The following is a 115343-nucleotide window of genomic DNA, read 5'->3' as shown; positions in this document are numbered from 1 at the left end:
CTCTTCCGTGTCAAGGAAGCGCGCTACCGCTGCGCCAATCGCCCGTGGTGTTGCTGGTACTGCGTGGTGTCTCACCGAGGTGGAGACGGGATTTGAACCCGTGTACGCGGCTTTGCAGGCCGCTGCCTCGCCTCTCGGCCACTCCACCGTGGAAGGCAAGTGGATCTTTGCCTCCGAGCGGACGACCGGGCTCGAACCGGCGACCTCAACCTTGGCAAGGTTGCGCTCTACCAACTGAGCTACGTCCGCGGGAACACCAGCGGTGTAACTTCCCCGCTCGTGCTTGGTAGACATTAGCCGATCGATCCACGAGATACAAAACCGGCTCTGGTCGCCCCGTCAGCCCCGCCCCGCGGCCCGGTCGGGAGGCTTGGCCGAGGCGCCGTCGACAGCTCTGGACCCCTCGCCGACGCCCCGTTGGATCGCCGCCTTGATGGGTCCGTGGTCGCTGCTCTCGTACTGCTGGTCCCTCCCCCGGCGGGCATCGCCGGCCGGCACGTCGACGCCGTCCAACGTCGCGGGCGGGTCGGCGTCGGACGCCGTGGCACCTTCGCTCGCGTCGGTGTCGCTGCGGGCGATCAGGCCGCCGGCGCCCTCCCTGGCCCAGTTGACCAGCCGGACGTCCGCGCCGTCGTGCAGGTCGACCGGCCAGAGGGTGCGCACGGCCGCGTTGAGGCCCGCGCCGATGAGGATGGCCACGGCCAACGCGTACAACCAGATGAGCAGGACGATGGGAGTGCTCAGGGGGCCGTAGATGGACGAGCCGCCCATCGACGCCTCGACCGAGATCCGGACGACGTAGGAGGCGCCGATCCAGATCGCCATGGCGAGAAGGGCGCCCGGCACGTTGCGCCTCCACGGGCTCCGCCGCGGGGTCGACACGTGGTACATCGACGCGAGCAGCAGCACGCTGAAGACGATGAGCGTCGGCCAGTAGAGCGCCTTGGTCACGGTCGCGGCGCCGTCGGGGAGCCATGAGGCCAGCAGCCCCGGCCCGAGGAGCATGAGTGGCAGCACGAGGATCGCCGCGAGGATGCCGAGCGTGTAGAGCAGCAGGCTGAAGGCGCGCATGTGCACGATGCCGCGGGCGTCCTTCTGCCCGTACATGATCGACACGGTGTCGACGAAGACGTTGAGGGCTCGGGAGCCAGACCACAGCGACAGGATGAAACCGACGGAGATGATGTCGACGCGTCCGCCCTTGAGCACGTCGTTGATGGTCGGCAGGAGCAGCTCGTTGATGCTCGACTCGGACAGGAAGCGCGAGGCGTAGACCTCGATGGCCGACACGATGGAGCTGATCGTGTCGGAGCCGATCCATCCGCCGACGAAGCCGAGCCCGCCGAAGAGCCCGAGGACCAGCGGCGGCAGGCTGAGGAGCATGAAGAACGCCCCCTCCGCCGCGAGCCCGGTGACGCGGTAGCGCAGGCACACCCGGATCGTCTCGAGGGTGAGCCGCGCCAGCGGGATGCCCCACGGCACTCGCTCCAGCACTGCCCGCATTCTCGTCCGCACGCTCATCGCCTCCGAGGCTAACGGGGCCGCGACGGCACGCGGGACGCGTGACGGGCGCGACACTCGCCCGACGGGCCGGCCGGACCGGCCGCCGCCTAGTCTCGACGTGGTGAGCACACACGAGGTGACCAACCAGGTGCCGCCGTTCGTCGGCGGCGACTTCCTCGCCGACGACGTCGCGCTGCGGGAGTCGGTCGAGCGCTGGGCCGGCCCGGCGGCCGCGGCGGAGCTCGCCCCACTCGGCGCCCTCGCCGGCACCCCGGAGGCACAGGAGCACGCGCGCCTCGCCGACACCAACGTGCCGGTCCTGCGCACGCACGACTCCCGCGGCAACCGCGTCGACGAGGTGGAGTTCCACCCGTCGTGGCACTGGCTCATGACCCAGGCCGTCGGGGCCGGCCTCACGGCCGAGCCATGGACGACGCCCCCCGGTTCGGGCGCCCACGTGCGGCGTGCCGCCGGCTTCGTCCTGTGGTCGCGCGTCGAGGCCGGGCACGGCTGTCCCGTCTCGATGACGTATGCCGCCGGGTCGGCCCTGCGGCACGAGCCCACCCTGGGTGCCCGGTGGCTCCCGGCCCTCGCAAGCCGGACCTACGACCCCGGGATCCGACCCGTGTCGCTGAAGGCCGGCGCGATCTCGGGGATGGGCATGACCGAGAAGCAGGGCGGCTCGGACGTGCGCACCAACACGACCCGCGCGGTGCCGACGCCGGGAGGCCCGCTTCCCGGCGACACGTACCGGCTGACGGGCCACAAGTGGTTCTGCTCCGCACCGATGAGCGACGTCTTCCTCGTCCTGGCCCAGGCGCCCGGCGGACTCACCTGCTTCGTCGTGCCGCGCTCCCTCGACGACGGCGCACGCAACCCCTTCGCCCTCCAGCGGCTCAAGGACAAGCTCGGCAACCACTCGAACGCCTCCAGCGAGGTCGAGCTCGACGGGACCTGGGGCAGCCGACTCGGCGACGAGGGGCGCGGCGTGCGCACCATCATCGACATGGTCGGCGCCACCCGACTCGACTGCGTCCTCGGCTCGACGGCGACGATGCGCGACGCCGTGTCCCGGGCGCTGCACCACGCGCGGCACCGGTCCGCGTTCGGCGCCCGCCTCGTCGACCAGCCGCTCATGCGCAACGTCCTGGCCGACCTCGCGCTCGAGGCGGAGGCGGCGACCGTCCTCGGTCTCCGGCTGGCGCATGCGCTCGACTCCGGCGAGACCGAGCTCGCCCGTCTGGGCGTGGCGCTCGGCAAGTTCTGGGTGTGCAAGCGAACGGCCCCGATGGTGGCCGAGGCGCTCGAGTGCCTGGGAGGCAACGGCTACGTCGAGGAGAACGGCCTCGCGCGGCTCTACCGCGAGGCCCCGCTCAACTCGATCTGGGAGGGCTCGGGCAACGTCAACGCCCTGGACGTCGTGCGTGCCGTGACGCGTGAGCCGAGCACCCTCGAGGCTCTGACGAAGGAGCTGCACGAGGTCCGCGGCCGCAGCGCCGACCTCGATGCCCACGTGGACTCCGCTCTGGCACAGGCGCGCTCACTCGACCCGATGTCGACGGACGCGTCGTTCGGCGCGCGCGCCGTCGTGGAGCGGCTCGCACTCGCGCTCCAGGCGAGCCTGCTCGTCCAGCACTCCCCCGGCCCCGTCGCCGACGCCTTCGTCGCCAGCCGCATCGCCGGGCGTCGCGGCCACACCTTCGGCTCGCTCGACGTCGACCTGGCCGGTGCCGCGGCGGCCGTCATCGACCGGGCCGGCTGACGAAGGGCGCGATCACGCGGAACCCGTTGGGCGGCATACGCCCTCGGGGTCGTCGGAGGACGCCGACGGCGCGCCGTCAGCTCGCCGACAGGCGCTTCTTCTCCACCTCGACGTCGAAGTCGGCCTGTGGCCACTGGAGGTTCATGCCGCGCAGCGCCTCGAGGAGCAGCTGCTGGACCGCGAGGCGGGCGTACCACTTGCGGTCGGCAGGGACGACGTGCCACGGCGCCCCGACGGTCGAGGTCTTGTCGAGGACCGCCTGGTACGCCTCCATGTACTCGCCCCAGTGGCTGCGCTCGTCGACGTCACCCGGGTTGTACTTGTAGTACTTGTCCGGACGGTCGAGACGCTCCATGAGACGCGCCTTCTGCTCGTCCTTGGAGATGTGGGTCATGACCTTGATGACCGTCGTCCCGGCAGCGATCGCCTTGCGCTCGAAAGCGTTGATCTGGGCATATCGCCTGGACCAGACGGCCTCGGGCACGACGTCGTGGACCCGCACGATGAGGACGTCCTCGTAGTGCGACCGGTCGAAGACCCCGAGCTGACCGGCGCCGGGAAGGGCCTTCTCGATGCGCCAGAGGAAGTCGTGCGCGAGCTCCTCCTTCGTCGGCGCCTTGAAGCCGGTCGCCTTGACGCCCTGCGGGTTGACGGAGATGACGTGGCGCATGATGCCGCCCTTGCCCGAGGTGTCCATGCCCTGCACGACGAGCAGGAGGGACCGCTTCGAGCCCGTCGTGGACTCCGCGAAGAGCCGCTCCAGCAGGTCGGACAGCTCTGCCTCGCAGGCCTTGAGCGCCGCCTTGCCCTCGAGCTTCTTTCCGGTGAAGCCGGGAGTCCCCGACGTGTCGACGTCGGTGAGCACGAAGCCCTTGCCGACGCGCAGCGCGTTGGCGACGTCCTGGATCTCCTCGACGGCCGCCTCCTCGTGCGCGGCGATCACCTCGTCCTCGGCGGCCTGTGTCTCGAGCTCCTTCGCCTTCTTGCTCGAGACCTTGCCCGCCTGCTTGCCGGACTTCTTGCCGGACTTCTTGCCCTTGCCCTTCGCGCCCTTGCCCATGGCGCCATCCTGCCCGACCCACGAGCCACGCGACGGGATGTGACACCACCGATCCGCGCGGCGTCGTTGTCGTTCGCCGATACTGTCCCCATGCGCCTGCTCGTGCCCGGTCGCTCCGGCCTGCCCGCCCTGTCCGACCTCGACACCGCAGCGCTGTTCGAGGCGTATGCCGCTCCGCAGGAGCGCTGGGTGCGCTGCAACATGGTGACGAGCCTCGACGGGGCCGCCACCGGTGCCGATGGGCGTTCGGGCTCGATCAACAACGACGCCGACCACGTCGTCTTCCAGGTGATCCGGGCCCTGAGCCACGTGGTGGTGGTCGGTGCGGGCACGATCCGTGCCGAGGGCTATCCGCCTCTGTCCGTGTCGGATCCGCTCGTCGCCCTGCGCCACGAGCACGGCCTGCCCACCGCCCTGCCCCTCGTCGCCGTGAGCAACCGCGGGCACGTCCCGCCGACGTTGAGCGGCTGCCGGGACGGCCGTGCACTCATGGCCGTCCCGGCAGCCGCGACCGGGCTCGACGCCGCCCGTCGGGACCTGGGCGCGGAGAACGTCCTCGTCTGTGGCGACGACGAGGTCGACGTGACGGCTCTCGTCGACGCGCTGCACGACCGGGGATGGGACCACGTGCTCACCGAGGGCGGCCCCAGCCTCCTCGGCTCGTTCCTCGCGGCCGGCCGGCTCGACGAGCTCTGCTTCACCGTCGCCCCCCAGGTCGTCGCCGGCGAGCACCCCCGCCCGGTCGGCGCCACGGGAACGCCCGCAGACCTCGACCTCGAGGTGCTCGTCGAGCAGGACTCCACGCTCATGGGCCGCTGGTTCGTCCGGCGCTGACCGGTCAGCGGGACACGACGAACTCGCGGAGGACGCGCTCCCAGCGCTGCGGGTCGTAGTTCCACTCGCGACAGTGCCGCGCGGTGTCCCACCGCTCGAGGCGCACGAGGTCGGGCCGGCGTCCCGCGAGCGCCACGGCCGGGCCGATCGGCACGAAGTCGTCGCCGTCCGAGGCGATGACCAGCATCGGGTGCCGTAGCTCACCCGCGCGGGCGACCCAGTCGGTGCGGGCCACGTCGATCGGCTCGTGCACCCCGACCAGCCGCCGCGTGCGACGCGACCCCATGAGGTCGGTCGCGACCCGCACGAGTGGGCCCGGCACCCGGTGCAGCCGCCCATGGTGGCGCAGCACGACCCCCCAGTCGATGACCGGCGAGTCGAGAGCCACGCCGACGACGTAGTCGGACAACGGTGACCGGTCGAGCGCCTGCAGCACGATGGCGCCCCCCATCGACCACCCGAGGAGGAGGATGCGCCGCGCACCGTGCGACACGGCATACCCCATGGCTGCCTCGACGTCGCGCCACTCGGACAGGCCGAGGTTGTAGCGCCCGTCCGGTCCACGCGGGGCGTCTCGGTCGTTGCGGTAGGCGGCGACGAGGCTCGTCCACCCGGCCCGGCGCAGCACCGGCACCGCGCGGAGGGTCTCCTCCTTGCGGGCTCCGCGTCCGTGGACGAGCACCGCCCAGTCGGACCCGGTCGCACCGCCCTCGGGACGCACCACCCAGGCCGGCAGGGGTCCGACGTCCGAGAGGATGCTGGCGTCCTCGTCGGGCAGCCCCAGGCTCACCGAGGGGCGGTCCCAGTAGTAGTACTGGTTCCACCGGGCGGGTCCGTCCTCGAGGAGCCCGCGGTCGACGGCGACGAGCCGTCGTGTCACCGACGCGGCGTCCGCGTGCACGATATCGCCGACGCGTGCGTGACCGGCTCCCCCGTCGAGCCAGACGCCGTAGCGACCCGGGACGACGGTCTCGGGAGTGACGGAGAAGGTGACCGTGGCGGCGTCGTGGCGCAGGATCTCGACGTCGTCCGGCTGCAGCTCGTCGGGCGTGATGACCCGTCGAGCGAAGTAGGCGGCGGCCGCCACCGACCCGCCGGCCGCGCCGAGGACGGACCCCGTGCCGGCGGCCGCGGCCACGAGCACCGGACGCGAGACGAGACGGCGCACCTGCACGGGCCCATCGTCGCAAACGGGCACCTCACGTCGTGGGAGGGCATGCCGCCGGGCGGTCCCGGATCGCGCCGGGCGTATCAAACCGGACCTTCGGGACACCGTCCTTCGGGAGCCTCGGGGACCCACGGGCGGCAAGCCGCGCACCTCGATCGTTCCCCGGCCCGCCTGCGGGCCGGTCACGGCCCACCGTGGTGCCCGTTCGGGGTCACGGTCACCACCGGGTCGTCTCGGGGTGCGAGGACACCTGCTCCGCGCGCCGCATCACACCGTCTGGTTTCACGAAGGAGACATCCGTGTTCACCACCATGCGCCGCGGCGCACTCAGCATCGCAGCGGCCGGGGCGCTCGTCGCCACACCGGCCCTCGCCATGGGGGCGGGCGTCAGCCCGGCCACCTATGACGCGTCCGTCAACCCGGGCGACACCGTCCACGTCACCAAGACCGTCAGCACTCCGGAGATCCCGCCCAAGCCCGACATCGTCCTCGTCGTGGACGAGACGGGCAGCATGGGGCCGGCCATCGACAACGTCAAGGCCGAGATGGGCTCGATCGTCACCACGGTCCAGGGGTCCCAGCCGCAGGCCCAGTTCGCCATCGCCTCCTACAAGGACGAGGGCGACGGGGCCGACTTCTTCCAGGTCGAGACCGACCTGACCGGGAGCCAGGCCACGGCCCAGACGGCCATCGACAGCCTGTCCGCATCCGGGGGCGGTGACACCCCCGAGGGCCAGCTCAACGCCCTGTGGCAGGTCGGCACCGGAGGAAACGCCATCTCCTTCCGTCCGGACTCGTCACGCATCGTCGTGTGGTTCGGCGACGCGAGCGGTCACGACCCGAGCGGCGGGCACAGCGAGACCGACGCGACCGCATCCCTCACGGGTGCGGGCGCACAGGTCATCGCCATCAACGTCGCGTCCGGCGGGGCCGACGGCCTCAACGCCACCGGACAGGCGCAGCGCATCGCCGACGCCACCTCGGGCACGTTCTTCGCGAGCGTGACCCCTGGTGACGTCGCCAGCACGATCCTCGCGGGGCTGGGCAACCTGCCGGCCGAGGTCACGGCGAACGTCTCGTGCGACCCGGGCCTGTCGATCGCGTTCTCGCCGTCGCTGCCCCAGACCGTCACGAGCGGTAGCGACGTCGTCCTCGACGAGGCGATCACCGTCGCCGCAGGTGCACCCCAGGGCTCGACGCTGACGTGCACGACGACCTTCCTCGTCAACGGTGCCGAGGCCGGGCCGGAGTTCGTCCAGACCGTGAGCATCAAGGTCAACGACGTCACGCCGCCGACCGTGGCCTGCGGTCCCGGCGTCAACCCGGACGGCGTCACCCCGCCCGGCTACAAGAAGGCGGGCTTCTACCAGCTCGTCGCCGCCGACAACCTGCCGGGCACGACGGTGACGGTCTCCGACACCGCCACGGGAGCCAGCTTCGGCCCCTACGCACCCGGCACGTACATCAAGATGACGCAGGCGCTCGGTGCGACGCCGTCGTCCGTCCCCTTCGAGGGCATGGTCGACTGGCACGTCACCGTCCGGGGTGACCTGCTCGTGACGGCGACGGACGCCGCGGGCAACACCGCGACGGCCACGTGCACGGTGCCGCCGAACCAGAAGTGACGCCAGCGCGTCGATGAAGGTCCTGCCCGGCCCGGCCCACCCTGGGCCGAGCAGCACGAGGGCCCCGGTCACGACCGGGGCCCTCGTGGCACGCACCGTACGCAGGGTCGCCGTAAGACCTGCGTAAGCACGGACTCCGTCTTGAGCGGGCACAAACCCGGCCGACGTGGCGTTGGTCAGGACATGAGCCACCACAACACCTCCGACAAGCCGTATGCCGTCCAGCGCACCGACGAGGAGTGGCGCGCGGCCCTGACGCCGGCCGAGTACAAGGTCCTGCGCCAGGCCGGCACGGAGCCCGCCTTCCGCGGCGAGTACACCGACACCAAGACGCAGGGCGTCTACTCATGCCGGGCCTGCGGCAGCGAGCTCTTCCGCAGCGACACGAAGTTCGAGTCGCACTGCGGCTGGCCGTCGTTCTACTCACCACTCGCCGGCGACACGGTCGAGTACATCGAGGACCGCGCCTTCGGGATGAAGCGGGTCGAGGTCCGGTGCGCCGGCTGCGGCTCGCACCTCGGTCACGTCTTCGAGGGCGAGGGCTACGACACCCCGACCGACCAGCGCTACTGCATCAACTCGATCTCGCTGCGCCTGCAGCCCGACGAGGGACCGTCGGGGGCCTGACCGCCGGCCTTCCGGCCCTCCCACCTCCCGGTCTGCTGCGGTGGCCGGGAGACCTCGCCTAGATTCGACCCATGGTCGACGACGGCGACATCCGCATCGGCAGTGCCGAACGCGAGCGGGCCCTGGCCGCGCTCGCCGAGCACCACGCTGCGGGGCGCCTCGATGCCGACGAGTACGAGGACCGGCGGGGTCGCGCCACGGACGCCGTCGTGCGTCGGGACCTGACCGAGCTCTTCGTCGACCTGCCGGAGCCGCATCCGTCGCTCGAGCCGGCCCGTGGCACCGCAGCGTCACGGCGACCCGCATCCCGCGCGGTGTCCCAACCCGGCTGGCGCAGCAGGGTTGCGCGGATCCTGGTGAGCCTCGCCCCCTTCATCGCGCTCGCAGCGTTCTTCCGCACCGACTCGTGGCTGGTGTTCCTGCTCATCCCGATGATCGTCGTCCTCGCCAGGGCGATCGACGACTGAGCGCCGTCAGCGGAGGTTGGCGACGAGCTGGGCCGCCTCGACCTTCGGGCCGGTGAAGAACGGGATCTCTTCGCGCACGTGCATCCGCGCACGGGAGGCGCGCAGCTCGCGCATGAGGTCGACGATGCGGTGCAGCTCGTCCGCCTCGAAGGCGAGCAGCCACTCGTAGTCGCCGAGGGCGAACGACGCGATGGTGTTGGCCCGGACGTCCGGGAAGTCACGGGCCATCTGGCCGTGCTCGCGCAGCAGGTCGCGGCGCTCACCGTCCTCGAGGAGGTACCACTCGTAGGACCGGACGAACGGGTAGACGCAGACGTACTTCCGCGCGACCTCGTCGGCCATGAAGGCCGGGACGTGGCTCTTGTTGAACTCGGCCGGGCGGTGCAGGGCCGCGTTGCTCCAGACCGGCTCGAGGTGCGACCCGAGCTCGGTGCGCAGCAGTCGGTGGTAGGCCGACTGGAGCTGCTCGATCGTCTCGGCGTGCCACCAGACCATGAAGTCGGCGTCACCGCGCAGACCGGCGACGTCGTAGAGGCCGCGCACGATGACGCCCTCGGCCGCGATCTCCTCGAGGAAGGCCTCGAGGTCCGCGGTGACCGCCTCGCGGTCGTCACCGACCGGCGTGACGGTGCTGAACACCGACCACATGCAGTAGCGGATGGTGTCGTTGATCTCCCGCATCTCGGCCGGGGTCAGGCGCTCGCTCATGGGCCCATCATCCCAAGCGGCCCGGGCGCCGCCGTCAGCGGGTCAGCACGCTCCGCGCAGCGGCCCTCCCGGACGCGATGCACGCGGGGATGCCCACGCCGTCGTATGCCGCCCCGCACAGCGCGAGCCCTGGTGGCACCTCCCGGGTGGGCGCGAGGCGCGAACGGTGCCCGACGGCATACTGCGGCAGTCCCCCGCCCCAGCGCTGCACGTGCGCGGCGGCGGGGTCGGGCACCTCGGCCCCGAGCACCGTCCGGAGGTCGGTGAGGGCCACGTCGACGAGCTCGTCGTCGGACCTCTGGAGGGAGGCCTCCTCCCGGTGCCGGCCGACGGAGGCGCGCAGGAACGTCTGCTCGGGATGGGCGGCAGCGAGCCAGGGCCACTTGACCGAGCTGAAGGTCGACGCCTTGATCGTCAGCGGCTCGGTGGGCGGGACGAGGAAGCCGCTCCCGTCGAGCACGGTCGGCACCGCACCCTCGAGGGCGAACGTCACGATCGCCATGGACGCGTACTCGACGGTCGCGAGCGCCGCCGCGGCCGTCGGGGCGACCTCACGCAGCAGGCGGGAGGCCGGAGCCGCGGGGACGGCGACGACGACGGCGTCGAAGCGTTCCTCGACGACGTCGGTCGTGGGCCCCGTCGACACGATCCAGCCGTCGCCGTCGCGACGAAGGCCGCGCGCCACCGCGCCCCGGCGCACGTCGACACCGGCGGCCACCAGCTCGCGCTCGAGCAGCTCGGCCAGCGTCCCGAGACCGCCGACGAGCGAGGCGAAGACGGGTCGACCCGCCAGGGGTCCGTGCGCTGCGGACTCGGCCGCGGCGCGGGCCACGTCGAGCAGCGACCGACCCTCGTGCGCGGCGGCCGCGAGCGCCGGGACGGCCTGCTCGGCGGAGATCTCCCGGGCGTGGCCGGCGTAGACGCCGGCGAGGAGCGGCTCGACGAGGCGGTCGGTCACGGCACGACCGAGCCGGGCGTCCACGAGGTCGCCCACCGAGACGTCGCCGACGACCGGGCCCTCGACGGTCTCGTGCGCGAGGCGCTCCACCTCGTCGTCGGTGAGCAGCCCGCGCACCGACTCCGGGTCGGCGGGCACACCCATCACGGTGCCGCGGGGCATCGGCCACCGCCTCCCCCGCGAGACGATCGATGCGCCGGCGGGACCGGGGTGCGTGGTCAGGGGTGCGACGCCGAGCTCCTCGACGAGAGTGAGTGCCTCGGGGCGACGGGCCATCACCGACTCCGCACCGACGTCGATGCGCACCCCGCCGACCGTCTCGAGCCGCAGCTTCCCACCCAGTCGCTCGGAGCCCTCGAGGACCGTGACGGAGACGTCGGTTCCCGGGCGACTGAGCTCCCAGGCGGCCGCCAGTCCGCTGATGCCACCGCCGATGACCGCCACCGTCCTGCCCATGGCGACACTCTCCCATCCCGTCGCCGGCGGTTTGGCCCGGGCCCGGCCGACGAGGGAGTGTCGAGCGCATGGGTGCCCCCGCGCTTCTCGTCGCCCCGCCGCAGGCGGGCACCCCCCGCGGCGCAACGATCAGGTCCTGCCGTGTGTCTCTGGTGACAAGGGACGTCGCCACGCACACCGTGCGCACCACAGCACCACCACCCGGTACGCCACGGGAGGCGACCCGTCGAAAGGCTCGCCATGACCGCCACGCCACACCTGCCGCGTCTCGCCCAGCTCCCTCCCGGCCGGCGGCGTCTGCTGGCGGTGGTCGCCGTGGTCGTCGCGGTGCTCGCCCTCTCGGTCCCGTTGGGCATCAAGGCCCTCCACGGCGCGGCGTCCTCGGGCGCCTCCTCGTCAGGGGAGTCAGCCGGTGAGGCGAGCCGCGGCGCGGTGACCGGCAGCGGGGTGGTCGGCCCGGACGTCGCTCCTGCGCCCGACGCCACGGCGGGGGCCAAGTCCCCGGCCTCCGACACGGGCTCCCTCGGGTCCGGTGTGGCGGGCTCGGTCGCGGTCGTCGAGCCGAAGATCGCGCGCTCCGCGTGGCTCGGCATCAAGGTCACCGACCTCACGGGGTCAGCAGCGCGGGTCCGCGTGATCGCCACCGACGCCGGCGGTCAGGTGACGTCGGAGAACGTCGTCACCTCGGTCGACCCCACGGGCGGCCCGACGGGACCGGGCGGCGTCGACCCGCGGCTCGAGTCGGGCTCGTCCGTGCCGAGCGTCGGCGTGGACGAGGCGCGGATGGTGCTCAGCGTCCCGGCCAAGGCCCTCGACACCGTGCTGACCCAGCTGTCCAGGATCGGGACGGTGTCCTACCGCTCGTCGCAGTCCCAGGACGTCACCGACACCTACGTCGACACCAAGGCGCGCATCGAGCCGATGCAGGACGGGATCAACCGCGTGCGCGCCCTGCTCACCAAGACGACGGACCTCCAGCAGGTCATCTTGCTCGAGAGCGAGCTGACCCGGCGTCAGGCCGAGCTCGACTCGTTGACGCAGCGTCTGGCGCAGCTCGACGCGATGACCACGATGAGCGACGTGACCGTGACGCTGTGGACCGATGCGACGACGCCTGTGCAGACCGAGAGCGGTCTCGGCAGTGGGCTGCGCACCGCGTGGGAGAGCTTCCTCGGCTCCCTCACCGTCATCCTCACCGGGCTCGCGGCGCTCCTGCCGTGGCTCGTGCTGCTCGTGCCGCTCACGCTGCTCGGCCTGCGCCTGTGGCGTCGCCACACCGCGGGTATGCCGTCCGCGACCTCCCACGGGGCCGGTGCCGCCGGTGCCGCCCCAGCAGCGCAGCCCGCCGGGGCCCCCGCCGCCGCGTCCGCCGGACCGACCCCCGGACCGACCCCCGGGACGACCCCGGGGCCGACGTCGAGCGACTGAGGTCGGGCGCCGTGGGCGGCGCGGGCAGCCCGATGGCCGTCGGTGGCTCGGTCAGCGGCCGAGTCGCCGACGGACCATGTCCCCCACCTGGCGCACCTCGCGCACGTGCATGGCGTGCGCGATCCCGAGGTAGATGACGGTGAAGACGAGCCCGACGAGGCCGATCTCGAGTGCGCTGGCGAACATCCGTTTGAGGGCGGACGTCGTGCGGTCGACGGTGGCGCCGGTGATCGGGTCGAGGACGAGGGTGACGCCCCAGGCGACGACTCCCGCGACCGCTGCGGCGACCCCGACGCGTGACGCGGTGACGAGGCCTGCGGAGAGACCGAGCGGCCCCGTGCGTCGACGGAGCAGGAGGAGACCGACGGCCGAGCTGACGACGTTGCCCACCGTCTGCCCCATCGCCATGATCCCGATCGCCCAGACCGGGTTGATGAAGAACGTGACGGCGCCGGCGAGGGCGCTGATCCCGGTGAGCAGCACCTGCATGACGACCGTCGGCCTGCCGTCCTCGAGGGCGAAGAACGCCCGGTAGCAGAGCAGGTCGAGCCCGAACGGGACGAGCCCGAGGATCATGATGATGAGGACGCTGGCCGAGACCTCGATGGAGCGCGCGTCGATCCCGGGGTTGAGCAGGGCGACGATGGGGTTGGCCAGGACGATGACCGCGACCATGATCGGCACGTTGGCCACGAGCGGCAGCGTCAGACCGGTGCGGAAGTCCCGGCGCAGACTCTCCGTGTCGCCCGAGGCGGCCGCGGCCGAGAAGCGGGGGAAGAGCGCCGTGATGATCGAGACGGTGATGAAGGCGTGCGGCAGCATGAAGAGGGTGAAGGCGATGGCGTACGCCGCCGGGCCGCGCGCCGCGTCCTCGAGGCCCAGCTGCTTGGCGGAGGCCGTGGCGTTGTTGAGGACGCCCTGGCTGATGAAGAAGCCGACCTGTGAGACGGCGAGCCCGCCGAAGGCCCAGAGCGCCAGCCGGCTCACCCCGCCCAGCCCGACACCCCGCACACCCCACCGCGGCCGGTAGTGGAACCCGGTGCGTCGCAGGGCCGGCACGAGCGAGAGGGCCTGGACCACGACCGACAGCGTCGCGGAGCCCGCGAAGAGCCAGATCATCGGGCCGGTCCACTCGGACGGGTCGCGCGGGCGGTCGCGCCCGCTCGCACCCAGGGGTCCGGGCTTGGGGAAGACGACGAGGAAGAGGACGAGGCCGGTGACGGCGACGACGTTGGCGATGAACGGCGCCCACGCGAACGCCCCGAAGCGACCACGGGCGTTGAGGATCTGGCCGAGCAGGGCGAAGAGGCCGTAGAAGAAGATCTGCGGCAGGCAGATGAGCGAGAAGGCGAGCGCGAGGTCCTTGAACTCGGGTGAGGAGCTGCGCGCCAGGAGCCAGACGAAGCCCCCCGCACCCGCCATGACGAGGACCGTGAGGAGCGCCATCCCGGCGAGGGCCACCGTGATGACACGGTCGGTGAACTCCTGGCCGCCGTCCTCGAGCTTCATCGCCCGCGCCAGCGACGGGATGAGCACCGCGTTGAGGATGCCGCCCGCCGCGAGGACGTAGAGCACGTTGGGGAGCGTGTTGGCCAGGGAGAAGGCGTCACCCGCCAGCTGGGCACCGATGATCGCGGTGATGAGACCGTTGCGCACGACCCCGAGCACGCGCGATGCGACAGACCCACCGAGCATGGTGAGGCTGGAACGAGCGACTGACGGTGCCGCCGTCGTCATCGGCGGCTCGAGCACTCGTGGACGAGCGCGGTGACCCGGGTCAGCACGTCGGGGTCCACGTTGGGCAGCACGCCGTGACCGAGGTTGAAGATGTGGCCGGGCGCGTGCCGTCCCTCCTCGACGATCTCGCGGACCCGTCGTTCGAGAGCGTCCCACGGTGCGAAGAGCAGGGCCGGGTCGAGGTTGCCCTGGACGGCATACGTCGGCCCGAGCCGCTCCACGGCGTCGGTGAGCGAGACGCGGTAGTCGACGCCGACGACCTCGGCGCCCGCCTCACCCATGAGGGCGAGCAGCTCGCCGGTGCCGACCCCGAAGTGGATGCGGGGCACGTCGAGGTCCTCGACGGCCGCGAGCGCGACCGCGGAGTGCGGCATGGCGCGGGCGGCGTAGTCGGCCTTGGACAGCGCGCCGGCCCAGGAGTCGAAGAGCTGGACGGCGCTGGCCCCGGCCTGCGCCTGCACGCGAAGGAACTCCCCCGAGATCTGGGCGAGCCGGGCGCAGAGGGCGTCCCACAGTCCGGGGTCGCCCTGCATGAGCGCCTTGGTCTTCTCGTGGTTCTTCGAGGGGCCACCCTCGACGAGGTAGGAGGCGAGGGTGAACGGCGCACCGGCGAACCCGATGAGCGGGGTGTCGCCGAGCTCGCGGACGAGCTGGCCCACGGCCTCGGTGACGAAGGGGACGTGCTCCGGCGTCAGCGGGACGAGCTGGTCGAGGTCGGCCGCGGTGCGGATCGGGTGGGCCACGACGGGCCCGACCCCGGGGACGATGTCGAGGTCGACGCCGATGGCCTTGAGCGGCACGACGATGTCGCTGAAGAAGATGGCCGCGTCGACACCGTGGCGCCGCACGGGCTGCAGCGTGATCTCGGTGACGAGCTCGGGGCGCATGCACGACTCGAGCATCGGGATGCCCTCACGGACGGCGCGGTACTCCGGCAGCGAACGCCCGGCCTGGCGCATGAACCACACCGGCGTCCGGGTCACCGACTCGCGGCGCGCAGCGCGGACGAGGTCGCTCTGGCGGGTGTCTGGCGGGGCAGTGGTCGGCACCGGTCAATCCTGCCACGGCGGGCGCGTGCCCCCGCGCCACGCGCATCCGGCGCGCCCTGAGGACAGATCGCCCGACTCCGGCATACCCTCATCTGGTGCACACGCGAACGTTGCCGGGCAACCACGGCGCGGTCTTCGCCAGGACGCTCAGCGCCCTGCGGGACGTCCGTCTGCGCTCCGAGGTGCGGCTGACCGAGGTGCCCGCGCCCACGCGCATCGCGCCGTATGCCGCAGCCCTGACCGCCGACATCATCGACGTCGCCGACCCCGACGACGACCTCGCCACCGGTCGCTTCGTGCTGCTGCACGACCCGGCGGCCCCCGACACGTGGGACGGCCAGTGGCGCATCGTCACGTTCGCGCGGGCCGAGCTCGAGCCCGAGCTGGCCGGCGACCCGATGCTCGGGGCCGTCGGCTGGTCGTGGCTCACCGACTCCCTGGCCAACCGCAACCTCGGCTGGACGGCCGAGGCGGGCACGGTGACGCGTGTCGTGAGCGAGAGCTTCGCGGGACTCGCGGACCGCGAGGCCAGCGTCGAGATGGAGATCCGCGCCTCGTGGACACCGGTCGGCGGAGATGCCGTCGACCACCTGCGCGCCTGGGCCGACATGCTCTGCACCATCGCCGGCATCCCGCCCCTGCCCGACGGCGTCGTCCCCCTCCCGGGGCAGCGACGGTGACGGCAGAGCCGAACGAGCCCGCCGACGACCTCGACGCCGACCAGCCCGCCGACCTCGCACCAGACCTCGTCCCGCTGACCCACCCCCGTGACGGGGTGCCCGACGTCGTCGTCGACGAGCGCACCCTGATGCGCGCGGCCGAGGCCATCGGCTCCGGCACGGGTCCGGTCGGCATCGACGCCGAGCGGGCGTCCGGCTACCGCTACGGCCAGCGCGCCTACCTCGTCCAGATCAGGCGCGAGGGCTCCGGGTCCTGGCTCATCGACCCCATCGCCTGTCCCGACCTCTCCCCCGTCGGCGAGGCCATCGGCGACGCCGAGTGGATCCTGCACGCGGCCACCCAGGACCTCCCGTGCCTCGCCGAGGTCGGCCTCCACCCGCAGTCGCTCTTCGACACCGAGCTCGGCGGCCGGCTCGCCGGACTGCCTCGGGTCGGGCTGGGCGCCATGGTCGAGCACTACCTCGGCCTCCAGCTCGCCAAGGAGCACTCGGCGGTCGACTGGTCCGTGCGTCCGCTGCCCGAGCCGTGGCTGCGGTATGCCGCCCTCGACGTCGAGGTGCTCGTCGACCTCCGTGACGCGGTGGCCGCCGAGCTCGCCTCGCAGGGCAAGGCGGCGTGGGCCGCGGAGGAGTTCGAGCACCTGCTCGACTTCACCGGTCCCGAGCCACGCGTCGACCCGTGGCGGCGGACGTCGGGCATGCACAAGGTGCGTGGCCGCCGCGGCCTCGCCATCGTGCGCGAGCTGTGGCTCTGGCGCGATGCGGCGGCCCAGCAGCGCGACACCTCACCCGGACGGGTCCTGCCGGACGCCGCGATCAGCGAGATCGCCATCGCCAACCAGCGTGCGACGAAGCCGCCGCGCACCGTTGGCTCCGCCGAGCCCCGGCTCGCGCGCTCGGTGCGCCGCCACCAGGAGGCGATCCTCGAGGTCGTCGCGCGGGCGCTCGCGCTCCCCGAGGCCGACCTGCCCGTCCTGGCGCTCCCGCCGAGCGGGCCGCCGCCGCCCAAGGCGTGGGCCGACCGCGACCCCGTCGCCGCGGCCCGCCTCGCGCGTGCCCGGGAGCTGCTCGGCGCGATCTCCGAGGAGCTGGCCGTGCCGGTCGAGAACCTCCTGACCCCCGACCTGCTGCGCCGCTTCCTCTGGGAGGGGCCGGCCGCCCCGTCGACCTCCGACGTGGCCGAGGCCCTGTCAGGCATGGGCGCCCGGCGCTGGCAGACGACGATCACCGCGCCGCTCATCGCCCTCGCCTGCAGCGAGAACCCACCCGCCTGAGGGCCGCCCTCGTGGTCGAGGGTGTGGTGAGGATGGTCACCCGGAGGCCCGTTGGCCCGGAAGTTACCGAGAAGTAGTATCGAGGAGGTCGCGTCCGTCGCGGCCCGACGCCGGCGTCCGAGCCGGCCACCGACCCTGATCCGCAGCGATCACCCTCGATCCACTGGGAGGCACCGTGCCCCGCGCACTCAATGAGGTCGTCTTCGTCGACGGCGTCCGGACGCCGTTCGGCAAGGCCGGCGACAAGGGCATGTACGCCCAGACCCGCGCCGACGACCTCGTCGTCCGGTGCATCCGCGAGCTGCTGCACCGCAACCCGAACCTGCCCAAGGGCAGGGTCGAGGAGGTCGCCATCGCCGCGACCACCCAGATCGGCGACCAGGGCCTCACCCTCGGCCGCACCGCGGCGCTGCTCTCGGGCCTGCCGAACACGACCCCCGGCTACTCCGTCGACCGCATGTGTGCCGGGGCCATGACCGCCGTCACCAACACGGCGAGCTCGATCGCCTTCGGTGCCTACGACATCGCCATCGCCGGCGGCGTCGAGCACATGGGCCGCCATCCCATGGGCGAGGGCGTCGACCCCAACCCGCGCATCGTCGCCGAGAAGATCGTCGACCCCGACGCGCTCGTCATGGGCAAGACCGCCGAGAACCTCCACGACCGCTTCCCGCACCTGACCAAGCAGCGGTCCGACGCCTTCGCGGTCGGCAGCCAGGACAAGCTCGCCCAGGCGTACGCCGACGGCAAGATCCAGCGCGACCTCGTCACCGTCGCGACGCGGCACGCCGAGCTGGGCTGGGGCCTCGCGACCGCCGACGAGCCACTGCGCCCCGGCACGACGGTCGACGAGCTCGGCCTGCTCAAGACACCGTTCCGTGCGCACGGCAACGTCACCGCGGGCAACGCGGCCGGGCTCAACGACGGCGCGACCGCGTGCCTGCTCGCCTCCGAGCAGGCCGCGACCGATCTCGGGCTGCCGGTGCGGATGCGCCTCGTGTCGTTCTCGTTCGTCGGTGTCGAGCCGGAGGTCATGGGCGTCGGTCCGGTGCCGGCGACGGAGAAGGCCCTCGCCAAGGCGGGCCTCACCATCGACGACATCGGCCTCTTCGAGCTCAACGAGGCCTTCGCCGTCCAGGTGCTCGCCTTCCTCGACCACTTCGGCATCGCCGACGACGACCCGCGCGTCAACGAGTACGGCGGCGCCATCGCCACCGGGCACCCGCTCGCCAGCTCGGGCGTGCGCCTCATGACCCAGCTCTCGCGCCAGTTCGAGGAGCACCCCGAGGTGCGCTACGGCCTGACCGCCATGTGCATCGGCATCGGCATGGGCGGCGCCGTCATCTGGGAGAACCCGCACCACGAGGACTACGAGTCCTCCACGACGACGAGCACGGCCCACGAGGAGATCGCCCAGTGAGCGCCACCACGACCGAGAAGGCCACCCCCGCAGCCGACTTCGCGACCGAGGTCGTGACGCACACGCCCGTGCGCGACGTCGCCCTGCCCGACGGCGCCGGCACGCTGGCCCTCGTCACCCTCGACAACGGCTTCGACCACACGAAGCCCAACACCTTCGGGCCGCAGTCGATCGCCGGTCTCACCGCCACGGTCGCGCGCCTGCGGGAGCGCGCCGAGGCCGGCGAGATCGTCGCGGTCGCCGTCACGGGCAAGCCGTTCATCTTCGCCGTCGGCGCTGACCTCACCGGCGTGCCGTTCATCCGGTCGCGCGACCAGGCGCTCGAGATCGCCCGGGCCGGCCACGCGGCATACGCCGCCTTCTCCGACCTGCCGGTCCCGACGTTCGCCTTCGTCAACGGCGCCGCCATGGGCGGCGGCGTCGAGCTGGCGCTGTCGGCGACCTACCGCACCATGAGCGCCGGCGTCCCTGCCGTCGCCCTGCCCGAGGTCTTCCTCGGCCTCGTCCCCGGCTGGGGAGGCTGCTGGATGCTGCCCAACCTCGTCGGTGTCGAGAAGGCGATCACGGTCGTCATCGACAACCCGCTGAGCCAGAACCGCATGCTCAAGGGCGTGGACGCCTACCGCCTCGGGATGGCCGACGCGCTCTTCGAGCCGGCCGACTTCCTCGAGGAGTCCGTCGCCTGGGCCGCGCGCGTCCTCTCGGGCGAGGTCACCGTCGAGCGCCCAGAGGTCGACCGCGACGAGACGACGTGGAACGCCGCGATCGCCAAGGCCAAGGGGCTCGCCGACGTCAAGACGGGCCGTCAGGCGAAGAGCCCGTATGCCGCGCTCGACCTGCTCGCCGCCGCCCGCACCGCGACCCGCGAGGAGGGCTTCGCCGCCGAGGACGAGGTGCTCGCCGACCTGCTCATGAGCGACGAGCTGCGCGCCGGTCTCTACGCCTTCGACCTCGTGCAGAAGCGGGCCAAGCGTCCCGCCGGAGCCCCCGACAAGGCCCTCGCGCGTCCCGTCACGAAGGTCGGCATCGTCGGCGCCGGACTCATGGCCAGCCAGCTCGCGCTGCTCTTCATCCAGCGCCTCCAGGTGCCGGTCGTGCTGACCGACATCGACGACGAGCGCGTCGCCAAGGGCGTCGGCTACGTCCACGCCGAGCTCGACAAGCTCGCCGGCAAGGGCCGCCTGAGTCCCGACAAGCTGAACCGGTACAAGGCTCTCGTGAGCGGGTCGACGAGCAAGGAGGGCTTCGCCGACGCCGACTTCGTCATCGAGGCGGTCTTCGAGGAGATGTCGGTCAAGCAGCAGGTCTTCGCCGAGGTCGAGGCCGTCGTCTCCCCCGAGTGCGTGCTGGCGACGAACACCTCGAGCCTGTCGATCGCCGAGATGGCCTCAGGGCTCGAGCACCCGGAGCGCGTCGTCGGCTTCCACTTCTTCAACCCGGTCGCCGTCATGCCGTTGCTCGAGATCATCCCCGGCGAGCGCACCGACGACCCCACGCTCGCCACGGCGTTCGCCGTCGGCAAGGCGCTGAGGAAGACCTGCATCCGTGCGGCCGACCGGCCCTCGTTCATCGTCAACCGCCTCCTCGGCCGCTTCATGGGCGAGGCCGCGAAGATCCTCGACGAGGGCACGCCGATCGAGGTCGTCGACCGGGCCTTCGCGGGCCTCGCGCCGATGCCGCCCTTCGTCCTCATCGGGCTCGTCGGCCCGGCCATCGCGCTGCACAACGGCGAGACCCTCGTGCAGGCGTTCCCCGACCGGTTCTACGCCTCGCCGACGCTCCAGCGGATCGTCGCGGCCGGCAAGCGCGGCTTCTACGACCTGAGCTCGGGTCGTCCGGTGCTCGATCCCGAGGTGGCCGAGCTCATCGAGAAGCCGACCGAGCCGGTCGTGCTCGACCTCGCGCAGGTGCGCCAGCGCGTCCTCACGGTCCTGGCCGACGAGGCCCGCCGGATGCTCGACGAGGGCGTCGCGCAGGCTCCCATGGACATCGACCTGGCGATGATCACCGGCGCGGGCTTCCAGTTCTGGAACGGCGGCATCACGCCGCTCCTCGACCGCACCGGCGTCGCCGAGGCCGTGACCGGCTCGCGCTTCCTGCCAGAGGGCGTCGCCAACGCGCGCGGCTGACCCAGCCACACGGCATACGCCATCGCTGTTCGGAGGCCACGGACCCCGGGGACGTCTCGGTCCGTGGCCTCCGGCCGTGCGGCGGATTTGCCGTAACTCATATATGAGTTAGCCTCGACGTCGTGCCTCAGACCTATCTGACCCGGATCGGCGGACTCATCCGCGACGCGCGACGCCACAAGGGGATGACCCAGTCGGACCTCGCGGACCTCCTCGGTACCTCGCAGGGCGCCGTCACCCGCATCGAGCAGGGCAAGCAGAACCTCAGCCTCGACATGCTGGCCAAGATCGGCGACGCCCTCGACTCCGAGTTCGTCTCGCTCGGCCACTCCGGCCCGCAGCACCTGCGCATCGTCGGTGGCCAGAAGCTCACCGGCTCGATCGACGTCAAGACCTCCAAGAACGCCGCCGTCGCGCTCCTGTGCGCGGCCCTGCTCAACCGCGGCCGCACCACCCTGCGCAGCCTGGCCCGCATCGAGGAGGTCAACCGCATCCTCGAGGTGCTCGCCTCCATCGGCGTCAAGACGCGCTGGCTGCCCGACAGCAACGACCTGGAGATCATCCCGCCGGCCGAGCTCAACCTCGACGACATCGACGTCGCGGCCGCCCGCCGCACCCGCACCGTCATCATGTTCCTCGGGCCGCTGCTCCACGAGCACGACGCCTTCCAGCTGCCGTACGCCGGCGGCTGCGACCTCGGCACTCGCACCGTCGAGCCCCACCTGGCCGCGCTGCGCGCGTTCGGGCTCGAGGTCACCGCGACGCACGGCTTCTACGAGGCGCGCTCCGACCGCACCGTCAGCCCCGATCGGGCCATCGTGCTCACCGAGCGCGGCGACACCGTCACCGAGAACGTCCTCATGGCGGCCGCGCGCCACCCCGGCACCACGGTCATCCGCAACGCGAGCCCCAACTACATGGTCCAGGACCTGTGCTTCTTCCTCGAGAAGCTCGGCGTGCGCATCGACGGCATCGGCACGACGACCCTGACGGTCCACGGCGTCGCCGAGATCGACGTCGACGTGGAGTACTCCCCCAGCGAGGACCCCATCGAGGCGATGAGCCTCATCGCCGCCGCCGTCGTCACCGACAGCTCGATCACGATCCGTCGGGTGCCGATCGAGTTCATCGAGATCGAGCTCGCGACCCTCGACGGCATGGGGATGAAGTACGACCTGACGCCGGAGTACACCTCGGCCAACGGCAAGACGCGTCTCGTCGACCTCACGACGATCCCCGGGCCGCTCCACGCGCCGACCGACAAGATCCACCCGATGCCGTTCCCGGGCCTCAACATCGACAACCTGCCGTTCTTCGCGCTCATCGGGGCCGTCGCCGAGGGCAGCACGATGATCCACGACTGGGTCTACGAGAACCGGGCCATCTACCTCACCGAGCTGACGAAGGTCGGCGCCAAGGTGCAGCTGCTCGACCCCCACCGCGTCATCGTCGAGGGCCCGACCCGCTGGCGCGCGGCCGAGGTCGTGTGCCCGCCGGCGCTGCGTCCCGGCGTCGTCGTGCTGCTCGCGATGCTCGCCGCGCCGGGCACGTCGGTGCTGCGCAACGTCTACGTCATCAACCGCGGCTACGAGGACCTCGCCGAGCGCCTCAACGCCCTCGGCGCGACGATCGAGGTCTTCCGCGACATCTGATCCCGATCGTCCGGAGGCGCTGCTGGCGTCTCGTCCAGGGCGGCCGCCGTCTCCACCAGGCCACGTAACGTCTCGACGAACCGGGCCGCCGGCGCGCCGTCGACCACGGCATGGTCGAAGCTCAGCGTGAGCGGCAGCATCGGTCTGGCCACCACGACGCCGTCGACGACCACGGGCCGCTCGACGACGGCACCGACCGTGGCGATGACCGTGAGCGGCGCCAGCGGGATCGCCCATCCCCACCCGTGGGTGAACATCCCGATCGACGTCACTCCGACCGCCGGGCCGAAGGTCGCCGACACGGACGGCCGCCTGGCGGCCAGCCGGATCGCCGTGCGCCGGAGTGGACCGGGTAGGCGCAGCACCTGCGCGACGAGGCCCCGCTGTGGATGCCGCGGGGCCGGGCCCACCTTCGCTTCATGCAGCTGCCGGGTGATCTCGACGCAGCCCAAGCGGTCGGCTCCCTGCACGACCACGACGTCGAGCACGGGACGCCCCCGCCCCGGCCGCTCGACCGTGGCGCCGATGTCGACGCGGTCGAAGGTGACGACGCTGCTGCCCGACATCCGGGCGTTGACCTCCGGATGCAGCGCCACAGCCCGCGCCACGCTGGCGATGACGAAGGCGGTCCAGGTCAGGGGTTCCCGCGCTCTGTGGATCCGCGCACGGGCTTCGCTCACGTCGAGCTCGACGAGCGCGTGCACCTGGAACCGTCGGCTCGCTCCCGCCAACCGGTCGAGCACCGGCCGGCGGTCACGAGGGACCCGCTGGACCACGTAGCCCGGGTCTCGGCCTCGGCCCGCGGTCACCGGAGGTCCTTCCAGAAGGCACGCTCCCACGCCCGGGGGTCGTGCACGACCGACGAGGTGGTGTCGAGGTGCATCGTGGCGCGTCCGACGCGCTCGTAGGCGGGCCAGCCCGGGTCACCGGTCGTCGCGAACGAGATCCACGCGGAGTGCATCGTCCGCGCCAGCTCCTGCGGCGGGTCGGGCCCGAGCAGCGGCCCGAAGAGCGGGGCGTCCGGCCGGGCCGTGTCGAAGACGAAGGGGACCTCGAGAGCATGGACCGCTCCGAGTCCGAGCGACGGCCACGCGAACTCGTACATGAACGTCCGTGCGGGCGCCGCCCAGTGGGCCTCGGCGAGGCGGAGGGCCGGGATGCGCATCCACCAGTCCGTCTGCACCGCGGCCAGCAGGTCACCGGGACTCGCACCGGGACAGCGCTCCCGGTACGCCGGCAGGGCGCTCTGAGCCGCGAGGCCGTAGGCCGCGAGGCACTGGTGCCCATAGGTTCCGACCGGGCCGGCGAGGACCTCCTCGGTGATCCCGGACATCGCTCCACTGACGATCAGCCACAGCCTCCAGTCGTCGGTGTTCGTCCCGATGAGGACGTCGACGCCGTCGGCCGACCCTGCGGCGATGCACTCGACCGGCGGAGCGGGCAGGACCGTGCCGTCCACGGTGGGCTGCCACGGCATGGTGCTCGTCACGACGTCGAGGCCCCAGCGCCCGGGGTCCGGGTGCGCAAGGAGGTCCTGCTTCAGCGCGGCCTGCGCGGCGAGCAGCCGCGGGACACCGGCGCCGGCGATCGCGGCGCGGGTCGGGGCCACGCCGAGCCGGGTGGCCAGGTCGCGGGCGATCGCGAGCGCGTCGGGCGGTGCGATCACGTGGTGCCCCGCACCGCTCTGCAGGATCGCTCGCCGGAAGAGGCCCGTGGCCCGGGGCATGGCCAACAGGCAGCCGATGCTCATCGCCCCGGCCGACTCCCCGAACACGGTGACGTTGCCCGGGTCGCCACCGAAGCCGGCGATGTTGTCGCGGACCCACTCGAGAGCCGCCACCTGGTCGAGGAGGCCGAGGTCGGCGATCCCGTCGTCGAGGTAGAGGAAGCCCTCGGCTCCCGGACGCCAGTTGATGACGACGCACACGACGCCGTCCCGGGCGAAGGAGGTCCCGTCGTACACCGCGGTCGAGCTCAGCTCGAACATCCCGCCCTGGATCCACACCATCACCGGCAGGCCGGCAGCGCCGAGATCCGGCGTCCAGATGTTGAGGTTGAGGCAGTCCGTCGAGGGGTCCCCCCGCTCCACCGCCCCGAACGCGTCGCCGACGTCGTCCCAGTCCTCCGCGGCACCGGCACCGGGGCCGCCGGTGCGCGGGGGTGCGACCTGCGGGGGCTCCGCCCCGGGGCGGGTCGCGTCGCGCACGCCCTCCCACGGTGGATGGGGCCTCGGCGGCTGGAGCCGGTCGGCACCGACGGGCGGGGCGGCATACGGAACCCCGAGGAACTTGTGGACGCCCTCGGTGACGGCGCCCCGGACCGACCCCCCGTTCGTCCTGGCCACGGTCTGCACCTCTCCAGCATCCGGGCCGCGGCGTCGGCGCCGCCAGAGGCAAAGGTCCCGGCACCGTCCCGGCGTGGTCCGGGACGTGATGTCGGTCCACATGGGATCGGGGGTTTTGTGTTCGTCCGCCACACAGGTGGCCCGGACCCCCGTACCTAGTCTTCCCGCATGGCCGACGCCCCCGACGACGCACGCGACGACGCCCCGGACCGCTTCCGACGCGGCTCCCTGGCGGTCAACGACCCCATCGACCTGACCGGGCGCACGGCCCTCGTCACCGGCGCCGCGAGCGGCATCGGCGCGAGCGTGGCCGTCGCCCTCGCGGCCGCCGGAGCCAAGGTGCACGCCGTCGACCGCGACGAGGAGGGCCTCGCCTCGCTCGCCGAGGGCTCGGGCATCGCCACGATCGCGGCGGACCTCGCCGACCTCGAGGCGCTGACCGACCTGCCGACCGAGGTCGACATCCTCGTCAACAACGCCGGCATCCAGCACGTGAGCCCGATCGAGGACTTCCCGCTCGACCGCTTCGACTTCATCCTCGACCTCATGCTCGTCTCGCCGTTCCGGCTGATCCGACAGAGCCTGCCCCACATGTACGACCGTGGCTGGGGTCGCGTCGTCAACATCTCCAGCGTCCACGGCCTGCGCGCCAGCGCCTTCAAGTCGGCCTACGTCACCGCCAAGCACGGGCTCGAGGGACTCTCGAAGGTCGTCGCGCTCGAGGGAGCCCCGCACGGCGTCACGTCGACGTGCATCAACCCCGCGTACGTGCGGACGCCCTTGGTGGAGAAGCAGATCGCCGACCAGGCCCGCACCCACGGCATCCCCGAGTCCGAGGTCGTCGAGAAGGTCATGCTGGCGCCCGTCGCGGTCAAGCGCCTCGTGGAGCCTGACGAGGTCGCGGCGCTGACGCTCTTCCTGTGTGGTCCGGCCTCCGGCTCGATCACCGGCACGTCCTTCTCGATGGACGGCGGCTGGACCGCGCACTGAGCGCGCCTCGACGCCGACGACCCCGCCCGCGACCCCGCGTCGCCGCCCCGACCGCCCGCCCATCGAGTCCCGACCCCGCCTAGGATCTGCCCGTGGCCACCCGCAGCGAGACGCAGCCCGCCGACCAGGCGGGTGCTGAGCAGGCCGACCAGGTCGTCGGCCTGCTCGAGCTGCTGGCCGCCGACGCACCGGTCGCCGAGATCGCCGCCGCCGACGCCCCGAGCGAGGCGCGGGACCTCGCGCTGCGGATCGCGAGCGCCCGAGAGGTCCACCAGCACCGCGAGGCCGGCCTGGCCGCCCTGCTCGACACGGCCCGCGAGCTCGCGACCGAGAGCGACCCGGGCTCGGTGCTCGACGCGATCGTGCGCCGGGCACGCCGCCTCGTCGGCACCGACCTCGCCTACCTGACGCTCTACGACCCCGACGCCGGCGACACCTTCATGCGAGCCACCGACGGTTCCGTCTCGGCGGTGTTCCAGTCGGTGCGGCTCGCGCTGGGCGCCGGCCTCGGCGGCCTCGTCGCCTCGACGCACAAGCCCTACTGGACGGCCGACTACTGGGCCGACGAGCGCTTCCGCCACACCAACGCGATCGACGGCGCCGTCGGCGAGGAGGGCATCATCGCGATCTGCGGGACGCCGCTCATCGTCGAGAAGCACTTCGTCGGCGTGCTCTTCGCCGCCAACCGGTCCTCGCGCCCGTTCACCCGCGAGGAGGTCGGCCTCCTCGGCAACCTCGCCACCCTGGCCGCGGTCACCCTGGTGCAGACCCGCGCCCTCGCCGACGCCGAGAACGCCCTGGCCGCCCTGTCGGACGCCCACGAGACGGTCCGGCAGTACGCCGAGGGCGTGGAGAAGGCGGCCGCCGCGCACGACCGCTTCGCCTCCCTCGTGCTCGGTGGCGGCGGCGTCGACGACATCACCCACGCCCTCGCCGAGCTGCTGGGCGGCTGGGCCGTGCTCGTCGACGAGCACGGCCACCGGCACAGTGCGTCCGGTCCTGCCCCGGCGCACGACGACACCGGGAGCGACCCCTTCGCCGCCCTCGACGCCATCCCCGACCTCGGTGCCGGTCGCCTCGTCGAGCGCGACGGCGTCTATGCCGTGGCCGTCACCGCTGCGCGCGAACGGCTCGGCGCGATCTATGTCGGCGGCCTGACCCTCAGCGACTCCGACCAGCGCACCGTCGAGCGCGCCGGGGTCGTCACGGCCCTCGTCCTGCTCTTCGAGCGGCAGGCCGCAGACGCCCGGCAGTCCGCGCGCAACCGCCTCGTCAGCGACCTCGTGAGCGCACGGGGCTCCCGGGAGGAACGCCTGACGCTCGCCCGCGCCGTCGGCTTCGACCCGCAGAAGCCCTTCTGCCTGCTCGTGCTCCGGGGCGACGAACCGACCGGCCACCGGGCCCTTCTCATCTCCGCGAGCGCAGCCACCGGCGAGGCCTCGCTCGTCGGCTCCCACGACGGCGACGTCATCGCGCTCGTGCCCGGGACCGACGCCGACGGCCTGGCCCGCGCCGTCGCCGCACGCATCGGCAAGCGCACGTGCGTCACCGTGGCCGGCGTCGGTCCGGTCAGCGACGTCGACGACGTGAGCGAGGCGCACGAGGAGGGGCACCGCACCGTCGGCGCGCTCATCGCGCTCGGCCACCGGGGCAAGGGCGCTGCGGCGACCCAGCTCGGCTTCGCCGGTCTCATCGTCGGATCCGCTCCCGACGTCGACGAGTACGTCCGCAAGCTCCTGGGCCCCGTCCTCGACTACGACGAGCGGCGCGGCACAGACCTCGTGGGCACCCTGGCGGCGTACTACGCGGCCGGTGGCAGCCCCCGGCACGCCGCCGGCACGCTGCACGTCCACGTCAACACGGTCTCGCAGCGCCTCGAGCGCATCGCAGCGCTGCTCGGGGAGACCTGGCAGCATCCCGACCACTCGCTCGAGCTGCAGATCGCGCTGCGCCTGCGCGCCCTCCAGGCCCCGGCCTGACCCCTGGCCCGCCCGTCACCGCGAGACCGTGATCTCGGGGAAGGTCCACGACCCGTCGAGCACCTCGGAACGTGGCCGGTAGAGGCGCACGAGGTAGTTCCAGCCGTCCTTGATGCCGAGGCAGTTGGTCCGGCCGTCACCACACCCACCGAAGTGGACCGTCACCGAGCCGTCGGGATCACGCTCGGCGGTGAGGTCGTTGACGCTCACCGCGCTCCCGTCGTCGTCGAAGTAGCCGTCCGCGTTGTAGAGCGAGATCGACCAGAAGCCGTCGACCGGCACCTCCCGCACCGTGAGCTGGTACTCCCCCGGCGGCAGGCCCGGATCGACGTTGACGTACGTCGCCTCACCCGATGGCAGCCCACCCCACCCGGCAGCCGTCCCGACGAGGTGACGGACGGGATCGACGTCCTGGCGCGCCCCGAACGCGCCGTCGAAGCCGGCATACCCCTTGCCGAGCTCGAGCAGGGCAGACCGCGTGCGGTCCAGCGACGCAGCATCCCAGGCCGGGGCCGTGAACGGGCGGGCCGAGGCAGCCGTGAGGGCGATCCGGTCCTGCAGTGCGTTGACCGCCGCGACGTCGTCGGGATCAGTGGGGTCGACGAAGGTCCGGATCGCGACGAGGACGTAGTCGGTGTCGTAGCGCTCCGTCGTCACCTCGTGCCGACCCGGCTCGTGGAGCACGGCGTTGACGTAGTGGTCGCGGTTCACGACCATCGCCGAGAGGTAGCGCCCTCCGGTGTCGGGCAGTGTGAGCACCGCGCCCTCGCTGAGGTCGACGACGGCGGCGCTGTAGAGCGTGTCGCGGTTCATCCGGATCACCGGCTGGTGCGTCAGGGGCGTCGGCGTACGCGAGTGGTTGAGGCGGTTGACGCCGCCGGCGTCCGCGGCGAGCGCGGTGAACATCCGGTCCGTCTCCGCGCGCGCGAAGGTGTCTGCGTTGACGTTCATCCCGTTCATGCGAGCAGGATCGGACGCCGTCGTCCCCGCCGACATCACCCGCAGACGGTGATCCGCTCGTCGTCAGCCGGCGAGCAGCCGGTCCACGGCGTCGGCGACGGCCGTGACCCCACGGTCGCCGAGGATGACGTCGTAGTGGTTGGCGTCGACACGTGTGGTCCGCACACCGTCCGGGACGTGCAGCGCCGCCAGCCGGGACTCGTCGTAGAGCCCCTGAGGCTCGTCGAGCAGGCCGCGCTCGGCCCACACGAGCTCGGTCCGGACGCCGTGCTCGACCGCGGTCCGCAGGCCGGCATGGGTCTCCGGGTCTGCCATGACGTCGGCCCCGTCGGCCCGCACGGCGTCCAGGACGCACGTGCTGTGCCACTGCCCGTCCGCGGGGTCGTGCACGAGGTCGTGCTCGATGTAGGCCCGTGCGGCATCGCCGCCGGGTCCGTCGAGCACCGGACCGAGGGCGGGGTGCCCGGACCAGAAGGCGAGGTATGCCGCGGGGTCGGCGAAGCGCATCGACAGCCGGTCCATGGCCGGACCGATCACCGACTGGAGGGCGGCGTCGACGTCGAGGTCGTCGGGCACGGGGAAGGCGAGACCTCCGTCGACGAGCGCGGCCGCGGGGAACCGGTCGGGGTGGCGGGCCGCGGCCAGGGCCGCGATGAAGGCACCCATGGAGTGTCCGACGAGGACCGGGGCCGAGCCGAACACGGTCGCGATGGAGGTCAGGTCGTCGACGTGGGCGCCCAGACCGTACGGACCGGGAGCCGACCGGCTGTCACCGCGCCCGCGCAGGTCGGGGGCGAGGAACCGGACGCCACCGGGACCGTGGCGGCGGCCGATCTCGTCGGCCACCCGTCGCCACGAGAGGCCGTTGGCCGTGATGCCGTGGACGGCGAGCACCACGGGCGCGTCGGCTGCCGGAGTCCCGAGGCTGAGGTCGTGGATGGCGAGGCTCCCCTCGGGCAGCTCGATGACGAAGGCGGACGGCGTGGTGCTCATCGTGACCCTGACCTCCTGATCAGTCTCCCACCGAGCCCGGTCAGGCCCGATGGTGCGAAGTAGACCACGACGACGAAGAAGACGCCGAGGATGAAGAGCGGCTGTGACAGCACCTGGCGCACGACGACGGGCAGGTCCTGCAGGACGGCGGCGTTGCTCACCTCGACGAGCCGCGCGTCCGCGTAGGTGTAGAGCACCCCTCCGATGACGGCGCCCCAGCGGCTTCCCGCTCCACCGAGGACGACCATGACGAGCAGCGAGAGCGTGAACTCCGACGTGGTCAGGTGGGGGTTGGAACCACCGAGCACGAGGGCGTGGACGACGCCACCGAGGGCGCCGAGGAACGACCCGACGACGATGGCGAGGAGCTTGACCCGGTACGTCCCGAAGCCGAGGACCGCGGCGCGCTGCTCGTTCTCGCGTACCGCCGCCATCGCGTGGCCGGCTCGTGACCGCACGAGCAGCGTGACGACGGCCCAGGCGACGACGACGAAGGCCAGGGCGAGCCAGAAGCGGTACGGCGCGTTGGCGACGCCGACGAGCACGTCGGGCACGGCCGCGCGGTCGAGGGGGCGCCCCTCCTCGCCCCCGGTCACGCCTCCCGGGTTGCGCATGACGATGATCGACGCGGCCTGGGCGAAGGCGAGGGTGACCATCGCGAAGGCGATGCCGCCGACGCGCAGGGCGATGCCGCCCACGACGACGGCGAGCAGCGTGGACAGGCCCAGCGCGACGGGCACCGCGAGCGCAAGGGGCAGTGCCCAGGTGGAGAGCGAGATCGTCAGCAGGTAGCTGCCGGCAGCGACGAACAGGGCGTGCCCGAAGCTGAGCAGGCCCGTGCGACCGAAGAGGACGTCGTAGCTCAGCGCGATCCCGCCGATGACGAGGCACGTCGCGAGCAGCTGCATCGAGCCGGGACCGTTGACCCGTCCCGGCAGGACGCCCGGCAGCTCGATGGGGACGTAGGGCAGGTAGGCGAGCACCGCCAGGCCGACGACGGCGGGCAGCGCCCGGACGACACGTCGCGCGGCGTGGCTCCCCTCCCCCGACGCCGTGGGCGTCGTCGAGGCCGTGGCCTCACCCTCTCCGTCCGGGGTCACCGAGGGCGTATGCGTGTCCGTGAGGTGGTCGGTGGGCGACGTCATGCCGTCGCTCCCTTCAGGGAGGTCGGTCGGAGCAGGAGGACCAGTGCGAGGAGCAGCACGACCGACAGGTCGCCGACCCCGCTCGCGGCGTAGTAGTTGGCGAGCTGCTGGACGAGCCCGACGACCACGGCTGCGACGGCGGTCCCCGTCAGGGAGCCCATGCCGCCGATGACGACGACGATGAAGGCGAAGATGAGCAGCGAGCCGCCCTGCGCGGGTGACACGGCACCGGCGTACTGCGAGTAGAGCACCCCCGCGAGGCCGGCCGCGGCTCCACCGAGCGCGAAGACGATGGTGAACGTGCGGTGGACGTTGATGCCCAGCGCCTCGACCATCGTCCGGTTCTCGACGCCGGCCCGGATCACGAGGCCGAGGCGAGTCAGGTGGAGCAGGGCGAGCAGCCCGCCGAAGAGGGCGAGCGCGACGAGGAGGTAGACGAACCGGTCGTTCGGCAGGCGTGCGCCGAGGACCTCGGTCGTGCCGCTCATCCAGACCGGCTTGTCGACGGGGCGTGGGTCGGCGCCCCAGATGCCTTGGGCCGCAGCAACGCCCGCGAGCGAGAGGCCCACGGTGACAAGGACCTGCTGGATGTGGTGGCGGTAGAGCGGCCGGATGAGGACGACCTCGACGACGAGGCCGACGACGGCCCCGAGCGCGATGGCAGCGACGACCCCGACCCCGAGTCGGCCCGCCACCGGCCACGCGGCAGGCAGGGCCCCCATCGTCAGCCAGGCGGCATACGCCCCCGCGGTCATGAAGACGCCGTGGGCGAAGTTGAGCACTCCCATGAGGCCGTAGATGAGGCTGAGGCCGCTCGCGGCGATGAAGTAGAGGGCGCCCAGCCCGAGACCCGTGACGAGGAGCAGGACGAGGTCGCTCACGCTGCTCCCTCCCGTCGCATCGAGACCCCGAGGAGCTCACGCGTCAGGTCGGCGTCGGCCACGAGGTCGGCCGCGGCCCCGCGGTGCACGACGGTGCCGGCGTCGAGGACGACGACGCGGTCCGCGATGCGACGCACGAGCTGGAGGTTCTGCTCGACGAGGAGGACCGGGGTCGTGCGTGCCACCTCGGCGAGCACGTCGGCGACCTCGGTGACGAGCTTGGGGGCCAGGCCCTTCGTGGGCTCGTCGACGAGCAGGAGGGCGTTCTCGCGCAGCAGGACCCGGGCGAGCGCGACCATCTGCTGCTGGCCGCCCGAGAGCGTGCCGGCCCGCTGTGCCCGGCGCGGGACGAGGTCGGGGAAGAGCCGCGCCACCACGTCGGCGTCGACACCGCGGACGGGGTCGACGAGCCGGAGGTTCTCGTCGACGGTCAGGCCGCCGAAGACCTCCCGGTCCTCCGGCACGTAGCCGATCCCGCCACGCACGATCCGCGCCGTCGTCAGGCCCTGGATCTCTCTGCCCTGCAGCAGGATGCGTCCCGTGCGTGGTGCCAGACCGATGATCGACCTGAGGGTCGTCGTCTTGCCGACGCCGTTGCGGCCCAGCAGCGCCGTCACGCCGGTCGCCGGCACGTCGAAGGACACACCCTGGAGGATGTGCGACCCGCCGTAGCGGACATGGACGTCGTCGAGGCTGAGGACGGGCAGCACGGCGCCGTCGCCTCCGACCGACGGGTTCTGATCGCTCACAGTGCTTCTCCCAGGTAGGCCTGCTGGACCCGCTCGTCGCCCGTCACCTCGGTCGGCGCACCGACCGCGAGCAGCTGCCCGTGGTGTAGGACGGCCACGCGGTCGGCCAGGCCGAGGACGACGTGCATGTGGTGCTCGACCATCGCCACGGCCACCCCCGAGTCACGGACCTCGCCGATGATCTCGGTCAGCCCGTCCACGTCCTCGGCCGAGACGCCGGCCATCGGCTCGTCGAGGAGCAGCACCGCAGGGTCGGATGCGAGGGCCATCGCGAGCTCGAGCTTGCGACGGTCGCCGTGCGAGAGGTCACCCGCGAGCGTGTCCGCGCGACCCGGCATACGCACCCGGGCGAGGAGCGACTCGATGACGCCCGACGACGCCGACCCTGCGGCCCGGAAGGGCGAGAAGGAGGCGCCGCCGACCGCCTGGACGGCGAGCCGGACGTTCTCCCCCGCCGACAGGCCGTCGAAGAGGGCGGACGTCTGGAAGGAGCGCGCCAGTCCCATCCGGGCGCGCCTGGTGGCGCTGGCTCCCGTGACGTCCTTCTCCTGCAAGGTGATCCGACCGGTCGACGGCCTGGTCACCCCACTGAGGATGTTGACGAACGATGACTTGCCCGCCCCGTTGGGGCCGATGATGCCGAGCAGCTCACCAGCCCCCACGGTCAGGGAGACGTCGTCGAGGATCTGGGCGCCGCCGACCTTCCAGCCGACCGCCTCTGCGCTGATCACGTCGGAAGGTGTCCGATCACTTGAAGGGTGTGACGGGCGGCGCGACGGTTGCTGCGTCGAGCGTGTCGACGAGCTGCGGCACGACGTTGCTGCCGTCCTTCTTCAGGTTCGCCGTGAACATCGGCTGCAGGAGGGCGTGGTCCTCGGCCCGGATCTCGAGGGAGCCCTTGGGTCCGTCGAACGTCCACCCCTCCAGGGCGGTGACCATCTTGTCGACGTCACCGCCGCCCGCCTCGAGCGCGTGGACGATCATCTGGCCCGCGACGAAGCCGTCGTTGGTGAAGAGGTCAACAGTGGCGCCCTGCTTCTTCAGCCCGGCATCGAGGGCCTGGTAGGCGGCGTTGTCCGCCGCGCCATCGAAGAAGTGGGAGAGGAAGTCGATCTTCGTCGCGACCTCGCCGAAGAGGGCGTGCGTCGCCTTGATGTCGAGGCCGGTGACGACCTTCGTCGAGTCGAAGACGCCCTGCTGGCCGAGGGTCGTCCACATCGCCGTGGCGTTGGCGCCGGCCCAGGCGACGAAGAGGAGGTCGGGGGCAGCCCCCTTGACCTTGGTCGCGAACGGCGTCAGGTCGGTCGCCGCCGAGGGCACCTCCACGGCGCTGACCGTCGCGCCCTTGGCACCGAGGATCGCCGTCACGGCAGCGACGTTGGCCTTGCCGAAGGCACTGTCCTGCGCCAGCACCGTGACCTTCTTGCCCTTGACGTCACCGAGCATGGTGCCCGCGGTCGCGACGTCCTGGTAGGTCTGCCGGCCCGAGCGGAACGTGTAGCGGTTCGCTCCGGTCACGGCGTCGGCGGCGGCCGGGCCGGAGATGAAGAGCACCTTGTTGTCCTTGGCGAGCGGGGCGACCTGCAGGGCCACGCCGCTGGAGGTCGAGCCGGCGATGATCGTGTTGCCCTGCCCGATGAGGTCGGTCGCCGAGGCGACGGCCTTGGCCGGGTCACCCGCGTCGTCCTGCTCGGTGATCTGGATCGTGTGGCCGGCGACCGCGCCGGTCCCCTTGGTGGCGTAGTCGATGCCCGCCGTGAGGCCCTGACGGTACTGCTCGCCGTAGCTCGCGAGCGGTCCGGACTTCGAGTAGACGAGACCCACCTTGTACGGCTCGCCGGCGCCGCCCGAGGCGGCTCCCGTGCCGTTGTCGGCGGGCGCTGCGCCCGGCTGGCCGGGAGAGCCGCAGGCTGCGACCGACAGCGTGATCATGGCGCTCGCGAGCGCGAGACTCCACCGCTTGGACACCGATGTCCTCCACCTCTGGCGGGCGCTCGCGCCTTTGCTGCAACGAGATCCGTTGACGCCCAACCGTTTCGGCGAAAGTAGTTCAGCCTCGAACGGCCCACGGTGGTCTCGGAGACCACAAAGCAGGGGTCGCCATGTGTCTCACAGCCACCTGTGGGTCGGAGGCCGGGCGCCCTTGCCGGCCCAGCGGCACACCCGCGTGTCGTCCGGAGAGGACGTGCGGGGCTTTGACTTCGAGTACTTGAAGTTCCTAGCGTGGTGGAGGTGAGCGCAGAGACCACCCGGCACGAGTACACCATCAAGGAGGCCGCGGCGTTGACCGGCCTGCCGGCCAGCACGCTGCGCTACTACGAGTCCATCGGTGTCATCGCCCCGGTCGGCCGCGGGGTGAGCAGCGGCCACCGGGTCTACGACGAGGAGGACCTCGACCAGATCATGTGGGTCGCCTGCCTCGCCGCCACCGGGATGTCCGTGAGCGACATGCGCACGTACGTCGCCAACGGGCACCTCGGCCCGTCCGCCGCCGGCGAACAGGTCGAGCTGCTCACCCAGCAGCAGCGTCGCCTGGCGTCGGAGGCCCGGCAGCTGGTGCTCCGGCAGCGGTACGTCGCCCTGAAGATCGACTACTGGCACGCCGTGGCCGCCGGCGACGACGGACGGGCGGAGCTCCTGTCCGGCGAGGCCCGCCACCTGGCTGACGAGATCAAGCGGGCGGGCAGGTCGTAGGCGCGACACGCCACGGTGTCGCGGCGGCCCACCCCACGAGCTCCCCCGACACCCGCAACGAGGTCCGAGCGGCGCTCCGGCGCTCCGGACCGTGACGAGAAGGAAGTGCACCCCACATGAAGTTCACCCAGAGCGGCGGTCAGACCACCGAGGGTCCCGCGGACTGGTTCACCGGCACCGTCTACGTCGACGGCATCCGCAACCCCGACGAGCAGTCGGCCGTCGGTTGCGCCCACGTCCGTTTCACCCCCGGCGCCCGGACCGCGTGGCACCACCACCCCAAGGGACAGACCCTGTACGTCACCGACGGAGTGGGATACGTCGCCCGCCGGGGCGGCGAGGTTCAGCAGATCCGCCCGGGGGACGTCGTCTACATCGAGCCCGGCGAGGAGCACTGGCACGGTGCGACCTCCGCACGCTTCATGGCGCACGTCGCGATCCAGGAAGCCGACGAGCAGGGCCGGGTCGTGACCTGGCTGGACCACGTCACGGACGACGAGTACGGCGCCTGAGCACCCCTGCGCCTCCCCCACCCACACCCCACCCAGCCAGACCCCCCACCCAGCGACACCCCCACACACGAAGGAACCTTTCGCATGCGCGTCAACGCCTATGCCGCACCGGCCGCCGGCCAGCCCCTGGCCCCCACCGTCATCGAGCGCCGTGCCGTCGGACCCGACGACGTCCTCATCCAGATCGAGTTCGCCGGCATCTGCCACTCGGACATCCACACCGTCAACGGCGACTGGGGCCCCCAGCCCTTCCCGGTGGTTCCCGGTCACGAGATCGTCGGCGTCGTCACCGAGGTGGGGTCCGACGTGACCCGCCACCGGGTCGGCGACCGAGTGGGTGTCGGCTGCATGGTCAGCTCCTGCGGCGAGTGTGCGAACTGCCGTCGCGGCGACGAGCAGTACTGCGAGAACGGAATGGTCGGCACGTATGCCGCGACCGACCGGGACGGGACCACGACCCAGGGCGGCTACTCCACCCACGTGGTCGTCGACGCGAGCTACGTGCTGAGCGTGCCTGAGGGCATCGACCCCGCTGCGGCAGCCCCCCTGCTCTGCGCGGGCATCACCACCTACGCCCCGCTGCGACGGTGGGGCGCCGGTCCCGGCAGGAAGGTCGCGATCGTCGGACTCGGCGGCCTCGGGCACATGGCCGTCAAGATCGCCCACGCCCTCGGCGCCGAGGTCACCGTGCTCTCGCAGTCGCTGAAGAAGCAGGAGGACGGCCTGCGCCTCGGCGCCGACGAGTACCACGCCACCTCCGACCCGTCGACGTTCGAGCAGCTGGCCGGCCGGTTCGACCTCATCATCAACACGGTCAGCGCCAGGATCGACCTCGATGCCTACCTCGGGCTGCTCGCCGTGGACGGCACGCTCGTCAACGTCGGCGCACCGGCCGAGCCCCTGAGCGTCAACGTGTTCTCCCTGATCGGGGCGCGCCGCTCCTTCGCGGGCTCCATGATCGGCGGCATCGCCCTGACCCAGGAGATGCTCGACTTCTGTGCCGAGCACGGCATCGGCGCCGAGGTGGAGGTCATCGCGGCCGACCAGGTCAACGAGGCGTACGAGCGGGTCCTGGCGTCGGACGTGCGCTACCGCTTCGTCATCGACACCGCCACGCTCTGACCTCCGCCGCGCCCACGGCTCGGGTCGGGCACCCGCGCGGGCGGCGGCAGACCTCCGCTGCCGCCGCCCGCGCGTCCGGTCCGGGGGCTACTCCGAGCCGAGGGCCGGCAAGCGCTCCGGCAGGCCGAGACGCGGGAACTGGTCGGCGTGGAACGTCACGATCTCGGTGATCGCCGAACCGGTGACGCGCAGGACGTCGATCGTCAGCGGGAGGTACGCGCCCGCTCCCTCCTGCCACAGGTAGAAGGCGACGGCGGGCTGCCGGTTCACGGACGTGAGGACGGTGCGCAGGTTCCCGAGGTCCTCGAAGCCGCTCTCGACCCAGTCGGCCACCACCGCGTCGCGGCCGACGACCAGGCCCGGCGTGGGCGGCATCGAGCAGCGCACGTCGTCACGCACGAGCGCGGCGAGCCGGTCGATGTCCTTGGCGACACTCGCGTCGGTGAAGCGCCGCACCAGCTCTCGGGTCCCGGCGTCCTCCTCGGCGCCGGTCCAGTCCTGCCGCTCGGTGGGCAGGTGCTCCCGCATGCCGGCCCGGGCGCGCTGCAGCGCGCTGTTCACCGAGTTGACGGAGTCCCCGAGCAGCTCCCCGACGTCCTTCGCCGGCCAGCCGAGCACGTCCCGCAGGATGAGCACCGCCCGTGGGCGCGGCGCGAGGTGCTGCACCGCGACGAGGTACGCGAGCTCGATCGTCTCGCGCGCCACGGCGACGGTCTCCGGCTCGTCCGCGACGTCGGCCGGCAGCTCGTCGAGCAGCCGGTCGGGGTAGGGCTGCAGCCACGGCACCTCGCCGCCGGTCGCCGGCTCCGGGCGGCGCGTGGCCAGCAGGTCCAGGCAGGCATTGGTGGCGATCCGGTACAGCCAGGCCCGGAACGTCGAGCGCCCTTCGAAGGTCTCCCGCCGCCGCCAGGCCCGCAGGAACGTCTCCTGCACGGTGTCCTCGGCGTCCTCGAACGACCCGAGCATCCGGTAGCAGTGCACGTGCAGCTCCCGGCGGTGTCGCGCCACCAGCCTCGCGAACTCCGGCTCGTCGACCTCGTCCAGCCGGCTCCCGCCCGCACCGCTCACGCCCAGCTCCTCCACCCGCAGGTCCGCGCTCATCACGTCATCCTCCCTCTCGTCGTGTCCCGTCGTAGGTGTGACGGGTGGAGGCGCGAGAACTCATCACCGGGCGCAGGCCCGATGCACCTCGGGAGAGGGTGGGACGGTCGGTCAGAGGCGGGGTTCGAGGTCAGCGACGACCTGGTCACCGGTCAGTCCGAGCTCCTCGAGGATCTGGCCGCGCGACGCGTGGTCGAGGAATCGCTTCGGGATGCCGTAGGTGTGCACGGGCACGTCGACCTCGGCCTGACGCAGTGCGAGGGTGACGGCCGCGCCGACGCCCCCGCTGACGAGGTTGTCCTCGACCACGGCCACGGCGCCTGCTCGCCGCGCGAGGGCGACGACGTCGTCGCTCACGGGCAGCACCCACCGTGGGTCGACGACGCGGACCGTGCGACCGTGCGCCGCGATCTTCTCGCCCGCCTCGATGGCGAGCCCGGCGAACGCGCCGACCCCGACGACGAGCAGGTCGACGTCGTCGCCGGCGTTCTCGAAGAGCACGTCGACGTCACCGATCGAGCGCACCGCGGTCAGGGGGTCGGCGACGTCGCCCTTGGGGAAGCGGATGACCGTCGGGCCGTCGGAGACGTCGACCGCCTCGCGCAGCTGCTTGCGCACCTGTTCGCCGTCGCGGGGTGCGGCCAGGCGCAGGCCGGGCACGATCGAGGTCAGGGTCATGTCCCACATGCCGTTGTGGGAGGCGCCGTCACTGCCGGTGACACCGGCCCGGTCGAGGATGACGGTGATGCCGGCCCCGTGGAGGGCGCAGTCCATGAGAAGCTGGTCGAAGGCCCGGTTGAGGAACGTCGCGTAGACGGCGACGACCGGGTGCATGCCGGCGTACGCGAGCCCGGACGCCATCGTGACGGCGTGCTGTTCGGCGATGCCGACGTCGAAGACCCGGTCGGGGTAGGCGGCCGCGAAGCCGTCGAGGCCGACCGGGATGAGCATGGCGGCCGTGAGGGCGACGACGTCGGGGCGGTCGCGCCCGATCGCCACCATCTCCTCGTTGAACTCGTCGGTCCAGATGCGCCCCGAGACCTCGAACGGCAGCCCGGTCTCGGGGTTGAACTTGCCGACGCCGTGGAACTGGTCGGCCTCGTCGTCGATGGCCGGCTGGTAGCCGCGGCCCTTCTGCGTGATGACGTGGACGATGACGGGACCACCGAAGTCCTTGGCCTTGCTCAGCGCCCGCTCGAGCGCCTGCTCGTCGTGGCCGTCGACGGGGCCGAGGTACTTCAGGCCGAGGTCCTCGAACATGCCCTGCGGCGCGACGATGTCCTTGATGCCCTTCTTGACCCCGTGGAGGGTCTCGAACATCGCGCCGCCGACGACCGGGGTCTTGGCCAGCGAGCGCTTGCCCCACTCGAGGAAGCGCTCGTAGCCGCGCGTCGTGCGGAGCGTCGCGAGGTGGTCGGCCAGGCCGCCGATGGTCGGGGCGTAGGAGCGCTCGTTGTCGTTGACGACGATGACGAGCGGGAGGGTCTTGTCGACGGCGATGTTGTTGATCGCCTCCCAGGCCATGCCGCCCGTGAGGGCACCGTCACCGATGACGGCCACGGTGTGGCGGTCGGGCTCGCCGCTCAGGCGCCGGCCCTTGGCGATGCCGTCGGCCCACGAGAGGGCGGTCGAGGCGTGCGAGTTCTCGACGACGTCGTGCTCGGACTCGGCGCGGCTCGGGTAGCCGGACAGACCACCCTGCTTCTTCAGCTTGCTGAAGTCGTGGCGCCCGGTCAGCAGCTTGTGCACGTAGGACTGGTGGCCCGTGTCGAAGACGAGCGTGTCGTGCGGGGAGTCGAAGACGCGGTGCAGCGCGATCGTCAGCTCGACGACCCCGAGGTTCGGGCCGAGGTGTCCGCCGGTCTTGGAGACCTCGGTGACGAGGAAGGTGCGGATCTCCTCCGCCAGGGCCGGCAGCTGGGTCGCGGGCAGCGCCTTGAGCGCCGCCGGGCTCGTGATCGTCTCCAGCAGGGCCACGCTGCGTCGTCCTCTCGGTGGTCGTCCACCCACTCGGGTGGGTCGATCGAGTCTACGGGTCAACGCGTGGCGGCTCCCAACGGTGCGTGCAGACCGCCGTCGGCCCCGTCACACAACCTCCACACGACCGCCTGGACGCCGTCACAGGCGCGGCGCGAAGACCTTGCCCTGCAGCGCCTCGTGGAGCAGCCGCGCCGACCGCGAGGCGGCGAGCAGCCGGATCCCCTCGGCCTCGATCTGCCCGAGGATCTCGGTCAGGGCCTCCGCCGGCACGTGCGGCCCGATGGCCACGCGCGCCTCCCGCCACGCGTCGCGCATCGCGACGACCTGTCCGTCGAGGTGCCGACCGGCCAGCCAGGCGAGCGCGATCGGGTGACGCCGCCACCCGTCGTACGCCCGGTAGTCCGGGGGGCACTGGTCGAGCAGCCACAGCACGGCGCGCTCCTCCCAGCCGGGCGTGTGGGCCGGCGGGACTCCCGGCGGCCACCCGGGCGGGGTGTGCCCCCGGGAGCCGGAGGAGGTCGGAGTCGGCATGCTCCCAGTCTGCCTCGCCTAGGCTCGGACCATGACGACGGTCAGCTGGGTCACCGCCTTCCTCGACCTGCCGCCCGACGTCCATGCGGCCGGAACCCACTTCTGGTCGGCGGTGACGGGGTATGCCGTGTCGACGCCTCGTGGGGACCATGCGGAGTTCACGACGCTGCTGCCGCCGGTCGGTGACCCCTACCTCAAGATCCAGCGCACCGCCGCCGGTGACGGCGAGTCCACCGCCCCGGGGGTGCACCTCGACCTGCACGTCACGTCCGCGGCCGAGTCGGCGGCCCGGGCCGAGGTCCTGGGCGCCGAGGTCGTCCACCGGTCGGAGCACGGCTACGTCGTGCTCCGCTCGCCCGGCGGCTTCGTCTTCTGCTTCGTCCACGAGCCCCTCGCCCAGCGGCCGTGGCCGACCCGCTGGCCGCAGGCGCACGAGAGTGTCGTCGACCAGGTGTGCCTCGACATCCCCCACGACGGCTACGACGACGAGTGCACGTTCTGGACCGAGCTGACCGGGTGGCCGGTGCGCGGCTCGGTGAGACGGCCGGAGTTCCGCCACCTCGTGCGCCCGGACGGCATCCCGATCCGGCTCCTGCTCCAGCGGCTCGGTGAGCCGGCGACGGGGCAGGTCAGGGGGCACCTCGACCTGGCCTGCGACGACCGACCCACCGAGACCGCCCGGCACCGGGGTCTGGGCGCGGTGTTCGTCGCCGACCACGGTGCAGGGTGGACGACCCTGCGGGACCCGACGGGCGCCCTCTACTGCATCACCGACCGCGACCCCAGGTCGGGACTCGGCCGCTGACGCGTCACGCCCGGGCCCAGGTCACCAGTTGGGCTCGTGTGCCAGGGCCGGCGGCAGGGCCCGGCCCGCGGGCCGGATGACGTAGACGATCCCGCCGCTGTGCGGCACCCAGACGTTCTCGAACTCCTCCCGGTCGTAGACGACGCGCACCTGGTCGTTGCTCGCGACGAGGTGCGAGGCGGGGTCGTTGCACACGACGTCGCCGGACTCGGTGAAGCCCACGACGACCATGAGGTGGCCGTTCGTGCCGTAGCCGGCGCCCGTGAGCTCGCCCTTCTTGAACGAGACGGACACGACGAGCGGGATGCCGGCGGCGATGAACTCCTCGGCCTCGGTGAGGGTGCGCAACCGGGTGACGAAGCCGTGGAGGTCTCCGCGGGTCGCGGCGTACGCCGTGTTGAACGGCCAGTTGCCGGCGCCGTCGTAGGCGTAGTCGAAGACGTTGCGCGCCGTGAAGTCGACCTGGGCGTCGACGGGAGGGTCGACCCAGGCGGTCTCGGCGGATGACGGACCGGCGCCCCAGTAGGCGACGACCATCGACGTCGAGGTCGGTGAGCACCACGCCTCGCCGCCGTTGTCCCACTGCGGGTAGTGCCCGACGTGGACCTCCTGCGAGTACGTGGGCACGTCGAGGGTCGTGCCGCAGGCGGGCCCGTTGGGGCTGCGCGGCACCTTCTTCGCGTCGGGCAGGGCCGAGGCCATCGCCCCGACGACGGACACGGACGGGGTGTCGGCGCTGCCCTGCGGACGCAGGAGCCGGACCTCGAGCTGCCAGTCGGTCAGGCTGAAGCCTTTTCGGGTGGCGAGCGTGTCGGTGTAGACGGTGGCCACCGTGTCGCCCTGGCCGGCGAGGGAGGTGCGGTGGATGCCACCTCCGTCGGCGGGGTCCTCGGCCGCCCATCGCCCGAGCACGTAGTCCTTCGTCGTCGTGCCGGCACTGGTGCCTCGGACGCGCACCTCCACCCACGACCCTCCCGGCGTCGCGGCCTTCCACGAGGCGACGAGCTCGGTCAGTCCGAAGCCCGGGGGGACGACGGGAGAGGTCCACGTCGCGTACTCGTACGTGACCGGCGTGCCGGCCGTGGCGTGCGGGTCGGTGTAGTCGATCGTGTGGTCGAACGGTCCGAAGGCGAGGTCGGCGCCGGACCACGAGGCGTAGTGGACGTGGCGCTCGGCGGCACCCTTCTTCGGCGTGGCCGCGCGGGCACGCGGTGCGGCGGTGACGCCGACGAGGGCGGCACCTGCGGCGGCGGTGGCGAGCACCGAGCGGCGGCTGGGCTGGAACGGGGCGGCAGAGACGGTGGAGCGGCTGGGCATGGCACACCTTCCGGAGGGGGATCGCGCGGCCAGTCAACACCCGGTCCTCGCCGCATGGGGGTTCTGCGTCGGAAATTCTCGCGATGAGGACAGTCCGGGGAGGAAAATGACGCGTCAGCGCCAGTTCGCCTCGGCCGGCGACGTCGGCAGCGCCACGTCGGCGGGGTGCATGACATAGGTCAGGCCGCCGTTCGTGCCGAGCCAGACCCGCTCGAGCTGGTCGCGGCGGTAGACCGTGCGCACCTCGTCGTTGCTCGCGATCCGGTGCGAGTTCGGGTCGTTCGAGACCACGTCACCCTCGGCCGTGAAGCCGACGATGGTCAGCAGGTGGCCCTCGGTCGCGTAGCCGGCACCGTCGAGCTCGTCCTCGCGGAAGCTCACCGACACGACGAGCGGGATACCGGACGCGACGAACGCCTCGGCCTCGTTCAGGTCGCGCAGCCGCGTGACGAAGGCCCGCAGGCCGCGCGCGCCGGCGTACGCCGTGTTGAACGCCCAGTTGCCCGCTCCGCCGTACGAGCGGTCGTAGACGCGGCGCACACCGTGCACCACCTCGGGGTCCGTGTCGTGGCCGACCCATGCCACGTCGTCGCGGCCGGGAGCGCGCTCCCAGTGCTCGAGGAGCATCGTCGTCGACGTCGGTGAGCACCACGACCGCCCGCCGTTGTCCCATTCGGGGAAGGTGTCGACGTGCAGGCGCTGCGAGTGCGGCGGGACCCCCACCTCGTGGCCTCGGCCCGGGCCCGGCTCGCTGGTCGGCTCGTCAGGGGTGATCTCGAAGCGCGAGGCCGCCCCGGCCACGAGGGACACCGTGGGCCAGGCGATCTCGTCACCGGGACGGGCGAGAGCAGTCACGCGCAGCTGCCACCGCTCGACGCCCCGGCCGGCCGCCGAGAGCCACGTGTCCGTCGAGACGCGCCCGGCGTCGAAGGCCTGGCCGCGCAGCGTCGTCCGGGTGATCGGCGACTCCCCCGCCGGGTCGTCCTCGGCCCATCGGGCGAAGGTGAACCACGGGGTCCACCCGGACTCGTCGCCGACCCGGCCCTCGACGTGCAGCCACGTCCCGGCAGGCGTGCGGGCGTTCCATGACGGGATGAGCTCGGTTGCAGCGAAAGGCGACTCGACGACCGGCGACTCCCAGACACGGGCGCGGTAGGTCACGGGTTCGGACCCCTCGACGTGCACGTCGGCGTAGGCGACATCGGGCGACGCCGACCAGGCGAAGCCGGTCTCCCAGACGGTCAGGACCGCGTGTCGCTCGCTCACGCGACGAGCATGCCACCCGCCCGCGCATGCCACCCCGCCGGGTCCCTGGCACGCCCCGCGCCCACGCCGACGGGCCCGCATGCCGTGGCGTACGGCATACGGGCCCGTCGGGCCGTGCTGCGATGCGGGTCAGCTGGTGACCAGCGACCGCAGGACGTACTGGAGGATGCCGCCGTTGCGGTAGTAGTCGGCCTCACCGGGGGTGTCGATGCGCACGACGGCGTCGAACTCGACCGTCTCGCCCGACTCCTTGGTGGCGACGACCTTGACGGTCTTCGGCGTCGAGCCCTCGTTGAGGGCCGTGATGCCGGTGATCGAGAAGGTCTCGGTGCCCTCGAGGCCGAGCGAGTCGGCGTTCTGGCCGGCTGGGTACTGCAGCGGGATGACGCCCATGCCGATGAGGTTGGAGCGGTGGATGCGCTCGTAGCTCTCGGCGATGACGGCCTTGACGCCGAGCAGGCTCGTGCCCTTGGCAGCCCAGTCGCGCGACGAGCCGGAGCCGTACTCCTTGCCCGAGAGGATCACGAGCGGCGTGCCCGCCTCGGCGTAGCGCTGCGCGGCGTCGTAGATCGTCGACTGCTCTCCGCCGTTGGTGAAGTCGCGCGTGAAGCCGCCCTCGACGCCGTCGAGGAGGAGGTTCTTCAGGCGGATGTTGGCGAACGTGCCGCGGATCATGACCTCGTGGTTGCCGCGGCGCGAGCCGTAGGAGTTGAAGTCCTTGCGCTCGATGCCGTGGTCGGCGAGGTACCTGCCCGCGGGGCTGTCGTTCTTGATGGCACCGGCCGGGCTGATGTGGTCGGTCGTGACCGAGTCACCGAGCTTGGCGAGCACGCGAGCGCCGTCGATGTCGGCGACCGGGGTCGTGTCCATCGACATGCCGTCGAAGTACGGCGGCTTGCGGACGTAGGTCGACTCGCCGTCCCACGCGAAGGTGTCGCCCTCGGGCGTCGGCAGCGACTTCCAGCGCTCGTCGCCGGCGAACACGTCGGCGTAGTCCTCGGTGAACATCTCCTGGCTGATCGAGGCCGCGATGGTGCGCTCGACGTCGGCCGGCGCCGGCCAGATGTCCTCGAGGAAGACATCCTTGCCGTCGGTGTCCTGACCGAGGGGCTGCGACGCGAAGTCGAAGTCCATCGTCCCTGCGAGGGCGTAGGCGATGACGAGCGGCGGGCTCGCGAGGTAGTTCATCTTCACGTCGGGGTTGATGCGGCCCTCGAAGTTGCGGTTGCCCGAGAGGACCGACGTGACGGCGAGGTCGTTGTCGTTGATCGCCTTGGAGATCTCGTCGTTGAGCGGGCCCGAGTTGCCGATGCACGTCGTGCAGCCGTAGCCGACGAGGTGGAAGCCCAGCTTCTCGAGGTAGGGCCACATGCCGGCCTTGTCGTAGTAGCCCGTGACGACCTTCGAGCCGGGAGCCATCGACGTCTTGACCCACGGGGCGACCGAGAGGCCCTTTTCGACGGCGCTCTTGGCGAGCATCGCGGCCGCCATCATGACCGACGGGTTGGACGTGTTGGTGCAGCTCGTGATCGAGGCGATCGAGACGATGCCGTGGTCGATCTCGAACTCGCGGCCCTCGGCGTCGGTGACCGACACCTTCTTCGACGGGCGGCCGCTGACGCCACCGGAGTCGGCCGGGCGGTCGCCGCCGTTCGTGCCCTCGACGGTGCCCTGCGGCGTCGGGTCGCTGGCCGGGAAGGACGAGGCGGCACCCGCGTCACCCTCCTCGTGCGCGACGTACGTCGGGAGCACCTTGCGGAAGGCGTCCTTGGCATCGGTGAGCGCGATGCGGTCCTGGGGACGCTTGGGGCCGGCGATCGACGGGACGACCGTCGACAGGTCGAGCTCGAGGTACTCGCTGTAGCGGGCCTCGGGCTGGTCCGGACCGGCCTTGAGCCACATCCCCTGCTCCTTGGCGTACGCCTCGACGAGGGCGACGCTCTCGTCCGAGCGACCCGTGAGGCGCAGGTAGTCGAGGGTGACCTCGTCGATCGGGAAGATCGCGCAGGTCGAGCCGAACTCGGGGCTCATGTTGCCGATGGTCGCGCGGTTGGCGAGCGGCACCTGCGAGACGCCCTCGCCGTAGAACTCGACGAACTTGCCGACGACGCCGTGCTTGCGGAGCATCTCGGTGATCGTGAGGACGACGTCGGTGGCGGTGGCGGCGACGGGGATCGAACCGCTCAGCTTGAAGCCGACGACGCGCGGGATGAGCATCGAGACGGGCTGGCCGAGCATGGCCGCCTCGGCCTCGATGCCGCCGACGCCCCAGCCGAGCACGCCGAGGCCGTTGACCATCGTGGTGTGGGAGTCGGTGCCGACGCAGGTGTCGGGGTAGGCCACGCGCTCGCCGTCGATCTCGCGGACCATGACGGTGCGGGCCAGGTGCTCGATGTTGACCTGGTGGACGATGCCGGTGCCCGGCGGGACGACCTTGAAGTCGTCGAAGGCCGTCTGGCCCCAGCGCAGGAACTGGTAGCGCTCGCGGTTGCGCTGGTACTCGATCTCGACGTTGCGCTCGAAGGCGTCGGCACGGCCGAAGACGTCGATGATGACGGAGTGGTCGATGACGAGCTCGGCCGGCGCGAGGGGGTTGATCTTGGCCGGGTCGCCGCCGAGGTCGGCGACGGCCTCACGCATGGTGGCGAGGTCGACGACACAGGGCACGCCGGTGAAGTCCTGCATGATCACGCGGGCGGGCGTGAACTGGATCTCGGTGTCGGGCTCGGCATTCTCGTCCCACGAACCCACGGCGTTGATGTGGTCGGCGGTGATGTTCGCGCCGTCCTCGGTGCGCAGGAGGTTCTCGAGGAGGACCTTGAGGCTGTACGGCAGGGTCTCCTGCCCCTTCACGCCTGCGAGCCGGTAGATCTCGTAGGACTGACCATCGACCTCGAGGGTCCCCTTGGCCTTGAAGCTGTCAACACTGCCCACGACGGGCTCCTTCCAGCAACTCTGATGTCACGGTGCTCGATTTATCTTGACGTCAAGATATATCTAACCACACGCGTTCGACCTTGTCAGTCCACCCCTACCCGCCCATCCTTCCCTCCGCTCGCGCTGTTGTCGCCCCCTGTCCGGTGGCCCTTCCGGGAGGGCCGACGGGCTGACCACAGCAGGCCCTCGACCGGGACGCCCGCCTCGAGACGCAGGTGCACGGGGGTGGTCACGACCTCCTCCAGACCGGCCGCGCACGAGGCGGCCCGAAGGTGCTCCTCGGCGTGCGCGTAGCGTCCCGACGGCATCAGCCGCCACTCCCCCGTCGGGTCGGTGAGCCGCTCGACCGTCGCGACCACGGCGCCGCCCGGCCGCAGCGCGTGCGCAGCCGCGGCCGTCACGGCGCGGAGGTCGCCGAGGTAGCAGAACGTGTCGGCGCAGACGACGAGGTCGTATGCCGTGGGCTGGGCCCTGAGGAACGCGCCGAGCTCCGCCCGGTGCAGCACGTCGTAGCAGCCGCGAACCTGCGCGTGCCGGAGCATGTTGGTCGACAGGTCGCACCCGACGAGGGTCTGCGCCCAGGGCCGCACGAGCACCCCGACGAGGCCGGTGCCGCAGCCGAGGTCGGCCACGTCGAGGTCGCCGGCCGGCTCACCGACGAGCGCGGCGACCCGGTCGACGACGAGGTCCGGTGCGCGGTAGCGCAGGCCTGCGAGGTGCGGGTCGAACGCGTCGGCCGTGGCGTCGAAGAGCGTCTCGACGTATTCGTCGGGTGCACGGTCGGGGACAGGCAGGCCGCCGAGGGCCGCGAGACGGTGCCGGGCGCCCGGGTGGTCGGGGTCGAGTCGCACCCACCGACGCACGAGGTCGAGCGCGTCGCCCTCCCGGCCACGACCCGACAGGGACAGCACGGCCGCGGTCACGGCCGCCCGTCCCAGCGCACCCTGCGGCTCGAGCTCGAGGGCCCTGAGCCCGGCCCGGCCGGCACCGACCGGGTCGTCGGCCATCCGCAGCGCCGTGGCGAGGTTGGCCCACGTCGGGGCGTCGTCCGGATGGACGGCGAGGCTGGCCGCGTACGCCTCCGCGGCGGCCGCCGGGTCCCCGGCCTCCAGGCGCATGTTGCCGAGGTCGTTGTGCAGGCTCGCGACCACCACTGGATCCGTGGTCGCCGCGAGAGCGGCGGAGATCAGCCGCTCGGCGGCCTCGACGTCCCCACGCAGGTGCGCAGCGGCGGCTCGAGGGTGCAGCACGCGTACGTCGTCGTGTCCTTCCGGCGCTTCGGCCAGGGCCGACTCGGCCCCTGCACCGTCACCTGCGCGCAGCCGCTCCAGCGCGCTCTCGATCACGACGTCGAGCGCGTCCCGGCGCCCGTCCACGTGCCCGGAGCCGGTGGTCAGCCCATCTTGTTCGATCGGATGTCCCACGTGACGCTGGAGGTCCGGCCCGACGCACCACCACCGGGCCCGGGCTCGGCGTAGTCGAAGCGGATCCACGCGGGCTGGAGGGCCACCTCCTCGTCGACGTCGTCCTCGTCACCCGACACGAGCACCTCGGTCACGACGAGGTCCTTCATCGTCACCGTGAGGAAGTCCTTGCGCGCACCGGAGTGGGCGACGTTGAGCGTCGCGTCCTTGAGGTGCTTGCCGGTCGCGGCGAACGACGCGAGGTGCGGCGACGCGAGATCGTAGTGGTGGACGATCCGGAACTCGTGGGCTCGTGGGCGGCCGGACGAACCGCCGCTGCCCGAGCCGTTCGTCGGGGTCGTCACGCCCCAGTTCCACGAGAGCACGTCGACCGCGCCCTTGTGGTCCTTGCTCTGGCTGCTGCCCTCGATGCCGTCGAACTTCATGAACGCATCCATGTCGCCTCCACCCGATGCCGAGCACGTGCGTCGACGCTAGCACCGCGGGAGCCGGGCCAGAAGGCCTTCACCGGTGCCCGTCGCCGGCGTCCGCGCTGGTCAGGGCCTCGCGGAAGTGTGGGTCGAGGGCGGCCTTCTCGCCGGCCTCGGTGTCGAACCACACGTAGGTGATGACGCACGTGGCCGTGAGCAGCGGGTGCTCGCCCCGGCGCCAGATCTCGTGGCGGAGGGTGAACGACGAGGTGCCGATCCGGTCGACGACGACGCGGATGTCCGCGTGGTCGAGCGGCTTGAGGCTGGCGGTCCAGTCGATCTCGGCGTGACGCACCAGCGCGAGCCGGTGCTCGTCGGTGAAGCGGTAGGGCCCGTAGCCGAGGTGGTCGAGGAACGCCATCTTCGCGTCCTCGCACCACATCAGGTAGTGGGAGTTGAAGACGACGCCCGCAAAGTCGATCTCGGAGAACTTCACGGCCACGGGGTAGCTGAACGACATGCCCCCATGGTCTCGTGGCAGCGACACCTCTCGACCCCGGCCCTCCCCGGGCGTGGCCCCACGCCGTCACACGGTCACGCGAGCAGGTCCTCGGGAGGCAACGGTGGCTGCGTCGCCGGCCCGTCCGTGGTCACCCAGCCTCACGCTGAGGCTGGCTCATGCAGCGTCGAGCCTCAGGTCCGCCGGGCGGGTCACGTAGGAGCGTCCGGTCGGCGAGGTCCATGTGCATGTGCCGTCGGCATCCATGGTCAGCGTCCAGCCGGCGTGGTGCTTGAAGCCGTGGTGGCTGCGGCACAGGCAGACGAGGTTGGACTCGGAGGTCGAGCCGCCGGGGAAGGGCACGACATGGTCGAGGTCGCACCGTCGTGCCGCGACGCCGCACCCCGGGAAACGACAGGTGCGGTCGCGGTCTCGAATCCGCTGGGAGAGAGCGGCATTGGGTCGATACCTGGCTGGGTCACGCGCGACCGTGACGCCGGTCAACGCGTCTGCTCGAGTCACGCGCAGCACGACATCAGGGTCGGACAGAACCTCTGCCAGCACCGCCGAGAGCATCCAGCCGAACCGTGGATGTCGGACGCCGACGTTCGGCGGTCGCCATCGTCTCTCGCGCTCGAAGAGCTCGGACCCGATCGCGTGCTCCGACGCGAGCCGGGGACCCGCGATGAGTCCCAGGTCGTCGGAACAGGCGTCGACCGATGCCGGCAGGTTGGGGCCATACGGCGGACCCTGCTGACGAGACGGGGCGCCGGGACGCAGGTCAGCCAGCGGCATGGAGGAGGGAGGGTCTGCGCAAGCGGTGTCTGGGACAGCATGGCCATGACCTTGGGGCGGAGCGCTGCGCTGATCGTCCATCGCGGGGTCGGTGAAGGTGGGCACGACCAGCTCGACGGTCGTGGACACCTGAGCGCTGCCCAGCAGCAGGTCGAGGAAGGCGTCCGCCCGGGCCTGGTCGATCGAACGGGCAGGATCAGCGCGCACGTACTCGTGAGCCAGCTCGTCGACGGCACCCCACGCCTGCATCGAGTCCCGCGCGGGCAGCGAGGCCTTCCACCACGTCGTACCCGGGTCGAGTCCCGGCTCCACCCGGACGAAGCGGTCACGCAGACCGTGCTCCGATCGACGATGAACGGCCGCCGGGTCGATCGCCATGGCGGCACGCTCGCACTCTCGTCGGAGCCGAGCGGGTGTCAACGACTCCACCCCGCCTCCCTCGACGACGACGGCGTCGAAGGCCGGGCGGCCATCGACCGCGACGAGTCCGGCCCGGTCCACCAGGACGCCGGTCTGCCGCGGGGTGAGCCGCCCGTCGAGCGCGGACGCCAGAGTGCGCGGGAGGTCCTCGACGAGGCAGAGGGCATCCGAGACCCGCGACTCGGCGCCACGGGGGGTCGAACGCAGGATGGGCGCGACGCTGGAGGCGACGATCTTCACCGACGACGGGCGGTACTCGGACCCGTCGGCCCAGTCCCCGTCGAGGTCTGCGAGATCGAGCTCCTCACGGCGCACGCAGGCGGCCAGGGCCAGGTCCTGGACGGCGCTGAGGACGTTCATCGCGCGTTGCGCGACGGCAAGGACCGCCTCGGCGCTCGCCGTGTCGAGGGTGCGCAGGCGCTCCGGCACCACGCGACACACGACGGCTGCCTGCGCGACCGGCGCCAGCGCATCGAAGACATCGGCAGGGATCTGGGTGAGGAACGCAAGCACGCCAGCGACCTCGCTGCTCTCGATGGCGCCCCCCAACTCCATGATCGAACACTGGTACGAGCCACCGACAGTCACTGTCGTGGCAGACGCGCACCGACGGCCACCCAGGCCCGGTTCCGGACGTCTGGCCCCGCAGGGCTCTTGCTAGGTTCGCCAGGTGGACATCACACGGATCGGACCCGCCGACTGGGAGAGGTTCCGTAGGGTGCGGCTGGCCTCGCTGTCCGAGTCTCCAGCGGCCTTCGGTTCGCGACATGCCGACTGGGTCGACGCCCCGCCCGAGCGCTGGCAGTCCCGCCTGACCCTGGTTCCCTTGACGCTCCTGGCGCACGAAGCGACGACAGATCTCGGTGTCGTCAGCGGACAACCTGTCGGCGAGGCGTGGGTCGAGCTCATCTCGATGTGGGTGGCCCCCGCTGCACGAGGCACGGGTGTCGCCGGCCGGCTCATCGACGCGGTCGCGGACTGGGCGGCGGCTCAGGGCAGGACGACCTACCTGATGGTCCGCAGCGACAACACGCCCGCGAGGAAGTCCTATGAACGGGCTGGATTCGTCGACATGGGCGTCCCGGACGACTGGCCCCCCGACGAGCCCCCCGAGCACCGCATGGAGCGGCGCCCCTGACACCGGCTCGCCCGTGAGCGTGTGGCGCCCACGGACCACGCCGATGACCCGTCGACGAGGAGGAGGAGCCCGCCCAGGGCGGGGACCGCCCGGCCGTCAGGCCTGAGGTCGCGTCGACTCGCCTCGTGGCTCCAGCACGGCGATGCACTCGACGTGGTGGGTCATCGGGAAGGCGTCCCAGGCCTCGAGCGAGACCAGGTCGTAGCCATGGGTGCCGGCCGCCTTGACGTCTCGGGCCAGGGCCGACGGGTCGCAGGCGACGTAGACGACGCGGCGCGGGCCCATCTGCGCGAGCAGCCCCATGACGTCCTTGCCGGCGCCGGTGCGGGGAGGGTCGAGCACCACGAGGTCGGCGGTGACGTCCTGTCCGACGAGCCAGCGCAGCTCCCGGTCGACGCGGTTGGCACGCCACTCGACGTTGTCGAGGTGCTCGGTGTTGGCCGACCCGTTCTCGACGGCTCGGCGGTCGCCCTCGACGCCGAGGACGACGCCGTCGGGCGCGACGAGCTCAGCGAGGCGCATCGTGAACAGTCCCGACCCGGCGTAGAGGTCGAGGACGCGGTCGCCTGGCTCGGCCCCGAGCAGCGTCGTCACGCGGGTCAGGAACGTCGAGGCCGCACCCGGGTGCACCTGCCAGAAGCCCCGCGCGGCGACGACGTACTCGCCCTCCCAGTCCCCGTCGCGAGCGAGCTCGCCGACGAGACCGCCGCCGCCCCCTCCCTCTGGCGCGGGCAGCGGGACGAGCACGGGCTCCTCGGGGTGCACGGCATCGACGACGTCGACCGACTCGAGGTCGGGCCACTGGGTGTCGAGCACCCCGGAGTCGATGACCCTGCGGGTGGCGATCAGGCAGTCGTCGACGGGCACGACGTCACGCGACCGGTGGCCGCGCAACCCGGCCCTCCCGGCTCCGTCGACAGCGAACTCGACGCGGGTGCGCCACCGCAGGCCCGCCTCGTCGCCGGGCACCGGTTGGACGTCGACGTCGACGTCGAGACCGGCAACGCGCGCGAACTGCTCGCGCACGACGGCCGACTTGAGCGCCCGCTGCGTGTCGAGCGACGCGTGCTGGAAGTCGCAGCCGCCGCAGCCTCCCGGGACGGCATAAGGGCACGGGGCCTCGACGCGTCCGGGCGCTGCTTCGAGCACGTCGACAGCATCGGCGCGGACGAAGCTGTCACCGACGCGCCCCTCGGTGACGCGCGCGACGACGCGCTCGCCGGGCAGCGTGTGGCGGACGAAGACGACCTGCCCCTCGTGCCGGGCCACGCAGTGACCGCCGTGGGCGACGGGGCCGACCTCGACGGTCCACTCCCGGCCCACGAGCGACTCTCCGCCGGCGGCGCGCTCGCGGTTCTGGCGACCGCTCACAGCGCCCCGCCGCGCACGGACCCGCTGATCGGCGGCTCGTCGATCCAGTCGCGCTCGGCGCCCTCGGACGACTGGAGCTGCCACGGGACGCTGACGACCATGACACCCGGGGTGAAGAGCAGCCGGGCCTTGAGCCGCAGGGCGCTCTGGTTGTGGAGCACCTGCTCCCACCACTTCCCGAGGACGTACTCCGGCAGGTAGACGGTGACGATGTCGCGCGGGTTGCCGCTGCGGATCGAGCGGACGTAGTCGAGGATCGGCTTGGTGATCTGGCGGTACGGCGAGGACAGCACCTTGAGCGGGACCGGGATCTCGCGCTTGTCCCACTCGTCGAGCAGCGCCTGGGTCTCGTCGGGGTCGACGTCGACGGTGACCGCCTCGAGGTAGGAGGGGCGGCTCGCCCGGGCGTACGCCAGCGCGCGCATCGTCGGCTTGTGCACCTTGGAGATGCAGACGATGGCGTGCACGTGGCTCGGCAGCATCGGGCGCTCGACGTCCCAGTCGATCGCCAGCTCGTCGCGGACTCGGTTGTAGTGCTTCTTGATCCCGAGCATGAGCGCGAAGAGGACGACCATCGCGAGGATCGCGTACTTCGCGCCCGCCTGGAACTTCGTGACGAGCACGACGATGAGCACCGTCGCCGACATGGCGGCACCGACGGCGTTGATGACGCGCGAGCGCTGCATCCGCGCCCGTTCCTTGGGGTTGCGCTCGAGCCTGAGGTGGCGCGTCCAGTGCCGCACCATCCCGACCTGTGAGGTGGTGAAGGAGACGAACACCCCGACGATGTAGAGCTGGATCAGCGCGGTGACCTCGGCCTTGAAGACGATCACGAGGACGATGGCGGCCCCGGCCAGGATGAGGATCCCGTTGCTGAAGGCGAGCCGGTCGCCGCGCGTGTGCATCTGCCGCGGCAGGTAGCCGTCGCGGGCAAGGATCGAGCCGAGCACCGGGAAGCCGTTGAACGCCGTGTTGGCAGCCAGGACGAGGATCAGGCCGGTGACGATCGAGACGAAGACGACGCCGATCGGGAAGTTCGAGAAGACGGACTCGGCGAGCTGGCCGATCGCCGTGTGCTGCACGTAGGAGTCGCCGACCGGCTGCCCGTCGCGCAGCAGCTGGGCGCCGGGGTCGTCCGCGATCTTGACGCCGGTCCACTGGCTGAGCGCGATGATCGACCCGAGCATGACGATCGACAGCGTCCCCATGAGCAGCAGGGTCGTCGCGGCGTTGGTGCTCTTCGGCTTCTTGAAGGCCGGCACGCCGTTGCTGATGGCCTCGACGCCGGTGAGGGCGGCGCAGCCGGACGAGAAGGCCCGGAGCAGGAGGAACGCCGCGGCGAGCCCGGTGAGGCCCTGGCCCTCCTCGGGCTTGAGCGTCAGGCCCGCGCTCTCGGCCGGGGTGAGGCTGCCGGTGAAGTGCTGGAAGAAGCCGTAGATGCCCATGCCGATGATGGCCAGCATGAAGGCGTAGACGGGCACGGCGAAGGCCTTGCCCGACTCCCGGACGCCGCGCAGGTTCATCGCCGTGAGGAAGGCGATGAGGGCCACGGCGACGATGACCTCGTGCCCGCGCACGAACCCGAGCACTGTGGCGGCGTTCTGCACGCCGGACGAGATCGACACCGCGACGGTGAGCACGTAGTCGACGAGGAGGGCGCTGGCGACGGTGAGTCCCGCCCGGGGTCCGAGGTTGACGGTCGCGACCTCGTAGTCGCCGCCGCCCGAGGGGTAGGCGTGGACGTTCTGCCGGTACGACGCCACGACGACGACCATGACGAGGACGACCGCGATCGTGACCTGCCAGCTGTGCGTCGCGACGAAGGTCCCACCGGCGAGGCCCAGCATGAGCAGGATCTCGTCGGGCGCGTAGGCCACCGAGGAGAGCGCGTCGCTCGCGAAGATCGGCAGCGCGAGCCGCTTGGGCAGGAGGGTCTCCCCGAGCTTGTCGCTGCGCATCGCGCGACCGAGGAGGAGGCGCTTGAACAGCGAACCGGTACCGGGCACGACGCAACTGTATGACGGATCGTTCCGCTGCACTGACCCACTCGGGACGTCGTGGACACGGCCCCGAGAGCGTATGCCGTCCCGACCGTTTCGCCCGCCCGGGCAGCCTGCGTGACCTGCGGGGTGGGCGATGGGCTCACGGTGTAGCGTCGCGTCCGTGCACTTCGTCATCATGGGTTGCGGCCGCGTCGGGTCGACTCTCGCCCGCACCCTGGGCCGCAACGGCCACGACGTCGCCATCATCGACGCGGACGCCTCCGCGTTCCGGCGGCTGGGCACCTCCTTCGAGGGCCAGACGGTCACGGGCATCGGTTTCGACCGTGACACCCTCATCGCCGCCGGCATCCGGGAGGCCTACGCGTTCGCGGCCGTCAGCAGCGGCGACAACTCCAACATCCTCGCCGCCCGCGTCGCGCGCGAGACGTTCGGGGTCGAGCACGTCGCGGCTCGCATCTACGACCCCCAGCGCGCCATGGTCTACCAGCGCCTCGGCATCCCGACCGTCGCCACCGTGCGCTGGACCTCCGACCAGATGATCCAGCGGTTGCTGCCCCAGGGCGCCGTGCCCGAGCTGACCGACCCGAGCGGCAAGATCGTCATCGCCGAGGTCCCCCTCGCCGAGGGCTGGATCGGGCGGCACTTCACCGACCTCGAGGAGCAGACCGGGGCCCGGGTCGCCTACGTCACCCGGCTCGGCGAGGGCACGCTCCCCCGGCCCGACATGGTCGTCCAGCAGGGCGACCTCGTGCACCTCACCGTCCCGCGCGACGACCTCGCTCGCGTCGAGCGGCTCTGCGACCAGGCCCCGGCCGCCCACTGACCGGCACAGGAGAAGAAACCCCATGCGCGTCGTCATCGCCGGAGCCGGAAGCGTCGGCCGCTCCATCGCCCGTGAGCTGCTCGGCAACGGCCACCAGGTGCTGCTCATCGACAAGGACGCCGACGACGTCCAGGCCTCCCGCGTGCCCGAGGCCTCGTGGCTGCTCGCCGACGCGTGCGAGCTCGCCGCGCTCGAGGAGGCTCGGCTCGAGGAGTCCGACGTGTGCGTCGCCGCCACCGGCGACGACAAGGCCAACCTCGTGCTCTCGCTCCTCGCCAAGACCGAGTTCGGCGTCCCGCGCACCGTCGCGCGCGTCAACAACCCCAAGAACGAGTGGATGTTCGACGAGTCGTGGGGCGTCGACGTCGCGGTGTCGACGCCCCGTCTCATGACGGCCCTCATCGAGGAGGCCGTGAGCATCGGCGACCTCGTGCGCATCTTCGAGTTCCAGCAGGGCCGGGCCTCGATGGTCGAGATCACCCTGCCCGACGGCAGCCCGTTCGCCGGGCGCCGCGTGGGCGACGTCGACTGGCCCACCGACACCGTGCTCGTCGCGATCATCCGCGAGGAGCGACCGCTCGCCCCCACGCCCGACGACGCGATCGAGGCCGGTGACGAGCTGCTCTTCATCACGACGACGGAGCAGGAGGACCGCCTCCAGGACCTCGTCGCGCCGGGCGAGCGGCACCACACGACCCTCGAGGACTGACCCCGAATCGCCGGCGGCGACCGTCAGGCGATCCTCGAGGGGTCGATCGGGGTGCGGCCGCGGAGCAGGATGGCCCCCATCGCCGTGATGGCGAGCAGGTAGGCGGGCCAGCCGAGGACGACCTTGGCCACGCCCAGCGCGGCGACCTGCTCGGCGAGGTAGAGCGGCACCATGATCGAGAGCCGCACCACGTTGAGCGCGATGAGCACCCAGGCCAGCCGGGCGGCGACCGTGACGATGCCCGAGTGACGCCGCCACCACGTAGGGTCCTCCGCGAAAGCCTCGGGCTCGGCCACCCCGACGACGAAGCCGAAGAGCGGCCACCGGGTCAGGTTCGTCACGAGCAGCAGCACGAGCAGCCCGGCGTTCTGGAGCATTCCAGGCAGGAAGGCGTCCTCGGCCCGACCCGACCGGAGCGCGAAGAAGGCGGAGATGCCCACGCCCGCAGCGGCATACGCGATGAAACGAGGGTCCTGGCGCTGGGCGAGCCGCACGAGGAGGAGGACGCCCACGAGGACGCCGGCCACGATCAGCGACGTGCGGAGGTTCTCGGTGCGGGCCCACACGAGCGCGAAGGCGAGGGTGGGCACGGCCGACTCGACGGCGCCGCGCCAGCCACCGAGAGCCTCGGACAGCTTGTCGCGCAGCAGCTCCTCGACGGTGTCGTAGCGGCGCAGGTCGGCCTCGGAGCGGACGATCGCGTCGCCCTCACCCGCGCCCTCACCCTCGCCGCTCGGCACGGTGGTCCTGCCCTCGGCGTCAGCCATGCGCCTGCCCCGCCCGGCCGATGATCTCGTAGGCCGGGTTGAACATCGTCTTGACCTTCCGGCGGGTGGTGATGCGGCCCGTGGCCTGGATCTTGCACCCGGGCACGATGCCGGCGATGCGCCGACGGCCGAGCCACACGAGGTGCAGCGACTCCGTGCCGTCCCAGACCTCCACGTCGAGCGCGGGCGTCTCCTCACGGGGGCGCAGGGTCACGGACCGCACCTCACCGCGCACGGTGACGGTGATGCGCTGGGGAGCGTCGCCGATGTGCACGACGCCCACGAGGTCCGAGGACTCACGGCGCAGCTCGGCGGCCTCGTGCTCGTGCGACGAGCGCGTCAGGCGCTCGGTGAGGCGACGCAGCGCGCCGGGCTGGCCCGTGGTCACGAGCGCGTCCCGGCGGGACGCGGTGCGGGGCACGGGCCGGTCATCAACGGACCTCGGTGATCTCGGGGCCGCGTTCGAACGGGTTGAGGTCGGGCCCGCCGGCCGCGTCGGCGTCACCGGGCTCGCCCGCCTGGGCGGCGCCGTCGGCGTCGGGCAGGCGCAGCGGCAGCAGCTCGCGTGGCGGCATGGCCTCCTCGCCACGGTCGATGACCGTCGTGCGGATGACGTCGTGCACCGCCTCGGCGGCAGCGGGCTCGATCGCGGCCCGGCCCGAGACCACGGCGCGGAGGAACCAGCGGGGCCCGTCGACGCCGACGAAACGGGCCGGCATGAAGACGGTCCGGCCGTCCGGGCCGGCCTGGGGCATCCGCGTCAGCAGCTCCTCGCCGAACTCGCCGGTGAGGACCTCGGCGGTGCCACCGGCATCGACGATGCTCGCGGCGATCTCGTTGCGGATGTCGATCCAGACGCCCTCGGTGCGCGGTGCGGCGAACGCCTGCAGCTGCACGGCCGACTCGCCGATGACGGCGGTCACTCCGGTGATCTGCTGCTCCTGCTCGTTGACCTCGAGGCGCAGCTCCATGCCCTGCTGCCCGCGCAGCCAGATGGCGCCGAGGTTGAGGTAGTCGGAGTCGTCCTCGACCTCGCTGCGATCGAGCGGGCGGGATGTGACCGCGGCGACGCCGTCACCGTCGGCCTCCCCGTCGAGCCCGGCACCCGGGCCGAATTCGTCCTGGTCGAGGTCGTCGGTCAGGTCCGCGTCCACGGCACCGCCGTCCGGGCGGTCCTTCGACTTGCCCCGGCTGAAGAGTCCCACGTCATTCCGTCCTTAGAGTCCTGCTGCCCGGCGGGCGTCGTGCCCGGCCGGAGAGGTGGTCGTCGCGGCGCTGACGCAGCGCCCGGCGAACCGTATCCGATGATCACGCCCCGGTGGGCGTCTCCCCCGCTGTCGGCGAGGCGGCGCCCGCGGGACCGAACCCACCGGTGGATCCGTGTCCAGTGTCCCCCCGACGGGTCTCGTCGAGCGAATCGACCTCGACGAACCGCGCCCGCTCGACGCGCTGGACGACGAGCTGGGCGATCCGGTCGCCCCGTCGGACCGTGAACGGCTCGCGCGGGTCGAGGTTGACGAGGTTGACGAGGATCTCCCCCCGGTAGCCCTCGTCGACGGTCCCGGGGGCGTTGACGATCGAGATGCCGTGGCGGGCCGCCAGCCCCGAGCGTGGGTGCACGAACCCCGCGTGACCTGCCGGCAGGGCCAGGGCGACGCCCGTCGGGACGAGCACCCGCTCCCCCGGGGCGATGGTCACGTCGACACGTGAACAGAGGTCGGCGCCGGCGTCACCGGGGTGCGCGTAGCCGGGCAGGGGCAGGTCGGGGTCGAGCCTCCGGACCGGGACAGCACAAGGGTCGGTCACGAGGACCGACCCTACTTGCTCCTGGCCGTGGTGCTGCCCGGGGTGGAATGCGCTCAGGCCGCGCACTCCGTGCAGATCATCATGCCGTTGCTCTCCTTGGCGAGCTGGCTGCGGTGGTGGACCAGGAAACAACGCCCACAGGTGAACTCGTCGGCCTGCTTGGGCAGGACGCGCACCGACAGCTCCTCGCCGGAGAGGTCGGCGCCGGGGAGCTCGAAGCCCTCGGCCTGCTCGGTCTCGTCGACGTCCACGCTGGACGACGTCTTGTCGACCCGACGGGACTTCAGCTCCTCGATGGAGTCTTCGCTCAGGTCGTCGTCAGTCTTGCGTGGCGCGTCGTAATCAGTTGCCATCTCGTTGTCTCACTTCTACTCGTGCTGCGCCTTGCGGTCTGTGACGCGGAGAACGCTCGTGGGCTCGTGCTTGTTCCCGAGAAACCCCGTGCGGTCAACGGCGTTGTTAACAGCGACGAAACATGTCCGCGTGCGCGTATGGTGCCCGATCCCCACCGCGTTGTCACGTCGCCCGAGCCAAGGCCTGAGACGGGACCCGCCGGCACCGCCCACACCTGCCCTTTTCGGACCAACAGTTCACCTGCGCTTTGCCATCCGTCGACCATCGCGGGTGCACATTGGGGTTCCTACGGCGCGGTAGGGTCTCCGGACTCGACCGATCGACAACCCCAGGCCCGGAGGTGGCACCCATGACCGAGTTCGTCGACCAGATCAGGCAACGTGTCAACGACGCGCTGGGCGACCTCGCCGACGCGCGACAGGCGGGGGACGACTACCGCGTGCAGGTGCACACCGGCGAGCTGGAGTCGTTTGCCCGTCTGGCCACGGAGAACGGCATCCGCGTCCCCGAGCTCGAGCCGTTCCAGGCGGCCTGAGCGCCGTCCCGGCGACACACCACACGACACGAGCGGGCGTATGCCGTCCGCTCCCCCAGGACGACAGAACGCCCCACCCGGCTCGGCCGGGTGGGGCGTTCGTCGTGTGCCCTCGCCCGAGAACGTGACGGTCAGTCGGCTGCGCCCTCCGGCGCGCCGAAGAGGGCGCGCACCTGCTCGACGAGAGCGGGCCCGGCAGCGACGGTGAGGGCTGCGCCGGGCGAGGAGTCGGGGCCGTCCCCGGCACCGACGACGACACCTCCGGCCTCCTCGACGACCAGCCACCCCGCTGCGAGGTCCCAGGCGTTGAGCCCCGCCTCGGCGTAGGCGTCGACGGAGCCGTCGGCGACGCGGACGAGGTCGAGGGCTGCGCTGCCGATGCGCCGGATGTCGCGGACGAGGGGCAGGACCCGCAGGAGCACCTCGGCCTGGCGGGCTCGTACCTCCGGGGCGTAGCCGAAGCCGGTCGCGAGCAGCGTGCGGGCGAGGCGGTCCTCCGACGAGACCGAGAGCCGGGTCGGGGCCACGCCCTCGGCCGGGTCCTCGGGGCTGGTCCAGGCACCGGTGCCCCGACCGGCGTGATGGACGAGACGCCGGCACGGGTCGGCGACGGCGCCCGCGACCGGCGTCCAACCGCCCTGCGACCGGGCGTCGCCGACGACGACGGCCACGGACACGGCATACGCCGGGATCTCGTAGAGGTAGTTGACCGTGCCGTCGATGGGGTCGACGACCCACGTCAGGCCTGAGGTGCCGGTGACGTCGGCACCCTCCTCCCCGAGGATGCCGTCGTCGGGGCGGGCCGCCTGGATGAGCCGGTGGAGCAGCTCCTCGGATCGTCGGTCCATGACGGTCACGACGTCGGTCTCGGTCGACTTCGTCGCGGCGACACCCATCCGGGGCGGGCGCTCGTCGCGGATGAAGCGCGAGGCCTGCACGGCGAGCTCGACGCAGAGCCGCTCGAGCTCCTCGACGGTGACTCCTTCGGGCAGGGCGGGCACGGGGCGTGTGGTGGTCATCGCGGTGCCCCTCAGTCGCTGCCGCACAGGGCCGGTCGGGCCTGGCGCAGGTTGGGGCAGCAGCCGGGCGCGCACACCGAGGGCATCCTGCCCTCGAACTGCGGCACCACCTCGCCGCGGGCCTCCGCCGCGCGCTCGAGCAGCGCGTCGACGAGATCGCGCACGAAGACCGCGTCCGTGCCGACCGTCGGGACGCGCAGGTGCGTGAGGCCGAGCTCGTCGGCCGTCTCCTGCGCCTCGGTGTCGAGGTCGTAGACGACCTCCATGTGGTCGCTGACGAAGCCGATCGGGGCCGTCACGACGGTGCGGACGCCCGCGGCCGCCAGCTCACGCATGCGGTCGTTGACGTCGGGCTCGAGCCACGGCTGGGTCGGGGGACCGGAGCGCGAGCAGAAGACGAGCTCACCCGTGAGGTCTCGCCCCAGGACCCGGTTCGCCTCGTCGGTGAGCTGCGACGCGAGCGCGAGGTGCTGACGCTGGTAGAGGTTGCCCTCCCCGTCCCCCGGCCCTGACGTGTCGTCCATGGCGTCGGGGATCGAGTGCGTCACGAAGAGCAGCGCGATCTCGGAGTCGGGGGCGCCGTCGAGAGCACGGAGCGAGCGGACGAGCTTGCCGGCGTTGGCCTCCGCGAAGCCGGGACGCGCGGCGTACTGCGCGACCTTGTCGATCTGCAGCTCGACGCCGTCGTCCGCCACCGTGGTCGCGGCGTCGGCGAGGTTCTCGCGGTACTGGCGACAGGAGGAGTAGCACGAGTAGGCGCTCGTCGTCAGCGCGACGACCCGGCGGTGTCCGGCGGCGTGGCTCTCGCGCAGCGCGTCGTCGATGAAGGGCTCGCTGTTGCGGTTGCCCCAGACGATCGGCGTGTCGATGCCGCGCGCGTCGAGCTCGGCGCGCAGGGCCGCGATGAGCGCGCGGTTCTGGTCGTTGATCGGGCTGCGACCGCCGAAGTGGTGGTAGTGCTCGCCGACGGCCTCGAGGCGCGCGTCCGGGATGCCCCGGCCGGCCGTGACCCGGCGCAGGAAGGGCATGACCTCCTCGGGACCCTCCGGACCGCCGAAGCCGAGCAGGATCACGGCGTCGTACGGAGCGAGCGGCGAGGGCTGGGTCGGGTCGGGCGTCGGTGGTGCGTCTGGTGTCATGTCTCCGCCATCGGTGGGTGAGCAGGGTTCGTGGGGCCGGTCGCCCGTGGTGCGCCGAGCGCGTCAGGTCGGGTTGGAGCGCAACGGGGTGGGGGCGTTGAGGTCGAGACGGACGGCGAGCATCCGCAGGGCGAAGACGAGACCCGCCGCGGTCCAGAGCACCCAGTCCTGGAGCGACCCGAGCTGGGCTGCGACGACGACGAGGACCGACCCGAGCATGGCCGGCACGGCGTACAGCTCGCGGCGCAGGACCTCGGGCACCTGGCCGGCCAGCAGGTCGCGCGCCACCCCACCCCCGACGGCCGTGATGACCCCGACGAGGACGGCCGCGATGGGCGACACCCCGGGCGTCGTCACGGCCTTGAGACTGCCCGACACGGCGAAGGCCGCGAGACCGGCCGCGTCGAGCACCCGGACGAAGCGGGTGATGCGCTCGACACCCGGGTGGAAGAGGAAGGTGACGAGTCCACCGAGCGTCGCGGCGGTCAGCAGGCGCCAGTCGCTGATGCCGACGGGCGGGATGTCGCCGATGAGCAGGTCGCGCACGATGCCGCCGCCGAGGGCCGCGGCGCAGGCGAGCACGAGCACCCCGAAGAGGTCGAAACGCTTCTTGACGGCGACGAGCCCACCGGAGAGCGCGAAGACGAACACGCCGACGAGGTCGAGGGCGAGCTGCGCGGACGCGAAAGTGGTAGGCATGCCAGAGCAAACGGTACCCGTGCGGCGTGGTCGCTTTGGTGGGCACCCGGGCCGGTGGCATGCTCGACAGCACGGCGCACCGGCCGGCACGAGAGACCGGAGCACCATCACGGCAGGACCACGCAGACTCGGTACCGGGAGACCCACCCATGCAGCACCTCAGGCTCGTCGGCGTCCACGAGGACGGATTGCACCTGCTGCTGGCCGACGACGAGGGCAACCGCTTCTCCGTCCCGCTCGACGAGTCGCTCCGGGCCGCGGCGCGGCGCGACCGACCGCGGCTGGGCCAGCTCCAGATCGAGATCTCCGGTGGGCTGCGGCCCAAGGACGTCCAGGCGATGGTCCGCGCCGGCATGACGGCCGAGGAGGTCGCCGAGCGCGCGGACTGGCCGGTCGAGAAGGTCCACCGCTACGAGGGCCCGATCCTCGCCGAGCGCGAGCACATCGCCGGCCTCGCCCGCCAGGTCCGGCTCCGGCCGCGTGGAGGCTCGCACGGCGCGGCCCCGACCCTCGACGAGCGCGTCACCGAGCGCCTGCGCACCCGCGAGATCGACTCCGTCAGGACCCGGTGGGACTCACGTCGCACCGACAAGGGCGCCTGGACCGTCCTGCTCCTCTTCACCGCCGGTGGTCGCGAGCGGGAGGCCGTCTGGCAGTTCGACCCACTCGCCCGCACCGTCACGGCCGTCGACGACGAGGCCCGATGGCTCAGCGAGGACGAGGACCAGCAGGCACCCGGCCCGATCCCGGCCCCGCACCTCAGCGCCTCCAACCGTCCGAGCCGCGTCTACGACGTCGAGGCCGAGGGGGGCGTGGGCGCGTCGACGATGCGGCGCCGCGAGGGCGAGACCGTCGACCTCATGGCCGCCATGCGCGAACGCAGCGCCCAGCGCGGTCGTCGTCGCCGTCCCAAGTCCACCGAGGTCCCGGGTCTGGACGAGGCGCCCGAGGAGGCCCTGCCCCTGCAGGAGCTCGCGGGCGACCCCCGCGAGGAGCTGCCGCCCCCGGCGCACACGCATCCCGAGGACGACCCTGAGGTGGTCAAGACCGGGTCGGTCGAGCAGCGCGTCGGGGTCGACGCCGCCCGGCGCAAGGCGCGGCGCACCGAGCCCACCCAGCCGGTGCGGCAGGCGCCCGAGCACCAGACGACCTCCGCCGCCCAGCCCGACGTGGCGGACGTGTCGGCGACGCCGGCCGAGCCCGCCCACGAGCCCGCCCACGAGCCCGCTGCGGACGAGCCGGCCGAGGGGGCCGTCGCTGGTGCTGCAGACGCGGCATCAGACGACCTCGAGGACGCCGCTACCGAGGTCCTCGCGGACCCGGACCCGGACCCGGTCCCCGTCGAGCGGCCGCTGCGTCCGGGAGCACGCCGACGCGAGGAGCCGCGGCCGCTGTCACGCGTCCCCGCGGTCCACGACACGCCCTCCCCCGGTCACGACTCTCCCGTCGAGGCCGACGGCCCCGAGGACGACACCGCCTACGACGTCGTCGAGCAGCGGGCCGCTGCGCCGGCCGCCAAGCCCGTCCCCCGCCCCGCGCCTCCGGCGCGCAAGTCGGGACGGCCCAGTGTGCCGAGCTGGGACGACATCATGTTCGGCCGCAAGAACGACTGAACGAAACCCCGTCCCTCTGACCCGACCACCATTCGGGGGCCGCGGCCACTGGATCGGTCCGCGACCGGGCCCAAGGCCCACCATTCGGGGACCGCGGCGCCCGGGTGCGGCGCCCTCCGAGCCCGCCGGACGGCATACGCCCTCGGTAGACGGCGCGGCGGCTCAGTCGGCCTGGGTGATCGGCAGCGGCGGCAGCGGGCACACGTCGAGGTCGAACGGCAGCACCTCGGGCGAGATGGCCGCGGCACGCGCCGCGTGCGACGTCATCCGGCGCATGTAGTGGCGGCGGCAGAGCACCTCGTACTCGACGAGGCCGGTCGTGCCGGGCTTCGTGTCGCCGACGACGACCTGCTCACCCTCGACGACCATGACCCCGTCCATGACCCGCGCGTTGGTCGTCGCCCGACGGCCGCACCAGCAGAGCGCCTCGACCTGGAGCACCTGCACGCGGTCGGCGAGCTCGATGAGCCGCTTGCTCCCGGGGAAGAGCTCGGTGCGGAAGTCCGCGGTGATGCCGAAGGCGAAGACGTCGACGTCCATCTCGTCGACGATCCGCGCGAGCTGCTCCACCTGGTCAGAGGTGTAGAACTGCGCCTCGTCGCAGATGAGGTAGTCGATGCGCGTGCCGGCCGTGGCCCTGTCGACGATCGCCTCCCAGAAGTCGAGGTCGTCGCGGACCTCGAGCGCACCCGTGGACAGACCGAGTCGGGAGCTGAGCACGTTGGTGCCGGCACGGTCCATCTTGGTGAAGATGAGGCCCACGCGACCCCGCGCGCCGTGGTTGTGGTCCATCTGGAGGGCGAGGGTCGACTTGCCGCAGTCCATGGTCCCGGAGAAGAAGACGAGCTCAGCCACGAGGCACCACCCTAGGCGCCCCGGCGGGGTGGCACCACGACCACCGGCACGGCGAGTTCCGCATCGCTCGTCGAGCCGTGCAGGCCGAGCAGAGCGACCACCTCGCGGCGCATGAGCCCCGAGTGCACGACCGCGAAGGAGCCCTCCGTCACGACGAGGAGGTCACCGATGCGGCCCTCGACGCCGGCCCGCACTGGGCCGAACCAGCCCTCGTCGACGGCCCGCTCGCGCGTCAGGATCCGTGCGCGGTCGCCGAGGCGCGCCGTCCAGGCAGCCTCGACGTCCGGGGCGGCACCGGCCTCGGCGTAGAGCTGCAGGTTGCGCGGCTCCCCGCCGAGGTGGCGCACGCCCGCCATGAGGCCCGGCTCGTGCACGAGGTCGATGCGGTAATGGAAGGGGACGTCGACCATGCCGTGGTCCGCCGTGACGACGATCGACGTGTCGTCGGGGACGCGAGCGGCGAGCTGGCGCAGGGCGGCGTCGACCGACTCGACCTCGTCACCCCACTGCCACGACTGGCAGCCGTGGACGTGGCCGACCTTGTCGACGTCGCCCCAGTAGAGGTAGACGAGGGCGCGCGGTGTGGCCCGCACTGCAGACACGGCGGCGGCCACGCGGTCGTCGAGCGTGCGTGCGGCCCGGAACCGTCCGCCGCGCAGGGCGGCGGTGGTCAGGCCCGAACCGTCGAAGTAGTGAGGCCCCACCATCGTCACCGGGACACCGGCGTTCTCGGCGGCCTCGAAGACCGTCTCGTTGGGCTGCCAGGCGCGCGGGTCGGGCCCGTCCTCCCACGACAGCTCGTTGAGCAGCCGGTCGGTGGCCGGGTCGAGCACCTGCATGCCGACGAGCCCGTGCGAGCCCGGCGGCAGTCCGGTGCCGAAGGTCCCCATCGAGGTCGCGGTCGTCGTCGGGAAGCCGCACGGCACCCGGTGCGCGGTGCCCAGGTGGCTGCGGAGGAAGGGCGCGTGGCCGCTGCGCTGGCGCAGCAGGTCGTGGCCGAGCCCGTCGACGAGCACGACAACGGTGCGCGGGACCGCGGGCAGGTCGAAGACGTCACGGCCGGCATACCGCTGCACCCCGAGGCGGTCGGCGACCGACGGCAGCACGGATGCCAAGGTGCCCGCCGACCAGTCGGTCGGGGTCGGGGCGTGAGCGGTCACGTGGTCGGCCACGGCGCCGGCGTCAGCGGGCCGTGCCGCCACCGATGCTCGCGGAGAGCACCCGGGCGAAGCTCATCGCGCGACCCACGGCGTCCTCGCCGTCGGCGGCCGAGCTGATGCGCAGCGAGATGTCGTCGGAGGCGATCGTGCCCTCGAAGCCGTGGTCGGCCGTGCAGTCGGGATCGCCACACTGCGCCGGGATCATGTCGAGCCGGCTCACGGCGCCCCACCCGAGGGTCAGCGTGAGGTCCCGCCCGTGCGTGCCGGGGGCGAAGGTGTCGGGCTGCGCCACGACGTGCGTCAGCATGACGCCACGGACCGCGGCGAGGGGCACCGTCTCGGTCGTGGCCGTCGCCATGAGCTTGTCCTCGGACTCGGCGTGGTCGTCGGCGTGGGCGATGACGAGCCGGAGCGGCGTGACGACGAGCACGGTGACGTGGCGACGCACCGTCTCGTGGTCGAAGGTCGTCTCCTGGTGCACGAGGTGCGAGACGACCTCGTCGTCGGCGATCGCCGACTCGACGACGTCACAGACGAGCGAGGGGTAGTAGCCGGCTCGGGTGATCGCCTCGGTGAGGTCTTCGGGTAGGGCTCGGCCGGTGCCCGGGGTGACGCGTCGCATGCCCCCATCCTTGCACCCGCGCCGGCATGACCCCTCCGAGCGGTCCACACGCCCGCGCCGTCAGGTCATCCGACGGCGACCGGGGTCCTTGCGCACGAGGGGCGGCCGCACGACGACCTCTGCGCCGAGCACGTCGACACCACCGGTCCACGCGTTGACCGGGTTGAGCTCGACCGACGAGAGCTCGGGGTGGTCGTCGGCGAGCACCGACAGCCGCGCGATGAGGTCGGCGAGCGCCGCCCGGTGCACCGGCGCGGCGCCGCGGTGGCCGCTGAGCAGCGGCGCCGCCTTGACGCCGTCGATGAGGTCGGTGACGTCGACGTCGGTGAGCGGCGGGATGCGGTGGGCGACGTCGCCGAGCAGCTCGGTGGGTGGGCCGGCGACGGAGAAGCTGACGACCGGGCCGAAGAGCGGGTCCTCGCTCGCGCGGATGACGCAGGACACCCCGGGGACCGCCATGCGCTGCACGACGAACCGGTCGGCCCCCAGGGGCCCGAGACGCTGCGTCAACGACGTGTGGGCGTCGCGGACGGCCTCGGCGTCGACGAGGTCGCCGCGGACGCCGACGAGTCCGGGCTGGTGGCGCACCACCGGCGACGTCGACTTGAGGATGACGGGGTAGGTCAGCTCCTCGGCGGCGGCCACCGCGGCGTCGACGCCCGAGACCTCCACGGCCGACCAGACGCGTATGCCGTAGGCGCCGAGCAGCTCTCGCGCCTCGTCGCGCGTCAGCGCGCGACCCTCGGGACTGCCCGCGAGGTAGCCGTCGAGGAGCGACTCGGCGCGCACCCGGTCGATGCCCACCGGGGCGACCTGGGTGCCGCGGTCGCGCTGGCGCCACAGGGCATAGCGGGTGACGGCGTTGAGCGCGCGGATGCCGTCCTCGGGCATGGAGTACGCCGGCACGGAGCGCCGCACGCCGTGCTGCTCGTAGGCGAGGCCGTCACCCACACCACGCATGCCGAGGAACGTTGCGACACACGGCTTCTCGTGATCGGCAACGATGGTGCGCACCGCCATGTGCACCTCCTCGTCCTGCGTCACGAGAGGTGGGATGAAGGCCGCGACGACGCTGTCGACCTCCGGGTCGGCGAAGGCGGCGTCCAGGGCCGCGGCGAACTCCTCGGCCGACGCCTGCGGCGGCAGCGAGACCGGTCCGTGCGTCACCTTGAGCCCCCAGCTGACGCAGGCACTCGCGCTGAGCGCACCGAGGGCGTCGGAGTTGCCGACGATGGCGACACGGTCGCCCTTCGGCAGCGGTTGGTGGAGCGTCAGCTGGGCGACGTCGAAGAGCTGGTGGACGTTCTCGACGCGGATGACGCCGGCCTGGCGCAGCAGGGCGTCGAACGCCTGGGGCGGCACGTTGGTCACCCTCGTGCGGTGCCCGGGAGGGGCGGCGAAGCTCGACACCCCGGAGCTGACCACGACGACCGGCTTGACCGCCGCGAGCGCCCGGGCGATGCGCGAGAACTTGCGTGGGTTGCCCATCGACTCGAGGTAGAGCCCGACCGTGTCGGTCTCCTGGTCGTCGATCCAGTACTGCATGAGGTCGTTGCCCGAGACGTCGACCCGGTTGCCGGCCGACGCGAACACCGAGATGCCGAGGCCCCGTCGCGCCGCCGAGGCGAGCACCGCGACGCCGAGCGCGCCGCTCTGGGCGAAGAGCCCGAGACGACCCGACTCGGGGATGACAGAGGCGAGCGTGGCGTTGAGGCGCACCGAGGGGTCGTTGTTGATGAGGCCGAAGCTGTTGGGGCCGACGACACGCATGCCGGCGCGACGCACCCGACGACGGAGCTTCTCCTGCAAGCGGATCCCTTCCTCACCGGCCTCGGCGAACCCAGCGGACAGCACGAGCAGCGCCTTGACCCCGGCCTTGCCGCAGTCCTTGACGACGTCGATGGCCTGCGCCGCGGGGACCACGACGACGGCGAGGTCGACGGGCTCGGGCACGTCGTGGATGCTCGGGTAGGCCGTGAGCCCCTGGATCCGGTCGGCCACCCGGTGGATCGGGTAGAGCTCGCCCCGGTAGCCCGCGGCGAGGATGTTGCGCATGACCAGCGCGCCGATCGACTCCTCACGCCGGCTGGCGCCGATGATCGCGACGCGCTCGGGGAAGAGGATCGTGTGCATGCTCCGCGACTCGGCGCGGTGCTCGCGCGAGAGCTGGACGGCCTTGCTCTGCTCGGTCGGCGAGATGTCGAAGGAGACCTCGACGACGCCGTCCTCGATGTGGTGCGTGACCTCGTAGCCCGCCTCCTTGAAGACGGTGAGCATCTTGCGGTTCTGCGGCAGCACCTCGGCGACGAACCGGTTGATCCCCATCTCCTGTGCGATGGCGGCCAGGTGCTCGAGCATGACCGACCCGATGCCCTTGCCCTGGTAGTGGTCCGAGATGTTGAAGGCGACCTCCGCCGACGTCGGGTCGATGCGGTCGTAGCGGCCGATGCCGATGATCTCGCCGTCGAGGGTCGCGACGAGGGCGACCCGGTCGTGGTGGTCGACGTGCGTGAACCGGTGGAGGTCGCGGGCGCTCAGCTCGCGCAGCGGCGCGAAGAACCGCAGGTAGATCGACTCCTCCGACTGGAGGCTGTGGAAGTGGCGGATGCCGTCGGCGTCGTCGGGCGTGATCGGCCGGACGTGCGCCACGGTGCCGTCCCGGAGGACGACGTCGGCCTCCCACTCGACGGGGGCACCCGTGGCCTGCGCCGAGACCCGCTCGATCGCACCGGTGTCGTCGCTGAGCTCGCCACCCTCCATGAGGTCATCGTGTCACGTCGGGCTGCACGACCTCAGGAGATGGCAGTGTGGTCGCATGGAGTTCACCGAGGTCGTCCGCTCCCGACGCATGGTCCGCCGCTATGACCCCGACCGGGCGGTCCCCCGGGAGGTCGTCGAGCGGTGCCTGGCCAACGCGGTGCGCTCCCCCAGCGCCGGCTTCAGCCAGGGCTGGGACTTCCTCGTGCTCACCACGCCGGCCGAGCGCGACGCCTTCTGGGAGGCCACGACGGACCCCGGCGAGGCGAGCGACCCCTGGCTCGACGGCATACGGGCCGCTCCGGTGCTCGTGCTGTGCCTGTCGCACAAGGACGCCTACCTCGACCGCTATGCGGCGCCCGACAAGGGCTGGACCGACCGCGACGAGGCCCACTGGCCGGTGCCCTACTGGGACGTCGACACGGGCATGGCGTCGCTGCTCATCCTGCTGACCGCCACCGACGAGGGGCTCGGCAGCCTCTTCTTCGGGGTGCCCCCGGAGCGCCACGACACCGTCCGCGAGGCCTTCGACATCCCGCCCAGCCGGAGCATCGTGGGCGTCGTGTCAATCGGGTATGCCGTCCCGGGACCCAGGAGCCCCAGCCTGCGTCGGCACCGGCGCAACGGCCGCGAGGTGTCCCACTGGGGCCGTTTCGGCGTGGCAGGTGAGGAGGCGTGACCACCCTGCGCGAAGATGGGGTGTTCACCCGCTAGCGGCAAGGAGCACCACCCGGCATGGCCCGTGGAAAGACCCCCCCGCCTCCACCGGAGGACTTCGAGGAGAAGATCGTCGGCATCGACGTCGAGGAGGAGATGCAGAACGCCTTCCTCGAGTACTCCTACAGCGTCATCTACAGCCGGGCCCTGCCCGACGCCCGGGACGGCCTCAAGCCCGTCCAGCGACGGATCCTCTACGGGGCCAACGAGCTCGGGCTGCGCCCCGACCGCGGCCACGTCAAGAGCCAGCGCGTCGTCGGCGAGGTCATGGGCAAGTACCACCCGCACGGCGACCAGGCGATCTACGACGCCCTCGTGCGCATGGCCCAGCCCTTCACCCTGCGCCTGCCCCTCGTCGACGGCCACGGCAACTTCGGCTCGCTCGACGACGGCCCGGCGGCGGCTCGTTACACCGAGGCACGGATGGCGAACGCCGCCCTCCTCATGGTCGCGGGCCTCGACGAGGACACCGTCGACTTCGTCCCGAACTACGACGACACCCAGCTCCAGCCCGGTGTCATGCCCGCGGCGTACCCCAACCTCCTCGTCAACGGCGCGGCGGGCATCGCCGTCGGCATGGCGACGAACATGCCCCCGCACAACCTCGTCGAGGTGATCGGCGCCGCGCGGCACCTCATCGCCAACCCGACGTGCTCGCTCGAGGACCTCATGAAGTTCGTCCCGGGGCCCGACCTGCCCTGCGGCGGCAAGATCGTCGGGCTCGAGGGCATCCGTGACGCCTACCTCACCGGCCGCGGCAGCTTCAGGACCCGTGCGACGGCTCGCATCGAGTCGATCACCGCCCGCCGCAAGGGCATCGTCGTCACCGAGCTGCCCTACCTCGTCGGCCCCGAGAAGGTCATCGACAAGGTCAAGGACCTCGTCCAGGGCAAGAAGCTGCAGGGCATCGCCGACCTCAAGGACCTCTCCGACCGCCAGCACGGCCTGCGTCTCGTCATCGAGATCAAGAACGGCTTCAACCCCGACGCCGTCCTCGAGCAGCTCTACAAGCTGACGCCGATGGAGGAGAACTTCGGCATCAACAACGTCGCGCTCGTCGAGGGCCAGCCACGCACCATGGGCCTCAAGGACCTGCTCAAGGTCTACGTCGACTTCCGCACCGACGTCGTGCGCCGCCGCACCGCCCACCGCCTGGCCAAGCGCGAGGAGCGGCTGCACCTCGTCGAGGGCCTGCTCATCGCCATCGTCGACATCGACGAGGTCATCCAGGTCATCCGCAGCTCCGACGACGCGGCCACGGCCCGGGCGCGGCTCATGGACGTCTTCGACCTGTCCGAGGCCCAGGCGACCTACATCCTCGACCTCCAGCTGCGCCGCCTCACGAAGTTCTCGCGCCTCGAGCTCGAGAACGAGAAGGCCGAGCTCGAACGCGCCATCGAGGAGCTGCGAGCGCTGCTCGACAACGAGAAGCTGCTGCTCAAGCTCGTGTCGACCGAGCTCGCCGACGTCGCCAAGGCGCACGGCACCCCGCGTCGCACGGTGCTCCTCGAGAGCTCGGGCGCCAGCGCGACGGCGACGGCGGCCTCGCCGCTCGAGATCGCCGACGACCCGTGCTGGGTGCTCCTGAGCTCGACGGGACTGCTGGCGCGCACCGGGACGGCCGAGCCCGTCACGGCCGAGGGCTCGCGCTCGAAGCACGACGTCGTCATCGGTGCGGTCCGCACGACCGCCCGAGGGGAGTTCGGGCTCGTGACGAGCGCCGGCCGGATGGTGCGTCTCTCGGCTCTCGACCTGCCGACGCTCCCGCCGACCAACGGCGCCCCCAGCCTCTCGGGTGGTGCGCCCCTGGCGGCGTACGTCGACCTCGGCAAGGGCGAGGAGCCGGTGACCATCGTGCCCATCGGTCCCGACGCACCCGTCTTCGCCGTCGGCACGGCCGCCGGTGTCGTCAAGCGGGTCACCTCCGAGGCGCCCAGGAGCAACGACTGGGACGTCATCAGCCTCAAGGACGGTGACCGCGTCGTCGGCGCCGCCGTGGCCGCCCGCGAGGACCTCGACCTCGTCTTCGTCACCACCGACGCGCAGCTGCTGCGCTTCCCGGCCCGCACCGTGCGGCCCCAGGGACGCAGCGCCGGCGGCATGGCCGGCATCAAGCTCGCCGCGGGCGCCCGGGTGGCGTTCTTCGGTGTCGCCGACCCGGCCCGCGAGGGCGTCGTCGTGACGTCGTCGGGCTCGTCGGGCGCGCTGCCCGGCACCGAGGGCGGGTCGCTCAAGGTGACGCCGTATGCCGAGTACCCCCCGAAGGGGCGCGCCACCGGGGGCGTGCGCTGCCACCGTTTCCTCAAGGGAGAGGACACGCTCGTGCTCGCCTTCGCAGGCAACACCCCGGCTCGCGCGGCGGCAGCCAACGGTGTCGCCGTCGAGCTGCCCGCGGCCGACGGCCGACGTGACGGCTCGGGCGTCCCGACGACCGCGGTCATCGCACACGTCGCCGCTCCTCCGGCCGACCCGGAGGCGGAGACATCGACGGACGGCGCTGACGTCGCCGCACCCGACGCCGGGGACGACGGGGCCGGTTCATGAGCCGGTCGTCGGGAGGAAAGGCCGCCCGACGGGCCGCCGCTGCCGCCGGCGCGGCTGCCTCGGCGACGGTGACGTCCGTCGTCGACGCCCTGTCCGCGGCCGTTCCCGTCCCGGCCGGCGCCGAGGCACAGCACCACGAGCCCGAGCACGACGAGCACCCCGCGACGACCGGCTACGGCACCCCGGCGTCCGACGCGTGCTCGGTGCAGTGGGACCACGACGGCACGAGCGCCTACGGCACGGCCGCGACCGCCCGCTTCTTCGTCATCGTCGAGCAGCCCGGACCCTGGGGGCGAGATGCCGCCCGCGAGTCGCACCTCGACCGCGACCTCGGGGCCGAGCTCGACGGGCGCACCAGCCGGGCGGGCGGGCGCTTCATGCTCGTCCGGCGCCCGGGTGGCCACCCAGCCCACGATGGCCCCCGTCACGTCCTCGTCGCCCACGCCGGGGCCCGGCCGGAGGACGCCTGGCTGCTCACGGCCGAGGTCGACCACGTCGGCGACCTGCTCGGCCTCGACTGGGGTGCGCTCGCCCGCGGCAGCCGTGCGCTGGTGCAGGCCTCGCTCCTGGGCTCACGACCCGCTGCACCGGCCCTGCTCGTGTGCACCAACGGGCGTCGCGACGTCTGCTGCGCCGTGCGCGGGCGACCGCTCGCCGCTCACGCCGCGAGGATCGCTCCCGGCCGTGCGTGGGAGGTGTCGCACACCGGCGGTCACCGTTTCGCGCCGACCGCCGTCCTCCTGCCGTGGGGGCAGACCTTCGCACGTCTCGACGACCGTGCCTCTGAGTGGCTGCTCGGTGCGAGCGAGACCGGGCACCTGCCCGCCGAGCTGCTCGGCCCGCTCCACGACCGGGGTCGGTCCGGGGTGACCGGTCCGTCACAGTGTGCCGAGTCGCACGTGCGCGCGGAGACGGGCGAGACCCTGCTGGCCGCCCTCTGGGCCGACGCGCCCGAGGTGGTCGACGGCGGGTGGGACGTCATCGTCACCCACGCCGACGGGCGCCGCTGGCAGGTCCGCGTCACGCGCGAACCCGCGGGGCGCACGCGCCCCGAGTCGTGCGGCAAGAAGGCGATCGAGGTGCTCGAGCACCGGGCGACGATCCTCGAGGCGTGGTTCTAGCCCGGCACCACGACGGGTCTGCTCACCAGGGCTTGGGGACGCCCTGCGAACCGTCGCCGGGCACCGTGTCGTCGGTGCCCTGCTGCTGCTGCTCGTTGCGCTCGATGGTGTTCTGGCGCTGCTGCTCCTGGAGGTAGTCCTGCTCCTCCTGGCTGGGCGTGTTGCCCGGGTCGGGCGTGGGAGCGGACGGCTGGTTCGGACCGGGCTGCTGCTGGGGGTCGTCCGGCGGTTGCTGGTCCTGCGGCGCCTCGGAGTTCTTCTCCTCCATCCGCTGCTGTGCCTGCTGGAGCTGCTCGCCGGTCTGGCCCCCCTCGGGTGCGTCGCAGAGCGGCGGGCGTTCCTTGGTGATGGTGATGCCCTTGTCGTAGTACTGCTTCCACTCGTCGGTGCGCTCGCGCGCCTTCGCAGCGTCGCCGAGGGCCTCGTAGGTCAGGCCGAGGTTGACGCGCACCTTGCAGTCGTCGATCCCGCCCTTCGGGACCTGCTCGAAGGCCTGCTCGAACCACGGACGGGCGAGCTCGAAGTGGCCGGAGAGGACGTGGGCGTCTCCGATCGCGAACGGCGACCGGAACGACTCGACGACGTTGACCCACCCCTGGCGCTCACCCCAGGTCAGCGTGTTGGGCTTGTCGCCGGCCTCGTAGGCGGCGAGCGTCTGCGCGTGCACGAGGTTGAGCGAGACGAGCCGGGCCGCCACGAGGAGGAGCAGGACGACGACGGGAGCAGACGCCAGCAGGAGCCGCCGGCGTCGCCGGCGCAGGTGCGGCGGGAGGGGGCGTCGGGCACGCCGGCGCAGTCGGAAGCGGCCGCGTACGCCCGTCTCCGCGGCGTCGTCGGCGCGCGCCGGCCTGTCGTCGAGGAGCGTCATGGGCGGGTCTCCCTCCGGCGGCGGGTCTGCACGAGCGCCGTGATGCCGGCGCCGACCTCCCACGCCGCGATGCCGGCCACCCCGAGGAGCAGCGGCCAGTAGAGCTCTCGGCGGGCGATGACCTTCTGCTTCTCGATCTGCTCGCTCGTGCCGAAGCGCTCGAGGTCGATGCCGTCCACGGCGGGGCCGATGGCGTCGCCCGCCTCGCGGTGCAGGTAGGTGAGACCGAGCTGGTCGCCGATGGTGCGCAGGGTGTCCTCGCTGACGACCGAGCGGGCGTCCTCACCCGTGGCGGGGTCCTTGATGTAGTCGCGGGTCGCGTCGAAGCGGGACCGTGTGGCCTTCATCCGACCACCCTCGGTCGTGCCGTAGCCGAGGACCGCCCCGCCGTTGATGAGCCGCTTGTCGATGTCGAACGGGGCCGGGGGCTCCTGCGCGGTCTGCTCGCCGTCGCCGAGGTAGAAGACGACGCGGCCGCGCTCGGGGGTGCGGGCGTCGGCCTGTTGGAGCAGTGTCTTGAGGCGGGCGCCGGCCTCGGTCACGGACGTGCCCTTGGACACCTCGTAGGACTCGGGCAGGAGGGTCTCGACGGCCGCGTCGAGTGCCGTGGTGTCGGTCGTCAGGGGAAGCCGCACCCGCGCCGCCTGGTCGAACGTCACGACGGAGTAGCGTGCGCCCGGCAGCGCCTCCGCGATCGCGGAGATGTCGGCGGAGACGCCCTCGATGCGCGGACGGCCGTCGCCGTAGTCCTCGGCGATGATGCTGCTCGTCGTGTCGACGACGAAGTACACGTTGAGGTTCGCGGCCGTGGTGTCGACCTGTTCGCCGGGAACGGCGGGGCGCAGCGCGGCGACCCCGAGGAGCACCACGGCGGCCGTGAGGCGCCAGTGCGTCGCCCGTGACTCCCCCGGCACCGAGCGCGACGACGGGTTCCACCACACGGCAGCCAGCGCCCCCACGGCGAGGACGAGCAGCACGGGCCACGGCGCGACGGGCAGGAGGCTCACGAGGCCCACCTCCGGCTCGCCCCGATGACGCCGATGAGCCCGATCCCGGCGAGCGCGATCGGCAGCGTCGGGTTGTCGGAGTAGAGCGAGCGAGAGGCGGCGTCGATGAGCGTCGCCTCCTGGGCCTGGACCGCGTCGACGATGCCCGTGATGGCAGCCTGGTCGCTCATCGGGAAGTACCGCCCCCCGGTGCCGGCGACGATGTCGCGCATCCGCACCGCCTCCTCGTCGGCCCCGTCCTCCTCGGGGTTGAGACCGTAGACGCGCACCCCCTTGGCCTTGGCCAGCTCACCGGCCTGGTCGACGTCGATGATCGGTCGGCCGGCGAGATGGTTGTCGGTGGCGAAGACGACCGAGCGGGCGCGCTGGAGGTCGACCTTGTCGAAGCTCGAGACGCACGTCGCGAGACCGTCACCGATGAGCGAGGTGCCCCGCCCGTTGAAGGTGCCCGCGAAGAAGGAGTCGTACTCCGGGTCGCCGCTCAGCGCCCGCCCCGCCGAGTCGAGCTCGCCGTTGATGAAGTCGTAGTCGTCGGTGAGCGGGAAGACCGTCGCGGCCGAGGAGTTGAAGATGACGAGACCGATGCGCTCGCCCTCGAAGCTCGAGACGAGCGTCTTGAAGGTCGACACGAGCGTCGCGTCGTAGGCGGCCATCGAGCCGGAGATGTCGAGACACAGCATGATGTCGCGACTGCGGGTCTGCGGCTTGTCGACGGTCGTGTCCAGAGGGCGGGCCGCCCCGACCAGGGCTGCCCCGCCGAGGAGCAGGGCGCTCGAGGCGAGCACCGCCATCCGGATCCGGTGCCGGCGAAGGGCCCGGCGGTACTCCGGCAGCTCGGTCAGCGCGGTCGAGTTGGCGACCGCCGCCGACGCGCGGGCCTGGCGGCGGGACATCAGGCGGTAGACGGCATACGCGAGCAGGGCGGCGAGGAGCGTGCCGAGGCCGAGCACCCCCGGCCACTTGAGGTCCAGACCGTTCAGCTCCATCGCGCCACCACCTGCTTGGCGACGGTGCCGGCCCCGACGAGGGTGGCCGTCTCACGCGGGCCGAACTCACCCGGGTAGAGCGTGCCGACGACCTCGGAGACGGGCGTCATGCGTGATCCCCGCGCGTTGAGCTCGGTGAGCGTCATCGTCGGCGCGTGGATGCCCGACACCTCCTGGACGAAGTGGCGCACGAGCACGCTGAGCTGCTGGTGGGCGCGGCGCTGGCTGATCTCCCCCACTGCCGCACGGTCGAGCACGAGGTCGATCTGTCTCGTGTAGTCGGCGCGAAGCCGGCTCAGCCGGTCCGGGGTGACGCGCGGCGGCACCACGACCTTCTTCTCCCGGGTCGACCACCACACCCAGACGTACCAGGCAGCGACGAGGGCCAGGGCGCCGACGCCGATCCAGAGCCACTTCGCGGCGTACGGGTCGGGGGCGTAGAAGCCCGGCGGCGGCGCGTCAGCGGCGAGCACGGCGCTGCCTCTCGAGCAGGGCGAAGACCGTCGCGACGACCTCGTCGGACGATCCGAGGCGGGCGTGGTTGATGCCGCGCCGGTCGAGCAGCTCGGACGTGCGCCGCACCCGGTCGGCGACGGAGGCGGCGTACGCGGCCCGCACCCGAGGGTCGAGCCGGACCAACGTCGGCAGGGTGTAGGTGTCGGCGACGTCGTATGCCGTCCGGTCGCCGTCGATGGCGGTCGGGTCGGCGTCCTCGACCGTGACCCAGAGGATCTCGTGCTGGACGTGGAGCCGGCGCAGCAGCTCGTCGAGCGCCGGGTCGAGCTCCTTGTCGTCGGCGACGACGAGCAGCACGAGACGGCGGCGGACGTTGCGCACGATCCAGCGCAGCTGCGTCGCGAGGTTGCTCTGGTCGCCGTCGAGGACGGTCGCGGCGTCGACGGCGCGCAGGAGCAGCTCGAGGTGCGCCTCGGAGCCACGCAGGTCGTGCGCGACGGTCGAGCCGGCGGTGCCGCGCACGAGCCCGACGAGGTCGCCGTGACGCTGAGCGAGGTAGCCGACGAGACCGGCCGTCGCGATGGCCACGGACTTCTTCGGCTCTCCGCTGCGGGTCGTGGCCGCCATCCCGCGACCGGTGTCGACGACGAGCATGAGGTTCTGCTTGCGGCTCGCGACGTAGCGCTTGACGAGGGGCGACTGGTTGCGGGCCGTGGCGCGCCAGTCGATGTCGCGCACCTCGTCACCCGGGACGTAGTCGCGCAGGTCGTCGTAGTCGAGGCTGCGGCCGTGGAAGACGGAGGCGTACTCCCCCTCGAGCAGGCTGCGTGACTTGCGGCGCGCGTGGACGAAGAGCTTGCTCTTCACCCTCGTCAGCAGCGTCGTCGTCATGTCGAGTCCTCGTCCGGTGCCCTGGTCAGGGCGTGCGGATCCCGTTGACCATCGCGTCGATGATGCTCTCGACGGCCACCTCGTCGGCCGCGGCCTCGAAGCCGAGCGTGACGCGGTGCCGCAGCACCCGGTGCGTCAGCGCCTTGACGTCGTCGGGGACGACGTGGTTGCGGCCGTCGACGAGCGCACGCGCGCGGGCGGCGCTCGTGAAGGCGATGCTCGCCCGCGGGCTCGCCCCGAAGTCGACGTAGCCGGCGAGGCGCGGCTCGATGTAGTCGCGCGGGTGCCGCGTGACGTAGCCGATGCCGACGACGTAGTTGATGATGGCGGGGTCAATGTAGACCCGGCCCACGAGCGCCTGCAGCCGCTTGACGTCGGCGACGGACACGACCGGCTCGGAGGCGGTGAGGAAGATGCCGGAGTCGATGCGCCGCAGCACCTCCGCCTCCTCGGCCGGCGACGGGTAGTCGAGGACGTCCTTGAGCATGAAGCGGTCCATCTGTGCCTCGGGCAGCGGGTAGGTGCCCTCCTGCTCGATGGGGTTCTGGGTCGCGAGGACGAGGAAGGGGTCGGGCAGGGCGTAGCTCTTGTCGCCGATCGAGGTCTGGCGCTCCTGCATCGCCTCGAGCATGGCCGACTGCGTCTTGGCGCTGCTGCGGTTGATCTCGTCGAGCAGGACGAAGTTGGCGTGCACGGGACCGAGCTGGGTCTCGAACGTGCCGGAGTGCTGGTTGTAGACCTGCGTGCCGACGATGTCGCTGGGCAGCAGGTCGGGGGTGCACTGGATGCGGTGGAACTTCCCGCCCACGGCCTGCGCGATCGTCTGGGCCGCGGTCGTCTTGGCCAGGCCCGGGACGCTCTCGAGGAGCACGTGGCCACCCGTCAGCAGGGCGATGAGCAGGGTCTCCTGCAACCGCGCCTGGCCGACGACCTTCGAGGCGAACGCGGTCGAGATGGCCTCGATGGTCTCACCGGCCCAGTGCAGCTCGTCCGGCGTCAGGTAGCGCGCCGGGGCCGGGGCGGTGCGGTCGGGGGCCGTGTCGATGCCGGCGACGGCGACGTCCTCGTCCGGCGCCGCCGGAGAGCCGGAGAGCTGGTCCGGCTCGTCAGGGACCACGGCGTCGTCCGGGACCGCGAAGGGGGCGGACTCGGCGGACTCGGCGGACTCGGCGGACTCGGCGGCGGGGCCGGGGAGCGCGACGGTGAAGGTATGGCCGTCGACCCCGTCCGTCGGGACGGCACGGGGCGCGTCGGGCCGGGCGCCCGGATCCTCGCGCGTGCCGGAGTGTTCGCCGGCGACCGACTCCTCGGCGTTGACGTTGCCCACCATCGATTCCCTTGCTCGACGCGTACCGGCGGAGGGAGTCGCGCCGGCAGGGACACATCGTAAGCACGGCTGGCTGTGCCGCGCGGGTGGTCCCGTCACCCCGCGGACACTCCGGGGGCCTCGAACGGCCCGTCAGGCGTCGATGCGCTCGCGGTCGACCTCGGCCGCGGACTCGATGATGAAGTCCTTGCGCGGCGCGACCTCGTTGCCCATGAGCAGCTCGAAGACGCGCTCGGCGGCCTCGAGGTCTCGCATCGTCACCTTGCGCAGGGTGCGTTGGCGCGGGTCCATCGTCGTGTCGGCGAGCTGGTCGGCGTCCATCTCGCCGAGGCCCTTGTAGCGCTGCATCGGCTGCTTGATCTTCTTGCCCGACTTCTCGAGACGGGCCAGGGTGCGGCGCATCTCCGGCTCGTTGAAGGTGTAGATCAGCTCGTTCTTCTTCGCGCCGGCGTTGATGACCTCGAGCCGGTGCAGCGGGGGCATGGCCGCGTAGACCCGACCGGCGTCGACCAGCGGACGCATGTAGCGGAAGAAGAGCGTCAGCAGCAGGGTGCGGATGTGGGCCCCGTCGACGTCGGCGTCGGTCATGATGATGACCTTGCCGTAGCGTGCGGCGCCGAGGTCGAAGCTGCGGCCCGAGCCGGCACCGATCACCTGGATGATCGAGGCGCACTCGGCGTTCTTGAGCATGTCGGAGACCGACGCCTTCTGGACGTTGAGGATCTTGCCGCGGATCGGAAGCAACGCCTGGAACTCGGAGTTGCGCGCCTCCTTGGCGGTGCCCATCGCCGAGTCGCCCTCGACGATGAACAGCTCGGAGCGCTCGACGTCGGTGGTCCGGCAGTCGCGCAGCTTGGACGGGAGCGTCGAGCTCTCGAGGGCGTTCTTGCGACGCTGGGTCTCCTTGTGCAGCCGGGCGCTGATGCGCGACTTCATCTCGGAGACCACCTTCTCGAGGAGGAGCGACGCCTGCGCCTTGTCGCCGCGCTTGGTCGACGTGAGGCGGTCGGTCAGCTCCTTCTCGACGACCTTGGCCACGATGGCGCGCACGGCGTTGGTGCCGAGCACCTCCTTGGTCTGGCCCTCGAACTGCGGCTCGGCCAGGCGCACCGTCACGACGGCGGTCATGCCGGCGAGGATGTCGTCCTTCTCGGGCTTGTCGTTGCCGACCTTGAGGCGCCGCGCGTTGAGCTCCAGCTGCTTGCGGAAGACCTTGACGATCGACTGCTCGAAGCCGGTGACGTGCGTGCCGCCCTTGGGCGTCGTGATGATGTTGACGAAGGACTGGACCTTCGTGTCGTAGCCCTGGCCCCAGCGCAGCGCGACCTCGACGGCGCACTCGCGCTCGAGCTCGGTCGGGGTCATGTGGCCGTTGACGTCGAGGACCGGGACCGTCTCGGTGAAGGTGCCGGAGCCCTCGAGGCGCCAGACGTCGGTGATCGGGGTGTCGGGCGCGAGGAACTCGACGAAGTCGGTGATGCCGCCGTCGTGCTGGAAGACCTCCTCGACCGGGCCGTCCTCGCCGGGCGTGCCCTTGAGCCGTCGCTCGTCGCGGATGACGAGGCGCAGCCCGGGCACGAGGAACGAGGTCTGCCGGGCCCGGCCGAGGATGGCGTCGTAGTCGAGCTCGGCGTCCTTGAGGAAGATCTGGCGGTCGGGCCAGAAGCGCACGCGGGAGCCCGTGACGCCCCGCTTGGCCTTGCCGACGACGGGCAGCGCGCTCTTCTTCTCGTAGGGCGTGAACTCCGAGTCGGGCGAGTGCACGGACGTCCGGTCGCCGAACGTGCCGGGCTCGCCCCGTCGGAAGCTCATGCCGTACGTCTTGCCGACCCGGTCGACGGCCACGTCGAGCCGCGCGGACAGCGCGTTGACGACGGAGGCGCCGACGCCGTGGAGCCCACCGGTGGCGGCGTACGAGGCGCCACCGAACTTGCCGCCCGCGTGCAGCTTGGTGAACACGACCTCCACGCCGGACAGACCGGTGCGCGGCTCGATGTCGACGGGGATGCCTCGGCCGTTGTCGCGGACCTCGATGGACCCGTCTCCGCCGAGGATGACCTCGATGTCGGTGCACACGCCGGCGAGGGCCTCGTCGACCGCGTTGTCGATGATCTCCCAGAGGCAGTGCATGAGGCCGCGCTGGTCGGTCGAGCCGATGTACATGCCGGGGCGCTTGCGCACGGCCTCGAGGCCCTCGAGGACCTGGAGGTGGCGGGCGGTGTAGTCGCCGTTGCCGGAGGGAGCGGGTCGTGAGGCGGAGGCCACGGTGTGTCGTTCTCTTTCGGTCGGTGAGCGGCCAGCGGTCGGGCTGTGGAGGGCTGGCAGGGGAAGCCTAGCCACCGCCGCCGACGGCTCCCGGGAGGCTCGCTGGGCCTCGGGTGACCGACCTCACGGACGACCCGGACACGGGCCCCGACAGCCCCGCGCGCCCCACCGGCGCGAGGTGTGCCAATCCGTATCTGCGGGGCGCGGCGAATCACTGACACGTAACGATGTCGACCCGCCGGGCGTCTCAATCACCGAGCCTCGTCATCGGGAAGGTTTCGACGTGATTCACTGTTGGAACGTCCACGAAGCGCGAGAGGTCCACCGGATGGACCGATCGGGCGTCGTAGGTACATGGCAGGGTTTCCCTCCGGGGGACCCCCGAGGGAGGAAAGAGGCGAAATACGATGACGACAGCACTGGCACCCGAACTGACTGCTGCTGACCGCTGCGACCGATGTGGGGCCCAGGCCTACATCCGCGCCCGCCTCGTTTCCGGCGGAGAGCTGCTCTTCTGCGCGCACCACGGTCGGGAGCACCTCCCGGCGCTGAAGGACAAGGCTCTCGACATCCGCGACGAGACGGAACGACTCACCGAGATCCCGGGATCCGCTCCCGTGGACGAACGCTGAGCCCAGAGGCGATCTCCGACCCGGCCCTTCCTGACCCCATCCTGATCCGAACGCCGCCGACGGCTGCCCCGTGATCACCGCGACGAACGTCCTCGTTCTCCTCGCGATGCTCGTGGGCACCGTCGGCATCGTCGTCCCGGTGCTTCCGGGGCTGCTGCTGGTGTGGGGTGCGACGCTCGTGTGGGCGATGGAGCGTCAGGACGGGCCGGGTTGGCTCGTCCTCGGCATCTCGACCCTGTTGTATGCCGTGGGCCTCGTCGCGCAGTACACCGTCCCGGGGCGCCGGATGAAGACCGCAGGGGTCGACGGGGTCATCGTCGCCGTGGCGCTGGTCGTCGCGGTGGTGGGCTTCTTCGTCGTGCCCGTCGTGGGTGGCCCGCTCGGCTTCGTCCTCACGATCTACGTCCTCGAGCTGGTCAAGCACCGGGGGCACGCACCGGCCTGGCACGCGACGACGCAGGCCATCCGCGCGGTCGCCCTCAACATGGGCATCGAGCTCGCGACGGCGTTCGCCATGATCGCGACCTGGGGTGTCGGGGTCTACGTCACCCGGCCCTGAGTGCAGGTCGCCCGGCGACGCACGCCCCTCACGCGCTCCTGACACGACGCAGGACCCCGACGGTATCCGTCAGTGTGATGTGTGCGCTGCACCGGTGTGCGCCGTGTCGTCAGGGGCGCGTCACCACTGGTCGCGGCGGCGCTTCTCCCACCGCTCCTCGAGGCGCTCCATGAAGGTGGCCTGCTTGGCGGACGCGGCCTTGGCCTTGCCGGCCCGCGGCTTGGTGGTGCCGTCGTTGGCGACGGCGGCGAGCTTCGTCTTCGACGGAGTGATGGCGTAGACGATGCCGGCGACCATGATCGCGAAGCCGACCGCACCGAGCCAGATGCTGCTGCTCATCGCTGAGAAGACCACGAGGGCGAGTCCGATGACCGCGGCTACGACGCCGGCGACGAGCCGTCCGCGACCGAGACCGCGCGACTTCGTCTTCTCGATCCGCGATGCGAATCGAGGGTCTTCGGCGTAGAGGGCTTCCTCCATCTGCTGGAGGAGTGCTTCCTCGTGTTCCGAGAGTGCCACCCGGCACCTCCCTGGTGCGAAATCGACTGTGCCCGAATCGTATGTCGGAAACGGCCGACGCGGACTTCTTTCCTTCAGGATATGTCTCGCCGCTCGCGTTGGGAACCCGAGGGCCGGTCGGGCATCAGTGATGCTGGACGCACCGATCCGGCACCGAATCTGGCGCTCGCCCGGTCGACCGCGCGGTCGGCCTCGCGCCACCCGTGTTCGGGCTCGTCGAGGGTGGCCTGGATGGGCGCGACGGCCGACGGGACGAGCCCTTCGAGGCGGACCCCGACGAGCCGGATGCGGGCGCGCTGGAGTCCGAGGCGGTCGTAGAGCTCGCGGGCCGTCGCGAAGATGTCGCGGGAGACGTCCGTGTGGTGGCGCAGGGTCTTGGCGCGGGTGATCGTCGTGAAGTCGGCGAAGCGCACCTTGATCGAGACGGTGCGCCCCGTCATCCCGGCGGAGCGGGCGCGGGCCGCGGTGCGGTCGGCGAGGCGCAGCAGCTCACGGTGGATGCGTACGGGGTCGTCGATGTCGTGGGCGAAGGTCTCGTCGGCACCGATCGACTTCTCACGCCGCTCGGGCACGACGGACCGCGGGTCACGGCCCCACGCGAGGTCGTGCAGGCTCCGGCCGGCGACGTCGCCGAGGGCACGCTGGAGCGTCTCGACGGGCGTGTGCGCGAGATCGGCGACGGTGCGCAGGCCCAGGCGGTGCAGGTGCTCCTCGGTCTTGTCGCCGACGCCCCAGATCGCGCCGACGGGCAGCTGGTGCAGGAACGAGACGACCTCCTCGCGCGGCACGACGATGAGCCCGTCGGGCTTGGCGAGGTTGGAGGCGAGCTTGGCGACGAACTTCGTCGGGGCCACCCCCACGGAGCAGGTGATGCCCTGCTCGTCGGCGATGGTGTCGCGCAGCTGCTCGGCGATCTGCGTCGGGCGGCCCAGTCGGCGTACGGCCCCGGAGACGTCGAGGAAGGCCTCGTCGAGGGAGAGGGGCTCGACGCTGTCGGTGATCATCGCGAAGGTCGCCATGACGGCTTCGGAGATGGCGGCGTAGCGGCGGTGGTCGGGCTCGATGATGACCGCCTGCGGGCACAGCCGCTGGGCCCGAGCCATCGGCATGGCCGAGGTGACGCCGAAGGCGCGCGCCTCGTAGGTGGCCGACAGCACGACGGACCGCCCGCTCGCGCCACCGATGATGACGGGCCGGCCCCGCAGCTCGGGACGCGAGATGAGCGAGGCGGACGCGTAGAAGGCGTCCATGTCGACGTGCAGGACGGTGCACCCGGAGTCGTCGGGCGGCTCGGAGCCCGCCCTGGTCGGCGCGGTGAACTGGCGGCGGCTCATCGTCGGCCCGCCGGACGGGTCGACGCGCTCACGAGGGCGCGGTCAGTCGCGGCGCGCGACGACGTGGAGGGCATTGCCGAGGGTCCGGAGGAACTCGCGCCCCGGTCCGGTGACGAGCAGCTCGTCGAGCTCGGCCAGGGCGACGCGGTCGGCCTCGGAGTCGATGAGCGAGGCCGGGACGAGGTGGCCGAGGATGTTGGTGCCGCGCACCCGGACGTCGGTGAAGCCGGCGTCGGCGAGGAGTGTCTCGAGCTGCTCGACGTCGAAGCGGCGCGGCAGCGGGTCGGTGCTCCCCCAGCGGCCGGACGGGTCGACGAGCGCCGCCCGGGCCTGGCCGAACTCGCCGGCGATGGCCTTGGCGAAGACGACGGACAGCCGGCCGGAGACGAGCAGCGACAGGACACCGCCCTCCCCCAGCACCTGCGCGACGGCGTGGAGCGTGGCGGCGGGGTCGTCGACGAACTCGAGTGTGCCGTGGCAGCAGGCGAGGTCGACGCGACGACCGGCGAGGACGGATTCGAGGGAGTCGCCGTCGCCCTGGACCGCGGTGATGCGGTCGACGATGCCGGCCTCACGGGCCCGGCGGGCCAGCGACGCGAGCGCGTCGGGGCTGGGGTCGACGACGATGACGCGGTGACCGGCCTCGGCGAGCGGGACGGCGACACCGCCCGTGCCGCCCCCGAGGTCGAGCACCTCGAGCGGACGGCCGAGCCGCTGCGAGCACTCGTCGGCGATCCGGCCCACGGCCGAGACGACGGCCGACGGCCGGACCCCTCCACGTCGCTGGGGGCGCTGCTCGTCGGGCACGGGATCCTCCGTCTGGGAACGTGGTACGCGTGGTGCCGCGTGTGGTTCGTGTGCGTCATCACCCTAGTGCCCCGAGCTTCCCGGACTCGCGTGCCACAGCTTGCGTGGCGGGCCGCCCACGGTCTCGCCGGGCACGAGCCCGCTCGTGCCTCGCGGTCCCCTGACGTCGTCTCCCGCCGGCTTGATGTCGGCATAGGGCGACTGCTTGAACCCCGAGGCGTGGACGAGCACCCGCCGGCCGTCCGGTCCCTCACCGACCCCGCCGCCCGTCCCGTCCGGTCCGGCGAGCGCGGTGGCGCGCTCCCATGCCGACCGGTCGGCGGCCTCGAGCGCGTCGCGGACGGCGGTGACGCCTCCGGAGGTCCACGCGTCCTGCAGGGCCGAGAGCTCCCACGCACCGGTGGCCCGGATGGAGACGCCGCGCGGGCCGGTGCGTCGCACGAGACCGCGGCAGAGCAGCAGCCACGAGTGGAAGACGGTGGCGGCATACGGGCCCTGGACGTCCTCGAAGAAGGTGAGGTCGGCCGGGCCGGTGGCGTCGTCGAGCGTGAGGAACACGACGCGGCGTCCGGTGCGGATCGGCGGGGTCTGGGTGGCGACCTTGACCCCGGCGACGAGGACCTCGCGGCCACTGCGTCCGGAGAGCAGGTCGCGCGCCCGGGTCACGCCGAGCGCGTCGAGCAGCGGGCGGTAGAAGTCGACGACGTGGCCGCTCGCGTCGAGGCCGAGCACCTCGAGCTCGGCGCGGACGCGCTCCGGACCGGTCATCTCGGGCAGGCCGCTCGTCGCGGTGAGGCGTGGCGTGTCGCCGAGGTCGAGCGTCAGCTGGGTCGCGATCTGCTCGGGAGCCCCGGCGGAGGCCTGCGACTGGGCCGCGGCGAGGGCCCGGATGTCTCCCGTGGCCGAGACGGACGTGACCCGCCCGCGTGACCCGGCCGGTCCCGACGACCGGCTCGCGGCCGAGACCCGATGGGAGGACCGGCGCGACGACCGCTGCGAGGAGGACCATCGGTCGAGCTCGGCGACGTGGAGCAGCAGGTCGCGCCGGGTGACCCGGCCGCGACGGCCGAGGCCGCCGCGGGCACGACCCACGACCCCGGCCCCGCTCTCGTCGAGACGGGACGGGCCACCGAGGTCGATGTCGTGCAGCGAGTCGAACCCCCCGGCGAGCACGAGCTTCTCGGCGACGGGTCGTGACACGTGGGCACGCTGCCAGAAGTCGGAGAGGCTGGAGTAGGGCTGGCCCGCGACGATCTGCGCCACCTCGGCCTCGCTGATGCCGTGGACGTCGGCGAGCGAGAGGCGGATGGCCTCCCCGCCGTCGTCGGTGCGTTCGAAACGGTAGGCGCCGGTCGAGACGTTGACGTCGAGACCGAGGATCGCGATGCCGAAGGTGCGGGCGTCGTCGAGGATGAGGCGCTTGGGGTACATGCCGGGGTCGTGGGTCAGCACCCCGGCGAGGAAGGCCGCCGGGTGGTGCGTCTTGAGCCAGGCCGACTGGTAGGTCGGCAGCGCGAACGCCGCGGCGTGCGCCTTGCAGAAGCCGAACGACGCGAACGCCTTGAGGACCTCCCAGATCTTGTCGGCGACCTCGGGCGCGTAGCCGCGGTCGCGGGCGGCGGGTCGCCACCACGCCTCGATGCGCTTCTGCCCGTCGGGTGTGCCGAGCGCGCGACGCACCTCGTCGGCCTGGGCGAGGGTCACGCCGGTCGTCTCGGCGACGATCATGAGCACCTGCTCGTGGAAGACGACGACGCCCTCGGTCTCCTCGAGCGCCGGGACGAGCGACGGGTGGAGGTAGGACGGGTCCTTCCAGCCCTGCCTCGCGTTGAGGAACGGGATGATCATGTCGCTCTTGACCGGACCCGGGCGGAAGAGCGAGATGTCGATGATGAGGTCGTCGAAGGTGCGCGGCCCGAACTTGCCGATGAGCTCGCGCTGCCCGGGACTCTCGATCTGGAAGCAGCCGAGGGTCTTCGTCGAGCGGACGAGCTCGAAGGTCGGCTCGTCGTCGAAGGGCACCTGCGACTCGTCGTCGAGGTCGATGTGGTCGCCGTCGACACGCTCGACCTCGACGACGGCGTGGGCCATCGCCGACTGCATCCGGATGCCGAGGACGTCGAGCTTGAGCAGCCCCATCTCCTCGACGTCGTCCTTGTCGAACTGGCTCATCGGGAAGCCGAGCCAGCTCGCCTCGACGGGCGTGCGGTCGAGCAGGACGGAGTCGGACAGCACGACTCCGCACGGGTGCAGCGCGATGTGCCGGGGCAGGCCGTCGAGGCGCTCCACGATGTCGAACATCAGCTGCAGGCGTGGCACGTCGAGGCCGCTCGCCCGGAGCTCAGGCAGCTCGGCCAGGGCGTTGCGCACGTTGCGGGCGGCGATGTGCGGGAAGGCCTTGGCCATGGCGTCGATCTCGGGCGGCGGCAGTCCGAGCGCGGCCCCGGCGTCGCGGATCGCGTGGCGCACCCGGTAGGTGTCCATCATCGAGACGCACGTGACGCGGTCGCCGCCGAAGTGGTCGAGGATGCGCTCGTAGATCTCGGTGCGCCGGGCCGACTCGACGTCGATGTCGATGTCGGGCAGCTCGGCCCGCAGCGGTGAGCAGAAGCGCTCCATGAGCAGCCCGTGTCGCATCGGGTCGACGCCGGAGATGCCGAGGAGGTAGTTGACGAGCGACCCGGCCCCCGACCCGCGGGCCGCGACCCGCACCCCCATCTCGCGGATGAGGTCGCAGACCTGCGCGACGGTGAGGAAGTACGTCGCGTAGCCGAGGGTCTCGATGACGCCGAGCTCGTCCTCGAGCCGGTCGCTGACGGCGCCGAGCTCGTCCTCGGTGCGACCTGGATAGCGGGTCGCGATCGACTCGCGGCACCGGCGCGCGAGGACGCGGTGCGGGTTGGTGCCGGGCCGGATGCCGAGGACGCCGGGCTCGGGCAGGTGGACCGAGCCGATGCCGAGGTCGGCCCGTGGGTCCTGGACGCACTCGGCGGCGAGCGCCGTCGTGCGGGCGAGCAGCTCGCGTGCCTGCTCGCGGGCGAGCGACCCGCCGCCGACGAGCCCCGGCCCCGAGACCTGGACGACGTCGAGGGCGAGCGCGTGCATGAGGGGTGTCGGCGAGAGGTGCCCTGCCGTCGTGACGCGGTCGAGGTGGCGCGCGTCGAGCGCGACGAGCCGGCGGGCGGCGTCGAGGACGTCGACGATGGCGGCGTCCTGCGGGTCGGTGTGGCGTACCGCGGCCGTGATGACGCTCGGCACGCCGACCTCGCGGGCGAGCGCGAGCATGCGTCCGGCCTGTCCGAGGCTGCCGGGCTGGTGCTCGGGTCCGCCGTGGCACACGACCTCGACGACGACGGCGCCGCGCGGTAGCAGCGCGACCCAGCGCTCGAGCGCCGCCCTGGCGTGGTCGCGTCGCTTGGCGAGCACGGCTCGGCCGACGTCGGAGTCGGGTCCGAGGAGCACGACGAGCCGGGAGGGCCCACCGTCCGTCACCGACGGCGTATGCCGTCCGCCTCGTCCGTCGGGTCGGTCGTCCTCGGCGACGGGCGGGGTGGGCAGCAGGCGCGCGTGCTCGGCGACGAGGCTTGCGGTCGTGACGGGGTTGCCGCGCTCGCCGCGCAGGTGGGTCGCGGTGACGAGACGGCAGAGCGCCGCCCACCCCGCGCCCGGGGCGAGACCGGTGCTGCTGCCCCGGGCCAGCACGGTGACACGCGGGAGCCGCGGGTCGACGAGGGCGCCACCGCGCACCGGGGTGCGCGCGGGGCGTCCGCGCCGGCGCTCGGGCTGCTCGGGTCCGAGGGCGAGGTCGACACCGAGGATCGGCGCGACGTCGTGCTCCATGCAGGAACGGACGAACTTCACGGCGCCGTAGAGCCCGTCGCGGTCGGTCAGGGCGAGAGCGGGCTGCCCGAACGCTGCGGCGCGCTCGACGAGCTGGTGCGGCTTGGCCGTGCCGTAGCGCATGGAGTACCCGGACGCGACGTGCAGGTGCACGAAGCTCTCGGTGCCGCCGGCGATGCCGCCGGTGAGGCCGCTGGTGATGGTGGTGGTCGTGGTCATACCGGTCGTCACGCCCCGCTCGCCCGGCTCCTCGAGACGGGGGTGATCGACTGCGGCAGCGGGATCGTCGCCGGGACGCCGAGGAGGTCCTGGACGATCTCGAGGAACATCTCGGCCTGGCGCAGCAGGTCGTCGGACTCGCGTGCACTGATGTGACCGCCGCGGTCGATGACCGACCGGTGGGCCGAGCAGGCCGCGAAGAAGGCCGCCCACTCCCCCAGCTCCGGGGCCACCCCGGGCAGCACCTGCCACACGCTGCGCGGTCGCGAACGCGGCGACGGGACGGTGCGGGAGGCAACGAGGGCCGCGGCGGCGCGCAGGGCCCCGAGGTGGGCGTCGCGGTAGCGCTCGGACGCGTCGCTCGTGCGGCAGGCGGCCTCGAGGGTCGCGCGACCTCGCTCGAGCAGGTCGAGCACGGCGACCGAGATGGGCGGACGGCGCACGTGGTGGGCTGCAGTCATGGTGGTTCCTCTCCTCTCTCGTCTCATGGGCTCAGTCGGCGACCCGGACGAGCGACCACCGGTCGCCGCGCGGGGACTCGTCGTGGGCGAGGTCGTAGACCCCGGGCGCGAACGACCAGCCCGGGCTCGCCTCGACGCGCCAGACGTGCTGCTCGCTCGCAGCGGCGACGAGCGTCTCGCCGGGATGCACCTGCGCCTCGTCGGCCTCGAGCGCGTCGTGCCACCAGGCCCGCCGCTCGCGCCACTGGGCGAGGACGCCACGCACGACGTAGAGGCGACCGCGCCAGATGAACGCCTCGGGCGGTGGTTCGAGGTACCCGCCGTCCTCGGAGGGCCCCGAAGGCTCTGAGGGTCCCGAGGGCCCGGCCGAGCGGGCGGGTCTGTTGGCCGAGTCACCCGGCCGGCCCACCACGGACCGCTCCTGCTGTTCCTGCTGTTCCCGCTCGCGCACTCTCACCTGCACGGCGTCACTGAACCTACGCACCACGACACGTCTCCCTCGGACACGTCGAGGCCGACATCACGACCCGGACCACCCGCGCCCCACACGAGCAGTCCGACACCAACCGACGACTTGAACTGACAACCTGACTGACAACCTGACTGACTCGGACACCGGCTCGAACCTCACCTCCGAGCACTCACCGGGAGAACGACGTTCGAACACCTGTTCGATACTCGAAGCCTAACCCCTGCCGCCGACAGCCTGTCAAGACGGTCCGCGAGCCACTCGGACGTCCTCTCGGGCCGGCGCCCCGGGGCTGCCGGCGCCTGCCCGTTCCGTCCCACTCCGGACCGATCTGAGTAGCCGTGCTCAGGTCGTCCCGTCATGGTCGCCTGCAGAGTGGGGCTGCGGGTTCGGTCCGCGAACGGAGGGGTGCAGGGGTCCCGTCCGCTCACGGATCGGGCCCGTTCCGCTGCCCCGGTGTCCGGGGCAGCGCGCCCCGTTGCGCCGCCCCCGGGAATACGGGAGCGTCAGGGACGTTGGACCTGGGCTCGGCCGACCGGCCGGGCCACAGCCGCACCGGCGCATCCGCGACCGGCGCGCGACCGAAGGAGCGTCGTGGGCGCCGAGCTCATCCCCATGGCCTTCACCACCGGGTGGGGCAGCGGAATCAACGCGTACGCGGTCGTGCTCGTCCTCGGGCTCGCGGACAAGGTCTTCCACCTGAGCCAGATCCCGAACGCCCTGGCACGCACCGACGTGCTCGTCGGCGCCGGGATCCTCTTCGTGCTCGAGATGTTCGCCGACAAGATCCCCTACATCGACTCCGCCTGGGACTCGGTGCACACGGTCGTCCGGCCGGCGGTCGGGGCGACGATCGGCTACCTCATCGGCCACGAGACGGCGAGCCTCGACGCCGCGATCGGCGCGGCCACCGGCGGCGTCACGGCTCTCATCTCGCACGGCATCAAGGCCGGTCTGCGCGCCGCGGTCAACACCTCGCCCGAGCCGGCGAGCAACATCCTCGTCAGCACCACCGAGGACGTCACGGTCACCGGCGTCACGGCTCTCGCCATCGCCCACCCGTGGTGGGCCGCGGCCATCGCCCTGCTCTTCCTCGTGCTCGGCGCCTTCCTCGTCTACAAGCTGGCCGGTCGCATCCGCCGCTACAAGCGTCGCTATGACGCGTGGGGCGAACGCGTGGGCATCGCCGTGCCCCCCGAGCCCCCCGAGCCCCCCGAGCCCCCCGAGCGCCGGGAGCGCCGCGGGACCGCGGCGCCACCACCGCCGTCGCCGGCCCGGGACGACGAGCGTCTCGAGCGACCCTTCGACCAGGAGACCTGACCGGCCGTTCCGGTGAGCCCGGACGTCCCCGGGACGTGGCCCCCACAGGTCTGCGGACCCCTCACAGGGCCTCCCCACCCTGACGACGGCGGGGACACAGTGCCGTTGCCGACGGTGGACACAGCTGGCACGAGGCCAGCCCATCGAAGGAGTGGAACGCATGAGGAACAAGACCATCGCGCTGGCAGGCGCCGGCATCGTGGCCGCGTCGGCGCTCGCGCTCGGCGGGGCCGCCCTCGCCAGCGCGGACGAGACGGGCAGCACGGCCACCTCGACCAGCGGCACCCACGGACAGCTCGGCGAGGGCACGGGCAACGGCAACGGCAACACCGACCCGAGCAAGCCGATGCGCTCCGACGAGAAGCTCCTCACGGGTGACACCGCCGCCAAGGTGACGGCAGCCGCCAAGGCCAAGGAGCCGACCGCGACGATCGAGCGCGTCGAGACCGACTCGGACGGCGTCTACGAGGCCCACATGGTGCGCACCGACGGCACCCACATCACGGTGCAGGTCGACGCTTCCTTCGCCGTGACGGCCCTCCAAGAGGGTGGACCGGGCGGATCGGGTGGTCCCGGCGGCCGCGGCGGTGACCACGACGGCGACGGCCCCCAGGGCCAGCAAGGTGGGTCCACCTCGACGCCGGGCAGCTCTGCCACCCCGTCCGCCACGACCTGACGACACCACCAGATGCCGACTGATCCGCAGGCGGCCCCGGCCCGACCTCGGGTCAGAGGTTGCCGAAGACCTCGAGCGTCGCCGACGAGCGGTTCATCGTGATGAAGTGGATGCCGGGCGCGCCCTCGTCGAGCAGGCGGCGCGACGACTCGGTCGCGATCGCCATGCCCTCGGCGCGCACGCCGGCCGCGTCGTCGCCGTGGCGCTCGAGGCGGTCGGTCACGGCGGTCGGCATCGGCTGACCCGCGAGCTGTGCCATGCGCACGACCTGGCGCGCGTTGGTGATCGGCATGATCGCCGGGACGACGGGTAGCCGCGACCCGCGTCGCACGAGCTCGTCGCGCAGGCGGAGGTAGTGGTCGACGTCGAAGACCATCTGGGTGATCGCGAACTCAGCGCCGGCCCGCTCCTTGCGCACGAGGGTCTCGGCGTCCTCGCCGATGTCACCCGACTCCGGGTGTCCGTCGGGGAAGGCCGCGACACCGACGGTGAAGTCACCGAGCCCGCGAACCAGCGCGACGAGCTCGTCGGCGTGGTCGAGGCCCTCGGGGTGGGCGACCCACGGCTGGCCGAGGCCGCCCTGGGGGTCACCGCGCAGGGCCAGGATGTTGCGGACCCCCGCGGCGGCATACGACCCGACGATGCCGCGCAGCTCGGCGACGGAGTGGCCGACGCACGTCAGGTGCGCCATGGGCGTCAGCGAGGTCGCCTCGAGGACGCGCTGGGTGAGGCGCACCGTGCGGTCGCGGGTGCCCCCACCAGCGCCGTAGGTGATCGACACGAAGCTCGGTGAGACCTTCTCGAGGCGCCGGATGGCGTCCCAGAGCTGCGCCTCGGAGGCGTCGTCCTTCGGCGGGAAGAACTCGAAGCTGAACGTCGGGGTGTCGGCCTCGATCATCGCCGGGATGGACCGCGTGAACCGCTCCGCCCGTGCCATCGAGGATGCCGTGCCGTGTGCCATGCCGCACACCATAAGCCGCGCGCGTCCGCCGCGTCCGGGCTGTTCACGACCGCACCCTCGCGCCGCGTAGGCTGACCACGATTCCCGCGACTCGATGGAGGACCCCGTGCAGACCCCCACCGACCTCGACGTCCTGCGCCGTCGGGTGCAGCAGGCGATCGACGGGCAGATCGCCGGGGCCACGCAGTCGCTGGCCGCGATCGGCGAGGAGACCGCCCCGCTCGTGTCGGCCGTGTCCGGCCTGCTGACCGGCGGCAAGGGGCTGCGCGCCGGCTTCCTCTACTGGGGCTACCGCGCCGCCGGTGGCCCCGACTCCGACGCGCTTGTGCGCCTGGCGGCGAGCATGGAGTTCTTCCAGGGCGCCGCCCTCCTCCACGACGACGTCATGGACCGCAGCGACACGAGGCGGGGTATGCCGTCCGCGCACCGCGCCGTCGCCTCGCTGCACCAGGCGCGTGGCTGGGCGGGCGACCCCGACCGTTTCGGCGAGGGCACCGCGATCCTCGCCGGTGACCTGTGCCTGACGTGGTGCGACGAGCTGTACGCGACGTGCGGCCTGCCGGCCCACGAGCTCGCCCGCGGCCGACAGCTCTTCGACTCGATGCGCACGCAGCTCATGGGCGGCCAGTTCCTCGACCTGCTCGAATCGGCCCGTGGCTGGGAGGGGCTCGACCTCGACGCCCGGATCGCCTCGGCCCGCAAGGTGATCCGCTTCAAGAGCGCGAAGTACACCATCGAGCACCCCCTCCTCATCGGCGCCCTCGTCGGTGGCGCGCCCGACGGGTCGCTCGCTCCGCTGTCGGACTACGGCCTCGCCCTCGGGGAGGCGTTCCAGCTGCGCGACGACCTGCTCGGCGTCTTCGGCGACCCCGAGGCCACCGGCAAACCCGCGGGCGACGACCTGCGCGAGGGCAAGCGCACCGTGCTCGTGGCTCACGCCCTCGACACGGCGTCCGAGACCGACCGTCAGACGGTCGAGAGCCTCCTCGGACGCGACGACCTCGAGCTCGCTGGTGTCGAGGCGATCCGCCGGATCCTCGTCGACACCGGTGCTGTCGACCGGGTCGAGAGCCTCATCACCGCGTTGGCCGGCGAGGCCTGCGCCGCGGTCGACCGGGCTCGCGCGACAGGCGCCTACGACCCGTCGGCGCTCGAGGTGCTCGAGGCGCTCGTCGCGGTCTCGACAGCCCGCCGGTCCTGACGAACGGGCCACCCGGCATACGTCTGCGTCCGGGCGGTCCCGTCGGGACCTGACCGACCGCGCGTCAGAAGGCGAGCTCCTGCGCGCGGCGCCGGATCTCGGTCTTGTGCCCGGCCAGCATGGCGTCAATGGGCGCACCCTCGACGGGCAGCGTCGCGTCCGGCGTGTGCAGCCACTCGATGATCTCGTCGTCGTCCATGCCGCCGTCGGCGAGGACGGTGAAGGTGCCGCGCAGCTCGGGCCGGGGTCCGGTCTCGTCGAAGAACTTCGCCGGGATCGCGACGACGCGCCGCTCGCCGATCCGGGCCGCGAGGACGTCGCGGTCGGCGATCAGCTGACGCACCTGCGACAGCTGCAGGCCGAGCCGCTCGGCGGCGTCGGGAACGGTCAGCCACTCCCCGACGAGCGACTCCAGGTCGCGGGTGGTGGGCACGTCGGGCTGCAGTTCGGGGGTCTCGCTCACAGGACGAGAGTCTGCCACCGTCCCGACCGGCCCGCGCACACCTCCCGGCGAGGCTGACGCGAGCGGCCCGGGGCGAATTACAGCGTTGTATTTATGCTTTAGTGCTCAATTGTGCGCTATCGTCACAGGCGCCACTCGGCTCACAAGCGTCACACAGCACCTCCGCAGCACCAGAGCAACCACCAGCACCACCACGCACGCCACCGAACCCCTTCCGAACGCCCCTCCACGCTCTCGAACTCAGCTGGGCTCCAGGAAAGGACTCCACCCCCATGCCCTTCGCCGACGTCGCCGCGCTCGCCCTGCCCGCACACGCTGCCGTGGCCCCCGTGGCCGCCACCCCGTGGACGACCGTCACGGTCCGCCCGGGCGACACGCTCTGGCACCTCGCCCTCGCGCACCACACGACCATCCGGGCGATCGTCGAGAAGAACCGGCTCACCGCGGGCGGATCGGTGATCCACCCGGGGCAGAAGCTGCTCGTCCCCGGCCGTCCGTCGTCGACCCCGACCAGATCCGCCACGTCGACGCCGGCACAGGCCCGCCCGGCGAGCACGACCGCCACCGTCATCCACGTGGTGCGCTCGGGCGAGACCATGAGCGGGATCGCCACGCGTTACGGGGTGTCGCTGACCAAGCTCCTCGCCGCGAACCGGCTCGCCAACGCCGGACTCATCTTCGTCGGGCAGCGGATCAGCGTGCCGGCCACGCCGGCGCCCCCCACGCCGGCGCACTCCACACCGGCGACGCCGGGCGGTGTGGGCTCGATCTACGTCGTCAAGGCCGGCGACAGCATGAGCGTCATCGCCCAGCGCCACGGCGTCTCGCTGACCAAGCTGCTCGCGGCGAACAAGCTGGCTGATGCGAGCCGCATCTACGTGGGCCAGAAGATCGTCATCCCCGGCACCGTCTCGGCGCCTGCGCCGGCGACGCCGGCCCCCGCCCCGGCCCCCGCGCCGGGCTACCAGTACCCCAGCAAGACCGCGCAGGCCGTCGCCGCGAGCAAGGCGAAGCTCGCGGCCATGGACGTGCCCAGCCGCACCGACACCGCAGCGATGATCCGCGCGACCGCGACCCGACACGGCGTCGACCCGAAGCTCGCACTCGCCATCGGCTGGCTCGAGTCCGGGTGGTACCAGCGCGCCGTCTCCTACACGAACGCCGTCGGCGTCATGCAGCTCATGCCGGTCTCCCAGACCTGGGCCTCGCAGCTCGCGGGCCGGACCCTCGACCGCTTCGACGCGCAGGACAACATCACCGGTGGTGTCCTCATCATCCGCGCCCTCCAGGCCAGCGCCGACTCGCGCGAGCAGGCCATCGCCGGCTACTACCAGGGCCTCTACTCGGTCCGCACCAAGGGCCTGTACGAGGACACGAAGAAGTACGTGGCCAACGTCATGGCCGTCTACGACCGCCTCTGACAGGGCCGCTCCGCGTCCGGGGCCGTCCGTCGAGGAGGTCGCCGGAGGGGCCCTCAGGCGCGGAGCGCAGGCGGAGGGTCTCGCGGTGCCCATGACGCGGCGCGCGCACCGGGCGGGCGACGCGCCCGCACCGCGAGACCCCGCCGCGGCTGGCCTGCGCGGGATGCGCCGGGCCAGCCCGTAAACTTCGCTCCGTGACGTCCAGCGTGGCGGACGCCCTCGTCGGTCGGGTGATCGACGGCCGGTACCGCATCCTCTCCCACCTCGCAGACGGAGGCATGGCCTCTGTCTACGTGGCGCTGGACGGACGCCTCGACCGGGAGGTGGCCCTCAAGATCATGCGCCCCGGGCTCGCGACCGACGACGTCTTCGTCGAGCGGTTCCGCGCCGAGGCCCGGTCCGCCGCGCGGCTCAGCCACCCGAACGTCGTCGCCGTCTTCGACCAGGGCGAGGACGACGGCGAGGTCTTCCTCGCGATGGAGCTCGTCGAGGGCAAGACCCTGCGCGACGTCATCCACGAGGAGGCGCCGCTCACCGCCCGTGAGGCCCTCGCCATCCTCGAGCCGATCCTCCTCGCGCTGCGGGCCGCCCACGTGGCCGGCATGATCCACCGCGACGTCAAGCCCGAGAACGTCATCGTGCGCCGCGACGGCGAGGTCAAGGTCGCCGACTTCGGCCTCGCTCGCGCCATCACCAACCAGGCCGCGACGAGCCAGACGGGTGTCCTGCTGGGCACCGTCTCCTACCTCTCCCCGGAGCAGGTCGAGCGCGGCGTCGCCGACACGCGCAGCGACGTGTACGCCGCGGGCCTGCTCCTCTTCGAGATGCTCACGGGGCGCAAGGCCGTCACGGGCGGCACCCCGATCCAGATCGCGTACAACCACGTCCACGGCTCGATCGTCACCCCGAGCTCCGTCGTGCCGGGGGTTCCGGCCGAGCTCGACGACCTCGTCGCCCACGCGACGGCGCTGGAGCCGGAGGACCGTTTCGACTCGGCCGCGGCGTTCGTGGCCGCGCTGCGCGCGGTGCGGCGTGGCCTCTCGGCGGACGAGCTCGACCGGCGCGGGACCGCGGTCGTGCCCGACCCCGCCACGACGTCGGTGCTGCCGGCGGACTCGTCGACGACGCAGGCCTCCCCCGCCGCTCGACCACGGCGGGCCGACCTGCCGACTGCCCCGGAGCGTCACCGCACGCGACCCAACGAGGTCGGGCGTGCAGCGCTCGCCGGGCTGCCCGTCCACGACGACGCTCCCGCGCTCGAGCACACCGCGGCCATGCCGATCGACCGACGGGCCGGGCGTCGGGGACGTTGGCCCCTCTGGCTGGCGGCCGTCCTGGTCCTGGTCGGCGGCGCGTTCGGTGGGTGGTGGTTCACGATGGGGCCCGGTGGCTCGACCGTCGTGCCGGCCGTCGTCGGCCAGCCGATCTCGCAGGCCGTGGGAGCGATGGAGCAGGCCTCCCTGTCGGTCGAGACCGTCGAGGAGTTCTCCGAGGGCAAGGCCAAGGGAGTCGTCCTGCGCGTCGAGCCCGGTGCGGGCAGCGAGCTCGGCAAGGAGTCCACGGTCCGCGTCGTCGTCTCCAAGGGCAGGGAGAGGTATGCCGTCCCGAAGCTCGTCGGGACCAGGCTGAACGGCGCCGGGGCGGCCCTGTCACCCCTGACCCTCCGGCTCGGCGACCGGGCGCAGGACTGGAGCGAGACCGTGCCCGAGGGCGTCGTCATCTCCCAGGACCCCGCGCCCGGCGAGTCGGTCAGGCGCAACACCGCCGTGTCCGTCGTCGTCTCCAGGGGCCGCCAGCCGATCGAGGTGCCCACGGTCACCGGCGCGCCGTTCGACGCCGCGTCCGCCGCCATCACGAAGGCCGGGCTCACGGTGCGTCGTGGCGAGGACGTCAACAGCGACGCCGTCCCCGCAGGGCAGGTCGTCTCCCAGTCGCCCGACAAGGGGACCCTGCACCGGGGCGACGCCGTCACGGTGGTCGTGTCCAAGGGTCCGGTCATGGTCCAGGTCCCCAACGTCGTCGACCAGCCGGACACCGCCGCCGAGAAGACGCTCACCGACCTCGGCTTCAAGGTCGACAAGCAGTACCCCTTCGGTGAGCTCTTCGAGAAGAAGGTCCGGGCCCAGAGCCTCGCCGCCGGCACGTCCGTGCCCAAGGGCAGCACGATCAGCCTGACGATCGTCTGAGGCCGCCCGTGACCCCTGCGGCGCGCACGCGCCTGGCCACTCTGCTCCTCGTCGCCCTGACGGCCGTGTGGGGCTCGACGTTCTTCCTCATCCGCAACCTCCTCGAGACCGTGCCTCCCGTGGACTTCCTCGCGGTGCGCTTCAGCCTGTCGGCCGTCATCATGCTCATCGTGTTCTGGCGACCGGTGCGCGCCCTGAGCCGCCAGCAGGTCCTCGTCGGCGTCGGCCTCGGTGCGCTGTACGGTCTGGCCCAGATCTTCCAGACGCAGGGGCTCGCGACGACCCCGGCGTCCGTGTCGGGCTTCATCACGGGCACCTACGTCGTGCTCACCCCGGTCTTCACCGCCGTGCTGCTGCGCGAACGCGTGGCCGGGTCCACCTGGGCCGCGGTCGGGCTCGCGACCGTGGGCCTGGCGCTGCTGTCCCTCAACGGGCTCTCCGTCGGCGTCGGAGAGGCGATCACCCTCCTCGCCGCCGCCCTCTACGCACTGCACATCGTGGGTCTCGGCCGCTACAGCGCGTCCGAGATCGCGACCGGACTGTCCGTGGTCCAGATGGTCGTCATCGCGCTGCTGTGCGTCGTCGGTGCGGTGCCCGGCGGCGTCATCCTGCCGAGCACGCCGGCCCAGTGGGCGTCGGTGCTCTACATGGTCGTCTTCGCGAGCATCCTCGCGCTGTGGGTGCAGACGTGGGCGCAGGCGCACATGCCGGCCACGCGGGCAGCGATCGTCATGACCCTCGAGCCGGTCTTCGCGGCGTTCTTCGCGGTGACGCTCGGCGACGAGACCGCGACGCTGCGGATGGTGGTCGGCGGCGCGCTCGTGCTCACGGCGATGTATGCCGTCGAGCTCCTCGCGCGCCGACGCCCGGGTGAGCTGCCGGCCGAGGCCCTCCACCACGAGGTCTGACCCCCACCTGCCCTCCCCGCCGAACGCGGCGTTCGGTGGCGAAAGCGCTGTTCTACCAGTGAGTTCGGCACCGAACGCGGCGTTCGGTGCGAGGAGTCGGGGCTCGGGTCAGGCGGCGGTGGGCGCCGAGCGCAGCAGGCCCGTGAGGACGTCGATCGCGACGTCGGTGCCCGCGTCGTCGACATCGAGGTGCCAGACGAGGCGCACGGCACCCGGCCCCACGGCATACGTCCTCACGCCGGCGGCGAGGGCTGCCTCGACGAAGGCGGCGGACGTCCAGCCCACCGCGGCCACGTCGACGATGACGATGTTGGTCTCGACCGTGGCGAGGTCGACGGCGCCGGGAGCCGACTCGGCCATCGCCTCGGCCGCGCGTCGCGCTCGGGCATGGTCGTCGGCCAGGCGGTCGACGTTGTGGTCGAGGGCGAAAAGCCCTGCGGCAGCGAGGATCCCGGCCTGCCTCATCCCGCCACCGAAGCGCTTGCGCCAGATGCGCGACTCGGCCATGGCATCGGCAGAGCCCACGAGCACGCTGCCGACGGGCGCCCCGAGGCCCTTGCTCAGGCAGATCGAGACGGTGTCGAACTCGCGACCGTAGTCCCCGATCGGCACGCCGGAGGCGACGTGGGCGTTGAAGAGCCGCGCCCCGTCGAGGTGCATGGCGACGCCTCGCTCGCGCGTCACCTCGCGGGCCCGCCGGATCTCGTCGAGCGACTGCACGGTGCCGCCGCCGAAGTTGTGGGTGTTCTCGACGATCACCAGGGACGTGCAGACCTGGTAGGGCCCGACACCGGTGATCATGAGCGACGCCGCGTCGCCGGCCCGGAACCGGCCACGCTCGGACACCCAGGTGCGCGACGAGATGCCCGAGAGCACGGCGGCCGCCCCGAGCTCGGCCCGCACGACATGGGCGAGGGAGTCGCCGATGAGCTCCTCCCCGGGCCTGACGTGCACCCGCACGCCGAGCTGGTTGGCCATCGAGCCCGAGGGCGTGAAGAGCGCGGCCTCGTGCCCGAGCATCCCGGCGACGCGCTCCTCGAGGGCGCGCAGCGTCGGGTCCTCACCGAAGACGTCGTCGCCGACCTCCGCGCGCGCCATGGCATCGCGCATGGCCTCGGTCGGGCGGGTCAGGGTGTCGCTGAGCAGGTCCGCCCGGTAGGGGCTCGTGGCCGCCACCACTCAGGCCTGGCCGAGCATCTCGGCGACGAGGAACGCGAGCTCGAGCGACTGCTGGTGGTTCAGACGCGGATCGCACACGGACTCGTAGCGCTTCTCGAGGTCGGAGTCGATGATCTTCTCCGCGCCGCCGAGGCACTCCGTGACGTCGTTGCCGGTGAGCTCGACGTGGATGCCACCGGGGATCGTCCCGAGGGACTGGTGCACCTCGAAGAAGCCGCGCACCTCCTCGACGATGTCCTCGAAGTCGCGCGTCTTGTAGCCCGAGGGGCTCTCGAACGTGTTGCCGTGCATCGGGTCGCAGATCCACGTCACGGTGGCACCGGAGGCGGTCACCTTGTCGACGAGCGCCGGCAGCGCGTCGCGGATCGTGCCGGCACCCATGCGGGTGATGAACGTCAGGCGGCCGGGCGTGCGGTTCGGGTCGACCTTGTCGATGAGGCGCAGCACCTCGTCGATGTCGGCCTTGGGCCCGAGCTTGACGCCGATCGGGTTGCTGATGCGCGAGACGAAGTCGACGTGCGCGCCGTCGAGCTGGCGCGTGCGCTCGCCGACCCAGACGAAGTGCCCCGACGTGTCGTAGAGGCGGCCGGAGCGCGAGTCGATGCGCGTCAGGGGGCGTTCGTAGTCGAGCAGCAGCGCCTCGTGGGCGGCGTAGAACTCGACGGTGCGCATGGCGTCGAAGTCGGCGCCACAGGCCCACATGAAGCGCATCGCCTTGTCGATGTCCTTGGCGATCTTCTCGTAGCGCTGGTTGGCCGAGTTGGCCACGAAGCCGCGGTTCCAGTCGTGGACGTGGCGGAGGTCGGCGAATCCGCCTGTCGTGAAGGCGCGCACGAGGTTCAGCGTCGCCGAGCTCGCGTGGTAGGCGCGGACGAGGCGCTGCGGGTCGGGGATGCGGGCGGTCTCGTGGAAGGCGAAGTCGTTGACCATGTCGCCGCGGAAGGCGGGCAGGGTGACGCCCTCACGGGTCTCGACCGTCGAGCTGCGCGGCTTGGCGTACTGCCCGGCCATGCGCCCGATCTTGATGACGGGGACGGAGGCGCCGTAGGTGAGCACGGCGGCCATCTGCAGGATCGTCTTGATGCGGTCGCGGATGTTGTCGGCGGTCGCGGAGGCGAAGGTCTCGGCGCAGTCGCCGCCCTGGAGCACGAAGGCCTCGCCGACGGCGGCCTTGGCCATCCGGTCGGTGAGGATGTCGCACTCGCCCGCGAAGACGAGCGGAGGATACGAGGCGAGGGTCTCGATCACCTCGGCCAGGGCAGCCGTGTCGGGCCAGGCAGGCTGCTGCTGGGCCTCGAGCTCGGTGGCCGCGGCCGTGAGGGCTGCGAGGGCCTCGGACCCGTCAACGGGTTCGAGGCCGGCATCGGCGGTGACGGTCCTCGTGTTCACCCCGACAGCGTAGACGTCGCGCGGGGGTGCTCCCGCCCGGGTCCGCATCCCGAAACCTCCGGCGCGCGCCGAGTCACCGATGACGTATGCCGTTCGGCCCCCTCGCGGGGGCCGGTGGGCTCACGTCGGGTCGCCGAGGTCGAGGCCGCGTTCCATCGCGAAGCGGACGAGCTCGACGCGGTTGTGCATCTGGAGCTTGCCGAAGATGTTCTGGACGTGGTTCTGGACGGTGCGGTGCGAGAGGAAGAGCGTCGCCGCGATCTCCTTGTAGCCCATGCCGGTCGCGACGTACTTGAGGATCTCGGTCTCGCGGTCGGTGAGCTCGGGGATGGGCCGCTCCGGGCTCCCGCCACCGGCGGCCTTGACCCGCCTGAACTCGCCGAGCACGAGGCCGGCGAGACCCGGCGTGAAGACCGGCTCGCCGGCTGCCGTCGCGCGGACCGCGGCGAGGAACTCCTCCCGGCCGGCCGACTTCACGAGGTAGCCCAACGCGCCGGCCTTGACGGCGTCGAGGACGTCCTGGTGGTCGCCGCTCGCCGAGAGGATGAGGATGCGGGTCGGTACCTCGGCGGCGGCGAGGGCGGCGCACACCTGGGCGCCGGACAGGCCCGGGAGGTTGAGGTCGAGGACGAGGACGTCGGGCACGGTCGCGCGTGTCCGGGCCACGGCCGACCGGCCGTCGTCCGCGGTCGCGAGGACCTCGAACCCGGCGTCGGCGAGGTCACGGGCGACGGCGTCACGCCACATCGGGTGGTCGTCGGCGACGACGACCCGGATGTGTTCGGGCGGCGTGCTGCTCCCCTGCTGCGGCATGGCCTCCTCCTGGTCCGTCACGATGCTCCTCGTCCCCTGGTCCGGGCCTCGCTCGCCCGGTCGGTCGTCCGGTCGGTCGTCGTGTCCGTCCGGCGACCATGGTGCCGGTTCGTCGGGCGCGCCGTCCGGCGATTGGGGATCCGCAGCTCGACGGTCGTCCCGCCCGCGGGTCCCGACGTGATGCTCGCGGTGCCGCCGAGGTCGGCGAGCCGACCGAGGATGCTCGACGAGACGCCGAGACGTCCCTGACCGACGGCCTCCTCGAGCCGCCCGGACGGCACGCCGCGACCGGAGTCGCGGATCGTCACGGCGATCTCGTCGCCGTCGTCGTCGAGCAACACCCAGGCCCGGGCGTCGTCACCCGCGTGCTTGCGGACGTTGTCCAGGGCAGCCTCCACGGCGGCGACCACCTCGTCGGCGACCCGTCGGGGCAGCAGTACCGCGTCGGCGGGCGAGACGAGCTGGACGCCCTCGCCCTCGACGTGGCGCAGCAGGCCGCGCAGGTCGACGTCGCCGCTCAGGGCGCGCCCCACCTCGGAGAGGTCCGTCTGGCTCACCAGGGTGCGCAGGATCCGCTCCTGCTCGCCGGCCATCGCTCCGAGCCGCGCCGTCTCCCCGCCGATGTCGGTCGCCCGCCGGTTGATGAAGGCGAGCGTCTGGAGCACCCCGTCGTGGACGGTCCGGGCGAGCCGGTCACGCTCGGCGCGCGCGGCGTCGAGCCGCATCGCCTCGGCGAGCGCCGCGTGGCTCGAGCGGGCGAGGTCGACGCAGTAGCCGATGCAGCCGCCGAGCAGGAGGCCGAAGATCGAGTTGGTGATGGTGTTGGGGGTCGGTTGGACCACCTCGACGAAGGAGCAGGCCGCGACGAGCGAGGCGGCGGCGAGACCACCGCGCCAGCCCCGGAGCACGGCGAACCCGACGACGGCGGCGGTCGGCCAGATCGAGGGGATCGTCTTGGCGCCGGCCGTGATGACCTCGGGGTCGTCGACGAGCCGCGTCGCAAGGATCGCGGAGCAGCCGATGGCCAGCTCGATCGTGTAGGCGCGGACCGTGCGCACCGGCCGCAGCGTGACGGCCAGAGTCCAGCCGGCGAGGACGGCGAGGATGGCGACCGCCCCGACGAGGTGGGCGATCTGCTCGTGACGCTCCCAGACCGACCACACGGCATACGCGAGGGCGAGGCAGCGGAAGACGTCGACTCCTCGCCACAGCCCGCGCACGATGGCGTGCTCGTCGTCGAGGACCGCCACCGTCGACGCGGCCACCGTCGCGTCGGCGGCCACGGCCACGCCGTCGAGGGGCGGCACCGGGGCCGGCATCACCTCGGCGCCGGGACCACCCTCGTGGTCCGGACCAGCGCCGCGGCGCGTGGGGTCCATGGCCTCAGGACGCCGCCACGACGGGAGTGTCGCCGTCGTCGTCGTCGGACCGGGCGTCCGTGGGGTCCGCGTCATCGGCCGCCGGCGTGGACGGCGTGGACGGCGTGGACGCCGGCGCCTGACGGGACTTGCCCTCGGCGGCGTCGAGCGCCTCCTCGAGCTCGGGCGCGGCACTGCCGGGCTTGGCGGCCTCCTGGAGCTCGCGGGCCTTGGCCCGGGCCGCGGAGACGAGGCGGTCCTTCATCGACGTGGCGTACATGTCGACGTACTCCCGGCCCGACAGGAGCATCAGCTCGTACATGATCTCGTCGGTGATCGAGCGCAGGACGAAGCGGTCGTCCTCCATGCCCTCGTAGCGGGAGAAGTCGAGCGGCTTGCCGACCCGCACCCCGACCCGCATGATGCGCGGGATGACCTTGCCGGTGGGCTGCGCCTTGTCGGTCCCGATCATGGCCACCGGGATCACGGTGACCCTGCCCTCGAGCGCCATCCGCGCCACGCCGGTGCGGCCGCGGTAGAGGCGGCCGTCGGGCGAGCGGGTGCCTTCGGGGTAGATGCCCAGCAGGTCGCCGCGACCCAGGACCTTCAGCCCCGAGCTGAGCGCCGCGTTGCTCGCCTTGCCACCCGACCGGTCGACGGGCAGCTGGCCCACGCCCTTGAAGAAGGCGGCGGTGAGCCGGCCCTTGATGCCGCGCCCGGTGAAGTAGTCGCTCTTCGCGAGGAAGGTGACGCGACGGGACACCACGAGCGGGAGGAAGATCGAGTCGGAGAAGGACAGGTGGTTGCTCGCGAAGATTGCGGCACCCTCCTCGGGGATGTTCTCCTCCCCCTCCACCCACGGACGGAAGAGGAGCTTGATGATCGGCCCGATGACGATCGTCTTGAGGAACCAGTAGAACAACCGTGTCCGCCTTCCGTCTGTGACGGCTCGAACTCTACGACACTCGCGCACCGACGGCGGCGCATGCGAGGATCAGCAGGTCCAGTCGCTTCGCCCGAGGAGCCCCACCGTGACGGTCCGTCCCGACGCCGCAGGGGCCTTCGGCGTGTCTGCCGCACTCCCCCGCCCGACGGCCGGGGAGGACTGCGATGGGTGACCGCGACCTCGACGCGGAGTTCGCGCGCATCATCGCCGGATGGGATGACGAGGCCCCCGAGCCGCAGCGCCGTGACACCACGGCGCCGGACACCACCGCGTCGCCCGCGGAGCCCTCCGATCCGGCGTCCCACCCGGTGTCGCTCGCTGACCCGGACGCCGGGACCGCCCAGGCCGGCACGCCGTCCGCACCCGACTCGGAGCACTCCCCCGTCGAGCGCCGCCCCGACGACGGCCGTGGCGTCGACCCCGCGGCGCCGCCACAGCAGCCCGGCCCCGGCGGCGCGAGCCCGTCGGCGTCGTCCGGTCTGCTCGAGCTGCCGATCGCCCCGACGACGTCCCACGCGTGGCGCGGCCCCACGTCGCGCCGCGACGCCGCCGACGACCCGTCGGACGGCGACGACCACTTCGTCCCGCCGTCCGAGATCGACCTCCCCTCGGCCGAGACCGACCCGATGTTCTGGGCGATCGTCGGCGGGCTCGTCGGTGGCCCGCTCCTGCTGCTCTACGTCCTCTTCTTCGACCGGGACGGCAGCGACTGGTGGGTCGTCACGGCCCTGGCCATGATCGTCGTCGGCTTCGTGCTCCTCGTCCTGCGCGGCGGCACGGAGCGCGACCCGTTCGACGACGGCACCCGGGTCTAGCCTCGCCAGGCTGCTCCCCGGCCGTCAGGCGGCTGCCGTGGGGTCGAGGTCGACCCACACCGGCCGGTGGTCCGAGCCCGCCTCGAGGTCCCGCTCGTCCACGTGCGTCGGCGCGGACCGGACGACCTGCAGCCCCGGACCGGCGAAGACCACGTCGAGCGCGGTGTGTGGTCGACGTGCGGGAAACGTCGGTGCGTCGCCGGACACCGGCGCGTAGCGCGCGGCGATGAGGTCGTATGCCGTCCCGCCGGGTCCCTCGTTGAGGTCCCCCGCGATGACGGCGCGATCACCGACCCCGCCGCCTCCGTCGAGCGCGGCGAGCACGGCCGCGGCGTGCCTCGCCCGCTCGGACGCCCGAAGCCCGAGGTGCATGCTGACGACGGTGACGGCGGGACCCGACCGACCGCCCGCCGGGAGCGAGACGGTCGCAGCGGCATACCCCCTGGTGCGGTCGGGGAAGCGGACCCGCAGGCGACCACGCAGGACACCGTGGACGACCACCCTCGGCGCCGTGAGCACCGCCGTGCCACCGGTGCCGAGGCGTCCACGGTGCCGGGCCAGGCCGCAGTCGCGCGCAAAGGGCGGGAGCCGCAGCTCCGTCGTGAGCCGACGGGGCACCTCCTGCAGGCACAGCACGTCGGGCCCGACGGCCCGCACGACACGGACGGCCGCAGCCCGGTCGTCGAGCAGGTCGTGGACGTTGTAGCTCATGACCCGCAGCACGTGCTCCGGTCGGCCCGGACCCACGGGTTCAGCGGCCGGCGCGCGCCAGCTCGGCCGCGCCGATGAGGCCGGCGTCGCTGCCGAGCACGGCGCGCACGATCCGCGCCTCCGGCCGGTAGCCGCGGCCCGGGAGCTGACGACGGAAGGCCTCGCGGGCCGGTCCGATGAGCATCTCGTCGGCCGCGCTGACGCCGCCGCCGATGACGAAGAGGCCCGGGTCGAAGGCCGAGGCGAGGTTGGCCAGCCCGATGCCCAGCCACTCGCCGATGTCGGCGAGCAGCTCGCGCGCGGTCGGGTCACCCTCGCGGGCGGCCTCGGTGATGAAGGGGCCGGTCAGCGCGCTGGCGTCGCCACCGAGACGGGCGAGCAGGTCGGCGACGACGGGCGACCCGGCCTCGATCATGGCGCGGGCCTCGCGCACGAGCGCGTTGCCGCTGGCGTACTGCTCCCAGCAGCCACGGTTGCCGCACTCGCAGCGTGCGCCGCCCGGCATGATCTGCATGTGGCCGAACTCGCCGGCGATGCCGTGCCGCCCGCGCTGGACGTTGCCGTCGATGATGAGGGCGCCCCCGATGCCCGTGCCGAGGGTGATGACGACGACGTGCGACTCGCCCCGGGCGGCGCCGAAGGTCGCTTCGGCCCACGCCGCGGCATTGGCGTCGTTGTCGACGGTGATGGGCAGCGCGATGCGCTGGGACAACGCATCGCGCAGCGGCTCGTTGCGCCAGGACAGGTGCGGCGCGAAGACGACGGTGGCCCGGTCCTCGGCGACGAAGCCCGCGGCGCCGATGCCGACGGCGACGACGTCGTCGGGGTCGACCTGGCCCAGCAGCTCCTCGACCGACTCGACGATGGTGTTCTCGACGACCGCGGGCGAGGTCGAGCGGTGCGGCGTGTCACGACGGGTGCGGTGGGTGATGGCCCCTGACTCGTCGACGACACCACCGGCGACCTTCGTGCCGCCGATGTCGATGCCGATCGCGAGTCGCCTGCTCATGCGCTGCCTCCGGGCCCGGTCTCGTCGGTGTGGGTCTCAGCGGGGTGGGTCTCGCTCGTGTCGGTCCCGGTCGTGTCGGGCTCGGCCCGTCGCTCCCGCTGGGCGGTCGCGAGGTCGCGCAGGGCCGTGGCCGCGAAGCCGACGAAGTCGGCGACCTTCTCGATGGTGTCGGGGTTGACCTGCTGGACGAACGCGATGAGCTGGCAGACGGGACACACGCGGCACGCGGCAGGTGTCGTGCCCCCGCAGGTGCACTCCCCCGCCGGCCCGTCGGGTCGGCCGGCGGTTCCGGGACCCGTCGGGTCCCCCGTCGTGTGACCCGCGTCCGCGTCGTGGTCGTGCGCGGCGCTCCCTGCACGCTCACCCCGGGAGCTGCCGGACGGCATACCCGAGGTGCTCGACCAGCTGCGGCGTGAGAGCAGCTCGACGAGCAGCGCGGCCTCGGCGGCGACGCTGCCGGGGGGCGGAGGGTCGCCGGGGCGCGTCGACCCGGTCTCGTTCGTCGGCTCGGACTGGTCGCGCTGGTCGCGCTGGTCGGGGTCGGCCGGGGCTGCGCCTGGACCGTCGTTCGGGGTCACGGTCGGTCAGGCCTCGACGCGCTTCTTCAGCTCCTTGAGCGCGGTGTCGACGATGACCTTCTCCGCCTTGCGCTTGAGCAGCCCGATCATGGGGATCTTGACGTCGACCGACAGGCGGTAGGTCACCTTCGTGCCCGTGCCGTCACTCGCGAGGGTGTACGAGCCGATCATGGCCTTGAGGACGTGGGCCGACACGAGTGACCAGGAGACGACCCCGGTGCCGTCCTCGACGACGTCCCACTCGTAGTCGAGGACGTAGGTGTCCTTGATGGCGCCGGCGTCGAGCGTGAACTGCACCTGGTCGGCCCAGCCGTCGCCCTCCTCGGCGAGGACGTTGACGTTCTTCACCTCACCCGCCCACTCGGGGTAGGCCTCGAAGTCCGCGATGACGTCGAGCACCTCGCCGGGCGGGGCGTCGATGACGATGGAGGACTCGGTGCGATCGGCCATGCGCCGAAGGCTATCGCGTCACCAACGGCCCGTCGGGTGGTTGTCCCCGCGGGTGTCACGGCGCGTCGGGCACGTGCCAAGATGGGGACGACGGCAGCCCTGCGCCGACGGGTGGCGCGCCCGACCTCGGACCACGCCCTGTGATCACGGTGACGTGGTCTGCGCGGTTACCGATCGGTAAGGTGCAGCACAGTTCCCCGCCCCGCCATCAGGAGTGACAGTGAAGGACAACGTCGTCGCACCACTTGCCCCCGTCACGACGGAGGGAAGCCTCGCGGACCTCCCCGTGCGCAACGCCAAGGAGAGCGCGAGCGAGACCGCGTTCTCCCGCAAGACGCCCTCCGGTGGGTGGACCCACGTGACCTGGGCCCAGTTCGCCGACGACGTCGCGGCCGTCGCCAAGGGCCTCGTCGCCGAGGGCCTCCAGCCCGGCGACCGGGTGGCCCTCATGTCACGCACCCGCTACGAGTGGACCCTCGTCGACTTCGCCGCCTGGAGTGCGGGCGCCGTGGTCGTGCCGATCTACGAGACGTCCTCCGCGGAGCAGGTCCAGTGGATCCTCTCCGACTCCGACGCGCACGTCGTCGTCGTCGAGACCGATGCCCACCGGTCCACCGTCGAGCAGGTCAGGGGCGACCTGCCCTCGCTCCGCGACGTCGTGACCATCGACGGCGGCGGGCTCGAGGCTCTGCGCGAGAAGGGGCGGGACGTCTCCGACACCGACCTCGCCGCTCGTCGCGACGGCCTCGACCGCCGGTCGGTCGCCACCATCATCTACACGTCGGGCACGACGGGGCGGCCCAAGGGCTGCGAGCTGACCCACGGCAACTTCCTCGACCTCGCCGAGAACGCCATCGAGAAGCTCGGTCAGGTCGTCCTCAGCGACAACGCCTCGACGCTGCTCTTCTTGCCGCTCGCCCACGTCTTCGCACGCTTCATCGAGGTGCTCTGCGTCGCGGGCCGTGCCCGGATGGGCCACTCGGCCGACATCAAGACCCTGCTCGACGACTTCGCCGGCTTCCAGCCGACCTTCGTGCTCGCCGTCCCGCGTGTCTTCGAGAAGATCTTCAACTCGGCCGAGGCCAAGGCGTCCTCCGAGGGCAAGGGGAAGATCTTCCTGCGGGCGGCCACGGTCGCCATCGCCTACAGCGAGGCCCTCGACTCCGGTGGGCCCGGCCTGCTGCTGCGCCTCCAGCACGCGATCTTCGACCGCCTCGTCTACGGCAAGCTGCGCGCGGCCATGGGCGGGCACGTGCGCTACGCCGTGTCCGGCGGAGCACCGCTCGGCACCCGGCTCGGCCACTTCTACCGCGGCATCGGGGTCGTCATCCTCGAGGGCTACGGCCTGACCGAGACCACGGCCCCGGTCGCGGTCAACACGCCCGACAAGATCAAGATCGGCACCGTCGGACCGCCGCTGCCCGGCACCGGCATCCGCATCGCCGACGACGGCGAGATCCTCCTCAAGGGGGTCGGCGTCTTCAGCAGCTACCACGCCAACCCGACGGCGACGGCCGACGCCATCGTCGACGGGTGGTTCCACACCGGTGACATCGGCGAGATGGACGACGACGGCTACCTGCGGATCACCGGGCGCAAGAAGGAGATCCTCGTGACGGCGGGCGGCAAGAACGTCGCCCCGGCGGTGTTGGAGGACCGGCTGCGCGCTCACCCGCTCGTCTCCCAGTGCATCGTCGTCGGCGACCAGAAGCCGTTCGTCGCCGTGCTCGTGACGCTCGACGAGGAGATGTGGCCGCTCTGGGCCAAGTCGCACGGCGTCGAGGGCGTGTCCCTCGACCAGGCTCGCACCGAGCCGAAAGTGCTCGAAGCGCTGCAGGAGGCCGTCGACCGGGCCAACGAGGCCGTCTCCAAGGCCGAGTCGATCCGCAAGTTCGCCGTCCTGCCGGGTGACTTCACCGAGGCCAACGGCTACCTGACGCCCTCGCTGAAGCTGAAGCGCAACGTCGTCATGAAGGACTACGCCGACGAGGTCGAGAAGCTCTACGCCTGACCCGCTCAGCGCAGCAGGTCGCGGATGCGCGCCTGCCAGTCCCGCACGAACGCGGCACGCGTCATGCCGGTCGTGGCGCGCAGGGCCGCGTCGACGGCGGCCTCCTTGTCGTCGATCCGGGACGTCGGGACGTCGAGCCCGCCCGCCGCGGCTCGGTAGAGACGGACGACGGCCTGGGTGCCGTGCGCGTCCGCCAGGGTGCGCAACGCCAGGAGGGACAGGCCGTATGCCGCCGGCAGCGCGTGCGTGCCCGGGTCGAAGTCCGCGTCCGCCGGCAGCGCCTGCGGCAGGCCGGACGCCCGGACCCGCTCGAGCGCCGGCGCGACGACGGTCGCCTCGGGCAGGTCGATGGGCTCGTACGCGACGAGCTCGGCGAAGCCCTCGGACAGCCAGACCGGCACCGCCCGGGTGGTCGACGCGCGCACGGTGGCGTGGGTCAGCTCGTGCGTCATGACGACGTCGCGCCCGTCAGGGCGCAGGGACGACCAGGCCCCGGGGACGAGCACGATGCGGTCGGCCCCCGCTCGCTCCCCCGGCGTCAGCGGACCGTCCGTGGCGGCGGCGACGCCGGAGAGGTCGTCGGCCGCGCGCCCGAGCAGCCTCGCGGCGTCGGCATCGGTGGCCGGGGCGATCCAGACGGCGGGCCGCACCCCGTCCCAGACGGCCGCGACACGCGAGGCCGCCGTCCGTGCGCGACGGACCACCTCCTCGACCCGCTCGTCGTCGCCCACGGCCAGCACCAGGGCGGTGTCCGACCGCCGCACGACGAGACCCGTGAGGTCCCAGGGCTGCGGCCGTCCGGAGGGTGACGACGCCGTGATGAGCAGACCGGACGGGTTCGACGGGTCAGCCTTGAGGGTGAGGTCGAGGTCGAAGGATCGCGGACCGGAGTCGAAGCCTCGGAGCCTGTAGGTGAGGCTCGCCCTGACGTCCCACGCGACCGCCGTCCCGCGGGCCGCCGGGACCGGCGCGGTGGTCTCGCGCACACCGACGAGCCGGACGCTCCCCACCGCCATGCGGGTCATGCGGTCGAGGACGGCGGCCTGCGTCATCCGCAACGGCGTGGACGAAGAGCCCTGCAACGGCGCGAGCCAGCCGGCCTCGTCGGCCCGCTCGACGGCGGCGAACCGGGTGCGCAGCAGGTTCGTGACCGCGCGCTGACGGGCGCTCGCCCACGCCTCCGCAGTGACGTCGGAGGCGACGGCCGTCGCGCCAACGGGTGGGGTCGGCGCACCTGCCGTGGACGTCGACACGCCTGCGCCAGGACCGGCCGGCGTGCAGGCAACGAGCGTCAGGGACGTGATTCCGGCCAGGACCGCCGAGGCCGCGTCCCGCGCAGGGCTTCGACGACGGAGGCTGCACACGGCGACATCGTGTCACGCGGACCTGTCGCGGCGACCTGTCGCACCGACAGGTCGCGGCGCCGGTTGCCCGGAGGGCTCACACGGCCCGTCGTGCTCGGTGGCGGGTCTCGACCTCGACGGGGTCGAGCTCCGCCCGCGCCGCGTTGGCCGTGGTCACGTTGACGAGGCCCGCCGCGACGAAGGCCGACACGGCCCGTCGCTCGGCACGGTCGAGGGGCGCCGTCACGACCCCGTCGACCTCGCGGGTGTCGCCGACGGCGCGCGGACGGCCCGCCCGTGCGCCCGTGCGCCCGTGGCCGTCGGTGTCGGCGCCGGGCGGGGTCGCGCCCGGACGCAGCGGGATCGCCGTCAGCGCGGTCACCATGCAGTCTGCGCAGTGGACGTCCCGCACCGGGCAGGTCTGGCAGTCGACGAGCATCATCGTGGTCCAACCCTTCGTCTCTCGTTGCGATCTGTCGTGAAGGACGCTAAGCGGCCCCACCGACACTGCCCACCCACCGGCGGACCTCAGGCCGGGCAGTGCGCCCGACCTGCCGGCGTGCCGTCCGGTCGTGGACCGGTGGCCACGGACGTGGGGCGCGACCCCGCGACGAAGGGGGACGCGGCCCGGACCCCTTGTGGCAGAAGGGCTTGCGACCGACGCGCCTCCGGGGCATTGTCGGCGCCCCGGCATACCGTCGAGGTCATGCAAGCGATCCAGGCGACGTTCGACGACCTCGGCACCCCCCTTGCCGGCGTCACGTTCGTCGTCGTGGACCTCGAGACGACAGGCGGGTCACCCGCCCAGTGCGGCATCACCGAGATCGGCGCCGTCAAGGTGCGCGGCGGCGAGGTCCTCGGCGAGTTCCAGACCCTCGTCAACCCGGCCGAGCCCATCCCGGCGTTCATCTCCGTCCTCACGGGCATCACCGACACGATGGTCCGCGACGCTCCGCGCATCGACAGCGCGTTGCCCGCCTTCCTCGAGTTCGCCGCCGGCAGCGTCCTCGTCGCCCACAACGCCGGCTTCGACATCGGCTTCCTCAAGGCTGCCGCCGCCCGCGTCGGCGCACCGTGGCCCGGCTTCCCCGTCCTCGACACCCTCCAGCTGGCCCGTCAGCTCGTCGTGCGCGACGAGTCTCCGAACCACCGCCTCTCCTCGCTCGCCCAGGTCTTCGGCTCCACGACCGCCCCCGACCACCGGGCCCTGCACGACGCGCGCGCCACGGTCGACGTGCTCCACGGGCTCATCGAGCGCGTCGGCAACCTCGGGGTGCACACGCTCGAGGAGCTCTCCAGCTACAGCTCGCGGGTCACCCCCTCGCAGCGGCGCAAGCGGTTCCTCGCAGACCCGCTGCCGAGCGCTCCCGGCGTCTACCTCTTCAAGGACGGCAGCAACCGCGTCCTCTACGTCGGCACGAGCCGCGACATCCGCACCCGCGTGCGCACCTACTTCACCGCCTCCGAGCAACGCAGCCGGATGGCCGAGATGGTGCGGCTCGCCCACGTCGTCCACCCCGTCGTGTGCCAGACCTCGCTCGAGGCGCAGGTGCGTGAGCTGCGGCTCATCGACGAGCACAAGCCACGCTTCAACCGACGCTCCAAGGACGGCCGCAAGGTCATGTGGGTCAAGCTCACGCAGGAGCGCTTCCCGCGCCTGTCGATCGTCAGGCAGGTGCGCGACGACGACGCCCACTACATCGGCCCGTTCCGGTCCCGGGCCACCGCCCAGGCGGCCATCGACGCGGTCCACGAGGTCGTGCCGCTGCGTCAGTGCACCGGCCGGCTCACGGGCCGCGGCACCGCCTGCGCCCTGGCCGACATGGGTCGCTGCGGCGCCCCGTGCACCGGGGCGCAGTCCGAGGGCGACTACGCCGTCGTCGTCGCAGAGTGCCGCGCCATCTTCACCGGCAACGCCCGACCGGGCGCCGAGCTGCTCCGCGCCCGGCTGGAGGAGCTGGCCTCCCAGGAGCGCTTCGAGGACGCGGCCCGGGTGCGCGACCGTTTCCTCCAGCTCGTCCGGGGGGCGGCCCGGGCGCAACGACTCGCCCCCCTCGTGCGCTCCCCCGAGATCATCGCCGCACGCCGCAGCGACCTCGGCGGGTGGGAGCTCGTCGCCATCCGCCACGGCCGCATGGCAGGCGTCGTCGTCAGTCCGCGAGGCGCCGACCCGATGCCCTACGTCCACTCGATGCAGGCCACCGCCGAGGTCGTGCCGGCTCCCACGCCCGACCGGCCCTCGGCGCTCACCGAGGAGACCGAGATCCTGCTTCGCTGGCTCGAGGCTCCGGGCGTGCGCATCGTCGAGCTCGAGGGGTCCTGGACCTGCCCGGTCGGCGGCGCCGGCTCCGTACGCAGCGAGCTCGAGCCCGCCGTCGCCTCGGCGCACGATGTCGTCGGGTTCGACCACGACGTCCCGGGGTCACGCGCGGGCACGACCACCGGCGGCCGACCGGGTCGCGCGGGCCGGGGCGGTGGCCTGCGCCGCGCCGGGTAGGCCCGGCTAGGGTGTTCTCGTGATCACCGCCATCGTCATGATCAGCTGCGAGGTCGACCGCATCCCGGAGGTGGCCGAGGCCATCGCCGACATCCCGGCCGTGTCCGAGGTCTACTCGGTGACGGGCGACGCCGACCTCATCGCCATGGTGCGGGTCAAGGCGCACGAGGAGTTCGCCGACGTCATCGCCGACCGGCTCAACAAGGTGCAGGGCATTGTCGGCACGTCGACCCACATCGCCTTCCGCACCTACTCCTCGCACGACCTCGACGCGGCCTTCAGCCTCGGCCTCGAGGGCGAGTAGCCCGACTGCCCCGTCCACCGG

The 115343-nt window shown here is 72.1% G+C and carries 103 protein-coding genes and 3 tRNA genes (1 of these 106 running past the window's edge); 37 read left to right on the top strand and 69 right to left on the bottom strand.

Features of this window, described 5'->3' with window-relative positions; all coding sequences use genetic code 11:
• From ASG96_RS12345 to ASG96_RS12330, 4 genes are all read right to left on the bottom strand, one after another.
• Positions 1 to 44 (bottom strand) — tRNA-Val (locus ASG96_RS12345); it reaches 31 nt to the left of the window's first position.
• Positions 45 to 77: 33 nt separating this feature from the next.
• A tRNA-Cys gene (locus tag ASG96_RS12340) sits at positions 78 to 148 on the bottom strand.
• A gap of 28 nt (positions 149 to 176) precedes the next feature.
• Positions 177 to 249 (bottom strand) — tRNA-Gly (locus ASG96_RS12335).
• Between the two features lie 90 nt (positions 250 to 339).
• Positions 340 to 1503, bottom strand: coding sequence for a YihY/virulence factor BrkB family protein (locus ASG96_RS12330; RefSeq protein ID WP_369813598.1), 1164 nt, complete (start codon positions 1501 to 1503; stop codon positions 340 to 342).
• Positions 1504 to 1624: 121 nt separating this feature from the next.
• On the opposite strand from ASG96_RS12330, the gene ASG96_RS12325 reads away from it, so the two are divergent.
• The gene (locus tag ASG96_RS12325) at positions 1625 to 3265 is read left to right on the top strand and encodes an acyl-CoA dehydrogenase family protein (protein WP_057588077.1); all 1641 of its coding nucleotides are present in this window, start codon (positions 1625 to 1627) and stop codon (positions 3263 to 3265) included.
• 76 nt (positions 3266 to 3341) lie between these two features.
• Here the strand turns inward: ASG96_RS12325 and ASG96_RS12320 are convergent, their stop codons facing one another.
• Positions 3342 to 4325, bottom strand: coding sequence for a polyphosphate kinase 2 family protein (locus tag ASG96_RS12320; RefSeq protein WP_057588076.1), 984 nt, complete (start codon positions 4323 to 4325; stop codon positions 3342 to 3344).
• A gap of 90 nt (positions 4326 to 4415) precedes the next feature.
• Between ASG96_RS12320 and ASG96_RS12315 the strand changes: the two genes are divergently transcribed.
• Positions 4416 to 5159, top strand: coding sequence for a dihydrofolate reductase family protein (locus ASG96_RS12315; RefSeq protein ID WP_057588075.1), 744 nt, complete (start codon positions 4416 to 4418; stop codon positions 5157 to 5159).
• Positions 5160 to 5163: 4 nt separating this feature from the next.
• On the opposite strand, the gene ASG96_RS12310 is transcribed toward ASG96_RS12315, so the two are convergent.
• On the bottom strand, positions 5164 to 6333 hold the full coding sequence (locus ASG96_RS12310) for a S9 family peptidase (protein ID WP_057588074.1): 1170 nt from the start codon (positions 6331 to 6333) through the stop codon (positions 5164 to 5166).
• Positions 6334 to 6626: 293 nt separating this feature from the next.
• Here ASG96_RS12310 and ASG96_RS12305 point away from each other — a divergent pair, with 293 nt between their 5' ends.
• The 3 genes from ASG96_RS12305 (at position 6627) to ASG96_RS12295 (ending at position 9046) form a co-directional block, all read left to right on the top strand.
• Positions 6627 to 7952: a vWA domain-containing protein gene (locus ASG96_RS12305; RefSeq protein WP_057588073.1), complete on the top strand. Its 1326-nt coding sequence runs from the start codon at positions 6627 to 6629 to the stop codon at positions 7950 to 7952.
• Between the two features lie 183 nt (positions 7953 to 8135).
• A complete protein-coding gene (msrB, locus tag ASG96_RS12300; RefSeq protein WP_056757859.1) occupies positions 8136 to 8579 on the top strand; it encodes a peptide-methionine (R)-S-oxide reductase MsrB in 444 nt (147 codons plus the stop codon).
• A 71-nt stretch (positions 8580 to 8650) separates the two neighbouring features.
• A complete protein-coding gene (locus ASG96_RS12295) occupies positions 8651 to 9046 on the top strand; it encodes a DUF1707 domain-containing protein (RefSeq protein ID WP_056757862.1) in 396 nt (131 codons plus the stop codon).
• A gap of 6 nt (positions 9047 to 9052) precedes the next feature.
• Here the strand turns inward: ASG96_RS12295 and hemQ are convergent, their stop codons facing one another.
• Together hemQ and hemG are read right to left on the bottom strand one after the other, a co-directional pair.
• The gene (gene hemQ / locus ASG96_RS12290; protein WP_057588072.1) at positions 9053 to 9754 is read right to left on the bottom strand and encodes a hydrogen peroxide-dependent heme synthase; all 702 of its coding nucleotides are present in this window, start codon (positions 9752 to 9754) and stop codon (positions 9053 to 9055) included.
• A gap of 34 nt (positions 9755 to 9788) precedes the next feature.
• The gene (gene hemG / locus ASG96_RS12285; protein ID WP_057588071.1) at positions 9789 to 11168 is read right to left on the bottom strand and encodes a protoporphyrinogen oxidase; all 1380 of its coding nucleotides are present in this window, start codon (positions 11166 to 11168) and stop codon (positions 9789 to 9791) included.
• Between the two features lie 240 nt (positions 11169 to 11408).
• Here hemG and ASG96_RS12280 point away from each other — a divergent pair, with 240 nt between their 5' ends.
• On the top strand, positions 11409 to 12596 hold the full coding sequence (locus ASG96_RS12280) for a DUF4349 domain-containing protein (RefSeq protein WP_057588070.1): 1188 nt from the start codon (positions 11409 to 11411) through the stop codon (positions 12594 to 12596).
• A 51-nt stretch (positions 12597 to 12647) separates the two neighbouring features.
• Here ASG96_RS12280 and murJ read toward each other — a convergent pair whose 3' ends face one another.
• Together murJ and hemE are read right to left on the bottom strand one after the other, a co-directional pair.
• Positions 12648 to 14333, bottom strand: a complete 1686-nt coding sequence (murJ, locus tag ASG96_RS12275; RefSeq protein WP_057588423.1) for a murein biosynthesis integral membrane protein MurJ — start codon at positions 14331 to 14333, stop codon at positions 12648 to 12650.
• Positions 14330 to 15382: a uroporphyrinogen decarboxylase gene (gene hemE, locus ASG96_RS12270; protein ID WP_056757874.1), complete on the bottom strand. Its 1053-nt coding sequence runs from the start codon at positions 15380 to 15382 to the stop codon at positions 14330 to 14332. The genes murJ and hemE overlap by 4 nt, the downstream gene beginning before the upstream one ends.
• 95 nt (positions 15383 to 15477) lie before the next feature.
• Between hemE and ASG96_RS12265 the strand changes: the two genes are divergently transcribed.
• The 5 genes from ASG96_RS12265 to ASG96_RS12245 all read left to right on the top strand — a co-directional run bounded on the left by ASG96_RS12265 (position 15478) and on the right by ASG96_RS12245 (position 22537).
• A complete protein-coding gene (locus tag ASG96_RS12265; RefSeq protein ID WP_057588069.1) occupies positions 15478 to 16062 on the top strand; it encodes a DUF3000 domain-containing protein in 585 nt (194 codons plus the stop codon).
• The gene (locus tag ASG96_RS12260) at positions 16059 to 17336 is read left to right on the top strand and encodes an HRDC domain-containing protein (protein ID WP_057588068.1); all 1278 of its coding nucleotides are present in this window, start codon (positions 16059 to 16061) and stop codon (positions 17334 to 17336) included. Before ASG96_RS12265 ends, ASG96_RS12260 begins: the two co-directional genes overlap by 4 nt.
• A gap of 175 nt (positions 17337 to 17511) precedes the next feature.
• Positions 17512 to 18756, top strand: coding sequence for an acetyl-CoA C-acyltransferase (locus ASG96_RS12255; protein ID WP_057588067.1), 1245 nt, complete (start codon positions 17512 to 17514; stop codon positions 18754 to 18756).
• Positions 18753 to 20885 carry a 3-hydroxyacyl-CoA dehydrogenase NAD-binding domain-containing protein gene (locus tag ASG96_RS12250; RefSeq protein WP_057588066.1) on the top strand — a complete coding sequence of 711 codons (2133 nt, stop codon included), beginning with the start codon at positions 18753 to 18755 and terminating at the stop codon, positions 20883 to 20885. The genes ASG96_RS12255 and ASG96_RS12250 overlap by 4 nt, the downstream gene beginning before the upstream one ends.
• A 122-nt stretch (positions 20886 to 21007) precedes the next feature.
• Complete coding sequence (locus tag ASG96_RS12245; RefSeq protein WP_057588065.1) at positions 21008 to 22537, top strand: UDP-N-acetylglucosamine 1-carboxyvinyltransferase; 1530 nt, start codon at positions 21008 to 21010, stop codon at positions 22535 to 22537.
• Here the strand turns inward: ASG96_RS12245 and ASG96_RS12240 are convergent.
• The gene (locus ASG96_RS12240; protein ID WP_057588064.1) at positions 22471 to 23346 is read right to left on the bottom strand and encodes a 2-oxo acid dehydrogenase subunit E2; all 876 of its coding nucleotides are present in this window, start codon (positions 23344 to 23346) and stop codon (positions 22471 to 22473) included. The two genes, ASG96_RS12245 and ASG96_RS12240, sit on opposite strands and share 67 nt — an antisense overlap.
• Complete coding sequence (locus ASG96_RS12235) at positions 23343 to 24881, bottom strand: carboxylesterase/lipase family protein (RefSeq protein WP_235509148.1); 1539 nt, start codon at positions 24879 to 24881, stop codon at positions 23343 to 23345. The genes ASG96_RS12240 and ASG96_RS12235 overlap by 4 nt, the downstream gene beginning before the upstream one ends.
• 168 nt (positions 24882 to 25049) lie before the next feature.
• Between ASG96_RS12235 and ASG96_RS12230 the strand changes: the two genes are divergently transcribed.
• Positions 25050 to 25871: a 3-hydroxybutyrate dehydrogenase gene (locus ASG96_RS12230; RefSeq protein WP_082591750.1), complete on the top strand. Its 822-nt coding sequence runs from the start codon at positions 25050 to 25052 to the stop codon at positions 25869 to 25871.
• Between the two features lie 92 nt (positions 25872 to 25963).
• On the top strand, positions 25964 to 27850 hold the full coding sequence (locus ASG96_RS12225; RefSeq protein WP_057588062.1) for a helix-turn-helix domain-containing protein: 1887 nt from the start codon (positions 25964 to 25966) through the stop codon (positions 27848 to 27850).
• Positions 27851 to 27865: 15 nt separating this feature from the next.
• Here the strand turns inward: ASG96_RS12225 and ASG96_RS12220 are convergent, their stop codons facing one another.
• The 7 genes from ASG96_RS12220 to ASG96_RS12190 all read right to left on the bottom strand — a co-directional run bounded on the left by ASG96_RS12220 (position 27866) and on the right by ASG96_RS12190 (position 34546).
• Positions 27866 to 28810, bottom strand: coding sequence for a DUF1254 domain-containing protein (locus ASG96_RS12220; RefSeq protein ID WP_057588061.1), 945 nt, complete (start codon positions 28808 to 28810; stop codon positions 27866 to 27868).
• Positions 28811 to 28873: 63 nt separating this feature from the next.
• Entirely contained in the window at positions 28874 to 29803 is a 930-nt protein-coding gene (locus ASG96_RS12215; protein WP_057588060.1) for an alpha/beta fold hydrolase, read from the bottom strand.
• On the bottom strand, positions 29800 to 30948 hold the full coding sequence (locus ASG96_RS12210; protein ID WP_056757907.1) for a branched-chain amino acid ABC transporter permease: 1149 nt from the start codon (positions 30946 to 30948) through the stop codon (positions 29800 to 29802). The genes ASG96_RS12215 and ASG96_RS12210 overlap by 4 nt, the downstream gene beginning before the upstream one ends.
• The gene (locus tag ASG96_RS12205; RefSeq protein WP_057588059.1) at positions 30945 to 31829 is read right to left on the bottom strand and encodes a branched-chain amino acid ABC transporter permease; all 885 of its coding nucleotides are present in this window, start codon (positions 31827 to 31829) and stop codon (positions 30945 to 30947) included. Before ASG96_RS12205 ends, ASG96_RS12210 begins: the two co-directional genes overlap by 4 nt.
• Complete coding sequence (locus ASG96_RS12200; RefSeq protein WP_057588058.1) at positions 31826 to 32578, bottom strand: ABC transporter ATP-binding protein; 753 nt, start codon at positions 32576 to 32578, stop codon at positions 31826 to 31828. Before ASG96_RS12200 ends, ASG96_RS12205 begins: the two co-directional genes overlap by 4 nt.
• Positions 32575 to 33309 carry an ABC transporter ATP-binding protein gene (locus tag ASG96_RS12195; protein WP_056757913.1) on the bottom strand — a complete coding sequence of 245 codons (735 nt, stop codon included), beginning with the start codon at positions 33307 to 33309 and terminating at the stop codon, positions 32575 to 32577. Before ASG96_RS12195 ends, ASG96_RS12200 begins: the two co-directional genes overlap by 4 nt.
• A 16-nt stretch (positions 33310 to 33325) precedes the next feature.
• Entirely contained in the window at positions 33326 to 34546 is a 1221-nt protein-coding gene (locus ASG96_RS12190; protein ID WP_082588747.1) for a substrate-binding domain-containing protein, read from the bottom strand.
• Positions 34547 to 34810: 264 nt separating this feature from the next.
• Between ASG96_RS12190 and ASG96_RS12185 the strand changes: the two genes are divergently transcribed.
• The 3 genes from ASG96_RS12185 (at position 34811) to ASG96_RS12175 (ending at position 36906) form a co-directional block, all read left to right on the top strand.
• Complete coding sequence (locus ASG96_RS12185) at positions 34811 to 35272, top strand: MerR family transcriptional regulator (RefSeq protein WP_056758876.1); 462 nt, start codon at positions 34811 to 34813, stop codon at positions 35270 to 35272.
• 116 nt (positions 35273 to 35388) lie between these two features.
• Entirely contained in the window at positions 35389 to 35784 is a 396-nt protein-coding gene (locus ASG96_RS12180; protein ID WP_056757916.1) for a cupin domain-containing protein, read from the top strand.
• A gap of 84 nt (positions 35785 to 35868) precedes the next feature.
• A complete protein-coding gene (locus ASG96_RS12175; protein ID WP_056757918.1) occupies positions 35869 to 36906 on the top strand; it encodes an NAD(P)-dependent alcohol dehydrogenase in 1038 nt (345 codons plus the stop codon).
• 87 nt (positions 36907 to 36993) lie between these two features.
• Here the strand turns inward: ASG96_RS12175 and ASG96_RS12170 are convergent, their stop codons facing one another.
• From ASG96_RS12170 to ASG96_RS12160, 3 genes are all read right to left on the bottom strand, one after another.
• A complete protein-coding gene (locus ASG96_RS12170; protein WP_056757922.1) occupies positions 36994 to 38007 on the bottom strand; it encodes an RNA polymerase subunit sigma-70 in 1014 nt (337 codons plus the stop codon).
• A 111-nt stretch (positions 38008 to 38118) separates the two neighbouring features.
• Entirely contained in the window at positions 38119 to 39984 is a 1866-nt protein-coding gene (gene dxs / locus ASG96_RS12165; protein WP_056757926.1) for a 1-deoxy-D-xylulose-5-phosphate synthase, read from the bottom strand.
• 141 nt (positions 39985 to 40125) lie between these two features.
• Complete coding sequence (locus ASG96_RS12160) at positions 40126 to 40518, bottom strand: hypothetical protein (RefSeq protein WP_235506676.1); 393 nt, start codon at positions 40516 to 40518, stop codon at positions 40126 to 40128.
• Positions 40519 to 40549: 31 nt separating this feature from the next.
• Between ASG96_RS12160 and ASG96_RS12155 the strand changes: the two genes are divergently transcribed.
• Complete coding sequence (locus ASG96_RS12155; RefSeq protein ID WP_056757931.1) at positions 40550 to 41323, top strand: VOC family protein; 774 nt, start codon at positions 40550 to 40552, stop codon at positions 41321 to 41323.
• Between the two features lie 21 nt (positions 41324 to 41344).
• Here ASG96_RS12155 and ASG96_RS12150 read toward each other — a convergent pair whose 3' ends face one another.
• The 7 genes from ASG96_RS12150 to ASG96_RS12120 all read right to left on the bottom strand — a co-directional run bounded on the left by ASG96_RS12150 (position 41345) and on the right by ASG96_RS12120 (position 50946).
• Entirely contained in the window at positions 41345 to 42640 is a 1296-nt protein-coding gene (locus tag ASG96_RS12150; protein ID WP_057588057.1) for a peptidase C39 family protein, read from the bottom strand.
• 114 nt (positions 42641 to 42754) lie between these two features.
• Complete coding sequence (locus ASG96_RS12145) at positions 42755 to 43906, bottom strand: C39 family peptidase (protein WP_057588056.1); 1152 nt, start codon at positions 43904 to 43906, stop codon at positions 42755 to 42757.
• A 129-nt stretch (positions 43907 to 44035) separates the two neighbouring features.
• Positions 44036 to 46840 carry an aconitate hydratase AcnA gene (gene acnA / locus ASG96_RS12140; protein WP_057588055.1) on the bottom strand — a complete coding sequence of 935 codons (2805 nt, stop codon included), beginning with the start codon at positions 46838 to 46840 and terminating at the stop codon, positions 44036 to 44038.
• An 86-nt stretch (positions 46841 to 46926) separates the two neighbouring features.
• Entirely contained in the window at positions 46927 to 48219 is a 1293-nt protein-coding gene (locus ASG96_RS12135) for a methyltransferase (protein WP_057588054.1), read from the bottom strand.
• A 17-nt stretch (positions 48220 to 48236) separates the two neighbouring features.
• Positions 48237 to 48704, bottom strand: a complete 468-nt coding sequence (locus tag ASG96_RS12130; protein ID WP_057588053.1) for a type VI secretion system tube protein Hcp — start codon at positions 48702 to 48704, stop codon at positions 48237 to 48239.
• 67 nt (positions 48705 to 48771) lie between these two features.
• Positions 48772 to 49197 (bottom strand): thioesterase family protein, encoded by a 426-nt coding sequence (locus tag ASG96_RS12125; RefSeq protein ID WP_057588052.1) that lies wholly within the window; start codon positions 49195 to 49197, stop codon positions 48772 to 48774.
• Between the two features lie 156 nt (positions 49198 to 49353).
• Positions 49354 to 50946: an HNH endonuclease signature motif containing protein gene (locus ASG96_RS12120; protein ID WP_057588051.1), complete on the bottom strand. Its 1593-nt coding sequence runs from the start codon at positions 50944 to 50946 to the stop codon at positions 49354 to 49356.
• Between the two features lie 115 nt (positions 50947 to 51061).
• Between ASG96_RS12120 and ASG96_RS12115 the strand changes: the two genes are divergently transcribed.
• Positions 51062 to 51529, top strand: a complete 468-nt coding sequence (locus tag ASG96_RS12115) for an N-acetyltransferase (RefSeq protein WP_056757955.1) — start codon at positions 51062 to 51064, stop codon at positions 51527 to 51529.
• Positions 51530 to 51625: 96 nt separating this feature from the next.
• On the opposite strand, the gene ASG96_RS12110 is transcribed toward ASG96_RS12115, so the two are convergent.
• Both ASG96_RS12110 and ASG96_RS12105 read right to left on the bottom strand, forming a co-directional pair.
• Complete coding sequence (locus ASG96_RS12110; RefSeq protein WP_057588050.1) at positions 51626 to 52900, bottom strand: class I SAM-dependent RNA methyltransferase; 1275 nt, start codon at positions 52898 to 52900, stop codon at positions 51626 to 51628.
• A complete protein-coding gene (locus ASG96_RS12105) occupies positions 52897 to 54858 on the bottom strand; it encodes an APC family permease (protein WP_056758878.1) in 1962 nt (653 codons plus the stop codon). Before ASG96_RS12105 ends, ASG96_RS12110 begins: the two co-directional genes overlap by 4 nt.
• 205 nt (positions 54859 to 55063) lie before the next feature.
• On the opposite strand from ASG96_RS12105, the gene ASG96_RS12100 reads away from it, so the two are divergent.
• On the top strand, positions 55064 to 55726 hold the full coding sequence (locus ASG96_RS12100; RefSeq protein ID WP_056757962.1) for a TrkA family potassium uptake protein: 663 nt from the start codon (positions 55064 to 55066) through the stop codon (positions 55724 to 55726).
• Between the two features lie 22 nt (positions 55727 to 55748).
• Positions 55749 to 56435, top strand: a complete 687-nt coding sequence (locus ASG96_RS12095) for a TrkA family potassium uptake protein (protein ID WP_056757965.1) — start codon at positions 55749 to 55751, stop codon at positions 56433 to 56435.
• Positions 56436 to 56458: 23 nt separating this feature from the next.
• Here the strand turns inward: ASG96_RS12095 and ASG96_RS12090 are convergent, their stop codons facing one another.
• The 5 genes from ASG96_RS12090 to ASG96_RS12070 all read right to left on the bottom strand — a co-directional run bounded on the left by ASG96_RS12090 (position 56459) and on the right by ASG96_RS12070 (position 59361).
• Positions 56459 to 57202 (bottom strand): DUF3159 domain-containing protein, encoded by a 744-nt coding sequence (locus tag ASG96_RS12090; RefSeq protein WP_082588749.1) that lies wholly within the window; start codon positions 57200 to 57202, stop codon positions 56459 to 56461.
• Positions 57195 to 57623 (bottom strand): OB-fold nucleic acid binding domain-containing protein, encoded by a 429-nt coding sequence (locus ASG96_RS12085; RefSeq protein WP_056757968.1) that lies wholly within the window; start codon positions 57621 to 57623, stop codon positions 57195 to 57197. The genes ASG96_RS12090 and ASG96_RS12085 overlap by 8 nt, the downstream gene beginning before the upstream one ends.
• A gap of 10 nt (positions 57624 to 57633) precedes the next feature.
• Positions 57634 to 58407 (bottom strand): DUF3710 domain-containing protein, encoded by a 774-nt coding sequence (locus ASG96_RS12080; protein WP_057588049.1) that lies wholly within the window; start codon positions 58405 to 58407, stop codon positions 57634 to 57636.
• Between the two features lie 103 nt (positions 58408 to 58510).
• On the bottom strand, positions 58511 to 59008 hold the full coding sequence (gene dut, locus ASG96_RS12075; protein WP_056757973.1) for a dUTP diphosphatase: 498 nt from the start codon (positions 59006 to 59008) through the stop codon (positions 58511 to 58513).
• Positions 59009 to 59061: 53 nt separating this feature from the next.
• Positions 59062 to 59361 (bottom strand): DUF4193 domain-containing protein, encoded by a 300-nt coding sequence (locus tag ASG96_RS12070; RefSeq protein WP_020145516.1) that lies wholly within the window; start codon positions 59359 to 59361, stop codon positions 59062 to 59064.
• A 350-nt stretch (positions 59362 to 59711) separates the two neighbouring features.
• On the opposite strand from ASG96_RS12070, the gene ASG96_RS12065 reads away from it, so the two are divergent.
• On the top strand, positions 59712 to 59897 hold the full coding sequence (locus tag ASG96_RS12065; protein WP_056757977.1) for a hypothetical protein: 186 nt from the start codon (positions 59712 to 59714) through the stop codon (positions 59895 to 59897).
• Between the two features lie 131 nt (positions 59898 to 60028).
• Here ASG96_RS12065 and ASG96_RS12060 read toward each other — a convergent pair whose 3' ends face one another.
• The 3 genes from ASG96_RS12060 to ASG96_RS12050 form a co-directional block, all read right to left on the bottom strand.
• Positions 60029 to 60916, bottom strand: coding sequence for an inositol monophosphatase family protein (locus ASG96_RS12060; protein ID WP_057588048.1), 888 nt, complete (start codon positions 60914 to 60916; stop codon positions 60029 to 60031).
• An 11-nt stretch (positions 60917 to 60927) separates the two neighbouring features.
• Positions 60928 to 62055, bottom strand: a complete 1128-nt coding sequence (locus ASG96_RS12055; protein ID WP_057588047.1) for a ferrochelatase — start codon at positions 62053 to 62055, stop codon at positions 60928 to 60930.
• A 63-nt stretch (positions 62056 to 62118) separates the two neighbouring features.
• Positions 62119 to 62754, bottom strand: a complete 636-nt coding sequence (locus ASG96_RS12050; protein ID WP_057588046.1) for a trimeric intracellular cation channel family protein — start codon at positions 62752 to 62754, stop codon at positions 62119 to 62121.
• 149 nt (positions 62755 to 62903) lie between these two features.
• Here ASG96_RS12050 and sepH point away from each other — a divergent pair, with 149 nt between their 5' ends.
• Entirely contained in the window at positions 62904 to 64367 is a 1464-nt protein-coding gene (gene sepH, locus ASG96_RS12045) for a septation protein SepH (RefSeq protein ID WP_057588045.1), read from the top strand.
• Between the two features lie 162 nt (positions 64368 to 64529).
• On the opposite strand, the gene ASG96_RS12040 is transcribed toward sepH, so the two are convergent.
• From ASG96_RS12040 to ASG96_RS12025, 4 genes are read right to left on the bottom strand one after another with little or no spacing between them, the layout of a single operon-like run.
• Positions 64530 to 65222 carry a thymidine kinase gene (locus ASG96_RS12040; RefSeq protein WP_057588044.1) on the bottom strand — a complete coding sequence of 231 codons (693 nt, stop codon included), beginning with the start codon at positions 65220 to 65222 and terminating at the stop codon, positions 64530 to 64532.
• Positions 65223 to 65233: 11 nt separating this feature from the next.
• The gene (locus ASG96_RS12035) at positions 65234 to 66394 is read right to left on the bottom strand and encodes an alkaline phosphatase family protein (protein WP_057588421.1); all 1161 of its coding nucleotides are present in this window, start codon (positions 66392 to 66394) and stop codon (positions 65234 to 65236) included.
• A gap of 10 nt (positions 66395 to 66404) precedes the next feature.
• On the bottom strand, positions 66405 to 67004 hold the full coding sequence (locus ASG96_RS12030) for a DUF5998 family protein (RefSeq protein ID WP_056757996.1): 600 nt from the start codon (positions 67002 to 67004) through the stop codon (positions 66405 to 66407).
• Between the two features lie 60 nt (positions 67005 to 67064).
• Positions 67065 to 69764, bottom strand: coding sequence for a bifunctional GNAT family N-acetyltransferase/acetate--CoA ligase family protein (locus ASG96_RS12025; protein ID WP_082591747.1), 2700 nt, complete (start codon positions 69762 to 69764; stop codon positions 67065 to 67067).
• A gap of 55 nt (positions 69765 to 69819) precedes the next feature.
• Between ASG96_RS12025 and ASG96_RS12020 the strand changes: the two genes are divergently transcribed.
• From ASG96_RS12020 to ASG96_RS12010, 3 genes are read left to right on the top strand one after another with little or no spacing between them, the layout of a single operon-like run.
• Positions 69820 to 70440 (top strand): nitroreductase family protein, encoded by a 621-nt coding sequence (locus tag ASG96_RS12020; RefSeq protein WP_056757998.1) that lies wholly within the window; start codon positions 69820 to 69822, stop codon positions 70438 to 70440.
• A gap of 56 nt (positions 70441 to 70496) precedes the next feature.
• Positions 70497 to 73022: a DNA topoisomerase (ATP-hydrolyzing) subunit A gene (locus ASG96_RS12015; RefSeq protein WP_057588043.1), complete on the top strand. Its 2526-nt coding sequence runs from the start codon at positions 70497 to 70499 to the stop codon at positions 73020 to 73022.
• Complete coding sequence (locus tag ASG96_RS12010) at positions 73019 to 74143, top strand: sucrase ferredoxin (protein WP_056758007.1); 1125 nt, start codon at positions 73019 to 73021, stop codon at positions 74141 to 74143. The genes ASG96_RS12015 and ASG96_RS12010 overlap by 4 nt, the downstream gene beginning before the upstream one ends.
• Positions 74144 to 74165: 22 nt before the next feature.
• Here the strand turns inward: ASG96_RS12010 and ASG96_RS12005 are convergent, their stop codons facing one another.
• The 7 genes from ASG96_RS12005 to ASG96_RS11975 form a co-directional block, all read right to left on the bottom strand.
• The gene (locus ASG96_RS12005) at positions 74166 to 75011 is read right to left on the bottom strand and encodes a tetratricopeptide repeat protein (RefSeq protein ID WP_057588042.1); all 846 of its coding nucleotides are present in this window, start codon (positions 75009 to 75011) and stop codon (positions 74166 to 74168) included.
• Entirely contained in the window at positions 75008 to 76018 is a 1011-nt protein-coding gene (locus ASG96_RS12000) for a VWA domain-containing protein (RefSeq protein WP_162262037.1), read from the bottom strand. The genes ASG96_RS12005 and ASG96_RS12000 overlap by 4 nt, the downstream gene beginning before the upstream one ends.
• Positions 76015 to 77004: a VWA domain-containing protein gene (locus tag ASG96_RS11995; RefSeq protein ID WP_057588040.1), complete on the bottom strand. Its 990-nt coding sequence runs from the start codon at positions 77002 to 77004 to the stop codon at positions 76015 to 76017. Before ASG96_RS11995 ends, ASG96_RS12000 begins: the two co-directional genes overlap by 4 nt.
• A complete protein-coding gene (locus ASG96_RS11990; RefSeq protein ID WP_057588039.1) occupies positions 76995 to 77477 on the bottom strand; it encodes a hypothetical protein in 483 nt (160 codons plus the stop codon). Before ASG96_RS11990 ends, ASG96_RS11995 begins: the two co-directional genes overlap by 10 nt.
• Positions 77464 to 78351, bottom strand: a complete 888-nt coding sequence (locus ASG96_RS11985; RefSeq protein WP_057588038.1) for a DUF58 domain-containing protein — start codon at positions 78349 to 78351, stop codon at positions 77464 to 77466. The genes ASG96_RS11990 and ASG96_RS11985 overlap by 14 nt, the downstream gene beginning before the upstream one ends.
• A 25-nt stretch (positions 78352 to 78376) precedes the next feature.
• On the bottom strand, positions 78377 to 79396 hold the full coding sequence (locus tag ASG96_RS11980; protein WP_162260214.1) for a MoxR family ATPase: 1020 nt from the start codon (positions 79394 to 79396) through the stop codon (positions 78377 to 78379).
• 414 nt (positions 79397 to 79810) lie between these two features.
• Positions 79811 to 81943 (bottom strand): type IIA DNA topoisomerase subunit B, encoded by a 2133-nt coding sequence (locus ASG96_RS11975; protein WP_057588037.1) that lies wholly within the window; start codon positions 81941 to 81943, stop codon positions 79811 to 79813.
• Positions 81944 to 82350: 407 nt separating this feature from the next.
• Here ASG96_RS11975 and ASG96_RS11970 point away from each other — a divergent pair, with 407 nt between their 5' ends.
• The gene (locus ASG96_RS11970; RefSeq protein ID WP_026863175.1) at positions 82351 to 82575 is read left to right on the top strand and encodes a hypothetical protein; all 225 of its coding nucleotides are present in this window, start codon (positions 82351 to 82353) and stop codon (positions 82573 to 82575) included.
• A 70-nt stretch (positions 82576 to 82645) separates the two neighbouring features.
• Positions 82646 to 83134 (top strand): DUF456 domain-containing protein, encoded by a 489-nt coding sequence (locus tag ASG96_RS11965; RefSeq protein WP_057588036.1) that lies wholly within the window; start codon positions 82646 to 82648, stop codon positions 83132 to 83134.
• 120 nt (positions 83135 to 83254) lie between these two features.
• Here ASG96_RS11965 and ASG96_RS11960 read toward each other — a convergent pair whose 3' ends face one another.
• The 6 genes from ASG96_RS11960 to ASG96_RS11935 all read right to left on the bottom strand — a co-directional run bounded on the left by ASG96_RS11960 (position 83255) and on the right by ASG96_RS11935 (position 90798).
• Positions 83255 to 83653 carry a DUF3040 domain-containing protein gene (locus ASG96_RS11960; RefSeq protein WP_082588752.1) on the bottom strand — a complete coding sequence of 133 codons (399 nt, stop codon included), beginning with the start codon at positions 83651 to 83653 and terminating at the stop codon, positions 83255 to 83257.
• A gap of 74 nt (positions 83654 to 83727) precedes the next feature.
• Positions 83728 to 84987: a DNA polymerase IV gene (gene dinB / locus ASG96_RS11955; protein WP_056758035.1), complete on the bottom strand. Its 1260-nt coding sequence runs from the start codon at positions 84985 to 84987 to the stop codon at positions 83728 to 83730.
• A gap of 42 nt (positions 84988 to 85029) precedes the next feature.
• A complete protein-coding gene (locus ASG96_RS11950; protein ID WP_056758037.1) occupies positions 85030 to 85794 on the bottom strand; it encodes a bifunctional 2-polyprenyl-6-hydroxyphenol methylase/3-demethylubiquinol 3-O-methyltransferase UbiG in 765 nt (254 codons plus the stop codon).
• A gap of 63 nt (positions 85795 to 85857) precedes the next feature.
• Complete coding sequence (locus tag ASG96_RS11945) at positions 85858 to 89853, bottom strand: DNA polymerase III subunit alpha (RefSeq protein WP_200962678.1); 3996 nt, start codon at positions 89851 to 89853, stop codon at positions 85858 to 85860.
• A gap of 8 nt (positions 89854 to 89861) precedes the next feature.
• Entirely contained in the window at positions 89862 to 90314 is a 453-nt protein-coding gene (locus tag ASG96_RS11940) for an SAV_6107 family HEPN domain-containing protein (protein ID WP_056758039.1), read from the bottom strand.
• A gap of 31 nt (positions 90315 to 90345) precedes the next feature.
• Positions 90346 to 90798: a DUF6504 family protein gene (locus tag ASG96_RS11935; protein ID WP_255359589.1), complete on the bottom strand. Its 453-nt coding sequence runs from the start codon at positions 90796 to 90798 to the stop codon at positions 90346 to 90348.
• Positions 90799 to 91377: 579 nt separating this feature from the next.
• On the opposite strand from ASG96_RS11935, the gene ASG96_RS11930 reads away from it, so the two are divergent.
• Positions 91378 to 92103 carry a DUF4126 domain-containing protein gene (locus ASG96_RS11930; RefSeq protein ID WP_057588035.1) on the top strand — a complete coding sequence of 242 codons (726 nt, stop codon included), beginning with the start codon at positions 91378 to 91380 and terminating at the stop codon, positions 92101 to 92103.
• 160 nt (positions 92104 to 92263) lie between these two features.
• Positions 92264 to 92779 (top strand): hypothetical protein, encoded by a 516-nt coding sequence (locus tag ASG96_RS11925; RefSeq protein ID WP_200962677.1) that lies wholly within the window; start codon positions 92264 to 92266, stop codon positions 92777 to 92779.
• Positions 92780 to 92831: 52 nt separating this feature from the next.
• Here the strand turns inward: ASG96_RS11925 and ASG96_RS11920 are convergent, their stop codons facing one another.
• On the bottom strand, positions 92832 to 93740 hold the full coding sequence (locus tag ASG96_RS11920) for a methylenetetrahydrofolate reductase (RefSeq protein ID WP_056758045.1): 909 nt from the start codon (positions 93738 to 93740) through the stop codon (positions 92832 to 92834).
• Between the two features lie 94 nt (positions 93741 to 93834).
• Here ASG96_RS11920 and ASG96_RS11915 point away from each other — a divergent pair, with 94 nt between their 5' ends.
• Positions 93835 to 94941 (top strand): polyprenyl synthetase family protein, encoded by a 1107-nt coding sequence (locus ASG96_RS11915; protein ID WP_057588034.1) that lies wholly within the window; start codon positions 93835 to 93837, stop codon positions 94939 to 94941.
• 64 nt (positions 94942 to 95005) lie between these two features.
• On the opposite strand, the gene ASG96_RS11910 is transcribed toward ASG96_RS11915, so the two are convergent.
• Positions 95006 to 95404 (bottom strand): Rv2175c family DNA-binding protein, encoded by a 399-nt coding sequence (locus tag ASG96_RS11910; protein WP_082591745.1) that lies wholly within the window; start codon positions 95402 to 95404, stop codon positions 95006 to 95008.
• Positions 95405 to 95676: 272 nt separating this feature from the next.
• Here ASG96_RS11910 and ASG96_RS11905 point away from each other — a divergent pair, with 272 nt between their 5' ends.
• The 3 genes from ASG96_RS11905 (at position 95677) to ASG96_RS11895 (ending at position 99919) form a co-directional block, all read left to right on the top strand.
• A complete protein-coding gene (locus ASG96_RS11905) occupies positions 95677 to 96825 on the top strand; it encodes a lytic transglycosylase domain-containing protein (protein WP_057588033.1) in 1149 nt (382 codons plus the stop codon).
• Between the two features lie 194 nt (positions 96826 to 97019).
• A complete protein-coding gene (gene pknB / locus ASG96_RS11900; RefSeq protein WP_235509146.1) occupies positions 97020 to 99011 on the top strand; it encodes a Stk1 family PASTA domain-containing Ser/Thr kinase in 1992 nt (663 codons plus the stop codon).
• Positions 99012 to 99019: 8 nt separating this feature from the next.
• Positions 99020 to 99919, top strand: a complete 900-nt coding sequence (locus ASG96_RS11895; protein WP_057588031.1) for a DMT family transporter — start codon at positions 99020 to 99022, stop codon at positions 99917 to 99919.
• Between the two features lie 108 nt (positions 99920 to 100027).
• On the opposite strand, the gene ASG96_RS11890 is transcribed toward ASG96_RS11895, so the two are convergent.
• From ASG96_RS11890 to ASG96_RS11870, 5 genes are all read right to left on the bottom strand, one after another.
• Positions 100028 to 101095 carry a low specificity L-threonine aldolase gene (locus tag ASG96_RS11890; RefSeq protein WP_082591804.1) on the bottom strand — a complete coding sequence of 356 codons (1068 nt, stop codon included), beginning with the start codon at positions 101093 to 101095 and terminating at the stop codon, positions 100028 to 100030.
• A gap of 3 nt (positions 101096 to 101098) precedes the next feature.
• On the bottom strand, positions 101099 to 102535 hold the full coding sequence (locus tag ASG96_RS11885) for a class II 3-deoxy-7-phosphoheptulonate synthase (protein ID WP_057588030.1): 1437 nt from the start codon (positions 102533 to 102535) through the stop codon (positions 101099 to 101101).
• A 72-nt stretch (positions 102536 to 102607) separates the two neighbouring features.
• Complete coding sequence (locus tag ASG96_RS11880; protein ID WP_056758901.1) at positions 102608 to 103300, bottom strand: response regulator transcription factor; 693 nt, start codon at positions 103298 to 103300, stop codon at positions 102608 to 102610.
• Between the two features lie 17 nt (positions 103301 to 103317).
• Entirely contained in the window at positions 103318 to 104679 is a 1362-nt protein-coding gene (gene macS, locus ASG96_RS11875) for a MacS family sensor histidine kinase (protein WP_082591744.1), read from the bottom strand.
• Between the two features lie 4 nt (positions 104680 to 104683).
• Positions 104684 to 105580 (bottom strand): 1-acyl-sn-glycerol-3-phosphate acyltransferase, encoded by an 897-nt coding sequence (locus tag ASG96_RS11870; protein WP_057588028.1) that lies wholly within the window; start codon positions 105578 to 105580, stop codon positions 104684 to 104686.
• Between the two features lie 188 nt (positions 105581 to 105768).
• Between ASG96_RS11870 and ASG96_RS11865 the strand changes: the two genes are divergently transcribed.
• Entirely contained in the window at positions 105769 to 106419 is a 651-nt protein-coding gene (locus ASG96_RS11865; RefSeq protein ID WP_057588027.1) for a hypothetical protein, read from the top strand.
• A gap of 24 nt (positions 106420 to 106443) precedes the next feature.
• Here the strand turns inward: ASG96_RS11865 and ASG96_RS11860 are convergent, their stop codons facing one another.
• From ASG96_RS11860 to ASG96_RS11845, 4 genes are read right to left on the bottom strand one after another with little or no spacing between them, the layout of a single operon-like run.
• Positions 106444 to 107130, bottom strand: coding sequence for an endonuclease/exonuclease/phosphatase family protein (locus tag ASG96_RS11860; protein ID WP_057588416.1), 687 nt, complete (start codon positions 107128 to 107130; stop codon positions 106444 to 106446).
• A 40-nt stretch (positions 107131 to 107170) separates the two neighbouring features.
• Complete coding sequence (locus ASG96_RS11855; protein ID WP_057588026.1) at positions 107171 to 108139, bottom strand: ROK family glucokinase; 969 nt, start codon at positions 108137 to 108139, stop codon at positions 107171 to 107173.
• On the bottom strand, positions 108136 to 108717 hold the full coding sequence (locus ASG96_RS11850; RefSeq protein WP_057588025.1) for a hypothetical protein: 582 nt from the start codon (positions 108715 to 108717) through the stop codon (positions 108136 to 108138). The genes ASG96_RS11855 and ASG96_RS11850 overlap by 4 nt, the downstream gene beginning before the upstream one ends.
• A gap of 6 nt (positions 108718 to 108723) precedes the next feature.
• The gene (locus ASG96_RS11845) at positions 108724 to 109167 is read right to left on the bottom strand and encodes an SRPBCC family protein (protein ID WP_056758075.1); all 444 of its coding nucleotides are present in this window, start codon (positions 109165 to 109167) and stop codon (positions 108724 to 108726) included.
• 220 nt (positions 109168 to 109387) lie between these two features.
• On the opposite strand from ASG96_RS11845, the gene ASG96_RS11840 reads away from it, so the two are divergent.
• Complete coding sequence (locus tag ASG96_RS11840) at positions 109388 to 111178, top strand: long-chain fatty acid--CoA ligase (RefSeq protein ID WP_056758078.1); 1791 nt, start codon at positions 109388 to 109390, stop codon at positions 111176 to 111178.
• A gap of 5 nt (positions 111179 to 111183) precedes the next feature.
• On the opposite strand, the gene ASG96_RS11835 is transcribed toward ASG96_RS11840, so the two are convergent.
• Together ASG96_RS11835 and ASG96_RS11830 are read right to left on the bottom strand one after the other, a co-directional pair.
• Positions 111184 to 112431, bottom strand: a complete 1248-nt coding sequence (locus ASG96_RS11835; RefSeq protein ID WP_057588024.1) for a hypothetical protein — start codon at positions 112429 to 112431, stop codon at positions 111184 to 111186.
• A gap of 187 nt (positions 112432 to 112618) precedes the next feature.
• On the bottom strand, positions 112619 to 112963 hold the full coding sequence (locus ASG96_RS11830; RefSeq protein ID WP_057588023.1) for a hypothetical protein: 345 nt from the start codon (positions 112961 to 112963) through the stop codon (positions 112619 to 112621).
• 264 nt (positions 112964 to 113227) lie between these two features.
• Here ASG96_RS11830 and ASG96_RS11825 point away from each other — a divergent pair, with 264 nt between their 5' ends.
• The gene (locus ASG96_RS11825; RefSeq protein WP_056758085.1) at positions 113228 to 115018 is read left to right on the top strand and encodes a DEDD exonuclease domain-containing protein; all 1791 of its coding nucleotides are present in this window, start codon (positions 113228 to 113230) and stop codon (positions 115016 to 115018) included.
• Positions 115019 to 115037: 19 nt separating this feature from the next.
• The gene (locus tag ASG96_RS11820) at positions 115038 to 115322 is read left to right on the top strand and encodes an Lrp/AsnC family transcriptional regulator (protein WP_057588022.1); all 285 of its coding nucleotides are present in this window, start codon (positions 115038 to 115040) and stop codon (positions 115320 to 115322) included.
• Positions 115323 to 115343 lie beyond the last annotated feature (21 nt).

Origin of the sequence: Terrabacter sp. Soil810 (genome assembly GCF_001429645.1) — a bacterium.
In the GTDB taxonomy this organism is placed as follows: Bacteria; Actinomycetota; Actinomycetes; order Actinomycetales; family Dermatophilaceae; genus Terrabacter.
This window is presented reverse-complemented; position numbering and strand designations above follow the sequence as displayed.

Excerpts from the sequence above, each read along its gene's own strand:
- ASG96_RS12230 (WP_082591750.1), top strand. The coding sequence starts at position 25,050 with ATGGCCGACGCCCCCGACGACGCACGCGACGACGCCCCGGACCGCTTC.
- ASG96_RS12295 (WP_056757862.1), top strand. The coding sequence starts at position 8,651 with ATGGTCGACGACGGCGACATCCGCATCGGCAGTGCCGAACGCGAGCGG.
- ASG96_RS12120 (WP_057588051.1), bottom strand. The coding sequence starts at position 50,946 with ATGGAGTTGGGGGGCGCCATCGAGAGCAGCGAGGTCGCTGGCGTGCTT.
- ASG96_RS11995 (WP_057588040.1), bottom strand. The coding sequence starts at position 77,004 with ATGGAGCTGAACGGTCTGGACCTCAAGTGGCCGGGGGTGCTCGGCCTC.
- ASG96_RS12175 (WP_056757918.1), top strand. The coding sequence starts at position 35,869 with ATGCGCGTCAACGCCTATGCCGCACCGGCCGCCGGCCAGCCCCTGGCC.
- ASG96_RS12025 (WP_082591747.1), bottom strand. The coding sequence starts at position 69,764 with ATGGAGGGTGGCGAGCTCAGCGACGACACCGGTGCGATCGAGCGGGTC.
- ASG96_RS12055 (WP_057588047.1), bottom strand. The coding sequence starts at position 62,055 with ATGACACCAGACGCACCACCGACGCCCGACCCGACCCAGCCCTCGCCG.
- ASG96_RS12130 (WP_057588053.1), bottom strand. The coding sequence starts at position 48,704 with ATGGATGCGTTCATGAAGTTCGACGGCATCGAGGGCAGCAGCCAGAGC.
- ASG96_RS12320 (WP_057588076.1), bottom strand. The coding sequence starts at position 4,325 with ATGGGCAAGGGCGCGAAGGGCAAGGGCAAGAAGTCCGGCAAGAAGTCC.
- ASG96_RS11855 (WP_057588026.1), bottom strand. The coding sequence starts at position 108,139 with ATGAGCAGGCGACTCGCGATCGGCATCGACATCGGCGGCACGAAGGTC.
- ASG96_RS11865 (WP_057588027.1), top strand. The coding sequence starts at position 105,769 with ATGGGTGACCGCGACCTCGACGCGGAGTTCGCGCGCATCATCGCCGGA.
- dinB (WP_056758035.1), bottom strand. The coding sequence starts at position 84,987 with ATGAGCCGCCGCCAGTTCACCGCGCCGACCAGGGCGGGCTCCGAGCCG.
- ASG96_RS11885 (WP_057588030.1), bottom strand. The coding sequence starts at position 102,535 with ATGCGGACCCGGGCGGGAGCACCCCCGCGCGACGTCTACGCTGTCGGG.
- ASG96_RS12280 (WP_057588070.1), top strand. The coding sequence starts at position 11,409 with ATGACCGCCACGCCACACCTGCCGCGTCTCGCCCAGCTCCCTCCCGGC.
- hemQ (WP_057588072.1), bottom strand. The coding sequence starts at position 9,754 with ATGAGCGAGCGCCTGACCCCGGCCGAGATGCGGGAGATCAACGACACC.
- hemG (WP_057588071.1), bottom strand. The coding sequence starts at position 11,168 with ATGGGCAGGACGGTGGCGGTCATCGGCGGTGGCATCAGCGGACTGGCG.
- ASG96_RS12155 (WP_056757931.1), top strand. The coding sequence starts at position 40,550 with ATGACGACGGTCAGCTGGGTCACCGCCTTCCTCGACCTGCCGCCCGAC.
- ASG96_RS12065 (WP_056757977.1), top strand. The coding sequence starts at position 59,712 with ATGACCGAGTTCGTCGACCAGATCAGGCAACGTGTCAACGACGCGCTG.
- ASG96_RS11830 (WP_057588023.1), bottom strand. The coding sequence starts at position 112,963 with ATGATGCTCGTCGACTGCCAGACCTGCCCGGTGCGGGACGTCCACTGC.
- ASG96_RS11920 (WP_056758045.1), bottom strand. The coding sequence starts at position 93,740 with ATGGCACACGGCACGGCATCCTCGATGGCACGGGCGGAGCGGTTCACG.
- ASG96_RS11905 (WP_057588033.1), top strand. The coding sequence starts at position 95,677 with ATGCCCTTCGCCGACGTCGCCGCGCTCGCCCTGCCCGCACACGCTGCC.
- ASG96_RS12180 (WP_056757916.1), top strand. The coding sequence starts at position 35,389 with ATGAAGTTCACCCAGAGCGGCGGTCAGACCACCGAGGGTCCCGCGGAC.
- ASG96_RS12005 (WP_057588042.1), bottom strand. The coding sequence starts at position 75,011 with ATGACGCTCCTCGACGACAGGCCGGCGCGCGCCGACGACGCCGCGGAG.
- ASG96_RS11940 (WP_056758039.1), bottom strand. The coding sequence starts at position 90,314 with ATGACTGCAGCCCACCACGTGCGCCGTCCGCCCATCTCGGTCGCCGTG.
- ASG96_RS12215 (WP_057588060.1), bottom strand. The coding sequence starts at position 29,803 with ATGAGCACCACGCCGTCCGCCTTCGTCATCGAGCTGCCCGAGGGGAGC.
- ASG96_RS11860 (WP_057588416.1), bottom strand. The coding sequence starts at position 107,130 with ATGAGCTACAACGTCCACGACCTGCTCGACGACCGGGCTGCGGCCGTC.
- ASG96_RS12210 (WP_056757907.1), bottom strand. The coding sequence starts at position 30,948 with ATGACGTCGCCCACCGACCACCTCACGGACACGCATACGCCCTCGGTG.
- ASG96_RS12125 (WP_057588052.1), bottom strand. The coding sequence starts at position 49,197 with ATGTCGTTCAGCTACCCCGTGGCCGTGAAGTTCTCCGAGATCGACTTT.
- ASG96_RS12220 (WP_057588061.1), bottom strand. The coding sequence starts at position 28,810 with ATGAACGGGATGAACGTCAACGCAGACACCTTCGCGCGCGCGGAGACG.
- ASG96_RS12015 (WP_057588043.1), top strand. The coding sequence starts at position 70,497 with ATGGCCCGTGGAAAGACCCCCCCGCCTCCACCGGAGGACTTCGAGGAG.
- ASG96_RS12030 (WP_056757996.1), bottom strand. The coding sequence starts at position 67,004 with ATGCGACGCGTCACCCCGGGCACCGGCCGAGCCCTACCCGAAGACCTC.
- ASG96_RS12070 (WP_020145516.1), bottom strand. The coding sequence starts at position 59,361 with ATGGCAACTGATTACGACGCGCCACGCAAGACTGACGACGACCTGAGC.
- ASG96_RS11915 (WP_057588034.1), top strand. The coding sequence starts at position 93,835 with ATGGAGGACCCCGTGCAGACCCCCACCGACCTCGACGTCCTGCGCCGT.
- ASG96_RS12095 (WP_056757965.1), top strand. The coding sequence starts at position 55,749 with ATGCGCGTCGTCATCGCCGGAGCCGGAAGCGTCGGCCGCTCCATCGCC.
- ASG96_RS12150 (WP_057588057.1), bottom strand. The coding sequence starts at position 42,640 with ATGCCCAGCCGCTCCACCGTCTCTGCCGCCCCGTTCCAGCCCAGCCGC.
- ASG96_RS11945 (WP_200962678.1), bottom strand. The coding sequence starts at position 89,853 with ATGACCACGACCACCACCATCACCAGCGGCCTCACCGGCGGCATCGCC.
- ASG96_RS12050 (WP_057588046.1), bottom strand. The coding sequence starts at position 62,754 with ATGCCTACCACTTTCGCGTCCGCGCAGCTCGCCCTCGACCTCGTCGGC.
- ASG96_RS11845 (WP_056758075.1), bottom strand. The coding sequence starts at position 109,167 with ATGGCCGATCGCACCGAGTCCTCCATCGTCATCGACGCCCCGCCCGGC.
- ASG96_RS11925 (WP_200962677.1), top strand. The coding sequence starts at position 92,264 with ATGAGGAACAAGACCATCGCGCTGGCAGGCGCCGGCATCGTGGCCGCG.
- ASG96_RS12330 (WP_369813598.1), bottom strand. The coding sequence starts at position 1,503 with ATGCGGGCAGTGCTGGAGCGAGTGCCGTGGGGCATCCCGCTGGCGCGG.
- ASG96_RS12315 (WP_057588075.1), top strand. The coding sequence starts at position 4,416 with ATGCGCCTGCTCGTGCCCGGTCGCTCCGGCCTGCCCGCCCTGTCCGAC.
- ASG96_RS11880 (WP_056758901.1), bottom strand. The coding sequence starts at position 103,300 with ATGCCGCAGCAGGGGAGCAGCACGCCGCCCGAACACATCCGGGTCGTC.
- ASG96_RS12090 (WP_082588749.1), bottom strand. The coding sequence starts at position 57,202 with ATGGCTGACGCCGAGGGCAGGACCACCGTGCCGAGCGGCGAGGGTGAG.
- ASG96_RS12170 (WP_056757922.1), bottom strand. The coding sequence starts at position 38,007 with ATGAGCGCGGACCTGCGGGTGGAGGAGCTGGGCGTGAGCGGTGCGGGC.
- sepH (WP_057588045.1), top strand. The coding sequence starts at position 62,904 with ATGCAGCACCTCAGGCTCGTCGGCGTCCACGAGGACGGATTGCACCTG.
- ASG96_RS11825 (WP_056758085.1), top strand. The coding sequence starts at position 113,228 with ATGCAAGCGATCCAGGCGACGTTCGACGACCTCGGCACCCCCCTTGCC.
- ASG96_RS12160 (WP_235506676.1), bottom strand. The coding sequence starts at position 40,518 with ATGCCGACTCCGACCTCCTCCGGCTCCCGGGGGCACACCCCGCCCGGG.
- ASG96_RS11985 (WP_057588038.1), bottom strand. The coding sequence starts at position 78,351 with ATGACGACGACGCTGCTGACGAGGGTGAAGAGCAAGCTCTTCGTCCAC.
- ASG96_RS12020 (WP_056757998.1), top strand. The coding sequence starts at position 69,820 with ATGGAGTTCACCGAGGTCGTCCGCTCCCGACGCATGGTCCGCCGCTAT.
- ASG96_RS12060 (WP_057588048.1), bottom strand. The coding sequence starts at position 60,916 with ATGACCACCACACGCCCCGTGCCCGCCCTGCCCGAAGGAGTCACCGTC.
- murJ (WP_057588423.1), bottom strand. The coding sequence starts at position 14,333 with ATGACGACGGCGGCACCGTCAGTCGCTCGTTCCAGCCTCACCATGCTC.
- ASG96_RS11970 (WP_026863175.1), top strand. The coding sequence starts at position 82,351 with ATGACGACAGCACTGGCACCCGAACTGACTGCTGCTGACCGCTGCGAC.
- ASG96_RS12105 (WP_056758878.1), bottom strand. The coding sequence starts at position 54,858 with ATGCGCAGCGACAAGCTCGGGGAGACCCTCCTGCCCAAGCGGCTCGCG.
- ASG96_RS12010 (WP_056758007.1), top strand. The coding sequence starts at position 73,019 with ATGAGCCGGTCGTCGGGAGGAAAGGCCGCCCGACGGGCCGCCGCTGCC.
- macS (WP_082591744.1), bottom strand. The coding sequence starts at position 104,679 with ATGGACCCCACGCGCCGCGGCGCTGGTCCGGACCACGAGGGTGGTCCC.
- msrB (WP_056757859.1), top strand. The coding sequence starts at position 8,136 with ATGAGCCACCACAACACCTCCGACAAGCCGTATGCCGTCCAGCGCACC.